We start from the raw sequence: 112,978 nt of genomic DNA on the forward strand, positions 1-112,978 counted from the left end.
TCACAGCGCCGCGAGGATGTCGCGGGCTTTGAGGCAGTCGGCGTCCATCTGGGTGATGAGCGCCTCCAGCCCCTCGAACTTCACCTCGGGACGGAGGTATTCGACCAGCCCCACGGACAGAGTCGCACCGTAGAGGTCGCCCTTAAAGTCGAAGAGAAAGGTTTCGAGGTTGGGGCGGTTTTCCCCGAACATGGGCCGCACGCCAAGCGATGCCGCACCATGGTAGCGCCCCTTGTGGGGGCCGGTCAGCACCTCGACCAGAACCGCGTAGACTCCGAGGCGGGGCAGATGCAGCCCGTCCACGGACATGTTGGCGGTGGGGTAGCCCAGCTCGCGGCCACGCTGTTCGCCGCCGATCACCGTGCCCTCGATGCGGTGCCAGTGGCCCAGCTGCGCGGCGGCATCCCGGGCGCGGCCCTCGGCCAGCGCGGTGCGGATCCCCGTCGAGCTGACCTGGTCGCCGTCATGTTCGAGCAGCGGCGCCACGGTCACGCCAAAGCCCATCTCTTCTCCGAAGCGCTGGAGGTCCTCGACGGTGCCCGCGCGGTTCTTGCCAAAGCAGAAATCGGCACCCACCACGATGTGGCGCAGGCCCAGACCGTCGGCGATGACCTTGCGGGCAAACTCTTCAGGCGTCAGCGCGGCCAGCGCCCCGTTGAAGTTCAGCTCGTAAAGCCGATCCACCCCCAGCTTTTCCAGCCGCGAGGCGCGCGCCTTGGAAGACATGAGCCGGAAGGAAGGTCCATCGGGCGCGAAATACTCGCGCGGATGAGGCTCGAAGGTGAGTACGCCAAGAGGGGCGTCGGGATCGGCGGCGCGCGCCATCTCGATCACCGCCTGATGGCCACGGTGCACGCCGTCGAAGTTGCCGATGGCGACGCTGGCGCCCCGGTCCTGAGGCTCGACGAACTGGTAATCCCGGATGATCCGCATGGCCAAAGCCCTAGCCCCGGACGACGGCGGGCGCAAGACGGCTTGGGCGTGGGAGCCTGGCGGACTGTTCGCTTGCAAACGTTGCTGCCGCTTTCGGATGCGTGCGGTGCGTGGCAGGCGTGGTGCGGGGGCTCACCCCGTGGGGTGTACACGGCTCAGCCGCATGGCGTGGATCTGCCGCAGGGTGTCCTGCGGTGGCACTGTGCGGAAGATGTCGCGCATCATCGCAACGTCTGCCCGCACGCCTTCCATCAGGCCGCCACGCTTCTCATGCTTGAGCGGGCTTTCGACACCGGGCCAGCGCACCACAGCGATGCTCAGCCTCTCTTCGATCCAGATGCGGTTGGTGAACACCTCGAGCCCGAAGCGCGGCAGTCCCCTCAGCGCATCGAGCCGCTGCGCCAGCAGATTGCGCGGCATCACCCGCTCGCCCGAGATATAGTCGAGCCCGATGGCCCGCCACGGCCAAGGAGCGTTCTCGCGCAGGCTGACGGAGGCGTCGGCGCGGCCATCGCGCACCGGGTCGATTAGTGCCGCGAGGTGATCGGCGTCAAGGCCCAGAAGGTCGCTGTCGAGCAGCAGGATATGGCTCCCCGAAGCCTCCTCGATGCCGCGCACCACGGCGCGGGTCTTGCCGCCGTTGCGGGGCTGTTCGATCACCCGCAGGGCGAGGTGGGCATGGGTTCGGGCATGGTCCGCGGTGCCGTCCGATGATCCGTCATCCACCACGATGACCTCGTCGATCAGCGGATGGCCCAGCACGGCGTCCAGCACCGCGTCGATGCGCGGGGCCTCGTTATAGGCAGGAATGATGCAGCTGAGGGTCAGGTCGGTCATCGCTTGAGGGTCCGTTTGAGAAGCCAGACGATCCCGCCCAGCACGAGTAGCCCGAGAACGAGCAGGGAGGCGCGGGCGATCCAGTCGTCGATGCGGCTGTAGGCGGCGCCAAAGGCGTAGCCGATCACCACGAAGAACAGACTCTTCGGGACCGTGGCGAGCAGATTGACCCACGTGAAACGCCACAGCGGCATCTTCGCCAGCCCTGCCGCCACCAGCACCGCCGCGCCCGCGGAATGGGTGAGCTTGCCGAACACCAGCGTGCGCCCGCCCTTTTCGTGGAAATGCCCCGCCAGCTGCCCCAGCCGCGCCCTATTGAGCCCCAAGCGGTAGCGCCAGCGAAGGGGCAGGCGGTGCAGGCCCCAGCGCCCGAGGCAGTAGAACAGCGCGTCCCCCACGAGATCTGCGAGGATCACCACGACGGTGACGCTCCAGACATCCAGCAGGCCCCGGTTTGCCAGCCACGCCGCGATGACCGTGACGATCGGCCCTTCGAGCATGGCAATGGGGGCAAGGATGGCAAGGCCGTCCTTCGCGATCAGGGCTGTGACTGTCTCCAATCCGACCAAGGGTTACTCCGCCGCTGCGGGGGCCATGTCCGTACCGCGCCAGGTGATGCCGCGCCCGGCCCATGTGGCGACCCAGAGCGCAGGCAACAAGGCGTCGCGGACCAGCATCGCGGCAAGGTCACGCAGACCGGCGGGCCAGCCCGCCTTGCGGCACAGCGCCAGTTCAGCGCCGTACCACACCGTCTGCAGCACCGGGATCGACCAAAGCGGCGCAGCGCCGAGGCCCGCCAGAACGCCAAGCGCGGCAAGGGGTATGAGTGGCCCCTGCATGATCTCGGCCACAAAGATCAGCGGAAATCCGTCACGCCGCACCCGGCTCCAGCGCAGCTGCCGGTCCCAGACCGCGCGGGCGCTGCGTTTGCCGATGGGCTGGGCGAAAAGTGTCGGCGTCAGGCGCACCCGCAGACCCTGCGCGCGCACCAGTTTAGTTGAGGCGACATCCTCGGCCAGGTTGCGCCCCAGTGCCTGCAGGCTGCCGCCAGCTTCGAGAATATCGCGGTCCCAGCACAGGGTCTTGCCTTGGGCAAATCCCATCCCGATGCTGTCGGCGGCCAACTGCCAGCGTCCCTGTGAGCCGTTGAGAAACGCGCATTCCACCGCGCCCCACAGATTTCCGGGACGGATGCCAGCGGGGGGCGAGGACACCAGGCCAGTGTCGCTGCGCCACGTGAAACATAAGGTCCGCAGGTAATTGCGCGGCAGCAGCAGGTTGCTGTCAGTCATCACCACGCGGCGTCCAAGGGCTTGGGCATAGCCCTTGTAGAGATTGTTGAGCTTGGGGTTGCCGCTGATCGCCGTCTCGCCGCAGAGCAGCCGGGCTTTGACATGGGGATGGGCCGCGATCAGGCGGCGCACCAGCGGCACGGCGGCGTCGGCTTCGGACGGTGCGCAAAAGATCACCTCGTAGTGCGGGTGATCCTGCCGGAAGGACGAGGCAAGCGTTTCCTCGTCGAAGGCATCCACGCCGCAGACCGGGCGCACCAGCGACACGAAGGGCAGATCGTCATCGCGGCCCGCCGGTGGCGCGGCGCGGTAGCGCAGGGCGGCAAGCGCCGCTGACAGCAGATGGGCGCCAAGGGTCACCACGAGGATCGCGACAAGGGCAAGGAAAAGGGGCGTGGTCGTCATGCGACACCTTCGGAAAGCGGCCCGCCGGGGGTGGGGCGGGGCAGGGGCGTGGGCAGTGGCGCCTCAGACGGACGCGCTTGAGGGCGGGCCTCTGGACGGATCTCGGGAAGGAACTCGACCAGATCGAACTGGCCGTGGCTGTCCTCGGTCAGGGCGGTGAGGCTGTCGATCCAGTCACCGCAATTGGCATAGAGCAGCCCGTCGTGGCTGCGCAGCGCGGGCTTGTGGGAATGGCCGCAGATCACCCCCATGGCTCCCGACGCGCGGGCAAGTTTCAGCAGGCGGCGTTCGAACCGGTCGCCCATGGCAAGCACGTGGTTGGCCCCGGTGATGATGCGCTGGGCATGGGAAGCATGGTCGCGGGCGAGCCCACCGCGGGCACGCTGCCAGTCGTCCGCCTGCCTGAGGATGGCATCAAGCCGGCTGCCGAGGCGGGTCATGAAATGCCAGCGCAGGAAGCGTGGGTCGCACTGGTCGCCGTGCAGCACCAGCATGCGGCGGCCATCGGCGGCGCGGTGGATCACCGCCTCGCGCAGCTCCCAGCCTTCGATTGCCGCGTCGGGCGCGCGCATGGCGCAATCGTGGTTGCCGGGCAGGTAGATGATGCGTGCTCCGTCGCGCTTGCGGGCGCGCAGGTTGGCCAACACCGCCTCGTGCGCGTCGGACCAGAACACGCGGCCGCCGTGCCACAGGTCGAAAATGTCACCGACCAGGTAGATCGTCTCGGCCTCGACACCCGACAGGAACTCAAGGATCTGCCGGGGGCGACTGGCGCGGGCACCGAGGTGAAGGTCGGAGAGAAACAGGCTTCGCAGGGAACCCCTTGGCGCGCTGCAGGCGGCAGGTGCAGACATATGGCCCAACTTCCATGTTCGCTTGCCCGCCTTCATGAGGGCTGGTTGTATCGGGAGTGTGACGTCCAAGTGGACGTTTTCTAACGATTTGCGACTGGATGCTGTTCCGTGCAGTTGCAGAAACGTGAGCGGGGTCAGGCGGTGCCCTCGACGCTTTGCCGGCTGACCGAGACAGCCTTGAGGACCGCATGCACCTGCATGCCCTCCGCCAGCCCGAGGGCGCCCACGGACCGACGGGTGATCCTCGCCAGCAGCAGCGCTCCGTTGGCGTCCAGCTGCACCAGCGCGCCGGGCCCGTTGCCCATTCGGATGCCGCGCACGATGACGGGCAGCACGTTGAGGGCCGAGATCCCCTCGGGGCGGGTGAGGGCGATCATCACGTCCTGCGCTTCGATATGCACGCGGACCGGCGCGCCGGCGGGGCGGTCTACGCGCGGCACCAGAAGGCGCAAGGCCCCGGCCTGCAACTCCGACAGACCATCGGGATGCTGGTTCAGCAGGGTTGTCTCGATCATCGCGCCAGCGGCGCGGGGGCCAAGGGGGGTGACGGCGGGATCGCTGAGGATGACGGAGGCGGGGCCTTGCCGCACGACCCTGCCGTTGCGGATCGCAATGACCGAGGTGGCAAGGCGCGCCACCTCCGATGGGGCGTGGCTGACGTAGAGGATCGGTACGTCCGCTTCGTCCCGCAGGCGTTCAAAATAGGGGAGGATCTCGGCCTTGCGCTCGGCATCGAGCGCGGCGAGCGGCTCGTCCGCCAGCAGCAGCCGTGGTTTCGCCAGAAGCGCCCGCCCTATGGCGGTGCGCTGGCGCTCGCCCCCAGACAGGGTGGCTGGGCGGCGGGACAGGAGGTGCCCGAGGCCCAGCATCTCGGTCACGTGGTCGAAGCTTGCGCCGGATTCGGCCTTGGGGGCGAAGAAACGGCCATACGCCAGGTTCTGCCGCACGGTGAGATGGGGAAACAGCCGCGCATCCTGAAAGATGTAGCCCAGCCTGCGGCGATGTAGCGGGACATGCAGGCGTTTGTCCGCGTCAAAAAGCGGGACGTCCCCCAAGGCAATGCGTCCTGCGTCCGGGCGCAGAAGGCCGGCGACGGCGTTGACGATGGTGCTCTTGCCCGAACCTGATCGGCCAAAGAGCACGCTCACACCCTGCGGCGCCTCGAATTGCGCATCGAGGCTGAAGTCACCAAGGCGGTGGCGGATGTCGACGGACAGGCTCATGCGCCGCCCACCCGGGCCGCGATGCGCCGGGACAGCACCTCGGACAGCAGCAGAGCCGCCATGGCGATGACCACGGACACGGCAACGAGGCGCAGCGCCGACGCCTCGCCCCCCGGCACCTGCAGGAAGGCGTAGATGGCCGAGGGCAGGGTGCGGGTTTCGCCGGGGATGTTGGACACGAAGGTGATCGTCGCGCCGAATTCGCCCATGGCCTTGGCAAAGGCAAGGATCGCCCCCGCAAGGATCCCCGGCAGGATCAGCGGCAGAGTCACCGTGCCGAAGACCCAGAGCCGGGATGCGCCGAGCGTGCCCGCTGCCTGTTCAAGGCGCGGGTCGACCGCCTCGATCGACAGGCGAATGGCGCGGACCAGCAGGGGAAAGCCCATGATGGCGGCGGCCAGCGCAGCGCCGGTCCAGCGGAAGGCGAAGACGATGCCCAGCTCGGCCAGCGGGGCGCCCACCGGCCCGCGCGTGCCGAAGGTCAGCAGCAGCAAGTAGCCGGTGACCACGGGCGGCAGGATCAGCGGCAGGTGGACAAGGCCGTTCAGCAGCTGCTTGCCGGGGAACTCCCAGCGGGCCAGCGCGAAGGCCACGAAGATCCCCGGGGGCAGCGACAGAACCGTCGCCCACAGGGCCACGCGCAGCGACAGCGCGACGGCCTGCCATTCCTCCGGGGACAGAAACTGCATGCTGGGGATCACTCTGACAGGACGGTGAAACCTTGCCGTTCAAAGGCCTCGCGCGCAACCGGCCCCTTGAGGTAGTCGAGGAACTGCTGGCCTGCGTCGCTGCCGCCGAAGGTGGTCCGTGCGGCGGGGTAGATGATTGGATCGTGGCTGTCCTCGGGGAAGGTGCCGATGGGGGTCACGTCATCCTCGGCGACGGCGTCGGTGGCATAGACGATGCCATAGGGCGCTTCGCCCGTGGCCACGAGGGCCAGCGCCGCGCGCACGTTGTCCGCCTGCGCCACCTGGGGCGATACCGCGTCCCAAAGGCCAAGGCTTTCGAGCGCCGCCTTGCCGTAGACCCCGGCGGGCACGCCGTCTACCAGCGCCATGGCAAGGCGGTCATCGCCGAGCATGTCCGGCAGCGGCAGGTTTTCCGAGATGGTCACCGGCTTGGCCTCGCCATGGGCGATCAGCACAATAGAATTGCCGAGCAGGTCGCTGCGGCTACCGTCCACGAGAACGCCGTCGTCCTGCAGGGCGTCCATCCAGCTGGTATTGGCCGAGATGAACACGTCCGCCGGTGCGCCCGCCTGAATCTGCCGCGCCAGCACGGATGAGCCGGCGAACGACACGGCGGCTTCTTTTCCGGTTTCCTCGGTGTAGGAGGCCGCGATGTCATCCATGGCATTTTTCAGGCTGGCCGCAGCAAAGACGACGACGGTTTCGGCATGGGCTGCAAGGGGCAGCACCAGCGCAGCGGCAAGGCAGACGGAGCGAAGCATGGGGACGGCTTTCCGGGCAGGAGGGTAGCAATATGTTTCGCTGAATATATCGCCACGACGGGCGCTCCGGCACAAGCGTTATTTCTGACGGAATATATCGATGCCAGGCGGCGCGTTCGATCATCGGATGTGGTCCACTCTGGTGCGCGCGTGCGCCCGGGTGCCTGCCTCAGTGCCCCTCAGGCACGTTCGCCGCATCGCTGAGCAGGGCACGCAGCCCGTCGATATGCTCGGCCCCGGCGCTTGCGGCGGCGGCTTCGGCGGCGCGGTAGAGGGCAAGCACCTGTTCACCAGTTTCCGAAAGGTAGGCCCCGCCGCCCTTTCTGCCGCCCCGTGATCGCTCGACCAGCGGGGCGCGAAAGGCGGCGTTCATCTCTTCCACGAGGCTCCAGGCGCGCTTGTAGCTCATGGACATGGCGCGCCCGGCGGCAGCGATGGAGCCGGTCTCGCTGATATGCTCGAGCAGGTCGGCCTTGCCGGGGCCGAGCATGGCACTGGTGCCGAAGAGAATGCGCAGGCGCAGGCGCGTGTCTGGACGGGAGGCGGTGTCGGTCATGGGCGCACTGTCCGGGATCAGGCTTGCGCTGGCAAGCCGCCTTGGGTCATCAGGGGCTATCGTATACGGGGGCGCGCATGTTCGACGCAAGGATCCTGCCGCTGCAGAAGCGGCTGCTGAGGCCACTGGGCGCTGCGCTGCACCGCGCCGGGGTGGGTGCGGACGTCGTGACGCTGACCGGCTTCGGGCTGGGCCTCGGGGCAGTGGTGGCAGCGGCCTGCGGGGCATTTTGGCTGGCGCTGCTCGGACTGCTGGCGAACCGGCTGGCCGACGGCCTCGACGGCGAGATCGCTCGGCGTGCGGGGCCAACGGACCGGGGCGCGTTCCTCGATATCGCGCTCGATTTCATGTTCTACGCGCTGTTTCCGGTTGGCTTTGCCCTCGCGGATCCGGGGGCAAACGCGCTGCCCGCGCTGGCGCTGGTGGCGAGCTTTGTCGGCACCGGATCGTCCTTCCTTGCCTTTTCAGTCATCGCAGAACGGCGGGGCCTCACGGCGGCGGAGTACCCCACGAAGGGCATCTTCTACCTCGGAGGGTTGACCGAGGGGACCGAGACCATCGCGCTTTTCGTGCTGATCTGCGTCTTTCCGGCAGCCTTTCCGGTGCTGGCATGGGTCTTTTCTGCCGCCTGCGCGATCACAACGCTGACCCGATGGTATGCGGGCTGGCGGCTGTTTGCATAGCAGGGGCCGACAAATGCAAAAGGCGCCCCCGTAGGCGCGCCTTTCAAAATCTCATGAACCTTTCGGATCGCGTAATTGCGATCAGAGCAGTTCGATGTTGATCGCGCTTTCGCGGCCGTCACGGCCAGCCTGAAGCTCGTAGGACACCTTTTGGTTGTCCTGCAGGCCCTGAAGGCCCGAACGTTCCACTGCAGAGATGTGCACGAACACGTCCTTGCTGCCGCCTTCGGGTGCGATAAAGCCGTAGCCCTTGGTGGTGTTGAACCACTTCACGGTGCCAGTTGCCATGGGATAATTCCCCTTCCTGTATGCGCTGCCCGCGGAACTGCGGCAGCCCGGCGTCGTCGTCTAGTCTCGACAGGGGCCGGTAAAGCAACAGGTCGGATAGAGAGTAGCTACGCGGAATATTGCCAGAAACACCTGAGTCGCGCAAGCGGCGCGACACTGGAGGGAACGGGGTGCGCGTATGGGGCGTTTGATGCTCAACGACACGACGTACCAGAAGGAGGACCAGATATGTCGATCCAACGCATCGCGAAACAGGCTCTTTCGGCCTATGCCCGCAGCAAGTCGGGTGCCCGTCGCACCACCGCTACCGGCATGCCCACCCGCAACCGCCCGATCCGCTCCAAGAAGATACATCGCGGCCGGAGCGCCGAAGGGCAGATCGCCGCCAAGGCGATTCGCTCCTTGCGCAAGGCGTTCTGAGCCGGGGCCATCGGACCCGAAGAAATGAAGAAGGGGCGCCCGGTGGCGCCCCTTCTTGTATTGATCAGCGGGTGAACTTTTTGAACTTCACGCGCTTGGGTTCGACCGCGTCGGGTCCGAGGCGACGTTTCTTGTCTTCCTCGTAATCCTCGAAGTTGCCTTCGAACCATTCCACATGCGCGTCGCCTTCGAAGGCGAGGATGTGGGTACAGATCCGGTCGAGGAAAAAGCGGTCGTGCGAAATGACCACGGCACAGCCAGCGAAATCGACCAGCGCATCTTCGAGCGCCCGCAGGGTTTCCACGTCGAGGTCGTTCGTCGGTTCGTCGAGCAGGATGACGTTGCCGCCAGACTTCAGCAGGCGCGCCATGTGCACGCGGTTGCGTTCACCGCCCGAAAGCAGGCCAACTTTCTTTTGCTGGTCGCTGCCCTTGAAGTTGAACGCCCCGCAATAGGCACGCGAGTTGATCTCGGCATCGCCCAGCTTGATGACTTCGGCGCCGCCCGAGATCGCTTCCCAGACATTGGCATCGGGTTCGAGATCGTCGCGTGACTGGTCGACATAGCTCAGGTCCACGGTGTCGCCGAGCGTGATCGTACCCTCGTCGGGCTGTTCCTGACCGGTGATCATCTTGAACAGGGTCGACTTGCCGGCGCCGTTCGGGCCGATGACGCCGATGATGCCGCCCGGCGGAAGGCTGAAGGACAGGTCCTCGATCAGAAGCTTGTCGCCCATGGCCTTCTTGACGCCCTCGAGCTCGAGCACCTTGGCACCGAGGCGTTCGCCGTTGGGGATGACGATCTGGGCCTTGCCGACGCGTTCGCGCACCGACTGGTCCGCCAGCTTCTCATAGGATTGGATACGGGCCTTGGACTTGGCCTGACGGGCCTTGGCGCCCTGGCGCATCCATTCGAGTTCGCGTTCCAGCGTCTTCTGCTTGGCCTTGTCCTCGCGGGCTTCCTGCAGCTGGCGCTTGGCCTTCTGTTCCAGCCAGCTGGAATAGTTGCCCTCGTAGGGAATGCCGCGGCCACGGTCGAGTTCGAGGATCCAGCCGGTGATCGCGTCGAGGAAGTAACGGTCGTGGGTGACGATCAGGATCGTGCCCTTGTACTCGATCAGGTGGTTCTGCAGCCACGCGATCGTCTCGGCGTCGAGGTGGTTGGTCGGTTCGTCGAGCAGCAGCATGTCCGGCGCTTCAAGCAGCAGCTTGCACAGCGCGAGGCGGCGGCGTTCACCGCCCGACAGGGTGGTGACGTCCGCGTCGTCCGCCGGGCAGCGCAGGGCTTCCATGGCGACGTCGATCTGGCTGTCGAGATCCCACAGGTTCTCGGCGTCGATTTCGTCCTGAAGGCGCGCCATCTCGTCGGCGGTTTCGTCCGAGTAGTTCATTGCCAGCTCGTTGTACTTCTCGAGCTTGGCCTGCTTGGCGGCAACGCCCAGCATCACGTTTTCGCGCGCGGTGAGCGCGGGGTCGAGGTAGGGCTCCTGCGGCAGGTAGCCGACCTTGGCACCTTCTGCGGCCCAAGCTTCGCCGCTGAAGTCCTTGTCGGTGCCCGCCATGATTCGCATCAGGGTCGACTTACCGGCGCCGTTGACGCCGACGACGCCGATCTTGACGCCGGGCAGGAAACTGAGCTTGATGTTCTCAAAGCATTTCTTGCCACCGGGATAGGTCTTGGACACCCCGTCCATGTGGTACACGTACTGATAGCTGGCCATGCGGTCCTCCGGTGACGTTGCGCGTCAATTCGATTTGCGCCCGTGTATCGCACCCCGTCGCAGGAATGCAAAGCCCCCGGCGCTGCTGCGCCGCAAGGGGCGGTTTGTGGTTGAATCCCCCTGTCGTTCCAGTGTCATTGGCGGAACTTCCCATCCGGATAGGGCAAAATGCGCTGGAATGCTTACGAGACCGGGTTCCGCCTGACCCCCGGCATGAGGGTGGGCCTGCTGGGTGGATCCTTCGATCCGCCGCACGCGGGGCATCTGCGCATCACGCTCGAGGCACTGCGGCGGTTTCGGCTCGACCGGGTGATCTGGCTGGTTAGCCCGGGCAATCCGTTGAAGGCGCGGGGGCCGGCACCGCTCGATGACCGGATGCTGGCGGCGCGGGCGCTGGTGGATCATCCACGTATCATTTTGTCGGATTTCGAACGGCTTGCCGGAACTCGCTACACCGCCGACACGCTGGCCGAGTTGCGGCGCAGCTTTCCGGCGGTGAACTTCGTCTGGCTGATGGGGGCGGACAACCTTGCGCAGATCCACCGTTGGGATCACTGGCGGACGATCATGGACAGCATGCCCGTGGGTGTGCTCGCGCGGCCCGGCCTGCGCATGGCGGCGCGGGCGTCGGTCGCGGCGGGGGTCTATCGCAAGGCGCGGCTGCCGGGGACGGCGGCGGGGCTGCTGGCCCGCAGCCCGGCGCCGGCGTGGTGCCTCGTGAACCTGCCCATGGTGAACCTCAGCTCAACCGAGCTGAGGGCCGCTGGACATAGCGCCGGGGCACATGTCGCCAAGGCAAGAAAAAAGTGAACGGCGCCGACGACTCACCCGCTTGCCGGATCGTTTTCGCTGCGATTAGATCGCGCGCATGATGCACTCCCTTTCCCGACGCCGATTTCTGACATCCGCAGGTGCCGCAGGCTTTGCCCTTGCCACCCCTGCCTGCGCCACGGCGCCCGAAACCTCACTGCGCCCGGCTGTCCGGGCGGATGATCTGCGCCTCAAGGCGCTTGGCACTCCCGCGCAGGTGATCGCTGCCTCCGGCCTCACCGGAGAAGTCGCTTACGCGGTGATGAACGCCCGCACCGGGCAGCTACTGGAGCATCACGACGGCACGCAGGGCATGCCGCCGGCGAGCTGCGCCAAGGCGCTGACCGCCTCCTACGCGCTCAGCACCCTCGGGGCCGACTTCCGCTATGACACCCGCGTCATCGCCACCGGCCCGGTGTCGGGCGGTACGGTGCAGGGGGATCTGCTGCTGCTGGGCAGCGGTGATCCGACGCTGGGCACCGATGACCTCGCGGCGCTGGTGGCCGATCTGAAGGGCCGAGGCGTCACCGGCGTCAATGGGCGGTTCCTCGTCTGCGGCACGGCGTTGCCCTACGAGCGCACCATCGACGCGGGCCAGCCCGACCACGTGGGTTACAGCCCTGCGGTGTCGGGGCTCAACCTCAACTACAACCGCGTGCATTTCGGCTGGAGCCGGGGCGGCAATGGCTATGACGTGACCATGGACGGCCGGTCAGACCGGCTGCGCCCTGCGGTGTCGATGGCGCACATGACTGTGGCCAGCCGCAGCAGCCCGGTCTACACCTACCGCGATGCGGGCGGACGGGACGAATGGACCGTGGCCAGCGGCGCACTGGGTGGCCGCGGGAGCCGCTGGCTGCCGGTGCGCAAGCCCGACCTCTACGCCGGCGAGGTGTTCCGCGCCGTCGCCGCTGGGCAAGGCATCTCCCTGCCTCAGCCAGTGATGGTGGCCCGGGCCCCGGGCGGTACCACGCTGGCAAGCTGGCAGAGCCAACCGCTGCGCATCCTTCTGCGCGACATGCTCAAGTGGTCCAACAACCTCACGGCGGAATGCGTCGGCATGACCGCGACCTTGCGGCGGCTGGGCAGCGTGCGGTCGATGAAACAGTCGGGGCAGGCCATGAGCGCCTGGGTCCGCGAGGAATTCGGCGGCGCGCGCGTGGATCTGCTGGATCACTCGGGGCTGGGGCCGGACAGCCGCATTGCCCCGGCAGACATGGCCCGCGCGCTCTACCAGCTGAACGCGCAGGTGGGCATCAAGTCCCTGATGAAGCCCTTCCCCATGCGCGACAGCCAGCGCCGCATTCTCGAGAACCACCCGATCGACGTGAATGCCAAGACCGGCACGCTCAATTTCGTCAGTGGTCTGTCGGGCTTTGCCGACCTGCCCGAAGGGGGCGAGCTGGTGTTCGCGATCTTCACCGCCGACATGCCCCGCCGCAATGCGCTCAGCCGCGACGAGCGTGAGCGCCCCGAAGGCGGGGCGGTATGGAACCGTCGAGCCAAAACGCTGCAGCAGACGCTGATCGAACGCTGGGGGCGGCTGGCCACGGCTTGATACGGCTATCGTATCGGCGCGGCTTCTGGAGTCGCGTCGATGACGGGCAGCCCTGACAGCAAGGCGGCCGCGGGGACGTTCCCGTCGGCCCTCAGGCCGACAGGTGGCGAGCCCTTGCGCCGCGTTCGATGGCCGCGGCATGCAGCCGGTCGAGGTCCAGCTCGTAGCGGATTTCCTCGAGCAGGCGCAGTTCTGTCTCGCGCAGGGTGCCGTCTGCGGCAGCCACGTCGCAGGCCAGCGCATAGGCCGTCTCGTAGAGACGTTCGGGGAGGTTGTCACGGATCAGGCCGAACAGGGCATCGAGCCCGTCTTCCTGTTCGAAGAGTTCAAAGACCATCTCGGACATGACGCGAATGCGATCAATGTCATATTCCGCGAAGACCGGCAGCATGTTGACCGAGCTTTCGATCTTGACCAGCTCGGCGGTGCGGATGTTCTGGTCGGATACCGAAACCGCGATCATGGTTGCGACAAGGCAATCCTGCGGGGTCATGGGATGCGTGGAGGCGTCGTTCACTTCGGATCTTCCTGCGTCATTCCTTTGATTTCCATTTATTGACCCGAGGCCCCGTCTGCAATAGGACGCAAGCCTGTCTGCCCTGCGCTCGCGCGGGGCAGGTCTGTTTCTACGACCAATCTTACCACACCCCGCGACATATGGAGAGTTTCGGATGTCCGATCTGCGCGAAGCCGCAATGAGCTCGAAGGCCTGGCCCTTTGAAGAGGCCCGCCGCATCCTGAAACGCTACGAGAAGAAGGCACCTGAGAAGGGCCATGTCCTGTTCGAGACGGGCTATGGGCCGTCGGGCCTGCCGCATATCGGTACCTTCGGCGAGGTGGCGCGCACCACGATGATCCGCCGTGCCTTCGAGATCATCTCGGACATCCCGACCCGTCTGATCTGCTTTTCGGACGATATGGACGGTATGCGCAAGGTGCCCGAGAACGTGCCGAACCAAGAGCTTCTGCAGGCCAACCTGCAGCGTCCTCTGACCTCGGTTCCCGACCCGTTCGAAACCCACGAGAGCTTTGGCCATCACAACAACGCGATGCTCCGCCGGTTCCTCGACACCTTCGGCTTCCAGTACGAGTTCTACTCTGCCACGGATTTCTACAAGTCCGGCAAGTTCGACGAGATCCTGCTGCGCTGCGTCGAGAAATACGATGACCTGATGGCCATCATGCTGAAATCGCTGCGTGATGAGCGGGCGGCGACCTATTCGATCTTCCTGCCAGTCCACCCTGAGACCGGCCGGGTGCTCTATGTGCCGATGAAGCATGTGGATGCGGCAAACGGCACGATCACCTTCGACGATGACGATGGTCAGGAAATCACCCTGCCGGTCACCGGGGGCAACGTGAAGCTGCAGTGGAAGCCGGACTTCGGCGCCCGCTGGGCCGCGCTTGGCGTCGATTTCGAGATGTACGGCAAGGATCACAGCACCAATACGCCGATCTACGACGGCATCTGCCGGACCCTTGGTGTGCGCCCGCCCGAGCATTTCACCTACGAGCTTTTCCTCGACGACAAGGGGCAGAAGATCTCGAAGTCGCTCGGCAACGGCATCAGCGTCGACGAATGGCTCAGCTATGCCAGCTCGGAATCGCTGTCGTATTTCATGTACCAGAAGCCCAAGACCGCCAAGCGCCTCTGGGCGGCGGTCATTCCCAAGGCGGTGGACGAATACCACCAGCAGCTGCGCGCCTTCCCGGATCAGGACGCCAAGGGCCAGCTGGCCAATCCGGTGTGGCACATCCATGGCGGCGACGTGCCGGAATCGAAGATGCTGGTGCCGTTCTCCATGTTGCTCAACCTCGCCTCCGCTGCCGGGGCCGAGGACAAGGAGACCATGTGGGGCTTCATCAAGCGCTATGCCCCCGAGGCGACGCCGCAAAGCAACCCCGACATGGATCAGGCCGCAGGCTTCGCGGTGCGCTACTACAACGACAAGGTGAAACCCACCAAGGACTTCCGCGCCCCCACCGATCAGGAGCGGGCGGCGATGGAAGACCTTGCGCAGCGCTTCCGTGATTACGACGGCGCGGCGGACGACGAGGCGCTTCAGACGGTGGTCTTCGCGGTCGGCAAGGATCACGGGTTCGAAAACCTGCGTGAATGGTTCCAGGCGCTCTACGAGGTGCTGCTTGGCCAGAGCCAGGGGCCGCGCTTTGGCGGGTTCGTGGCGCTTTACGGCGTGCCCGAGACGGTGACCCTGATCGAAGACGGCCTCGCGGGCAAGCTGGGCTGATTTTGACCGCGCCCCGCATTGCGCTATCTTCCCCTCAGGAGGAAACGCGATGCGGGGAACGGTTCTTGCACTGATCACGGCAATCGGCCTTGCGGGGCCGGTGGCAGCCCAGGGCAACGCGGAAGTGGAGGCCATCCGCGATGTCATCCGCCAGCAGATGGACGCGTTCGATGCGCGCGACATTCCCGGCGCCTTTGCCTTCGCCAGCCCCGATCTTCAGCAGATGTTCGGCAGCCCCGAGCGCTTTGGCCAGATGGTCGAAGAGGGCTATCCCATGGTCTGGGATCATGGCCGGGTCACCTTCGGCGATCTTGCTCAGGACGATGGCCGGCTGTGGCAGAGGGTCTACACCAGCGACCCTTCGGGGCGGGAACATGCGCTCGATTACCTGATGGAGCAGGTGGATGGCGCCTGGCGCATTGCCGCCGTCCGTCCGGCACCCTTGCCCGACATGGCGGTCTGACCGCCTGCCGATCCTTGACATGACGGAGAGTTGCGCCGCGCTGCCCTTGGGTGCGGTCGTGGCGACTGTCTTGAGGCGGTTCACGCTGGCGGCCCCCTGGGGCGCGGTGTTGCGCCGCCGCCCGTTCTATCGTCACGGTGGCCCAAATTCCTCTTAACGCCGCGTTGATACCCAATCTGCCACGGGGTCCGCGGCGTGTTGTCCGCCGGTTGTCTGGCCCCTGATCTGGTCCCGGGTGTGAGCCCCGGGCCAAGGGCGCAGCAACCGTAAGGATCGAACACATGAACATGGCAGTGACTGATGGCGTGGTCTTCATGCCCACCCCCTTCTCGGACGGGCTCGATGTCTGGTCGAGCGGGGACGGAACGCCGGGATCGGACACCTACGAGAGCCTCCTGTCTGCCGCCTATGTCCCGGCGGATGCTGATTTCGCCGGCTGCCTCGAGATCCAGAAGACTGAAAGCCTGCAGAAGCTGCGCTACATGGGCAATACGCGGCTGTTGCCCGGCGTCTACCTGAAGGTCACCGCGCGGGTGAAGGCAATCGCGGGGCTGATGCCGTCGGTGCGCATCGCGGGCTGGGCGGGGCAGGCCAATGGCTCGGCGGTGACGGGGCTGGTGACCACCGGCGCGCTTACCCAGCTCGACACCTACGGCGAGGTGGTCGAGGTGTCGGCCATCGTCGGCAACGGTGCGCGTGACGGGGTCGATCTTGTTTGGGGCGGCACCACCGCCTTCGGGCATTTCGGCATCGACCTCACCGGGTCGAATGGTGGCATTGTACGGGTGGATGACATCATCATCGAGGATGTCACCAATTACTTCCTACGCGACATGATGAACGTGGTGGACGTGCGCGATTACGGGGCCGTCGGTGACGGCACCGCTGATGATTTCGCCGCGTTCGAGGCCGCCGATGCCGCCGCCAACGGGCGCAAGGTGCTGGTCTCCGAAGGCACTTTCCGTATTGGTCAGACCCTGACCATGGAAAGCCATGTGGAGTTCCAAGGCACCGTCGTGATGCCCGACAGTGCCTGCCTGTCGCTGACGAAGGACTATCACCTGCCGGCCTACATCGACGCGTTCGGCAGTGAGGAGATGGGTCTGAAGAAAGCGCTGCAATCGCTGATGAACAGTTCTGATCACGAAAGTCTCGACATGTGCGGACGGCGGGTGTCGATCACCGGGCCCATCGACGTGCGGGCGGTGGTGAACAACCGTGACAGCTATTCACAGCGCCGGGTGCTGCGCAACGGCCAGCTGCGCGCCGAAAGCTCGACCGGCTGGAACAGCACGACCGTCACCAGCACTGCCACCTATTCGGCGGGCAACCGCTTTCAGCTGACCGGCGTGTCCAATATCGCCAACATCGAGGTCGGCAGTTACGTGCAGGGGGCGGGCGTCGGACGCGAGATCTATGTCACCTCGGTCAACGTCGGCGCGCAGCGGCTCAACCTGTCTCAGCCGCTCTATGATGCCGAAGGCACCCAGGCCTATACATTCACCCGCTTCCGCTACCAGCTGGACCTGTCGGGCTTCAGCCGGCTCGACAAGTTCGAGATCGAGGACGTGGAGTTCCAGTGCAACGAGCTGTGCTCGGGGCTTATCCTGCCGCCGACTGGCACGGTGAACGTGGTGCGTGACTGCGTGTTCAACAAGCCGCTGGACCGGGGCATCACCTCGATCGGCGAGGGCTGTCAGGGCATGCTGATCGACAACAACCAGTTCATTACCGCGCAGGCGGAGCTGGCCAGCCAGAACCGCACGTCCATTGCGCTCAATACCAACGCCAACGATGTCAAAATCCGGTCCAACCGCGCCTCGCAGTTCCGTCATTTTGCAGTGGTGTCGGGCGGCAATGGGGTGATCGCCAACAATCACTTCTTCCAGGGTGAGGACAGCGGCGACGGCGCCCGCACCGCCGGCATCGTGCTGTGCACCAAGGCGACGAACACCACCATTTCGGGCAACTACGTGGACAACTGCTTTATCGAGTGGACCAACGAGCGCGAGCCTGATCCGAACTTCGTGTCCGGTTTTGGCTTCTCGGGGCTGTCGGTGACCGGCAACGTGTTCCTGTGCTCCAACGTCGCGGACCATTTCACCTTTATCGTGGTCAAGCCCTACGGCACCAATCACCGCATCAACGGGATGAACGTGCAGGGCAACCTGTTCCGCTCGGTGGGGCAGATCATCACGCGGGTTGAAAGCGTCGATGACAGCTTCGCGCCCCTCGACCTCGGTTCGATGCGGGACATCTTCTTCGACGGCAACACCTACCTCAACATCAGCCGTGGGGCGTCGAACCCGCTCATGGTGAAGCACTCACAGAACGCCCACAATCAGACGTGGGTGGTGAACACCGAGGACCGACTGCCCTTCGAGGGCCGCGCGCAGGAGATCGAAAGCATGGTGATCCGGTCCCGGCCGCGCAACACGTCGAACGTGACGGTGTCTTCCATGCCTTACGTGTCCTCTCTCGAGGGCAGCAACCGGGACCGGGTTCACGTGGTCTGGCCCGAGCCCGTCATGGGCGATGTCACCATGCGGATCCGCATGGACTATTGAACAGGCGGCCAAGGCACCACGCGGCAGGGCCGGTCCGTCGGGGTCGGCCCTTGCGTTTGCGCTGGGTCAGAAATCTGCCCATAGGCCCAGCAACAGCCCCATGGTCTCGTCTTCGTGAAAGCCGTAGCTGCCGCCGACTTCGGCGGAAAGGCTGTCCGTCAGGGGAAAGATGACCGAGGGTGCGAACGTGGCGGAAAATGGGTCCTCTGCGGTCTTGCTGCTCTGAACCTGCAGCACGATCTTGCGATCCCTGGCGAGGTTGATGCCATAGGTCAGGTCCAGCTTGAACGCCATTCCGGCCTCACCAACGGAGATCTCAGCCATGGCATCCGCGTTCAGCCAGCCGTTTTCCAGCCCGCGCCCGATGCCGAGGCCGGGGCGGATCACCGTATCGCCCGCGATCGTCCCGACCCCGAGATCCCATGCGATCTGAGTGCCCGTGTCAGGCTGGCGGATTGGCTTGCGCATGAAAACGATGACCTTGGGCTCGCCCTCGCGCGGCACACCGATATCCACACCGAGGGTCAGCCGTTCGGATACTCCGTACTCGGCGTAGATCGTGTGGTAGGTCCACCCATCGGCCCGGGCCTTCGCGGCCGGCACATCCTTAGGCCAGACCAGCCGGGTGGTGGTGCTGACGAACCAGCTGCTGGTCTCGCGCATCCACGCGCCGGCCTGAGCCGGGCCACCGCTAAGCGTCAGCGCGGCCATGAGACACAGTTGCACAATTCTGGTCATGCCATCTCCACTCCTGTGGCAAGCTTGCCGAAACCTTGGTTAACTCTGCGTTAAGTTGCTGGACGGGGCCGGGGGAATGCCTGAAGCTGGCCGTGGTCCTTTCGTTGGGCCGACGGGAATCGGGGGACGTTCATGGCCGGATCGGTAATCACCGTGGCGCAGCAGAAGGGCGGGTCGGGCAAGACGACCCTGTCCGCCAACCTTGCGATCGGCATGCGGCAGGCAGGGCGCAGCGTCGCGCTGATCGACACCGACCCGCAGGGCAGCCTGGGGCGCTGGTTCATGACCCGGCTCGAGCAGCACCCCGAGGGGGTCGAGGACATGGAATTCGCCACGTCTTCGGCATGGGGCATCACCTACGAATGCCGCAAGCTGGCGGACCGGTTCGACGTGGTCATCATCGACACGCCCCCCAAGGCGGACAGCGACCTGCGGCCGGCGCTGCGGGTGGCAGACCTCGTGATCGTGCCGGTTTCCATGAGCCATCTCGACCTCTGGGCCACGGAAAGCGTTCTCGACCTTGCCCGCCGCGAGGACCGCGAGGCGCTCATGGTGATGAATCGCACCCGCCCCGGCACGCGCCTATCCTCCGAGATCGCGGGCGCGGCGCAGCAGATGCAGGCGCGCATCGCGGGCAGCCAGCTGGCCAACCGCGTGGGCTATGCCGAGGCCTTCGGCCATGGGCTCAGCGCTGCCGAAGGGCGCAAGACCCCGGCCCGCGCCGAGGTTGAGGCGCTGACGGCAGAGGTGGCGGAGATCCTGTCGAACGGGTAAACGGGGCAGGACACCTCGGCGCCCGCCGCGGGACAGGAGACGACCCATGCCCCAGAACACGCCCCAGATCGACCTTGAAGCCCTTGCCGGGACCATCCGTGCCCACGAAGCGGCGCAGGGCCAACCCGTGTCGCGCATGGGCTATTTCTGCGCGCCGTTCCGGCCTGCGGATGGCCCGTTTTCCGACAAGGTGATCAAGATCTACCGCGCCCCCGGCGATGCCGCCGCGCTCGACCGGCTGGCGCAGGCCCATGACGATTACGTGGCAGCCCTGATCGCGACCGGCGTGCCGATGCCCGACACCCAGTTCGTCCTGCTGCCGCAGGGCGGTGCCCGCGTGCCGGTCATCATCCAGCAGGCGCTGCCGGAATCCTCGCTCATGCGGCCCCGGATGCAGGCCGAGGGCTTGGCCTCGACCCTCGAGATGATGGAGGCTGCGGGGCTGGTCATCGCCCGGTTCTGGAACGCTGCCGACCGGTTCGACACGCGCATCGGTTTCCATCCGTCGATCCGCAATTTCGCGGTGCTGGATGGCGAGGCGATTTTTTATGACAGCTTCCCGCCGCTGATTCACTACAGCCGTGAAGAGATGGGGCGCATGCTGCTTACCTACTCGGACAAGCGGCTGATGCGGGTCATCGGACCCTTCATGCGCCGCCGCGTCACCGGCATCCAGGACGAATGGTATTCGCCCCCCGAAACGCTCGTGGGCCTCGTGGGCTCGGCCTGCCGGCTGCGCCCGGAACATGCGGAACATTACCTGGCCTGGGGCCGCGACTTCGTGCGCCGCGAGATGCCGCGCTGGGCGGACGAGGCGCTGGAGGGGCTGCGCGAGGCCCCCCGTCTGCCGGGCTACTGGACTGGCTTCCGCAAGCTGCTGGGCCTGCAGGGGGAACCCAACGTCTGAGCCGCTGCCGCAATCACGCGGCCAGAAGCCGCACCTTGCCCAGCGTCTTCTCGGCCTTGCGGCGCAGCTTGACCTCGCGCTCGATGAGCTGATCGCAGAGCTTGCCCACAAAGGCAGATGAGGCCTGCCAGAACGGATTGTCCGCCTCGCCATCGTAAAGTGCAAGGTCTAGCGCCTTGACCCCGGTGTTGGGGTAGGAGGCCGTCAGCCCGTAGAAATGCCCGGTCCGCCCGAGCAGTTCGTCGTAACTGCTGCCGCACAGCACGTAGCCGTGGGCCGACTGCCCTTCGGCGAACTTCGGATCGGTCACGCGCCAGTCGAGGTACGGCGCGTCCGTTCCGTAGCGGTCAGCGAAAGCCTTGTTCATGGCCTCGGCGACATGTTCCCCGAACTTCCCGTTGGCCAGTGCGTCGGTGCCTTCCTTCTTGCGGATCGACTTGGGGTCGAGCCCGAGGGCGAACCTCAGGATGTAGAACAGAACGGCCGCCGCCGCGAGGATCAGGAAGCCGATGAAGAACGCCCCGATCAGAGCGACCGCCAGCCCTACACCCGCCAGTGCCATGACAGCCATGACTTCCCCGCCGAAATCATCATCGTTCGTCTTGCTCATCGTCGTCCCAATGCCTGCCCCGTGTGGGGCCGGTCCCTCTGCTGAATTGGTCCGTCCTAGGTCGGAAATAAGAAGCCGATCATGTCCAGAATTTTGCGATATCAAAAAGATAGAAGGTGTCTAAGCCCATGTTGCGGGGTGCCCACCGCGCTGACCGGAACCGGTGCACAGGCAAACGGCCCGCCGCGTGTTGTCGCGGCAGGCCGTTCGGAACAGGAGGGGTGATGGCCAACTCAGGCGGCGGTGATGTTCACTGCCGCGGTGTCCTGCCCGTGATCCGCGAGGGCCTTGTCGGTAAGCTCGTGCGCGATCATGGCGCGGATCACGTCGGGCGGCGCGGTCGCCACGTCGATGCCGATACGCGCGCATGCGGCAAAGTTTTCCGCCGTGCGGATCGAGGCGGCAAGGATCTGCGTCTCGTAGCCATAGTTGTCGTAGATCTGGCGGATTTCCTTCACCAGCCCGAGCCCGTCCTGCCCCGTGTCCTCGAGCCGCCCCACGAACGGCGACACGAAGGTCGCTCCAGCCTTGGTGGCCAGCAGCGCCTGCGCGGCGGTGAAGCACAGGGTGACGTTGACCATCCGGCCAGCGCCGGTCAGCACCTTGCAGGCGCGCAGGCCCTCGAAGGTCATGGGCAGCTTGACGGCGACGTTGGGGGCCACGTCCGACAGAGCGCATCCTTGGTCAACCATGCTTTCGCAATCTCCGGCCTGCAAGTCCACGGACACCGGGCCTTCGACCGCCTCGCAAATCTCGGCAACCAGCTCGTCCACCGGGCGTCCGGTGGCGCTGATCAGCTCCGGGGTGGTTGTGACCCCATCGACAAAGCCTCCGTCCACGAGGTCTCGGATCGATTCCACATCTGCGGTGTCTACGAAGAATTTCATGGCAGTGGGCCCTCCCGGCATCGCTTGGCATTCGGCTGCGCGTGTCTTACCCAAGCAGGAATGAGCCATTAAAGTTCCCGGTGCGGCGCCGGGGCAAACGGAAAATCTCTTGCCATGGATGCGTTCTACGACGAAGGCCAGCTGGTCGCGGTACTGACCACCCAGCCGCTGGGCCGCCCCCTCGATTACAAGGCTCCCGCCGGCGGCTGCTGGGAGGGGGCGTATGTCGAGGTGCCGCTTGGCCCGCGCAAGGTGCTGGGCGTGGTCTGGGGGCCAGGGCAGGGCGATTTCGACTATAACAAGGTGCGTCCCGTCATCCGGGTGCTCGATGCGGCGCCCATGCGCGAAGAACTGCGCGAGTTCCTCGTGCGGGCGGCGGATTACACCCTGACGCCCATGCCCGCCATGCTGCGCCTTGCCACCCGCGCGCCGGGCCTTGGCGAGGCGCCGTCGACCCGCCGCATCTACCGCATCGGGGACGACGAGCCCGAGCGCATGACCGACGCGCGCCGCCGCGTGCTCGAGGTGCTGCGCGATCTCGGCGGGCTGTCCCTGACCCAGAAGGAACTGGCCGAGGCTGCCGGCGTCACGCCATCGGTTATCAAGGGGCTGGCAAAGCAGGGCGCGGTGCGCGAAGAGGACGCCCCTCGCGACACCGCCTTCCCGCGGCTTGATCCCGACTATGACGGCAAGGCGCTGGCGCCCGACCAGCAGACGGCGGCGGATGCGCTGCGGGCGGGGGTGGTATCGGGGCGCTATGGCACGACCTTGCTTAAGGGCGTCACCGGGTCGGGCAAGACCGAAGTCTACCTCGAAGCGGTGGCCGAATGCCTTGCGCAGGGGCGGCAGGGCCTCGTGCTGCTGCCCGAGATCGCGCTGACCTCGGAATTCCTGACGCGGGTCGAGGCACGGTTCGGCGCAAAGCCCGCCGAATGGCATTCCGGCGTTACCTCGACCGAACGGCGGCGGGTCTGGCGGCAGATCTCGGAAGGCGGGGCGCAGCTGGTGGTCGGAGCGCGTTCGGCGCTGTTCCTGCCCTACCGCGATCTTGGCCTCATCGTTGTCGACGAAGAACACGACACCTCCTACAAACAGGAGGAGGGCGTGTTCTACAACGCCCGCGACATGGCCGTTCTGCGCGCGTCCATCACCAAGGCGCGGGTGGTGTTGGCCTCGGCCACGCCGTCGCTTGAAAGCTGGGCGAATGCCGATGCGGGCAAGTACGAACGGCTCGACCTCGTGTCGCGCTTCGGTGCCTCGGTGATGCCGGAGATGCGGGCCATCGACATGCGCGGGCAGGAGCTGCCGTCGAACCGATGGGTGTCGCCCGCGCTGGCCGCTCATGTGCGCGCCCGCATCGAAAAGGGCGAACAGGCAATGCTGTTCATCAACCGGCGCGGCTATGCCCCGGTGACCATCTGCCGGGCCTGCGGGCACCAGGTGGCCTGCCCCCATTGCGATGCGCGCATGGTCGAACACCGCTTCCTTGGGCGGCTTGTCTGCCACCAGTGCGGCGAAACGCAGCCCAAACCCGAGGCCTGCCCGGAATGCCATGCCGAGGACAAGCTGGCCGCCGTCGGTCCCGGCGTCGAACGTCTTGCCGAGGAGGCCGCCGAGCTCTTCCCCGAAGCGCGCCTTGCGGTGCTGTCCTCGGACCTGTTCGGGTCGGCCCGGGCGCTCAAGGACGAAATCGCCAAGATCGCCACGGGCGGCGCAGACATCATCATCGGCACCCAGCTGGTGGCCAAGGGGCACAACTTCCCCAAGCTGACGCTGGTGGGTGTGATCGACAGTGACCTCGGGCTTCAGGGCTCGGACCTGCGGGCTGCCGAACGAACCTTCCAGCTGATGCGGCAGGTGGCGGGCCGAGCAGGGCGGGCGGAACGTCCCGGCGTTGCATTGATGCAGACCTATCAGCCCGAACACCCGGTGATCCGAGCGATCCTGTCCGGCGACGAAGAGGCGTTCTGGAAGGCCGAAGCGGACGAGCGCCGCGTTGCCGGGATGCCCCCCTATGGTCGGCTGGCCGGGATCATTTTGTCGTCAACCGAATCGCAGGAGGTTTTTGACCTTGGCAACGCCATGGCGCGGCAGGACGGGCCGCTGCGGCGCATCGGCGCGCAGGTCTACGGGCCTGCGCCCGCGCCCATCGCGCGGGTGCGCGGTCGTCACCGGGTGCGGCTTTTGGTCAAGGCCGCCAAGGGCACCGTGCTGCAACCGGCGCTGGCCGAATGGGCCGCGCAGTTCCGCCTCAAGGGCGAATTGCGCATGGCCATCGACATCGATCCGCAGAGTTTCTTCTGACGTCAGACCCGCGCCTACCGGTCAGCCTGAAAAACACCGTCCTCGCGGGATGCCGCTGCGTGCAGACCGACGCCTGTGCCATGCATCCCGTTGCCCGCCCTGCCGTCCTGCAAGGAACTGGCCCGACGGAGTGGCTGTCGCCATCACCTGCTCGTTTTCCGTAACGGATGCCGCGATCCCGCCTTCGACACTGCCCCGGAAGATCCCTTGCGGATCAGGGCAGGCATGATGCCTTGGCCTCCTCTCCGAGCGCAGCTGCGGCACTCAGCAGGCTGCCATCGGTCCGGCGTGAGGGATCGAGGCCGGGCCGACACCCGCAAGCCGCCCGGCGCTGAGGCGGCGGGCCGAGGGGCGGGCAGAACAGGGCAGGAGCAGTCAGCTGGTGGTGTCGGTCCCATTCGGACCGACACCACCATCGCGGGTCAGCCCGCGGGCTTGCGGACGCGGCTGCGCGGGGCGCGGGGGGCGACCTTGGTTTCGATGTGGCCGATGATGAGGCTCGCTATGTCCTTCTGAGAGGTCTTCTCGATCCCCTCCAGCCCCGGCGAGCTGTTCACCTCGAGCACCTTCGGCCCGTCCTCGCCACGCAGCAGGTCGACGCCTGCCGCATCGAGCTTCATCACCCGTGCGGCGCGGATCGCCACCTCGCGTTCCGCCTTGGAGATGCGGACGGTTTCGGCCGTGCCGCCCTGATGCAGGTTGGAGCGGAAATCGTCCGGCTTGCCCTTGCGCCGCATCGACGCCACCACCTTGCCGCCCACCACGAAGCAACGGATGTCCTCGCCCGCGGCTTCCTTGACGAAGCTTTGCACGAGGAAGTCTGCCTTCAGCCCCTGGAAGGCCGAGATCACCGATTCCGCCGCCTTGCGGGTTTCGGCCAGCACCACGCCCTTGCCTTGCGTGCTTTCCAGCAGCTTCAGCACCAGCGGCGCGCCACCCACAAGGCTGATGAGGTTGCCCGAATCCTTGGGGCTGCGGGCAAAGGCGGTGGTGGGCATGCCGATGCGGGCCCGGGCCAGCACCTGGTGGGCGTGCAGCTTGTCACGGGACATGGTGATGCCCTCGGACCCGGCAAGGCAATAGGTGCCCATGCCTTCGAACTGGCGCACGACGGCAGTGCCGTAGGAGGTGATCGAGGCGCCGATGCGCGGGATCACCGCGTCGTAATGGGGCAGGCGGCGGCCGTCGTAATGCACTTCGCCGCCCATGCCACGGATGTTCATGTAACAGCGCGAGGTGTCGATCACCTCCATTGCGTGGCCGCGCCGTTCCGCCGCGGCGATCAGTGCGCGGGTCGAATAATTGTCCGGCTCCCGGGTCAGCACTGCAAGGCGGAGGGCGCGGCGGTGAGGCTTCTGCCGGGTGATGTCGCGGTAGGCGTCAAAGGACAGTTTGGGTTGGCAGAAGCTGGCCGAGGGGTTCACCAGCATGTCATCATCCAGCGCCGAGCGGCCCAGCAACATGCGATAGGCCATGGTGCCCCGGTCGGTCAGCGTGACCTCGATGGGCCAGCTGCGCCCGTCCATGGTGATCGTCGTCTCGATGACAAAGCGCAATTCGGTCTCGCCGTTGGACGAGGTGACCTCGCGTTGGTCCTTCATCGGGGCGGAACAGATGATCTGGAGATTCGGATCGGACGGGTCGGGGTGGATGGCAAAGCGCACCATGGGCTTGTCCGCTGTCCCGAAGGGTTCGATGGCGAAGGCATGTAACGCCGAGGTCCGCGCGCCGGTGTCCACCTTGGCACGGATTGCCGGAAGGCCGAGGTCAGGGAGGGCGAGCCATTCTTCCCACCCGAGCGTGAACTGGGTCATGATCTGGTCCTTTCATCGAGCAGGAACAGCGCCATATCGCCGCTCTGTGACAGGCACAATACGTAGCGCATCGGCCTGGTGATCCAGCGCGATTCCCCGGGCCGTCCTGCGGATTGCGGCGTCAGGGTGCCTTGTGCGCATCATCGGGAAATGCGGTGAATTTTCAGGCTGCCGCGCAGCTGTGCCTGCGAATTCGGCGCCGAAACGCCGCCGTTGCGCCAAAAATACCCCCAGCTTTTCGGGAAAGTCGCGCAATCTTGGCGTGTACCAAAGATGGAGGCTGCCATGGGTGCGCTACAAGATGGCGACGGTAAACTGTCGCTGACCACCAAGATCATCTTCGCGATGCTTGCCGGACTGGTGTTGGGGGTGATCCTCAACATGGCGGGACTCGAGACCATCAACACGCACATCGTGGGCGGCCTGTTCGGCATGATCGGGCGGATGTTCGTCAACGCGCTGCAGATGCTCGTGGTGCCGCTGGTGTTCTTCTCGCTGATCTGCGGCGTTGCGGGGATCGGGGACATCCGCATCCTTGGCCGGGTCGGGGGCAAGAGCTTCGGGCTCTACCTGCTGACCACCGGCACCGCCATCGCGCTGGCGATCATCATCGCGCTGCTGGTCGGACCGGGCAACGGCTTTGTCATGGACGGGGTCGACACCTCGGGCGTCACCGCGCGCGAGGCCCCCAGCGTGTGGGACACCTTCGCCAACATCGTGCCGCGCAACCCCGTGGCGGCCTTCACCAATGGCGAGATGCTGCAGATCATCTTCTACACCATCATCCTCGGGGTCGCGGCGCTGATGCTGGGCGAACGGTCCACGCCCTTCGTGCAGGCATGTGAGTTCATGAACGAGCTGATGATGAAGGTCGTACAGATCGTCATGGCCTTCGCCCCCATCGGTGTGTTCTGCCTCATCACCAAGACCTTCACGGAACAGGGCATCGGCCTGTTCATCCCGGTGCTGAGCTACGTCATTGTCCTCGTGGGAGCGCTATTCCTGCACCTCTTCGTGACGCTGATGGTGTATCTCAAGCTGTTCTCGGGGCTGAACCCGTTCATCTTCATGAAGAAGATCCGCCCGGCGCAGATCTTTGCCTTCTCGACCGCCTCGTCCAACGCCACCATCCCGGTGACCCTGCGCTGCGTGAACGAGCGCATGGGCGTGAACAACTCTGTGGCGTCCTTCACCGTGCCCTTCGGCGCGACGATCAACATGGACGGCACCGCGATCATGCAGGGCGTGGCGACGGTGTTCCTGGCCAATGTCTACGGCATCGACCTGGGGGTCGGCGGCTATGTCACCGTGATCGCCATGGCGGTCCTTGCCTCGATCGGCACCGCCGGGGTGCCGGGCGTCGGCCTTGTCATGCTGACCATGGTGCTGACGCAGGTGGGCCTGCCCATCGAAGGCATCGCGCTGATCCTCGGAGTTGACCGGCTGATGGACATGATCCGCACTGCGGTGAACATCACTGGCGACGCGGTGGTGACCACCATTGTGGCCAAGACCGAGGGGCAGATGGACATGAACACATACGCCGATCCCACCGCTGGCGATCTGGTGGGGGACAACCTGGGGATCAATGAGGATGCCGAGCATGTGCTGGCCAGTGCGGCGCACAAGCCTGCCGAGTGATCCCTTTGGCCGCCAATGATCCAGCGGGGCGCCGTTTGCGGCGCCCCGTCTGGCGTTCGGGGGAGGGTCTCCCCCATCGGGCGGCTGATCCTGCCGGTCTCCAGTCGGCTGGAGGCCTATAGCGTGCAGCCCGGAGACACGCTGAGTGCCATCGCGCAGGCAAGTACGGCACGGGGGATCTCGCGCCGAGCCTTGCCGCCAACCAGCAGGGTCTGGCCGGTCCGGGCCTCATCGTCTCAGGTCAGACCCCGCGCATGCCGCGCAGCGACGTCTGAGCCCGGGGAGCTTGCGACAAGGACAGCGCGGCCACGTTCAGCCAAGCCAAGGATAACCCCAGACGCGGAAACCAGCACCACGGACACACGGGCGGCATCGCCGGCGGCACTGCGCACCGGCCACGAAAAAGGCGCGGACCGGCGGGCCCGCGCCTTGCCACGGATGGGGCTGCCGTCAGTGCCCGGCGATCATCTCGGACTGCTTCACGATCACCTCGGCCTGCTTGATCGAGGCGAGGTCCACGAGGCGGCCCTTGTAGACCGTGGCACCTTCGCCCTTGGCCTTGGCCTCTTCCATGGCGTCGAGGATCTCGCGCGCTTCGGAGACAGCCTTATCGGACGGGGTGAAAACCTCGTTGGCCAGCGTCACCTGCTTGGGGTGGATCGCCCATTTGCCCACCATCCCTAGCGTGGCCGAGCGCAGCGCCTGCGCGCGGTAGCCTTCGTCATCCGAGAAATCGCCGAAGGGGCCGTCCACGGGCAGCACGCCATGGGTCCGGCAGGCGGCGACGATAGCGGCCTGCGCCCAGTGCCACGGATCGGACCAGTGCTTCGCGCCCTCGTGCAGCATGTAGTAGTTTTCCTGCGTGCCACCGATACCTGTGGTCGCCATGCCCATGGAGGCGGCGAAATCCGCCGCGCCAAGGCTCATGGCCTCGAGGCGCGGAGAGGCGGCGGCAATCTGTTCCACATGGGCGATACCGGCGGCAGATTCGATGATCACTTCGAACTTGATCGGCTTGGCGCGGCCCTTGGCGCGCTCTACCGCCGTGACCAGCGCGTCCACGGCATAGAGGTCTTCGGCACAGCCCACCTTGGGGATCATGATCTGGTCGAGCCGGTCGCTCGATTTCTCCAGCAGGTCCACCACGTCGCGATACCAGTAGGGGGTATCAAGGCCGTTGATCCGTACCGACAGGGTCTTCTTGCCCCAGTCGATGTCGCCGATGGCCTGAATGATGTTGTCGCGCGCGCTCTCCTTGTCGGTAGGCGCGACGCTGTCCTCGAGGTCGAGGTTGATGACGTCCGCCGCCGAGCCGGCCATCTTCTCGAAGATCGCGGGACGCGAGCCTGGGCCGAACAGCTGGCAGCGGTTCGGACGGGCGGCGGGGCTGGGCTGGATGCGGAAGCTCATGGTTTCTCCTGTAACGGCTATAGGCGCGTAACTATGTTTCGTTATTCCCTTCAGTTTGGTTATTAAATTGCCGCGCGTGAGGCAAGGGGATTTTCTGCGCCTGCATCATGGGACCTTGGTCAGAGAGGCGCGTCGCCTGGGGCGAGCGCCGCGTGCAAGACCCGGTCCACCTCGCGGCTGAGCGGCAGCCGCCCGTGCAGGACGTCTTCCTGGGGATGCCAAGCGGCCTCGAACACGTCATCCTGTCCCTGCGGCGTGCCCGAGACATGACTGCACTGTACCGCCACGAGGTAGAAATGGTGGGTGACCACGCCTGCCTCGGTGCGGGCAAACGTATCGAGGCCCATGAGGCTGCGGACCGGCGCGGCGATGACGCCGGTTTCCTCGAAAAGCTCGCGCACGGCGGCCTCGGCGGTGGTTTCGCCGAAATTCACATGGCCGCCGGGATAGCCCCAGAGCCCGGCATCGGGCGGGTTCCTGCGCCGTACCAGCAGCACCTGGTCCCCCTTGAGGACCACGGCGAGGGCGGCAAGTTTCGGTGTGGTCATGAGCGGCCTTATCCCTGCGGTTGTTCCGCGAGTCTCGGGGGGCAGGCGGTGAAGATCAAGCGGCGCTTCACCTGCCGTGGGGATCGTGAAGGGGCCTTGGGATGAGGTCTTGGGGAGCGTTGGAAAATAATTTGTGCAGATGCCTCTCTTGCGGGAGATTCTTCGCAACGGGTCATGCGGCAACCGCGAAAACGGCATCGCATTGCATCACGCCCGCGCTAGTGTCCGTCAAAACCGCGGTGCGTGGGCCATGGCCCCCATACGCGGCACGGGCCGTCCGGCCCGACACAAGCAGGGGCCGACAGCCCCGTGACCAATGAGGGCCAGCGGCCCCGTGACTGACAAGGAGACTGCCATGATCGAGACCCCCTATCTGCTGTTCCTCGGCGATGCGCCCGATGCGCTTGCCGCCAAGGTTGCCCAGGGGATCAAGGACTGGCGCCCCGAGAATTGCGTGGGCCAGCTGCGCCTTGACGGCTGCAAGGCCGACATGAAGCTGCAGGACATGACCCTTGCAGAAGCCAAGGCCGCTGGCGCCAAGACGCTGGTGATCGGCGTGGCAAACCGGGGCGGCGTGATCTCGCAGACCTGGAAGAAGGTGCTGATCGAGGCACTGGAAGAGGGCTTTGACCTTGCCTCGGGTCTGCACAACCTGCTGCGCGACGAGGAAGATCTTGCCGCCGTGGCCAAGGCCACCGGCCAGAACCTTTGGGACGTGCGCATTCCCAACGTCAAGTATCCCATCGCCAATGGTGAGCCGCGCAAGGGCAAGCGCCTGCTGGCCGTGGGCACCGACTGTTCCGTGGGCAAGATGTACACCGCGCTGGCGCTGGATGCCTGCATGCGTGAGCGTGGGATGAAATCCACCTTCCGCGCTACGGGCCAGACCGGCATCCTCATCACCGGCGACGGTGTGCCTCTGGATGCGGTGATCGCCGATTTCATGGCCGGGTCGATCGAGTACCTGACCCCCGACAACGACGACGATCACTGGGACATCATCGAGGGGCAGGGCTCGCTGTTCCACGTGTCCTATTCCGGTGTCACCATGGCACTGGTGCATGGCGGCCAGCCCGATGCGCTGATCCTGTGCCACGAGCCGACCCGCGAGCACATGCGCGGCCTGCCGGGCTACAAGCTGCCGACCCTCGAGGCGGTGCGCGACGTGGCGCTGCAGCTGGCGCAGGTGGCCAACCCCGAGTGCAAGGTGATCGGCGTGTCGATCAACACCCAGCACATGGGTGACCAGGAAGCGCTTGATTACTGCGCCGAGGTCGAGGCCAAGCTGGGCCTGCCCACGGTGGATCCGTTCCGCCACGGCGCCGAGCGGCTTGCGGAGGCGGTTGCCGCCTACTGAGCCTTTTGGCAGGTTCGCGAGATTGCCTTGCGGCGGTGCGTGTTGCGCCGCCGCTGGTGCGTATTTGGAAAGAGAAGAAGGGCAGGGTCCTCGTGATAGACGTAACGCGCGACACGTATCGACTGGCACAGGTGTTCACCATCTCCCGCGGGAGCAGGACCGAGGCGAAGGTGCTGACGGTGAAGGTAACGCGCGGCGGCGTCACCGGCTGGGGCGAATGCGTGCCCTATGCCCGCTACGACGAGACGCTGGACAGCGTCGAGGCCGAGATCCGGGGCCTGCCCGAGGATGTCACCCGCGAGGCGCTTCAGGGCCTCCTGCCCGCCGGGGCGGCCCGCAACGCGGTGGATTGCGCGCTGTGGGATCTCGAGGCGAAGGCGTCGGGCAAGCGGGTCTGGGAGATGCTGGGCATGGCGGCTCCGCGGCCGGAGGTTACCGCCTATACCCTCTCGCTGGACACGCCCGAGGCCATGCAGGCGCAGGCGGCCAAGAATGCCTTTCGCCCCTTGTTGAAGATCAAGCTGGGCACCCCCGACGACATGGCGAGGCTCGAGGCCGTGCGCGCCGGCGCGCCGGACAGCACCATCATCGTCGATGCCAACGAGGGCTGGAGCGCCGAGGTTTACGCCGATCTTGCGCCGCATCTCGTGCGCCTTGGCGTCGCGCTGGTGGAACAGCCGCTGCCTGCCGGTGACGACGAGGCGCTGATCGGCATGGACCGCCCGGTGCCTGTCTGTGCCGACGAGAGCGCCCATGACCGCAGCTCCTTGCCGAAGCTCAAGGGCAAGTACGACATCGTCAACATCAAGCTCGACAAGACCGGCGGCCTGACCGAGGCGCTGGCGCTGCGCGAGGCGGCGCTGGCCGAGGGCTATGGCGTCTTCGTCGGCTGCATGGTGGGCTCGTCGCTGGCCATGGCGCCTGCGGTCCTGCTGGCGCAGGGCGCAAGTTACGTGGACCTCGATGGCCCGCTGCTGCTCGGGGAGGACCGCGAGGTGCCGCTGCGTTTCGACGAGTACGGGGTGCATCCATCGGACCCGGCGCTCTGGGGGTGAGGCATGTCAGTCGAGGCTCTGGACCCTGCAGGCTTCGGTGCCGTCCATGACGGTGTTGCCGAGGCGCGGGCTGCCGGGGTCCTCGATCTCGACACAGAGGCGGAACTCGGTGTCCGACAGCCGTTCGTAACGCACGTCTTCGGCCATGGCCGAGAGGGTGCCGCCGCTCGGGGCGCAGTCAGTCGGATCAAAGGTTTCCGGCAGGTCGGCGCGGTCCGCAAGGCAAGTGCGCACACTGTAGGACAGGGTGTCGAGATCCGACAGATGGGCCCGGTCGCGGGCCTGCATGCGTCCCTTTGCTGGCCCTCCGGTGGCGGTGAAGGTCAGCACGGCGGTCAGTGCGGCAAGGCCCAGCAGGGCGGCAGTCGCCGGGGTGCGGCCCCGGTCCTGCCGGAAGTAGCCCAGCACCAGCACCGCCATGCCCGCCACTGTCAGCGCCTTGGCGATGAAGCGCGACGAGAGCGCACCGTCGAGGTAACTGAAGATGACGTAGAGCGCATCGCTCAGCAAAACCATTGCCGCGATGAGAATGGCAATGGAAGACAGCCACCGTCGCACGGTGCCATGCCTGCGTGCGGGATCTTCCACAAGGCTGCGGCGGTCGGCGCGGTCAAGCAGCCAGAATGTGGGCGCAAAGACGATCAGGGCTGCAAGCGACCAGCGCGCGGTGCCCGCTCCGCCGATGTAGCGGGTGGTGGGATCGGCGAGCCACAGATCGATCTGGCCGAAGAGCAGCGCCAGCACCTGGCCCGACACCATGCCGAAGGTGATAAACAGCAGCGCATAGAACAGCGCGTCGCGGGCGGCGGTGCTGCGCACGGGGCGCGGGATTGCGCCGGCGGCGCCGGGGGTGTCGGACCACGCGGCGAGCGCGGCGTCCGCCTCGCGGTCGGTCCAGCCTTCTGCGATGAGCTCGGCCCGGAGCACCGGTTTGGGGATGCCCGCGCCGATGGCGCTGCCGATCCAGCTGCCGAGTCTGTCTTGATCTGCCATCCGTCTGCCTTTCCGGTTGCTGCCATCGGATCTAGGGCTGCGATGGGCATTTGTCATCGGAGCGCGGGCGGGCTAACGCTGTCGCGCCGTCACGTTACACGCGGGGGCGCGGCCACGGAGCCCGCCCCACAACCCAAGGAGCTTTGGCCATGACCCGTACCGTTTATGTCAACGGAGACTACCTGCCTGAGGACGAGGCGAAGATCTCGATCTTCGACCGTGCCTTCCTGATGGCGGATGGCGTCTACGAGGTGACCTCGGTCCTCGGTGGCAAGCTGATCGACTTCGACGGCCACCTGAAGCGGCTCGAGCGGTCGCTGAACGAACTCGAGATCAAGAAGCCCGCCGCCTTCGACGATCTGATCGAGATCCACCGCAAGCTCGTGGAGCTCAACGGCATCGACGAGGGGCTGGTGTATCTGCAGGTGACGCGCGGTGCCCCCGGCGACCGGGATTTCGCCTTCCCGGACCCCGAGACCACCGAGCCGACGCTGGTGCTGTTCACCCAGGCCAAGCCGGGGCTGGCGGACAGCCCGGCGGCGAAGACCGGCATCAAGGTGATCTCCATCGACGACATCCGCTGGGGCCGCCGCGACATCAAGACGGTGCAGCTTCTTTACCCGTCCATGGGCAAGATGATGGCCAAGAAGGCCGGTGCCGATGACGCGTGGATGGTCGAGGATGGTTTCGTCACCGAGGGCACGTCGAACAACGCCTATATCGTCAAGGACGGCGTCATCATCACCCGGAACCTCGGCACCGACATCCTGCATGGCATCACCCGCGCCGCTGTCCTGCGCTTTGCCCGCGAGGCGCAGATGAAGGTCGAGGAACGTCCCTTTACCATCGACGAGGTGAAGGCGGCGGATGAGGCGTTCTTTACCTCGGCTTCGGCATTCGTGATGCCGGTGGTGGCCATGGACGGCGAGACCATCGGGGACGGTGTGCCGGGTCCGGTGTCGCTGCGCTTGCGCGAGATCTACCTCGAGGAAAGCCGCGCCGTGGCGGTGTGATCGCTGTGCCATGAGGATTGGCGGCCGGGGTGCGATGCCCCGGCCGTTTTCATTTGGAGGGGTGGGGACGCCTCCGGCGGGCGTATTTTCAAAGAGAAGAAGAGGCCGGCTGCACCTTTGCCCAAGCGGCGGCATTGCGGCCTGCCGCGAGGCCGGTGGCGAGGCTCGCGGTGAGCAGGTAGCCGCCCGTCGGGGCCTCCCAGTCGAGCATTTCCCCGGCGCAGTAGGTGCCGGGGCGGGCGCGGAGCATGAGCCGGTCGTCGAGTTCGGAGAAGGGCAGGCCGCCGGCGGTGGAGATCGCCTCGTCCAGCGGGCGCAGACCGTCGTGGGAGACTTCCAGCCGCTTGATCTGCCGGGCAAGGCTCGCGGCGTCGTTGGGCAGGGGGCGGGCGCATTCCAGCAGCAGGGCGCGGGTGGCGGCCGACAGGCCCGCCGCCTTGCGCAGGTGGTTCGACAGGCTCTCGCGTGAGCGGCGGCGTTTGAGCCTTGCGGCGAGCGTGTCTTCCGGGAGGTCCGGGGCAAGGTCGATGAAGAGCGGATGCCCCTCACGGATCGCGGGGGTGAGCGGGTAGAGCCCGCCACCCTCGAGGCCGCGGGCGGAGATCACCGCCTCGCCGCGCGAGGTAAGGGCACCTGCCGAAAGGCCAATGCCCTTGAGCGGAGCGCCGAAATGAGGCTGCATGTGGTCGGACCATGCCTTGAGCAGGCCTGCGTTTGACGGGGCGAAGGGGGTGGTGGCGATGCCATCTGCCTCGAGGATATGTGCCCAGTCCCCATCGGAGCCGAGCCGCGCCCAGCTGGCGCCGCCGAGTGCAAGGACGGTGGTTTTCGCAATCACCTGCGCGGTGCCCTGGGGGATGTCGAAGGTGGCCGCTGGACCATTCCAGCCGGTCCAGCGCCAGCGGGTGCGTCGGTCGATCGCCCGCTCTTCGGCATTCCTGCCTTCGGTCTTGCTGTCTTCACCCGACCCGCCGTCCGCACCCATGCCGCCCGTATCCATGCCACCCGCATCCATGCCGTCCAGCCGCGCCAGCCACGCACGCAGCAACGGCGAGGCCTTCATCGCTTTGGGGAAGACCCGGCCGGTGCTTCCGGTGAAAGTCTCCTGCCCCAGTGCCTCGGCCCACGCGGTGACCGCCGCGGGAGGCAGCGCCTCTAGGTAGGGGCGCAGGTGCGGCGCGGCGGTGCCGTAGTGGCTCAGGAAGGCCTCGAAGGGCTCGTCCTTCGTGATGTTGAGGCCCGACTTGCCCGCCATCAACAGCTTGCGCGCCACCGAGGGTTTGTGTTCGGCCAAAACTACGCGACAGCCCGCCTGCAAAAGCGCCTCGGAGGCCATGAGCCCGGCGGGGCCCGCGCCGATGACCAGCGCGTCGGTGTGGAGGGTCAGGGGGGGCAGGGCGGTTTCCTCTTGATCACCGGCGCTTTGATACCAGTGTCTTGCCTTGCGAGGCCCCTGCGTACAAGGGGCGAAACCCCAAGGTCGTGCCCCATGCCCGAAGACCTGCCGATCTGCCCGCTTTGCCTGCGCCCGATTCCGCCCGAGGCAAAGCAGAGCCTGCATCACCTTGTCCCCAAGCTGAAGGGCGGCAAGGGCGGGCCGACGGTGCTGTTGCACCAGATCTGCCACAACGAGATCCACCGTGCCTTCACCGAAGCGCAGCTTGCCCGCGATCTGAGCACGCCCGAGGCGCTGCGGGCGCATCCGGAGATGCAGCGCTTCCTGGCTTGGGTGGCGAAACGCCCGCCGACCTTCCATTCGCGCAGCAGCGGCGGGCGGCGCAAGCGCTGATGCGGTGACATGGGGCACCCTGGGGCCCGGGACCTTGCCTGACGCATCGGGGAAGGTGGGGCGGAAGACGCTGGACAGATCCCGTGCCTGGATAGTCGAGATCTGCGCGGACAGGGGCGCTGTGCCGGGCCGCAGGTGTGGGGAGGCGTGTTCGCGGTACGGTCTGGCGGCAGCGTTCCGAGCGAGCCTCGGGAACCAACCGCCGCTTTCAGAGCGCTCTGCCTCCACTCTCTGCCTGCCTCATCCGTGCACCAGTCCGGCAGCCCGGTCATGATCGGCTGGTCCTGAAAAGGGGGGATCCTGCGACGCGGGCTAGTCGCGGGGCGCGCGTGGCTGCAGGGCCGCAAGCCGCTCTACCCAGTCCAGCTGGCGGGGCAGGCAGACGGTCTGAAGGTCGTAGTTCGCCCGGACGAAGGCGCGGGCATTGGTGCCCAGCTGAGCCCGGCGGGCCGGATCCTCGAGCAGATCGCAGACCTTTTCCACCATTGCGGCACCGTCGAAGAAATCTGTCAGCACGCCGGTGTCTTCCTCCGTCAGTGCCTCGCGCACCGGCGCGGTGTCGCTGGCGACGATGGCGCATTCCGCGCTCATCGCTTCGAGCAGCGACCAGCTGAGGACGAAGGGGTAGGTGAGGTAAACGTGCACCCGGCTGACCTGCATCATCGCGAGGAAGCGCTCGTAAGGCACCCGGCCGAGGAAATGCACCCGCTTCCAGCCGCTGGCGGGGATCTGATCCTGCACTTCGTCGATGAAGATCTGCTTCCAGCTTTTGCCCTCGGGGGGCTTGGCGCCGTAGCTGACCTCGTCGCCGCCGATGAGCACCACCTGCGCAAGGGGGCGGCGGCGCAGCAGCTCGGGCAGGGCGCGCATGAAAACGTGATAGCCTCGGTAGGGCTCTAGGTTGCGGTTGATGAAGGTGATGACCTCGTCATCGCGGGTGACGGTGCTGCCATCGGGAAGGTCGAGCCGGGCCGCGGGGTTCGGGCAGACCTTGTCGGTGTCGATGCCGTCATGGGCCACGGTGATGCGATCCTGCCATGGTTCGGGGAAAGTCTCCGCCTGGAAGCGGGTGGGCGAGATGCCCGCATCCATCACCTCTTCGTGCAGGCGGTTGTTGAGGTTCTTCACCCGCAGGCGCAGCGGGTCGGCCTCGGGGGCCATGCGCTGGAATTCCGGGTCGAACCCGGTGAACTGCCGGTCCGCCCGGTGGTAGAGCTCGCAATAAAGACCAAGCCGCGCGTCGGGCCACACATCCTTGAGGAAGAGGCTTTCGCCCCAGCCGTGGTGGGCAAGGATCACGTCAGGAGAGAAACCTTCGTCCTTGAGCGCAAGGGCGGCGCGGTAGCAGCTTGTGCCGCGCAGTACCTTGGTTTCGAAATCCGACAGCCACGGGTGAATGCCCTTGGTCGACTTGCCGCGTACCGCGTAGGGCAGGATGCGCACCCCGGCCCAGCTGCTGGGTTTCTTGACCTTGGGGGTGAGGGCGACGACCTCGTGGCCCCGGGCGGCAAGGGCCGGGGCAAGATGCTTGTACTGGCCGGGGAAATTCTGGTGGATGCAGAGGATCTTCATGACGGGCCGCCGAACGGTTGGATGCCGTTTCTTTTGGCACGCACGGGGCAGGGCGGCCAAGGGCAAGGGGCGGATTGTCCCCTTTCGGTTGCGGAAATGTCGCCAAGGCCGGGCCCCGAACACGGCCCGGGACTGGACCGCGACGCCCCTTCGGCCTATCACCCGCCCAACCGAGACCCGAACCCGCGGATGGATACCCCTATGTCGCAATACGATCCCGCCCAGATCGAGCCGAAATGGCAGGCCGCCTGGGACGACGCCCAGACCTTCAGCGCAACGCGCGATGAAAGCCGTCCGAAATACTACGTGCTGCCGATGTTCCCCTACCCGTCGGGCCGCATCCACGTGGGCCACGTGCGCAACTACACGTTGTCGGATCTCGTGGCGCGCTACAAGCGGGCGACCGGGCACAACGTGCTGCACCCCATGGGCTTTGATGCTTTCGGCATGCCCGCCGAGAACGCCGCCATGGCATCGGGGGGCCATCCCAAGGATTGGACCTACGCCAACATCGACACGATGATCGAACAGATGAAGCCCATGGGCTGGGGCTTTGACTGGGACCGCATGTTCGCCACCTGCGATCCGGAATATTATGGCCAGCAGCAATCCATGTTCCTCGACATGCTTGATGCCGGGCTGATCTACCGCAAGAACGCCGTGGTGAACTGGGATCCGGTCGACATGACCGTTCTGGCCAACGAGCAGGTCGAGAACGGCCGCGGCTGGCGGTCGGGCGCGCCGGTGGAGCGCAAGGAACTCACCCAGTGGTTCTTCAAGATCTCCGACTATTCCGGCGAACTGCTCGAGGCGCTCGACACGCTCGATGACTGGCCCGCCAAGGTGCGGCTGATGCAGGCCAACTGGATCGGCCGGTCGCGCGGGCTTCAGTTCGCCTTCTCCACCGTCGAGGCCCCGGAAGGCTTCGACCGGATCGAAGTCTACACCACCCGCCCCGATACCCTGCTGGGCGCGAGCTTCGTCGGCATCTCGCCGGACCATCCGCTGGCCCGCGCGCTCGAGGCCGAGCGCCCCGAGGTGGCCGAGTTCGTCGCCGAATGCCGCAAGGGCGGCACCACCGAAGAGGCGATCGAGACCGCCGAGAAGCTGGGCTTCGACACCGGCATTACCGTGCGCCATCCCTTCGACACATCGTGGGAGTTGCCGGTCTACATCGCGAACTTCATCCTGATGGATTACGGCACCGGCGCGATCTTCGGCTGCCCGGCGCATGATCCGCGCGACCTTGAATTCGCCCGCAAGTATGATCTGCCGGTGCGCAGCGTCTTCGCCCCCGCCATGGGCGAGGAAGGCACTTTCATCCTGCCCGAGGACGGCGGCCCGGCCTACGTGCCGCCCAAGCCCGAAACCGTGCGCTACCTCCAGCCCTTCGCCGGCGCTGAGGCGATGACCGGGGAAGATGCCATCGACGCCGCCGTGGCCTTCTGCGAGGACAACGGGGTCGGCACCGGCGTGACCAAGTTCCGCCTGCGGGACTGGGGCCTGTCGCGCCAGCGCTACTGGGGCTGCCCGATTCCGGTGGTGCATTGCGACACCTGCGGCGTGGTGCCCGAGAAAAAGGAAAACCTGCCCGTCGTCTTGCCCGAGGACGTCAGCTTTGACGTGCCGGGCAACCCGCTCGACCGTCACCCGACGTGGCGCGACTGTGCCTGCCCCTCCTGCGGGGCGCCCGCACGCCGCGAGACGGACACCATGGACACGTTCGTCGACAGCTCGTGGTATTACGCCCGCTTCACCGCGCCGCGTGCGGACACCCCCACGGACATGGACGAGGCGAAGTACTGGATGAACGTCGACCAGTACATCGGCGGCATCGAACACGCGATCCTGCACCTGCTCTATTCGCGCTTCTTCGCGCGGGCGATGTATGTCACCGGCCACTTGCCCGAGACCAGCAAGGAGCCGTTCAGCGCGCTCTTCACCCAAGGCATGGTGACCCACGCGATCTACCAGACTCCGCAGGCCGAAGGCCGCCCCACCTATCACTATCCCGAAGAGGTGGAGCTGAAAGAGGGCAAGGCGTTCCTCAAGGACACCGGCGCCGAGGTCGAGGTCATCCCCTCGGCCAAGATGTCCAAGTCCAAGAACAACGTCGTGGACCCAGTCACCATCGTGAAGCAGTACGGTGCCGACACCGCGCGCTGGTTCGTGCTGTCCGACAGCCCGCCCGAGCGTGACGTGGAATGGACCGCCGCCGGGGCCGAGGCCGCGAACCGCCACCTTGGCCGCGTCTACCGTGCCTGCGCCGAGATCGCCGCATCCGACGTTCCCGCCACCGCCGAGGACGAGGCGCTGCTGCGCGAGATGCACAAGGCGATCCATGACGTGACGCTTGCGGTGGAAAGCTTCGGCTTCAACGCCGCCATCGCGCGGCTGTACGGGCTGACCAACGCGCTGACCAAGTCGCGCGCCGGATCGGGCGTGAAGCGGGAGGTCGCCGCCGTACTGGCGCAGCTGATGGCCCCGATGACGCCGCACCTGGCCGAGGAAATCTGGCAACTGCTGGGCCGTGACGGCCTTGTCGCCAACGCGCCGTGGCCGCTGGCCGACGAGGCGATGATGATCGAGGACACGGTGACCATGCCGATCCAGGTCAACGGCAAGCGCCGGGGGGAACTCACGGTGCCGCGCGACATGCCCAAGGAAGAGATTGAAAAACTCGCCCTCGCGCATGATGCTGTGGTGCGGACGCTGGATGGCGCCCAACCGAAGAAACTCATCGTGGTGCCGGGTCGTATCGTCAATGTCGTTGCCTGATCGCAGACAAGTGCTTTTCTCGCTCGGGGCCCTCGTGGTCTCGGGCGGGCTTTCGGCCTGCGGCTTCACCCCGGTCTATGGACCGCAGGGCGGCGGCGGCAGGCTGCTGAACGCTGTAGCGCTGGCCGAACCCGAGAATCGCGCGGACTACGATTTCCGCTCGCGGTTCGAGGAGCGGCTGGGGCGCGGGACCGGCCCTTACGAGCTGACCGTGAACCGGTCACTCAGCAGCCGGGGGCTGGGGTCACTGTCGGATGGCCAGACCACACGCTATCGCCTGACGGGGCGGGCCAACTACCGGCTCTCGCCGGTCGGCAGCGACATCGCGCTGATCGAAGGCTACACCGATGCCTTCACCAGCTATTCTGCCACCGGCTCCACCGTGGCCACGCAGACCGCCGAGCGGGACGCGCGGCGGCGCCTGATGGTGATCCTTGCGGACCAGGTCATCGACCGGCTGCTGATCGACGCGGACAAGCTGCCGAGGTGAGCCGCCCATGAAGCTTACCGGCCGCGACGCACAGGCGTTCTTTCGCAAGCCCGACCCGACCCGTGCAGGCATTCTGCTGTTTGGGGAGGATGCCATGCGCGTCGCGCACCGCCGGCAGGAGACCATCGCCGCCCTCATCGGACCCGAGGGCGAGACCGAAATGCGCCTTGCCCGCATTCCCGCGTCCGAGCTGCGGCGCGATCCGGCGATGCTACTGGATGCGATCAAGTCGCAGGGCTTTTTTCCCGGCCCCCGGGTCGCCTTTGTCGAAGAGGCGACCGACGGGCTGACCGACGTTATCTCCACCGCGCTGAACGACTGGCGCGAGGGGGATGCCCAGATCATCGCCACCGCCGGGGTGCTTGCCGCCAAGTCTAAGTTGCGCAAGCTTTTCGAGACCCATTCCAACAGCTATGCCATCGGCATCTACTCCGACCCGCCGGGCCGGGACGAGATCGAGGCGGCGCTGCGCAAGGCTGGACTGGAGCAGGTGGATCGCTCGGCTTGGGATGCCCTTGAAGGGCTGGCCCGCGCGCTGGAGCCGGGCGATTTCCGGCAGGTGCTGGAGAAGGTCGCACTTTACAAGCTGGATGATCCCGCCCCCCTGACCGGTGAGGAGGTGGCGCTGAGCGCCCCGGCGTCGATCGAGGCCGAGCTTGACGACATCCTCCACGTGGTGGCCGAAGGCCGCCAGTCCGAGATCGGCCCGCTGGTGCAGCGGTTGGCGGGGCAGGGGGTGAACCCGGTGACGCTGCTGATCATGGCGATGCGGCATTTCCGGGTGCTCTACACGCTGGCCTCGGCGCCGGGCGGGCCGCAGGCGGGGATCGGCAAGCTGCGCCCGCCGCTCTTCGGCCCGCGCCGCGACCGTATGCTGAGGCAGGCTCAAGGCTGGTCGGCGGACCGGCTCGAGATGGGGCTCGGCATGCTCATGGACACGGACCTGTCGCTGCGCTCGGCCGGGCAGCGGGCCCCTGCCATGGCGCTGGTCGAACGTGCCTTCGTGCGCATCGCGTGGCTGGCACGGCGCTGAGCAACACCTCGGTGCGGGGGCTGATAGGTTCAGGGGGCAGTCGCTGACGGTGCCATGCGGTCGTGGCTTGCTGGAAAGTCGGCACACCATCAGGCCATCCGGGGCATTCACTGCCAGTGGACGTCGGTGGCCTCGGACATGATCCATTGGCTTTGGAGACACGCCCGCGGACTGGTACGACCTGCGTTCAGACCGGAACCATCGTCCCTGTGAGGAGCGCGATGTGGGTTTCGGCACCGTCCTCTTCGGCGAAGACATCCGCACTTACGATCACCAGCCTGCGCCCGGGTTTAACCACGCGCCCTCGCGCAATCAGACGGAGGCCCCGCGCTGGGGCCAGAAGATGGATTTTCATCTCCGATGTCACCACCTCGCGCCCCTCGGGCATCACGGTCAGGGCCGCATAGCCTGCCGCGCTGTCACCGAGGCCAAAGGCCAGCGCGGCGTGGCCAAAGCCCTGCTGTTGGCTGGTTTCGGGGCGCAGTGGCGCACTGAGGCAGACCTCCCCCCGGCGCAACCGAGACGATCTGCGCCTCAAATGTCCGCATCATGCCCTGCAGGGCAAAGCTCGTCCGGATGCGCCCGCCCAAATCAATGTCCATGTCCATACTGCGATCAGAGCAGCCTCAGATGCGGCAGGCAAGCCTTCGGGGGCCGCGCGCCGCAACGTTACGGGCGGCACGGCAAGCGGTTAGGCGCTGCGCGACATGGGGATGGTGACGGGTGTCGGCCCGGTCAGGATGGCGCGGGCGTCCGGGGCCATGAGCCCCGCCAGCGCCGCGTGATCGCAGCGCAGACCGCCGGTATAGGCGCCATAGGCAGGCAGGATCAGCCGGCGCTCGTCCACGAGAAAGCAAGGCCGCGAGATCACCCGTCCGCGCAGGCGCAGCCGTGCCTTGGGATGGTAATGCCCTGACACTTCCCCTACCGGGCCGGGGGTGGCGATGTGGCGGAAGATCAGCGAGCCGATGGCCAGTTCGGCCAGGTGGGTACCGCCCAGCGACACGGGGCCGGGGTCGTGGTTGCCCTCGATCCACGTCCAGTCGCGTCCGGCCTGCAGGCGCAGGATCCACAGCCGATCGTCCTCGGGGAGGGCGACATCGATGCCGGCGGCGTCGAAACTGTCACCAAGGCAGATCACCCGGTCCGCGCCGGTGGCGGCAAGGTCGGCCTCGAGCCGTAGCAGCGTCTCGCGCGTCTCGTAGGGGGGAAGGGCCGCGCCGCCCACCGCCGACAGCCGTGCGGATTTGCCGAAATGCAGGTCCGACACCACCAGCAGCCCCATGGCAGGCCAGTGCAGCGCCCCCGAGGGCAGCGCCGCAAGCGCGGCGTCACGAAACTGGAAAGCGGCGGTGTTCATGCCCTGTTCCTTGCCTGTATCAGTGCCCTGGGGCAAGGGCAAAGCTTGGACCCATCAGCGCTGACATGCCGAAACATGCCGGTGCGCGGCACTCACGGTGGCCAGAGTGATGATCCCACCGCAGTGGCGAGGGCATTTGCCTGTAGGTCTGGCAGGGATGTGTTCTTCGAAGAGGGGGGCAGAAGGCCCCGATCCCTGCCACTCGTGTGCGCCACTGCGATCCAGCTGGCAGGCTGGACCGGGGCAGCAGAAGGGAGCCCTCCGGCAGGTGGATGTCAGCCGGAAGCTGCTACCTTGGCCGACGTCTCCCCCAGCCGGGCCAGCCCGGACTCGTCCAGCAAGCGCGTGACCTCCTCTTCGAGAAGCCGCTCGTCCGCGCTGCCGTTGATCGGCACCCGCCCGGGTTCGAGGAACAGCGGTGCCGACAGGGGGGACACCCGTTTCAGCCGCACGAGGTCGATGCGGTCCCCGATGCGGTCGCACATCTCGCGGATGCGGGCGAAATCCACGAGGCCGCGCATGGCCTCCTCGCGGGTGATGTCCAGCAGCAGGTGGCCCGGGTCGTATTTGACCAGCGTGTCATATAGGATGTCCGACGACATGGTCGCCTGCCGCCCGCTCTTGCGCGCGCCGGCGGTATTGCGTTCGATTAGTCCGGCGATGGTGGCGCTGGCCCGGAAGGTGCGCTTCATCACCGCGTTGCCCTGCAACCAACCCTCGAGCCCGTCCTCGAGCCGGTCCAGATCGAACAGCGGGGCCGGGTTGATTACCGCGTCCAGCCCCCAGATCAGCACCGCGTAATCCGAGGCCACGAAGCCCATGGGGGCGAGCCCCTCCTCCTCCATGCGCTTGGTCAGCAGAAGGCCAAGCGTCTGCATCGCGTTGCGCCCGGCAAAGCCATAAACCACCAGTTGTTCGCGCCCGTCATGGGGGAAACTTTCGATCAGAAGGCGGCCCGGTTGCGGAAGTTGGCTGACCTCCTGCTGCAGGGTCAGCCACTGGGCAGTGTGGCCCGGCAGGGCGGACCAGTCGCCGGCATCGAACATGCGCAGGATACGTTGCGACAACTGGGTCGAGGTGGCGAACTTGGTGCCCATGAAGGTGGCGATCTTCGGCTTTTTCGCCGCATCGCGGGTCACCTCGACGACCATCTCGCGCAGCCCCTCGTAGCGCACGATCTGCCCGCCGATGAGGAAGGTGTCGCCCTTGGTGAGGCTGGCGGCAAAGCCTTCCTCGATCTCGCCCAGGGTTTGCCCGCCGCGCCCGCGCCAACGCACTTTCAGCGTGTCGGTGTCCTGAATTGTGCCGATGTTCATGCGGATGCGTGCCGCCGAGCGCGGATCGCGGAGCTGCCAGAGGCCGTCCGGGCGCTGCAGCAGCCTTTGCCAGCGATCATAGGCGCGCAGGGCATATCCCCCCGTGGCGCAGAAATTCAGGCAGGCGTCGAAGTCTTCACGCGCCAGCCCCGCGTAGGCCCCGGCGCTGGTCATTTCCTCGAACAGGGCATCCGCGTCAAACGGCCCGGCGCAGGCGGCGATCAGGATATGCTGGCACAGCACGTCGCGTGGGCCGGGGCCGCGCGGCTCTCCGTCAAGCTCGCGCTCCTGCACGGCCTGAAGTGCGGCGACGCATTCCACCACCTCGAAACGGTTGGCGGGCACCAGCAGCGCCTTCGAGGGTGCGTTGTAGCGGTGATTGGCGCGCCCGATACGCTGCACCAGCCGCTTGACGTTCTTCGGTGCGCCGATCTGGATCACCAGATCCACGTCGCCCCAGTCGATCCCCAGATCGAGGCTGCCGGTGCAGACGATGGCCCGCAGATCGCCGCGCACCATCGCCGCCTCGACCTTTTCACGCTGGGCGCGGTCGAGGCTGCCGTGGTGGATGCCGATGGGCAGCGCATCCTCGTTGGCAAGCCAGAGGTTGTGAAAGAAGATCTCGGCTTGTGCCCGCGTGTTGTGGAAGATCAGCGTGGTGCGGTGCTGCCTCACCTGTTCCAGCACTGCCGGAATGGCGTAGGCGGCGCCGCCCCCGGACCATGGCGGAGCCTCGTCCGTCTGCAACATGGAGATGTCCGGCTCGGGGCCGGGATCGGCCATCAGGATCTTGCAAGGGTCCGGATGACGGGCAAGAAGGCGGGCGACGGCAGGGGGATCCTCGACCGTGGCCGACAGTCCCACCCGGCGCAGGTTTGGGCACATGGTCTGGAGCCGCGCCAGCGCCAGCATCAGCTGATCGCCGCGCTTGCTTTCGGCAAGGGCGTGTATCTCATCGACGATAACCCGCTGGAGCCCTTCGAACATGCGCGGAGCGTCTTCGTAGCTGGTCAGCAGCGCCAGCGACTCGGGCGTGGTCAGCAGGATCTGAGGCGGGTCCGCGCGCTGTCTGCGCTTGCGCGACGACGGCGTGTCACCGGTGCGGTCTTCGACCCGGATCGGCAGGCCCGCCTCCTCGATCGGGATGAGCAGGTTGCGCCGGATGTCCGTCGCCAGCGCCTTGAGTGGAGAGATATAGAGCGTGTGCAGCCCGGTGCGCGGGGCATCGGCCAATTCCGCCAGGGTGGGCAGGAAACCCGCCAGTGTCTTGCCACCGCCGGTGGGAGCGACAAGCATCAGGCATGCGTCCGACGCGCGGTCAAGCATAGCCTGCTGATGCGGGTGGATCTGCCAGCCACGGCTGTCGAACCAGGTCTGGAGGGAGGCGGGAAGCTGCGTCATTCCCCCTAGATAGGGCGCAGCCGGGACTCTTGCCATGGGCGGGCTCAACTGGGAGCGGTCTGCAGGCCTACTGCCTGACCGGCCGCCGAGGGGCTGCGCCTTGGCAGCCTTGGGGCTTGCCCGCGACAGACGGGCTCGAATGGCCGGGCAGGGCAGATCCTTGTCTTCATTGGCGGCAAGGCCAATCGCGTTGCTCGCCTGAGTGGTTCGAGGGGCGGCATCCTTTGCACGCTTGCGCCGAGGCACCCACGGCGAGCTCTTGCCTTCGTGGACGAGGCACGGCTGGCCCTGCGCGCACCGGCACGCGTCTGCGCCTCCGTCCTGCTACGTCGCTTGGCGCCCCGGTCCGTGGTCTGTGCTTTGGCGCACAAGCCGCCCGCAGGGGGTGGGGGGTGGTCATTCCGCACGCGGTCATTACGTTGCCATTCAAATCACCATTCAACCCACATGAGACGGAGCCATCAGATGAGCGAAGAGTACACCCCGCCAAAGGTCTGGACATGGGAGCCGGGCAACGGCGGCAAGTTCGCCTCGACCAACCGGCCCATCGCCGGCGCAACCCATGACAAGGAGCTTCCCGTCGGCGAGCATCCCTTCCAGCTTTACTCCATGGGCACGCCCAACGGGCAGAAGGTCACCATCCTCTTCGAGGAGCTTCTGGCCGCAGGCCATGCGGGCGCGGAATACGATGCCTGGATGATCAACATCATGGAGGGCGACCAGTTCGGCTCGGGCTTTGTCGAGGTGAACCCCAACTCCAAGATCCCGGCACTGATGGATCGTTCGGGCGACACGCCGGTGCGCCTGTTCGAATCCGGTGCCATGTTGCTGCACCTTGCCGAAACGTTCGGCGCCTTCCTTGGTACGTCCGGCAATCGCCCCGAGGTGCTGTCGTGGCTGTTCTGGCAGATGGGCAGCGCGCCTTACCTGGGCGGCGGCTTCGGCCATTTCTATGCCTATGCGCCCTATCCGATGCAGTACCCCATCGACCGCTTCACCATGGAGACCAAGCGTCAGCTCGACCTGCTCGACAAGGTGCTTGCGGATCGCGAGTTCATCGCCGGGAACGAGTACACCATCGCCGATATCGCGATCTGGCCTTGGTACGGCAACCTCGTTCTGGGGCGCGCCTATGACGCGGCCGAGTTCCTCGACGTGGCCAGCTACACCAACGTGGTACGCTGGGCGCAGGCCATCGACGCCCGCCCCGCCGTACAGCGCGGCCGCGTGGTGAACCGCACCGAGGTGCCCGGTGCCAAGGGCGTGCCTGAGCGTCACTCGGCCGCGGATTTCGACTGAGGCGCTGGTCCGGGCACCCGGACCCATCCCGATGAAGCGCCCCGCCCGGATGCCGGTGCGGGGCGTTTTCCTTTGCAGGGCGCTGTTGTGCCCACGCCACCCCGGCGGGGGCGGCACCACTGGCTGATGGACAAGCCCGGGCCCAGCGGTATAGTGCGGCCTTCTTTTTCACGAAAGCAGGGGCGCGGGCGCATGGCAGAGCAGATCAAGGTCGGGATCATCATGGGCAGCCAGTCGGACTGGCCGACCATGGAAGAGGCGGCGAACGTGCTCGACGAGCTTGGCGTGTCTTACGAGACCCGCATCGTCTCGGCCCACCGCACCCCGGACCGGCTTTGGGCCTACGGCAAAGAGGCTGCGGGGCGCGGTCTTCAGGCCATCATCGCGGGCGCTGGCGGTGCGGCGCACCTGCCGGGCATGATGGCGTCCAAAACGCGTGTGCCGGTGATCGGCGTGCCGGTGCAGACCAAGGCTCTGTCGGGGGTCGACAGCCTCTATTCCATCCTCCAGATGCCGCGCGGCTACCCTGTGGCGACCATGGCAATCGGCGGGGCCGGGGCCAAGAACGCCGGGCTCATGGCGGCGGGCATCCTGGCGCTGCAGGACCCAGCCCTTGCCGAGCGGCTGGATGCATGGCGCGAGGCGCTCTCTGCCTCGATTCCTGAAGAGCCCGAGCGGGGCTGAGACCGGACCAAGTCCGGCGCGAGGCAGGGCTGATGCCCGGCTTTGCGGACGCCGGTCCGGGAAAGCTGCCGGGCGGCGGTCTGGCCTGGCTCCGGATCGCGCCCGGCGGCCTGTCGAACCCAGCCAGTGGCCCGTCCCGGCGGGGCCGACCCGTGCAGGGCTGGACCTGCGGCGCTTGTCAAACCGGGGCAGGGGCGCTGCTGGGTGCATCTTCGCTTGAAGCGGACGGCGTTTCGCGGGAAAAGCCGACCAAGGCAACGCGCGGAGGCTTTTCCATGACCAATCCCCTTCCCCAGGGCGCAACCATCGGCATTCTCGGCGGTGGCCAGCTTGGCCGCATGCTCTCGGTCGCGGCAAGCCGCCTTGGCCTGCGCAGCCACATCTACGAGCCGGGCGCCAACCCGCCCGCCGGCCATGTCGCCCACGCGGTGACCACCGCCGCCTACGAAGACGAGGCCGCCCTGCGCGCCTTTGCGGAATCGGTTGATGTCATCACTTACGAGTTCGAGAACATCCCCACGGAGGCGCTCGACCTGCTGCAACAGATCCGCCCGATCCGCCCCGGCCGCGAGGCGCTGCGGGTATCGCAGGACCGGCTGACGGAAAAGACCTTCCTCACCGACCTCGGCCTCAAGACCGCGCCCTTCGCCAACATCACCGACGAGGCGACGCTTGCCGCCGCCATCGAGGTGATCGGCACGCCGTCGATCCTCAAGACCCGGCGCTTCGGCTATGACGGCAAGGGGCAGGTGCGGATCCTGAACCCCGAGGAGGCGGCGACGGCGCTGGCCGAGATGAAGGGCGCACCCGCGATCCTCGAGGGCTTCGTGGACTTCTCCTGCGAGGTGTCGGTGATTGCAGCGCGCAGCGCCGACGGCTCGGTGGCCTGCTTCGATCCCGGCGAGAACATCCACCGCGATGGTATTCTGCGCACCACCACCGTGCCCGCCCGCCTGTCGGCCAAGCAGCGTCAGGACGCGGTGTTGCTGGCGGCACGGATCCTCAATGCCCTGGACTACGTGGGCGTGATGGGGGTCGAGCTGTTCGTGACCCCGCAGGGTCTACTGGTGAACGAAGTGGCGCCGAGGGTGCACAACTCGGGGCACTGGACGCAGAACGGCTGCACCATCGACCAGTTCGAACAGCACATTCGCGCCGTGGCCGACTGGCCGCTTGGCGACGGCGCGCGTTACATCGACGTGCAGATGGAGAACCTGATCGGAGACGATCTCGACCGGCTGCCCGAGCTGTCCTCGGAGGCGGATGTGGCCATCCATCTCTACGGCAAGGACGAGGTGAAGGCGGGCCGCAAGATGGGCCACGTGAACCGGATCATCCGAGGCTGAGGGTTCGGCCATGCCGGGATGAGGTTTTGAGGGGCGGTGGGGCGATAGCCTGCCGCCCTTTTCGCCTCATGGAGGCCTTTGCGCTTGGCACTGCTTTTCCGCCTTGTCGCACGCGGCCCCAAGCTCGGTCAAACCCCGCTTGAACGCGAAGCCTCTGCGCGGAATCAAGGCGAAGCCGCCGCGCATCGCCGGCCCGCCCGACCGGGCTGGCGATCTGGTGAAGCCAGCACATCGTTTCGAGGTTTTCCGGACTTGGCCGGCATAAATCGAGAGGTTCGGATGCTGCATCGCCATCCCGCGGACCGGCGATGCGCGGCTCGCGTTGTGAGAGCGACCAGCGTTTCAGGGCCTCAGAAGCCATCGGTGAATGGTAAGGGATGCGTTGACAGCTGCTGATGACTGCGCTCCCTGAGCCCTGAGCCCTGAGCCCTGAGCCCTGAGCCCTGAGCCCTGAGCCCTGAGCCCTGAGCCCTGAGCCCTGAGCCCTGAGCCCTGAGCCCTGAGCCCTGAGCCCCGATTATCGTAGGATCGGCGGTTTCGCGGGGTCCGAGCCCGGCGCGACCCGCTCCACCCGTTCGGGCACCTCGGGCTCGGGCAGGTCGAACCGCAGCCCCACCCGGGTGAGCGCCGCCGTCACCGGGTCGCTGTCGCGCAGGAAGGCCACGTCGAGCGAGCCTGCCTCTATCCCTGAGAACACCAGCGCCTCGTTCACCGCCCGCGCGAGCGCGTCCTCGGCCCCCGGCACCGTCCCGGCAAAGGCCAGGAGGTGGCTCTGGGCGCCACCCTCGTAGCGCACCCCCGAGAGCCACGCGCAGCGCGCGAAGCCCGCCGCCGTCGCAAGCTTGGCATCCAGCGCCGTCAGAAGCACCTCGGGAAGGCCGTGCGGGGGCAGCACCTCCTCGATCTTGCCCTCGGCCTCCTGCGGGCCGTGGCCCAGCGTCTCGGCCAGCCAGTCCACCGCCGGGGGCGGCAGCATCAGCTGAGATGGTGCCACCTCGAGGTTCAGCGCAAGGCCGATGCCCTGTCCCGCCAGCATGTTCGCCACCGCGCGGCCAGACAGCGCCGCGTAGGGCGCGGCGCGGCCTACGAACTGTGACAGGCGGTCCTCGCGGTCGAAGACCAGCACGAAACTGGCATCGGCCAGCTCGAAGATCTCGGGCGAGATCTGGTCGCCCTCGGGCTCTTCGGTGAGCAGCAGGAACAGCTCGCCATCCGCAAGCCGCTCGTAAAAGCGCAGGCGCGCGGCGTCATCGTCGGGGGCGGCGTCCATGGCGGCGTGGGCCAGGTCGAGAGGGGTCGTTTCGGTCATTCCAGTGCCTCGCGGACACGGGTGCGCAGGACGGGCAGCAGCTCATCCTCGAACCACGGGTTGCGTTTGAGCCAAGCCGTATTGCGCCACGACGGGTGAGGCAAGGGCAGAGCGTCCGGCAGATGAGCGCGCCAGCCCCGCACGGTTTCGGTCACGCCCACCTTGGAGCCGAGGTGATAGCGGTGCGCATAGCCCCCGATGTAAAGCCGCAGCCGCACCTCTCCGAGCGCCGCGAACAGCCGTTCGTGCCAGGTGGCGCGGCAAATGGGTGGCGGCGGCAGGTCCGAGCCCTTGGCATCGTAGCCCGGAAAGCAGAAGGCCATGGGCATGATCGCCACCTTGGAGCGGTCCCAGAAGGTGTCGTCGTCGATCTGAAGCCACTGCCGCAGCCGCTTGCCCGACGGGTCGTCAAAGGGCCGCCCGGCATTGTGCGCCCGCATGCCCGGCGCCTGGCTGGCGATGAGGATGCGCGCACCGGGCGCGAACCACACCACCGGGCGTGGCGGATGGCGCGTGGCCGTCGCGGCAAAGCGCTCACGGCAAAGGCGGCAGGCTTTCAGGTGCTGCGCCAGCTCTGGCAGGGTCTCTTGCATGAGGCAAAGGTAGGAGGGGCAGGGGGCGTCGTCCAGTGTTCACGACATTTCTAGCATTATCGAAATATCGCTTGCCCGAGAGTTTTATTTCGACAATGCTAGAAGAATGAAAAATGATTCCACCCCCCGCCTGTCCGAGATGCCGCTGGAAGTGGCTGCCTCGCAATTTGCCGCCCTCGGATCCGAACAGCGGCTGACGGTTCTCAAGACGCTGGTGCGGTCGGGCCCAGGGGGGCTTTCCATCGGTGCGTTGGGCGAGCGCACGGGAGTGACCGGGTCGACCCTCACCCACCATCTGCGCATTCTGACCACCGCTGGCCTTGTGCAGCAGACCAAGCAGGGGCGCAGCACCATCTGCGCCGCCGCCGCCTACTCCGAGGTGCGGGCGTTGTCGGAGTTTCTTCTGACCCAGTGCTGCGCCGATTGCAGCGATCCGGAGCATGACCATGGCTGACACATCCCTGCCCATCCACCGCATGCCCCGGCTCGATCCTGCCATCACCGCAAGCGCATTGGTCCTGCTGGCGGTCGCCCTGTTTGACCGGGAGGCCGCGATCCCCTCGGCGCAGTTTGCTGTCACGTCTTTGCTGCACACGCTGCCCTTCGTGCTCTTTGCGGTGCTTGCGGTGGCTTACATCAAGGCCGCCGGGATCGAGACGCTGCTGGCCCGCGCCTTCGATGGGCCGCAGACCCGGATGATTGTGCTGGCGGCGCTGATGGGTGGGCTGTCCCCATTCTGTTCGTGCGAGGTCATCCCCTTCATCGCCGCACTGCTGGCAGTGGGCGCGCCGCTGAGCGCGGTGATGGCGTTCTGGCTGGCCTCGCCGCTGATGGATCCGGCGATGTTCCTTGTCACCTCGGGCACGCTGGGCTGGGATTTCGCCATCGCCAAGACCGTGGCCGCCGTTGCCATCGGGCTTGGGGGCGGCCTTGTCACCATGGCGGCGAGCCGCTCTGCCGTCTTTGCCGACCCGCTGCGCCCGAAACCGCAAACCTGTTCCTCGGGCTGCTGCAGCGGCCCCACCAAGCCGTTCTCGGGCACCCGCAACTACCGTTTCTGGACCGAGGCATCCCGGCGCGAGACCTTCCGCAAGGAGGCGCTGACCAACCTGCTCTTCCTGTCGAAATGGCTGCTGCTGGCCTACCTGATCGAGGCGGTGATGCTGCGCTACGTTCCGACGGAAACCATCGCGGGGGTACTGGGCGGCACCGGCGCGATGCCCGTGGTGCTCGGAGCGATCGTGGGCGCGCCCGCCTATCTTAACGGCTACGCTGCCGTTCCGCTGGTAGCGGCGCTTCTGGATCAGGGTATGGCCCCGGGCGCGGCCATGAGCTTTGTCGTGGCAGGCGGCGTGAGCTGCATCCCGGCGGCGGTGGCGGTCTGGGCGCTGGTGAAGCCAAGGGTGTTTGCCGCCTACATCGGTTTCGCGCTGACCGGCGCGTTGCTGGCGGGCTTTGGATGGAGCGTCATGGCCTGACCGACGATTCCCGACACGGGATTGACGCGGTCCGGCATCCGGTTCCTGTAAATGGGGCGGAAGTCGGGCCGTGATGCGTCTGCCGGGCGATTGCGCCCGCCAAACGTGGCAGGCGTTTCCCTTTGTTTCCCCGTTGGGCCATAGTGTAACCAGATTCCGCCTCTAAGACATGCTTAACGCACCCTCCATAGACAAGGAGGGAATGAGGACCTCGAGCCCGGGACACGGCGAATGCTGCAATTCGACATGGTCAGCAAGTCCTTCTGGACTGGCACACAGCGCAAGGTGATCCTTGATCGCGTGTCCTTTCAGGTGGAACTTGGCCAGTCGCTGGGCATCCTTGCCCCCAACGGTACCGGAAAGACGACCCTGATCCGCATGATGGCGGGGCTGGAAAAGCCCGATGAGGGCGAGGTGCGCAGCACCTGCCGCGTGTCCTTCCCGCTGGGGTTCATGGGTGGTGTGGTGTCCAAGATCTCGGCCCGGGAAAACGCCCGGTTCATCGCTCGAATGTACGGGATCGACCCCGATTACGTGGAAAGCTTCTGTCGCTGGCTGTGCGATCTCGGAGAGTACTTCGAGCAGCCCCTCGGCACCTATTCCAGCGGGATGCGGTCGCGCTTTACCTTCGCGCTGATGCTGGCGCTTGATTTCGACATCTACCTGATCGACGAAGGCATGCCCAATTCCACTGACGTGGAGTTCAACAGGAAGGCCGGGCAGATCCTGGCCGAACGGCTGCGGACCACGACCATCGTGATCGTCTCGCACCAGCCCGAGATCCTGCAGAAGTTCGCGCGCAAGGCCGCCGTTTTGATGGATGGCAAGCTGCACATGTTTGAAACCTTGGAAGAAGCGAAACAGCTCTATGACTACGAAACCCAAGGCTAAGAAATTCCGTATCCGCCGCAGCAGCCCAGCCGAACAATCCGCCCCGGTGCCGCCAGAGGGGCGCGAGGGCGGGGAGGCGCCTGCTGCGGATAATGCGCGCCCGGCTGGCCCGTCCGCAGCACAGCCGCGACGGACGCAAGCCCCCGGGACAGCGCAATCGCCGCGCCCAGAGGCACCGCAATCCACCGCGCCGGGCGCGCAGCGACCACAGGCCGCAGCGGGCAGGCCCACCGCCCAGACCCCCCGCTCGGGCGAGGTCAGTTCCGCCGCGCAGGTGTCATCCGAAACCGACATCGAGGCGATTCGCCGCGAGGGCCTGACTGGCCGCCAGCTGCGTATGGCGCGGCGGGTGGCGCAAAAGCATGGGCTTCCGGCGACCTCGGATCTGGATGCGGTGCGCCTGCTGCGCGCCCGTGGCATCGATCCGTTCCAGCGCGTCAACATGCTCGAACTCGTGGTGCCGGCCGCCGAAGCATCCGGTGGCGGCGCGGCCGGAGCGCCTCCGCCGCCAGCGGGGAAGGGGCCCATCCAGCCTGCCGGGCAGCACCCCATGGGCCGCGTGCAACTGCCCCAGACTGTGCCTGCGGGACATGGCAAGCCGCAGCTGCCGTCGACCGAAACGATCAGCCCCGCCGAACGCCGTGCCGCCGAGATCAGTCAGATCCAGAAGGAACTGGCCTCGCGCCGCCGCAAGAAAATGATGCTGCTGCTGACCCGGCTGGCCTTTTTCGTGCTGCTGCCGACACTGATCGCAGGGTACTATTTCTACGTCATGGCCACGCCCATGTATTCGACCAAGTCCGAGTTCCTGATCCTCAAGGCCGAGAGTACCGCGGGGGGCATGGGCTCGATGTTCTCGGGCACGCAGTTCGCCACCAATCAGGACGCGATCGCGGTGCAGAGCTACCTTCTGTCGAAGGATGCGATGCTGAGGCTCGACCGGGACGAAGGGTTCAAGGACCACTACGAGCAGGACTGGATCGACCCGGTCCAGCGGCTCGAGGATGGCGCCTCGAACGAGGACGCCTACAAGCTTTACAAGCGCAACATCGAGATCGGCTATGACCCCACCGAGGGTGTCATCAAGATGGAGATCATGGCCGCTGACCCCGAGACCGCGGCGCAATTCAGCCGTGCCCTCATCGGCTATGCCGAAGAGCGGGTGGATACCCTGTCCATGCGCAAGCGATCAAATGCCGTCACCGATGCCGAAGCCGGGCTCGCCGATGCCGAAGAGGCCCGCTACGACGCGCAGGAGCGGCTCGTGCGGCTGCAGCAGGAAGGGTCCATCGTTGATCCCGAGGGCCGCATCACGGCGCTGCGCACGCAGATCAGCAACGTGGAAGTTCAGCTGCAGGAAAAGCAGCTCGGCCTTCAGGCCTTGCTGGACAACGCGCGGCCCAACTCGAGCCGTGTGGAAGGGGCCGAGGGGGATGTGCGCCGGCTCGAGAACCTGCTGGCCGATCTCAATTCGCAGATGACTTCTGCGACCACGGGCGAGAATTCCCTGGCCGAGATCGCGGTTCAGATCAAGCTGGCCGAAGCTGACCTGTCGACCCGGGACCTGATGCTTCAGACTGCGCTGGAACGGCTGGAACAGGCGCGGCGGGACGCGGACAGCCAGGCGCGCTACCTGACCACTTCGGTGGTGCCGGTGGCCTCGGAGGATGCTGCCTACCCGCGCAAGTTCGAGAACACGATCCTGGCCTTCCTGATCTTCTCGGGGATCTACCTGATGATCTCTCTCACCGCGTCGATTCTGCGCGAACAGGTGTCGAGCTGATCCGCGCTGCGGCCGGGCCGCTAGGGCAAACCTGCGGCCCGTCAGGCAAGGTCGGACCTGAGCAAAGCCAAGCTTGGGCGGACCTGACCGCAAAGAGGGGAAGACCGGACCTGGCCGACAGGACCGGGCAAACCTGCCGGAAGGTAGCGAGGCGCGGGCTTGGCGGGAACGCCAGGAAGGGGCGGATTTGACCGCAGTGCAAAAAGGGCGGCCCTGCGGGGGCCGCCCTTTTTTCAGCGCATGAGAATCAGGGCCGTCTGCGCCTTTGATTGACGGGGGCGTTTGGGGCACGCCCGGGTATGCCTGTGCTTAGCCGCGGATGGTCTTGAGTGCGCCGGCCCAGGTGTGCAGCTCGTCCAGCATGCCCGCCGTACCTTTCTGCACTTCCTCGTTGGGAGCCAGCTTGGCCTCGTCGGTGATGTCACCAAAGACCATCGGCATCGGTACCGCTTGCTTGAGCGGCATGATGCCCATGTTGGCCAGCATCATGCGCAGTTCCTGAGCCGAACGCAGGCCGCCCGAGATGCCACCATAGGACACGACGCCCGCGACCTTGCGGTCCCATTCCAGCACCAGCGCCTGCAGCGCGTTGATCACGGCGGCGGGCGGGAAGGAGTTGTATTCCGGAGTCACGAACACGAAGGCGTCAGCCTCCGCCACGGCGGCGGAGAACTTCTTGGTGTGCTCTTTGGTGTAGTCCTGCATCGCCGGATGGTTCGGCTCGTCCAGCAGGGGCAGGTCAAAAGTGTCGAGGTCGAGGATCTCGACATCGAACTTGCCGTGCGCGGTGGCCTGCTCGGCGACCCAGTTGCTGACGATCGGGCCGATGCGGCCGGGGCGGGTGCTGGACGTGACGATCTTGAGCTTCAGTGCCATGGTATCCTCGTGGGGTAAAATTTCGCAGCGTGTTGCACGCCTTTCCCGGCAGAACCTATGCAGATGCCGCGCCGCGGCAACCGTCCGCACCGCACAGCGGACATGCAGCAATGCACAGCCTCAGGGCGCTGTTCAGCACGGCCGCGCATCACTCCCGTAAAAAGAGTGCGTCTCAGGCCAATTATTCGGAACATGGCGGGAGACGGGGCGTTTGTTCAAAATTGCTCACGATGAGGGGACAGAGCCAATGAGCCTATCCAAGGCCCTGAGACTTCGTACGGATCCTACGATTTTCTTCAGCGCGACTGCCTGCATGGTCATATTTCTAGCAGCTTTGATCATCGCACCCACCGCAATCGGTGCCTTCTTTGAAGGGGGGCGGGCGTGGGTGGTCACCAACCTTGGCTGGTTCTTCATTCTCGGTGTGAACATCTGGCTGGGCTTTCTCGTCTGGTCCGCCTGTTCCCGGCACGGCCACATCGTCCTTGGGCGCACCGGCACCAAGCCGGATTTCTCCAACATGTCATGGTTCACCATGCTGTTCGCGGGCGGCATCGGCACGGTGCTCATGTTCTGGGGCGTGGCAGAGCCCATGTCGCATTTCGCCACCCCACCGCGTGAGGGTGTGGAGCCGCATTCCATCGAGGCTTCGCGCGATGCCATGGCGTTCTCGCTCTATCACCTCGGGCTGCACACCTGGACGATCTTCACCCTGCCGGGGCTGGCCTTTGCCTATTTCATCCACCGCTACGATCTGCCGGTGCGGGTATCCTCGGTGTTCTATCCGCTGCTGAAGGAGGGCATCCACGGCCCCATCGGCAAGACCATCGACGTGGTGGCGATCCTCGGCACGCTCTTTGGCGTCGCGGTGTCGCTTGGTCTCGGGTCGAGCCAGATCGCCGCGGGCCTCTCCGAGCTGACGGGTTTCGAGAACACCACCTGGATGCGCATCGGCATCATCGCCGTGCTGACCCTGGTCGCGGTGGGATCGATCGTTGCGGGACTGGATTCAGGGGTGAAGCTGCTGTCGAACATCAACATCGGCATGGCCGTTTTGCTGATGATCTTCGTACTCGTTACCGGCTCCACCCTGTTCCTGCTGCGCGGCATCGTGCAGACCGTGGGCATCTACTTCAGCCAGCTGCCGGGGCTGGCCTTCTGGAACGACATGCTGGCCTATGCCCACGAAAGCGGGGATGGCTGGGGCTGGCAGGGCAGCTGGACCGTGTTCTACTGGGCCTGGACGGTCACCTGGTCGCCCTTCATCGGCATCTTCGTGGCGCGCATTTCCAAGGGCCGGACGATCCGGGAATTCGTCATGGGCGTGCTTCTGGCGCCGTCGGCCTTTACCCTCATCTGGTTCGCCGTCTTCGGCTGGCAGGCCATGCAGATCGACGGCATTGGTGAAACCGCCCGCGCCGCCATGGGCGACAGCGCCGGCGAGCTGAGCGCCGCCGTGGCCGAATCCGTGCCGCTGGCCATGTTCGCCTTCTTCGAACACTTCCCCTTCACCACCTTCGTGCAGGGCCTTGCGGTGGTCATCGTGGCGATCTTCTTCGCCACCTCGTCGGATTCGGCGTCGCTGGTGGTGGACATGCTCTGCACCGGCGAGGAAACACCCGGGCCGACCCACCAGCGCGTCTACTGGGGCGTGGCCGAGGGGACCATCGCGGGCATGCTGATCTGGCTGGCGGGGGATGCGGGGCTCAATGCGCTGCAACAGGTCATCACGGTGATCGGCCTGCCCATCTTCGTTCTGGTGTTCATGATGATCCCGTCGCTGATCAAGGGTTTCGCCTCGGAGGAAATCCAGCACGTGGAGATCAAGGACGACCCGGCGCTGGACAACCTCTGAGCCTCGCGCCCTGGCCGGCGCATGGCGACACCGTCGCAAAGCAAAAGGGCCCGCAGCGATGCGGGCCCTTTGGTCTGTAGTTCAAGGCTGGTCTCAGACCTTGCCGGTCATTTCCGGCACGGCTTCGAAGATGTCGGCCACGAGGCCGTAATCCGCGACCTGGAAGATCGGGGCTTCTTCATCCTTGTTGATCGCGACGATCACCTTGGAGTCCTTCATGCCGGCGAGGTGCTGGATCGCACCCGAAATGCCACAGGCGATGTAGAGCTCGGGCGCGACGACCTTGCCGGTCTGACCCACCTGCCAATCGTTCGGAGCGAAGCCCGAATCGACGGCGGCGCGCGACGCACCCACGGCAGCGCCCAGCTTGTCGGCCAGCGCTTCGATGATCTTGAAGTCCTCTTCCGAGCCAACGCCACGGCCGCCGGAGACGACGATCTTGGCAGAGGTCAGTTCGGGACGGTCGCTTTCGGCAACCTTGTCCGACACCCATTCCGACAGGCCAGGGTTCTCGGCTGCGGCGATGTCCTCGAGCGCGGCGGAGCCACCGGTGGCGGCCGCATCGAAGGTCGAGGTGCGGAAGGTGATAACCTTGGTCGCATCCTTGGACTTCACGGTCTGGATCGCGTTGCCCGCATAGATCGGACGCTCGAAGGTGTCGCCGTCGACGACGCCAGTCACATCGGTCAGCACCATCACGTCCAGCAGCGCGGCAACGCGCGGCAGGATGTTCTTGGCGTCGGTGGTCGCCGGGGCGACGATGTGGCTGTAGTCTCCGGCGAGACTGACGATCAGCGCCGCAGTGGGTTCCGCAAGACGGTGGCCGTAGATCGCGTCCTCGGCAACGAGCACCTTGGAGACGCCCTCGATGGTGGCGGCTTCGCCCGCGGCGTCCTTGGCGGTGGCACCCACTGCCAGCACGGTCACGTCGCCCAGCTTGGAGGCAGCGGCGACGGTCTTGGCGGTGGCGTCCATGGCAAGGCTGCCATCGGTGATTTCTGCAAGAAGAAGAACGGCCATCAGAGTGCCCCCGTTTCTTTCAGTTTCGCAACCAGCTCGTCGACCGAGCCGACCATGACACCGGCGGCACGCTCTGCGGGCTCGGCGGTGGTGACCACTTCGAGCCGCGGTGCGACGTCAACGCCGAAGTCCTCGGGCGTCTTCTCGTCGAGCGGCTTTTTCTTGGCCTTCATGATGTTCGGCAGCGACGCGTAGCGCGGCTCGTTGAGGCGCAGGTCGGTGGTCACGATGGCGGGCAGGGTGACCTTGATGGTCTGCAGGCCGCCGTCCACTTCACGGGCGACGGTGGCCGAACCTTCCTCGACTTCGAGGTTGTTGGCGTTGGTCGCCTGCGCGAAACCAGTGAGCGCTGCGAGCATCTGGCCGGTGGCGTTCAGGTCGTTGTCGATGGCCTGCTTGCCGCAGATCACGAGGCCCGGCTCTTCTTCCTTGACGACGGCGGCAAGGATCTTGGCGACGGCGAGCGGTTCGATGTCGGTGTGGACATCCTCGGCCGCGGTTACCAGGATGGCGCGGTCCGCGCCCATGGCAAGGGCCGTGCGCAGGGTTTCCTGGCTCTGCTTGACGCCGATCGACACCACGATCACCTCGGAGGCCTTGCCGGCCTCCTTGAGGCGAATGGCCTCTTCGACGGCGATCTCGTCGAACGGGTTCATCGACATTTTGACATTGGCAAGATCGACGCCGCTGCCATCCGCTTTGACACGGACCTTCACGTTGTAGTCGATCACGCGTTTGACAGGCACAAGTACCTTCATCGGCGATAGTCTCCCATGGTTTTTGCCACGCGGCGCGTGGCTCCTGTTGGTTTTGAGAAAGGTGTAACGAAGACGATCCGGGGGAAACAGGCCTAAAACGACCTGTTAGCGCCAAATCGACGCGGCGTTTCGTAGCCACTTGGTGTCGCTTTCGCGATATGCCGCCGACGGCTTATCCGCGTACGCGACGTTCAAGAGGCGCAGATTGCGCGAAGCGCGTCCCACTGGTCATCGTCCAGAACCGGGCCGGATTCGGTCTGCGGTCCGGGGGCGTTGCGGGCGGCCTCGATCCGCTCGGCCAGCTGCGGGTGGCTTACGAAATGCGCGGCGATGCCGCCGGTGTCCCCGTATTCGCGGCGGAAGGTCTCGAACATTTCGGCCAGCGCTTCGGGGGGCAGGCCGGCGTTGCGCAGCAGCCCGTGGGCGTAGCCGTCGGCAGCGGTTTCTGCGCCTTGGGCGTAGCTTGCGTTGATCATGCGGTCGGCCAGCAGCACCATGGCGGCGCTGCCGGTGAAGTCTCCGAACAGCAGCCCCAGCAGGCCGACCGAGCCCGTCGTGCGCAGGGCATGGCGGGTGGGATCGCGGTGGACCACGTGGCCGATCTCGTGCGCCAGCACGGCGGCGACCATGTCGGGGCTTTCCGCGTTGTCGAGCAGTCCATGCATGATGACCACCTGTCCGCCGGGCACCGCGAAGGCGTTCATCATCGGATGGTCGAGCACCGTCACCTGAAGCGGATAGCCCAGGTCCTCGCCCGCCGTCAGCCGGGCCACCATGCTATCAAGGGCGGCGCGCCCCGCAGGGGCATTGCAATCGAGCGTGCCGGCCTCCGTTGCCCCGAAGGACCGTTCCACCTGCGTGCGCACCGCGCGTCCGAACGCCTGTTCCCGCTCCAGCGGGATGAGCCGGGCAAGGGTGCCCGCCAGGGCGGGCAGGATGACGAAGATCATCACCAGAACCGCAGCGAGCGCGCCACCGATGCGCAGGCCGATGCGCCGTCCGGTGCCGCCCCTCAAGTCGCGCTTGTGCAGGCGGGGGCGGGTCCGTTCTATCCAAGCGGCCATGTCGGGATCGTCGACCAGCAGCCGCGCGGGATCGCGCTGCAGCTCGTCCACGCCGTCCGCGTGGCGGGTGACGACCAGCCGCGCATCGCCCTCGTGGCCGGGCACCGCGCGCAGGTCCTGCAGCGGCCAGAGCAGGGGGGCGGGGATGGTATCGCCGGTGATCCGCAGCGCGGTGCGGTCTTCGGTCAGCGCCACGGCCACCGCGTGGCGGCGCGCGGTCTGCCCGTCGTAGAGGAAGGCGGTCCCCGGCTGCATCACAGCGCTCCGCCGATGTCGAGCGCGTCGGCAAAGCCTTCGGCATCGGCGCCGGCATCGCCCGCGCGCTGGTGGATGCCCTGTAGCGCGGCAAGGTTCACCAGCGTGACACTGGTCACGTAATGCCGCAGGATCGGCTGGGTGATCGCTGCAAGCGCGCCCGCACGGGCTGCGGCCAGCGTCAGCAGGTAGCCCAGGACCGCGATAATGCCTGCAATCACCGCTCCGGCGGGCATCTGTTGCAGGGCGGTGTCGAGGTTGGTCAGTGACAGCACCCCGGCGACAGCACCGGCGAAGATGCCGGTGACCACCGACAGTGCGACGGCCAGGCCGATGGCGCCCACCACGTAGGTGAGGATCACCGTCTTGGTGGACGGCTGCGCCTCGAAGGTAATGTCTTCCCCGAGGCGCTTGTGGCGTGTCAGGATGGCAAAGCCCTGCACCCGGTACGAGATCACGCCCACCGGAAGCCAGACCAGCCCGGCGGCCAGCGCCAGCCCACCCAGCAGGTTCGGGCCGACCCCGGCACCGAGCCCCAGCAGCGCTCCGCCGCCCAGGACCAGCGCCAACCCGATGCCGAGGTGCTTCATCGCGGCATAGAGCGCCGTCCAGCGGCCCCCCTGGACAAAGCGTTCATCGCCGAACCAGGTGCGGTCGGTCATGTAGCGTTCCAGTCGGAAGGTCATCAGCGGCGTCAGCAGGCCGAGGCTCAGCAGTGTCAGCGCCCAGTAGGCCATGGCCCGGAAGGCATACCCCCAAGCGGCCGGCTCCATGCCGAAGCGGATGCCGCGCCAGCGGGTGCGCGCCATGCGGTAGCGCCGGGCGCGGTAGATGGCGAAGAACAGGAACGGCACGGTGGCAAGACCGGTCAGTGACGCCCCCAGTGTCTGCAGCAGCGCGCCCTCGGGTGTGGCGGCGGGGCTCAGCAGGGTCATGCCGAACCAAGCCAGCAGGATCTGGATCAGCCCGAGGTAAAGGGCCAGAAACACCACCGCCATCAGAAAGCCGAGGAATTTCTCAAGGCCCGTGCCGGTGTACTCGAACCGCGAGCCGTCAATTCGCACGGCGGACCAGATGAAGCGGCGGATGCGGGTCTTGGCCCAGAACCGGTAGATGCCAAGCGTGAAGATGGTCAGCAGCGTGGTGCGAAAGGCCAAAAAGAACAAGGCCTTGCCACTTCCGGTGTAGTCACCGTGGGCATGGTTGGGGGGCTGCGGGATGTCGGTCATGGGGGCCTCGCGTCGCGCAGATCGGGTGCGCGCAAAGGAGAGTTTGGAAAATCAGATGGTGAAACGGGCGCGTGAAAGTTCGGTGCGTGCCAATGAGCATCGCGAGGGTTGGTAGTGCAAGAGGGTGTTGCAAGGTCGTCGCAAGTTTGGCGGCGCGTTCGGATCGGTTCGCAGGGCGCTTGGACGGTGCCGCAGGAGTGGAAGTGATAGAACCCGTGGCGGACAGTGAGGCGTCATGCGCGTGCTGGTGATGGGCTATGGCGCGATGCAGGTCGAAGGGTGACGCGCGCGGCTGGTGGTCAATGTGAGCGCACGCGGTGAGCCATCGCGCCGGCCGGTTGACGTGAGGATGCCGCAGGGGCTTCCTGTCTGGAACACAAAACGGGCGGGGAAGCCCCGCCCGCCTCAGTCAGCCAAATGTGTTGTCCCGCGGGAAGCCGCGCGGGGCCATGCGCCCCGAGGTGGCCCGCTTGGCAAGCCATTCCGACAGGTCCGGTTCGGTCCGGGTCCGCCCCGCCGGGTCGAGCCACGAGAGGCCCTCAGACAGCGTCAGGGTGGTGGCATCCGACAGGCCGCCGTCCTTGTACTTCTGCAGTCGCACACCCTTGCCGCGGCCCATCTCGGGCAGCTCATCCAGCATGAAGACCAGCATCTTGCGGTTCTCGCCCACCACGGCCACCGCGTCGCCGCTCACCGTCTGACAGATCTTCGCCTTGGCGCCGTCCTTGACGTTCAGCACCTGCCGGCCGCCACGGGTCTGGGCGACCACGTCCGCCTCGGGCACGACAAAGCCGTCACCGGCAGAGGACGCCACCAGCAGCTTGCGGTCCGGGCGGTGGATGAACAGGTCGACGATCTCGGCTTCGTTGGGCAGGTCGACGGTGATGCGCACCGGCTCACCCATGCCGCGCCCGCCGGGCAGGTTCGCCGCCGAAAGGGTGTAGAACCGTCCGTTGCTACCGAAGATCAGCAGCTTGTCGGTGGTTTCCGCGTGGAAGATGAAGCGCGGGCCGTCGCCGTCCTTGAACTTCAGCTCGCGGGTCAGGTCGATATGGCCGGTCATGGCGCGGATCCAGCCCATCTGGCTGCACACCACAGTGATCGGCTCGCGTTCGATCATCGCCTCGAGTGGCACGTCCTCGGCCTCGCCGGCATCGGCAAAGGTGGTCAGGCGCGCGCCGCGGTCGATGCCCTTGGTGAAGTTCTTCTTCACCTCGCGCAGCTGCTCGGACACGCGGCCCCACTGCAGGTCCTCGGAGGCCAGCAGATCCTCCAGCCCGGTGCGTTCCTCACGCAGGGCATCGCGTTCGGCCACCAGCTCCATCTCTTCGAGACGGCGCAGGCTGCGCAGGCGCATGTTGAGGATGGCCTCGGTCTGCACCTCGGTCAGCACGATCTCGGCATCGGGATCATGCGGCGGCGAGACGTAGTCGGCTTCGGAGGTGGCGCGGGCGAAGTCCTTCGCCCAGTCCTCGCGCATGAGCGCCCTCTTGGGGTCCTCGTCGTAGCGGATGATGTCGATCACCCGGTCGAGGTTGAGGAAGGCGATGATCAGGCCCTCGAGCACCTCGAGCCGGTGGTCGATCTTCTCCATCCGGTGCTCGGCGCGGCGGCACAGAACATCGCGGCGGAAATCGAGGAAGGCGCGCAGCACTTCCTTGAGCGAACAGACCTTCGGGGTCACGCCGTCGATCAGCACGTTCATGTTGAGCGAGAACCGCGTCTCGAGATCCGAGTTGCGGAACAGCATGTTCATGAGCACATCCGGGTCCACGTTCTTGGACTTCGGCTCGAGCACCATGCGGATGTCTTCTGCGCTCTCGTCGCGGATATCGGCGAGGATCGGCACCTTCTTGGTCTGGATCAGCTCGGCGAGCCGTTCGACCAGCTTGGCCTTCTGCACCTGATAGGGGATCTCGGTGACCACCACCTGCCAGACGCCGCGCCCGAGGTCTTCCACATGCCAGCGCGCCCGCAGCCGGATCGACCCGCGCCCTGTGGAATAGGCCTGCGCGATGTTCTCGGCGGGCTCCACGATGACGCCGCCAGTGGGGAAGTCGGGGCCGGGCACGTATTGCAGCAGCGTGTCATCCACCGCGTTCGGTGACTTGATGAGATGCAGGCACGCGCCGATCAGCTCGCCGATGTTGTGCGGCGGGATGTTGGTGGCCATGCCCACCGCGATACCGCTGGACCCGTTGGCCAGCAGGTTCGGGTAGGACGCCGGCAGCACCACCGGTTCCTCGAGACGGCCATCGTAGTTGGGCCGGTAATCGACGGCATTTTCGTCGAGGCCATCCAGAAGCGCCTCGGCCATCATGGTCATGCGCGCTTCGGTGTACCGGCTCGCTGCCGGGTTGTCGCCGTCGATGTTGCCGAAGTTGCCCTGACCGTCGACCAGCGGATAGCGAATCGTGAAGTCCTGCGCGAGGCGCGCCATGGCGTCGTAGATCGCCGCGTCACCATGCGGGTGAAAGTCCCCCATGGTGTCGCCGCTGATTTTTGCCGATTTCAGGAAGCCTCCGGCGGAACTAAGCCGAAGTCTGCGCATTGCATATAAGATACGGCGGTGCACGGGCTTGAGCCCGTCCCGGGCGTCAGGAAGCGCCCGGTTCATGATCGTCGAAAGCGCGTAGGTCAAGTAGCGCTCGCCAATCGCGCGGCGCAGAGGCTCGGCCACATTACGAGGGTTCATGTTGGGGTCATCGACGATGTCATTCATAGATACGCTGATAGCTTTCGTGGACAGGTCGGTAAAGCTGTCCCGAGTTGGCTTGCGGAATTTTTGCCGAATTCATTCAGAGGTATTCAGAAAGCTGAATGCTGACGATTCAATTTCGCGTTGTTCATTAATGGTGTCGCGCGCGTCCGGATACGACTGCAATACCGGAGGGTATGCATCATGAAAAGTCTTATGCTGCTGAGTTTTGGCGTTCTTGCGTTCGGTTGGTACGAACTGTCCGGCGGTGCCGATTTCAAACCCGGGACCAACGGCATCCCGGTCGCGGCGCTATTCGACATGCCCGCCCCCCCCGCCTCCAAGCCCCGGGTGGTCGCGGTCGCCGCTGCCTCCAGCGAGACCGTCGAAGCCGAAATCTCCGGCAATACGGTTGCCGACACTCCGGTTCCGAAGCTCGACCTGACACTGGCCTCCGCCAATCCCGACGCGGTGGCCGATGCACAGCCCGCGTTTGTCCAGCTTGCGTCGCTGAACGTGGTGAACGATATCAGCCCCGAGCCGCAGGCCGACCTGCGCGAGGTGAGCGGCAACGTGGTCAACATGCGCAATGGCCCGGGCACCCGGTTCAGCGTGCTCGACCAGCTGCGCCGCGGTGACGATGTCGAGGTGGTGGCCGATCCCGGTGAGGGCTGGGTCAAGCTGCGAGTCATGGAAAGCAACCGCATCGGCTGGATGTCCGACGATTTCCTGCGCACTGCCGTGAACTGACGGTCTGCGCTTGACCCGCACTGACGGGTCGGGCACCTGAACGCGCATGACCAAGCGCTCCGTTCTCATCACAGGTTGTTCTTCCGGCATCGGCATCGATGCTGCCCATGGTCTTCGTGACCGGGGCTGGCGTGTCTTTGCCTCGTGCCGGCAGGAGGCCGATTGTGAACGCCTTCGGGCGATGGGCTTCGACAGCCCCCGCCTCGACTACAGCGATCCAGCAAGCATCGACGCCGCGCTGGCCGAAGTGCTCGAGGCCACCGGCGGAACGCTGGATGCACTTTATAACAACGGCGCATTCGCGGTGCCTGGCGCGCTGGAGGATCTGCCCACCGGCGCCCTGCGCGAGATCTTCGAAGCCAATGTTTTCGGCTGGCACGATCTCACGCGCAAGGTAATCCCTGTGATGCGAGCCCAGGGGCACGGGCGCATCGTCAACTGCTCATCTGTGCTGGGGCTCGTTCCGATGCCGTGGCGGGGCGCATACGTGTCGACCAAGTTCGCCCTCGAAGGCCTCACCGATGTGCTGCGCATCGAGATGAGCGATACCCCCATCAAGGTCATCCTGATTGAACCGGGGCCCATCACCTCGCGCATCCGCGCCAACTCGGTCCCGCATTTCGAAAGATGGATCGACTGGCGCGCCTCGCCCCGGGCCGCGCAATACGAAGCTTCGCTGCTGCCGCGCCTCTATGCTGCCCCGAAAGAGGACCGGTTCGAACTGCCCGCCTCGGCGGTCACGGCGAAGCTGGTGAAGGCGCTGGAACACCCAAGACCCGCGCCGCGCTACTATGTCACCACGCCCACGTATCTCATGGGCACACTGCGACGGCTGCTGCCGACCCGGGCGCTTGATCTGCTGATCGCTCGCGCCCGCTAGGGCTTCGCAATCGCGCGGCGGGGCGCTATGTGTCGGACAAAGCCGAGGAGCGGAGGAGACGGCGATGAGAGATGATCCCCTTTTCATGGTGATGGCGGTGGCGATGATCGCCGTGGTCGCGATATTGCTCTTTGGCATCGGCTCTTTCGCAAAGGGCGGAGAGTTCAACAAGAAATACGCGAACAAGGCGATGCGCTGGCGGATCGGGGCACAGGCCGTGGCGGTCGTGCTGATCGTTCTGTTCGTGCTGCTGCGCCGGGGAGGTTGAGAATGGTCGTTCTGAACAAGATCTACACCCGCACCGGGGACAAGGGCGACACCGCGCTGGTGGACGGCACCCGCGTGCCCAAGTTCAACGCCCGGGTCGAAGCCTACGGCACCGCGGATGAACTCAACGCCGTGCTGGGCATCGCCCGCCTGCACGCAGACGAGGACATGGCCGCAAGCTTGTCGCGCATCCAGAACGACCTTTTCGACCTGGGCGCCGATCTGGGGCGCCCGGACATGGAGAAGGACTCTGAGGCAGGCTACCCGGTCCTTCGTATGGTCGCTGCCCAGACCGATCGGCTGGAAGCCGAGATCGATGCCATGAATGCAAGGCTCGAGCCGCTGCGCAGCTTTGTCCTTCCGGGCGGCTCGGCACTTGCTGCCCACCTGCACCAATGCCGCACGGTCGCCCGCCGGGCCGAACGCCGCGCGGTCGAGCTTGCCTCGGTCGAGGACGTGAACGAGCACGCGGTGCGATACCTCAATCGCCTGAGCGACTGGTTCTTCGTCGCCTCGCGCATCGCCAACGATGATGGCCGCGCCGACGTGCTCTGGGTGCCCGGCGCCAACCGCTGAGGCGCTGCAGCCCCGGGGCGGTCACCTGTTCGGGGGATCGCCGGATGGTAGTCGGTAGCGGCAGGGCGGTGGTTACGGTGCGTATTAAGGGAACGGCGGCGGGACAATGGGCTCGGTTTCGCCGATATAGTATTCCCATGCTGCGGGGGGTCGCACTTGGCGGACCAAAATCGCGAAGGAATGACAGATGGCGGGGGGCTGTCCCCCTCTTGCCCTGCGGCGATTCCAGCGCTCCGCGAAGTCGTGTGTGAAATTGCCCTCGGACGGCTTCGGGGAAGCCCGCTCATCCCCCGGCAAATCATCAAATGCAAAAACGCCGCCCGCACGCCTTGTTTCCTTTGACCCGAAATATCCCGGGGGAGTCTCCGCAGGAGACGGGGGCAGCGCCCCCACGCCGTCCCCACAGATCTCAGCCCTCCACGGGTCGCGCCTCGATCACCACGAAGGCCTGGGCCCAAGGATGGTCATCCGTAAGGGTGACATGGATAATCGCTTCATGACCGGGCGGCGTCATCGCCTCGAGCCGCTCGAGCGCCCAGCCGGTCACCTCCATCACCGGCTGGCCAGTGTGCAGGTTGCTCACCGCCATGTCCTTCCACGCGATGCCCATGCGCAGCCCGGTGCCAAGCGCCTTTGAGCACGCCTCTTTGGCGGCCCACCGCTTGGCATAGGTACCAGCCACATCTGCGCGGCGCTCGGCCTTGCGCTGTTCGGTTTCGGTGAAGACGCGGTTGCGGAAGCGGTCGCCAAAGCGTTCGAGCGTACCTTCGATGCGCTCGATATTGGCGAGGTCGGTGCCGATGCCGAGGATCATTGATCAGTTCTCGAAGCTCGGGGTGATGGTGCCGGTGGCCTGGTTCACCGTTACCGAAAGCTCTGTCCAGGAAAATCCCCCAGCCGCAGCGTCGTGCAACTGCACCGGCAGCACGAATGTCAGGCCGAGGGCGGGATCGTAGTCCGCCTCGAGCCGGTCGAAGGCCATCCCGGCAAAGCCCGCGCCACCAAGACCGACGACCTTGCATTGCCGCGCGCCGATCTCGTCATGCGGCGGAGAGAGTACCAGAAGCCTCAGGGGCGCTCCGCCGGGTTCAATGGTGTCGAGAACCGCAAGCCGCACCGCGCCTTCGGCGAAACTGCGGCTGTGATCCCCCCAGGGTTCGGGGATGTTCTGCGCGCTGGCCTGCCAGTCGCACTCCTGCACCTCCTGCGCGAAGATCGCGCCCGGAAGCACAGCGGCCAGTCCTCCGGCCAGTCCGCCGGCCAGCGACAGCGCGGCGCGGCGCATCAGGCCCGTGCCTCGTCCATGAGGCGGCGCATCTCGGCAATCGCGTCGGGCAGACCTCGGAAGATGGCTTCGCCGATCAGGAAATGCCCGATATTAAGCTCCATCACCTCGGGGAAGGCGGCAACCGGCTTCACCGTCTCGTAGGTGAGGCCGTGGCCCGCGTGTACCTCGAGCCCCAGTGAATGGGCATAGGCGGTCATCTCGCGCAGCCGCTCGAGTTCGGCGTCACGGGCGGCAAGGTTGCCCTCGTAATGCATGTCGCAATAGTGGCCGGTGTGCAGCTCGACCACCTGCGCGCCGATCCGGGCCGAGGCCGCGACCTGCGCCTTGTCGGCACCGATGAACAGCGACACCCGGCAACCCGCGTCCCGCAGTGGCGTGATGAAATGCGCCAGCCGGTTCTCGTCATGAGCCACTTCGAGGCCGCCCTCGGTGGTGCGCTCCTCGCGTTTTTCAGGGACGATGCAGACCGCGTGCGGTTTGTGGCGCAGGGCGATGGCAAGCATTTCCTCGGTGGCGGCCATTTCGAGGTTCAGCGGCAGGTTCAGCGTTTCCATCAACCCGTCGATATCCGCGTCCGAGATGTGGCGCCGATCCTCACGAAGGTGAGCCGTGATGCCGTCGGCACCGGCTGCCTCGGCAATTTCGGCGGCGCGTAGAGGGCAGGGGGAGGCACCGCCGCGGGCGTTGCGCACGGTTGCAACGTGGTCGATGTTGACGCCAAGCCTGAGGCGTCCGGCATAGTCTGGCATTTCGGTCCTCGCCGGGATGGTGTGACGGGGGGACAGTATCCTCAGAGCGGCTGGATGGGAAATGCCTTTTGGTGCCCGTGCTTTCAGCACCGACGGTCATCAGATGTCACGAACGGCATGGGCCCGCTGCGCTTATGCACGCAATGGTTGTTAATTTCCGGTGTAATTTCCGTAAAAGTTGGCAGGGGTCATCGCTTCTTAACAACCGTGGCCTAGCTTGGCGCTTCAAGGCGACAGAGGCAGGCGCAGATGGTACGACATGGCGATCAGATCGCGGCTCTCCCCATGTTCTGGGACAGGAAGGGGGGCTTGCAGGTTCTCATGGTCACGTCCCGGGACACGGGGCGCTGGGTCATGCCAAAGGGCTGGGAAATGGACGGCAAGAAGCCGTGGGCCGCCGCCGCGATCGAAGCGCTTGAGGAGGCCGGTGCCAAGGGTCGGATCGGTCGTGTTCAGATCGGCAGCTATGTCTACGGCAAGGTGCTTGAAGATGGCACGGTGCTGCCATGCAATGTCCGGGTGTATCCGATGCTCGTGGAAAAGCTGAAGCGCAACTGGAAAGAGCGCAATCAACGCAAGCGCAAGTGGTTCAGCCCGGCTGTCGCCGCCAGGCGCGTGCACGAACCCGAACTGGCCGATTTACTCCGGACACTTGCCGAAGGGACCTTCGCGGCCCTGGATCTGAAAAGGATCGTTGCTGCGGCCTGATAGACCTCGGGACCAATCAGCAGGTGGCCTCTTGTCCGCACGGACGTTGCTGAAAGGGCGGCCGGGCACAAGCGTGGCCCTCAGCGGCTGACCGGCGCGCCCGAGTGGGCCGCGCTTGGGGAACGCGGGGCCGGCATGGTTCGGTCGCGGCCGCAGTTCTGCGCCAGAAAGGGCGGCGGTCCAGCCCCGCGGCTGGCGCCGCCCAAGATCAGCTGTCAGCGATGAACCCGCCGAACGCCCCAGCATTGAAGGTCAGTGGTGCGCCCGGTTTGGTTGAAACAGACAAGACATGGCCGATCAGGATGGAATGGTCGCCGCCGTCATGTTCGGCGGCCTTCTCGCACAGGAAACGGGCGGCGCAGCCTTCCAGTAGCGGTACGCCATGGGGGCCTTCATGCCATGTGGCCGCAGCGAACCCGTCCGCCGAGCGCGAGAAAGCGTGGCACAGGTTCACTTGTTCGCGCAGCAGAACGTGAATCGCGAAATGATCTGCAGCCATGAAAAACGGGTAGCGCTGAGAATTCTTCGCAGGCGACCATAGTACGAGCGGCGGATCGAGAGACACGCTGGCAAAGCTGTTGGCCGTGATTCCCACGGGGCCATCCGGCGTGTTGCAGGTTACGACGGTCACGCCGGTCACGAAGCGACCAAGCGCGTCCCGAAGATCACGCGGATCGGCATCGGACGGGTCGAAATCCCTGGTTTCGTCGGTCATGATGTGGCCCGCCCGGACCCTTGCGCTCGCAGTTGCACGTCGTCTGTCTCCTGTCTCTCGGCAGGTTGCGCTGCCTTGTCTTCCGGCTCCCTGCCTGAGGAATAAGCGTGCGGCGGGACAGTGTCGAGGCAAGCTTGACGTGAGTTGGGTATAACCTGCAAGGCGCGCAATCATGGGTTGCGCCCAGGTCCAAGGCAGATTCTGGAAAATTATTATCCGGGTAAATACAATGCTTTGCGTGGCGGCTTCAATCCTTGCAAAGCTGGCATTGCAACTGTGCCTTTGGCACAACAGCTTTTGCAAGAGGCGCCATTTATGACGCCTGATCAATTTGCCGCTAGAGATTATGGCGAAATTAAGGTAGTTGGATACCGGAAAAGTAATGTCGCCACCTAGAACAAAAAACCGGCGACTGAGGCCAAGAGCGGTGTAGTAATGATTGCGATTGATTTTGTCGCCCGTACTCGTACGGGCTCTGTAAACATGGGCAGCGTTGGCGGTGAGGGGCAGGGTTTCCTCATTGACGCCAGCGGCGGCAACCAGGTTTCTCTCAACCTTCACGAGACGGATGTGGCGGGTTACCAGCGGCAGGGAAGTGACCTGCTGGTGACCCTTGCCGATGGCCGGACCATCGTGCTCGAGGGATATTTCTCGGCTGGCACGCCTGCCCAGTTGTTCCTGAGCTCTGACGGGGTGCTGCATGAGGCGACCTTCGTGGACGGTGGCAGTGGCACGCTTTACGCGCAGTACGGAGATACCGAAACCTGGGGCAAGTGGAGCCCGGACGACGCCTTGATCTTCTATGATCGCCCGGTTGTCCTGGCCGAGGGGTATGAGGAAGACGAGGTCACGATGCTCGCCGAAAGTGCTCTGGTGGGCACGGCACTGTCACCTGCGGTCGGTGGCGCGGCCGTGCTGGGCGGTGTGGCTGTGCTGGGCGGTGGTAGAGAGGGGGGCGGTGGTCCTCGAGGCTCCGGCGACGACACCACGGGCGGCGACGATACCACCGGCGGCGACGATACCACCGGCGGTGACGACACCACCGGCGACGACGACACCACCGGCGACGACGATACCACTGGCGGTGACGACACCACCGGCGACGACGATACCACTGGCGGTGACGATACTACCGGCGGCGACGACACCACTGGCGGCGACGATACCACTGGCGGGGACGACACCACTGGCGGTGACGATACGACGGGCGGCGACGATACCACTGGCGGCGACGATACCACGGGCGGTGACGACACCACCGGCGGTGACGACACCACCGGCGGCGACGATACCACCGGCGGCGACGACACCACTGGCGGCGACGACACCACTGGCGGTGACGATACCACTGGCGGTGACGATACCACTGGCGGTGACGATACAACTGGCGGTGACGATACAACTGGCGGTGACGACACCACTGGCGGCGACGACACCACTGGCGGCGACGATACCACTGGCGGTGACGATACGACGGGCGGTGACGATACCACGGGCGGAGGTCTCGACGGGGGGCGGGCTCAGCCGACGGTGGATAACCCTGATGTTCCTGTCCTCGTGGGGGGCACTGAAGAGCCCGAGATCATCATCACCGGTACCGGTGAGCCGGGCGATACCGTCTCGATCTCCATTGATGACGTGACGTCGGGCGGTGTCATTGACGCAGATGGCACCTGGGAGGTGACCTTCGGCAGCGATGATTTCCCCGGCGACGGCAGCTATGACGCTGTCGAGGTCATTGTGAGCACCCCGTTCGGCCACGAGATCCTGCTGGACGGGCCGCCGGTGACCATCGACCTCACGCCCCCGGCGCTCGAGATCACCGAAGGCACCGTTGCCACCGGCGACATCGTCAATGCCGAGGATCACACGGACGGTGTCACCATCGCCGGCACGTCTGAGCCCGGGGCGACCGTCACCGCGACCACGGGCGATGCCTCGCAAAGCGTGACCGTGGCCGCCGATGGCAGCTGGAGCGTCACCTTCGATGCCGCGGCCCTGCCAGAGGGAGAATATCTTGCTGACCTGTCGGTCACCGCAACGGACGGTTTGGGCAACAGCACCATGGTGGCGGACGGGGTGGACATTGACACCGTGCCCGATCCGCTCAGCATTGACCCGGTAGGCGACGACAACCTCGTCAACGCCGCCGAAGCGGGCACGGGCTTTGCCATCACCGGCGGCGCCGTGGCCGGTGCGACGGTGATCGTGACCTACGGTGGACGCGAGTACACCACCACCGCCGGATCGGACGGGGGCTGGGCCGTGGTCGTTGCGCCCACGGACATCGAAGGCGGCGAGTACGTGGCCGACATCTCGGCGGTCACCATGGACCGGGCGGGCAACGTCAGCACCGCCAGCGCGGAGGTGCAGATCGACACCACCGGATCGCTGACCATTGAAAGCCTGCCGCTTGCCGGGGACGACGTCATCAACGCGGTGGAATTCGCCAGTGGTGTCATGCTCACCGGCACCTCGCAGCCCGGTTCGACCGTCACGGTCGAGCTGGACGGAATGAGCCACGAGGCCGCCGTCGAGGCGGACGGCAGCTGGAGCCTGGCGCTCGATATGCTCGCCCAAGGGACCTACGGCACCACCGCCACGGTGGTGGCGATCGATGCTGCGGGGAACACCACCAGCACAGAACACGCCTTTTCGGTGGATACCGATCTGGATGTCACCCTCGACGGCGGTATCGCTGGTGACGGTGTGGTGGACAGCACCGAAGCGGTGGATGGTGTGGCTCTTTCGGGAACCTCCGAAGCGGGCGCTGCGATCTCGGTCGCCGTGGGGGGCGAGGTATACGACACCACTGCCGACGCTGGCGGAGCCTGGACGATCACCGTGCCGGCGGCGGATGTGGCGGCGGGCAGCTATGACCAGTCCGTCACCGTGACCGCCACCGATGCGGCGGGCAACGTGGCCAGCGCCACGGGCAGCTTTGCCGTCGACACCGGCACCTTCGTGACCCTCTCGGATGAGCCGGTAGAGGGTGACAACGTGGTCAATGGCGTCGAGGCCGCCGATGGCGTGACCCTTACTGGGGTGGCTGAACCCGGTGCCTCGGTCGAGGTCACACTTGGCGAGGTCACCACCACCGCCACCGTGGCGGCGGATGGCAGCTGGACCGCGGATTTCGCCTCTTCGGACATTCCCGAAGGAGAGATGACGCTGGCCGTGACCGCCACCGCCACCGACCCGGCGGGCAACGTGGCGACCGACAGCGGTGAGATTGCCGTGGACACGCTGCTGCGCGACTTCGCCAGCACCTCCACCCCCGGCGGCGCGGACGGGATCGTTAATGCCGAGGAAGCGGCGCAGGGCCTTGCCCTGACCGGCACGACCGAGCCGGGCGCTACCGTGGACGTGACCCTCAATGGCGTGACCCACGCCGCTACCGTCGCGGCGGATGGCAGCTGGACGGTCGACTTCACCGCCTCGGAACTGCCCTCGGGCGAACAGACGGTGCAGTTCGTTGCGGTCTCGACCGATGCGGCGGGCAACAGCGAGACGCTGGTTCAGGATGTGGTGATCGACACCGACGCCGGCCTGCTGACCATCAGCCCGGAGCCGATGGCAGGCGATGACATGGTCAACGCCGCCGAGGCATCGGACGGTGTCGCCGTCACCGGCACCTCGGCCCCGGGGCAGGAGGTGGTGGTGACCATGGGCGATGCCTCGCACACGGTCACGACCGATGCGAGCGGGACCTGGACGGCAACCTTCGCCGCCTCCGAGATCGCGGCGGGCACCTATACTGCGGATATCTCGGCGACGATCACCGATGCAGCAGGCAACACCCTGACCCGCACCGACAATGTCGCCGTGGACACGGAGGTGGTGAACTTCGGCATCGCGCCCACCCCCGTCGAGGGCGACGACATGGTCAACGCCGCCGAGGCGTCGGACGGCATCGTCCTCACCGGCACCACCGAGCCGGGTGCCACCGTGGTGGTGGAGATCGAGGGTACCGCCCTCGAGGCCACCGTGGATGCGGCGGGCAACTGGTCCGTGGCCTTCGCCGCTGCCGATATCCCGGTGGGCGAATACCCCACCAGCGCCAGCGTCACCACGGTGGATGCGGCGGGCAACGTCGCCACCGCCGAGAAGGCGTTCGAGGTCGACACCTCGGTCAACCTTCTGGAACTCGATGGCGCGCCCATCGCGGGCGACGGCACCATCAACGCCGAAGAGGCGCGGGCGGGCGTGAGCGTCAGCGGCACCGTCGAGCCGGGCTCGACCGTGAGCCTGACCGTGGCGGGCACCGTCCTCGCGGCCAGCGTCTCGGAAGATGGCAGCTGGACGGCGGACATCCCGACCTCGGCCATCCCCATCGATGCCACCTCTCTGGCGCTGCTGGTGGAGGCGACCGATGCGGCGGGCAACACCCGCGCGCTGACCGAAACCGTGGGCATCGACACCACCCCGCCGGACAGCCCGGACGTGGAGAGCTACACCCGCGATCACCTCGGCCTGCGGGGCATCACCCTTGGCTCGACCGACGGCGAAGATGTGCAGATCCTGCAGGTGACCGACGAGGTCACAGGCGAGCTCGAGCAGGTCGATTTCAGCTCGTACAAGATCGCGGCGCTGGACGAGACCGCCTTCAGCTTCACCAATGTCGTGCCCGATGGCTCGCATCTCGTGGTTGCCTCGACCGATGACGCGGGCAACACCACCGGCACCTATTTCGTGGTCGATGACACCACCACCTCCGAGGTGACCATGACCGGCGACATGGCCGAGGCGCTGTCGGCCTACGACGTGGAGACCATCGACCTGGACTTTGCCGAGGAATCCGAGCTGACCATTACCGAAAGCCAGGTTCTTGCGCTGTCTGACAACAGCGACAGCCTTACGGTGGAAGGCGGGGCCGATGACAGCGTCACCATCCTCGGGGCGCAGTCGGTGGGCAACGACGGGGAGGGGCACAACATCTTCACCCTTGGTGAGGCGACCCTCTACATCGACGAAGAGATCACCAACGTCGTCATCTGACGGCGCTGGTGCGCACAAACGTCCGGGGGCCTCTGCAGGGGGCTCCCGGATCCCGACACATATAAAACAAGCGGGCCGGAAACGGGGGCACCACATGAGGCAGACCAGCAGGCGCAGGCTGGGGGCGATCGCGGTTCTCGCGTGTCTTCCCGGCTGCACGAGGGACACCGGGGACAATGCCGTGACGCGGTTCCTCGGCATGGACAGCACAGCTACAACACCGATGGAGGCCACCGCGCTGCCGCTTGCGGCGGACGTGGCCGAGGCATCGCCGATCATCGCCGCCTTGCAGCAGCGCCGGAGCGCCATCCGCCCCGGCACCCCCTACGCGCGGGTGGCGCAGGCGGTCATGGCGTCGGACGCCCGTGTTGCCGAGGCCGAGCTGCGCGTGGCGCAGCTGCGGTCCGAGGCGGCGCAGAAGAACTGGATGCCGCGCATCGGGCCGCGCGCCTCGCTGACCTCTCTGGGGGACGTGGTCGCGCAGCTTGTGGTGGAGCAGGTGATCCTCGACAATGGCCGCATGCTTGCGGAGCGGGACAAGGCCAAGGCCGACGTGGAGCTTGCCGCCGTCGCCATGGTCGAGGACGGCAATGCCCGCGTCTTCGAGGCGCTGAGCCTTTATCTGCTCGCCGAGGAAGGCCGCGACAGCCGCGCCCACTTCGGCCGCGCCCTGAATGACATGTCGGAGTTCGAGTGGATCATGGAGCGCCGGGTACAGGGCGGGGTATCGGACCGTTCCGACCTCACGGTGCTGCGCCAGAAGCTGGGCACGATCCGCGCCCGCCGCGATGCCGCCGAGGAAAGCACCCGCACCGCCCTTGCAGAGCTGCGCACCATGACGGCGCGGCCCATGGACGAGATCTTCGGCCTCGGTGATCTGCACGCAGCCGCCGAGAACGCCCCCCTCGGGGTATTGCGCGCCGAGGCGGAACGCGAGGTGACGCTGGCCTCGGCCCGCATCCAGCGCGCGGGCTACCTGCCGGGCCTTGCGGCCAATGGCAGCGTGGATCGGGGCGGGAACGCCATGGGCGGGCTCGAGATCACCTCTGACAGCCTTTTCGGCCTTGGTACCATGGCCGAGCTTAACGCCATCGAGGTGGGGCGCGAGGCTGCGGGCCGCCGCGTGGCACAGGCGCAGGAGGCTGCCGCCCGCGAGATCGCCAGCCAGACCCGCCAGATCGAGGCCTATCGCGGCCAGCTGTCCGAAGCGCGGCTGCTGACGGTGGAGGCCAAGCGCAACCTCGACCTGTTCCAGCGCCAGTACGAAGGCGGGCAGCGGCAGGTGATGGACGTGGTCGGCGTCTACGAAACCTATTCCGCCGCGCTCGAGAAAGAGATCGACCTGCGCTACAAGGCCGCCCGCGCCGAGCTTGACCTCGCGCGGCTCAAGGGCGCTCTGGCCGAAGGGGCACGGATGTGACGCGGCAGCCGCTCTCGGCACTGTCGGGGCAGGCGCGCGGCGCCGCCTTTCAGGTCGTGCCCGGAGCGGCGGCTGTGCCCACCAATACCGGCGGCCCGCGCCACTCTGTCCGCGCCGAGGCGCGCTGCGATCTGATCCGCGTGCTCGCCGGGCTGCGCGGGACCGAGGCGCGGCGGCAGGACGTGCTCGAGGCGCTGTCGCGGCACGAGGGCGCTGATGGCAGCATCGGGGCAGGCGCGCTGGTTGCGGGGCTTGAGGCGGCGGGCCTTCAGGCAGAGGCGCAGAAGGCGGTACGCCCCGCGCCCGCGCTCTGGCCTGCCATCGCGCTGATGACCAACGGGCAGGCGGTGCTGGTGCTGGAACAGGAGGCCGGCGGCCTCGTGGTCTATGATGCGGGTGCCAAGGGCCACCGCGCCGAGGTGCCGCTGGGCGATTTCGCACCGTTCTTTTCGGGTACCGTGCTGCGGGCCGAAGCGCCGGTCGCGGCGCTGGCGGACGCTCACACCGACGCCGCCGAGGCGCCGCACTGGTTCTGGGGCCAGTTCCGCCGCTTCCGCCGGTCCTTTGCCGAGGTGGCGCTGGGCAGCTTCGTCGCGAACCTGCTGGCGGTGTCGGTGGCGCTGTTCTCGCTTCAGGTCTACGACCGGGTGATCCCGCACCAGTCGGAAAGCACGCTCTGGGTGCTGGCGGCGGGGGCGTTCATGGCCCTGCTGCTGGAATCCTTCCTCAAGATCGCGCGCTCGCAACTGCTTGACGGTGCCGGGCGGCAGATCGAGATGACCGTGCAGGAACTGCTCATGTCACGGCTGCTGGGGATGCGATCGGACACATCGGGGCGGTCCCCGGCGCAGCTGTTCTCGGCCATGCGCGAATTCGGCTCGGTGCGGGAATTCTTTACCGCCGGCACCGTGGGCGCTCTGGCCGACATCCCGTTCATCTTCGTCTTCCTCGCGCTGGTCTGGTCCATCGCGGGGCCTGTCGTGGGCGTGCTCATTGCGGGCGGCGTCCTGATGGTGCTCCCGAGCCTTGTGATGCAGCGCCGCATGATCCGCCTGACCAAGGAGATGCAGGGTGCATCCTCGCGCCAGTCGCGGCTTCTGCAGGAGGTGGTGGGCGAGATCGACACCATCAAGGCGCAGCGCGGCGAGGATCGCTTTGCCCGCATCTGGGCCGAGCTGACCGCCGTTCAAGCCCTGAAAAGCTCGCAACAGCGGCAGCTGTCGGCGGTGCTGTCCTTCTGGTCGGCGGGGATGCAGCAGGCCACCTACGTCACGGCGGTGATCGCGGGCACCTACCTTGTGTTTGCGGGGGAATTCACTGTGGGATCGATCATCGCCACGGGCATCCTCACCTCGCGCACCCTTGCGCCGCTGACGCAGCTGTCTGGCATCCTTGCGCGCTGGGGCAACGTCAAGGGCGCGCTCGACGGGCTGGATGCCATCGCGGAGGCACCGCAGGACCGGTCCGAGGCACGAACCTACCTGCGCCGCGAGCATCTGAAAGGGGCGTTCGATCTGCGCGATGTGACCTTCCGCTACGATCCCGAAAGCGCCTCGGTCGTGGATCTGCAGAGCCTTTCGATCAAACCCGGCCAGACGCTGGCGCTGCTGGGGGCGAACGGGTCGGGCAAGACGACGCTGCTCAAGATGCTGAGCGGGCTTTATGCCCCTGCCTCCGGGCGGCTGCTGGTGGACGGCACCGAAGTGGGCCAGATCGAGCCCCGTGATTTGCGCCGCTGCATCGGCTATCTCGGGCAGGACGTGCGCCTGTTCCAGGGCACGCTTCGCGACAACCTTACCCTGTCGCTGCTGGAACGGGACGACGCACGGCTTTACGAGGCGCTGGATTTCGCCGGGCTGGGCCAGTTCGTGAAACAGCACCCCAAGGGCCTCGACCTAGACATCCGCGATGGCGGTGAGGGGCTGTCCGGCGGTCAGCGGCAAAGCATCGGCTGGGCGCGTCTGTGGCTTCAGGACCCCGACATCTGCCTGCTGGACGAGCCCACCGCCGCACTGGACCAGACTTTGGAAAAGACGCTGATCTCGCGGCTGGAGGGGTGGCTGGCCTCGCGCACCGCGATCATCGCCACCCACCGGGTGCCGATCCTGTCGCTGGCGGACCGCACCATGGTGATGGCGAACGGGCGCATCGCCGTGGACGGGCCGCGCGACGAAGTACTGTCGCATCTGCGCAGGGGGGCCTGACATGGCATCAACGTCCACCAACCTGCAGGCGCAGCTGTTCAAGGACCTGAAGGGGCCGTCCCTGACCATCTGGCTTTGCGCCCTGTCGGTCTGGGGCTTCATCCTCTGGGCCGGCTTTGCCTGGGTTGACGAGATCGTGCGGGCGGACGGGCAGATCATCAGCTCGTCCCGGCCGCAGATCATCCAGAACCTCGAAGGCGGCATCCTAGCGGAGCTGCCGGTCAAGGAGGGCGACGTGGTCATGCGCGGCGACGTGCTGGCGCGGCTTCAGGGCACGCAGTTCCGGTCCTCTGTGGGGGATCTGTCGGACCAGATCACCGCTCTCGAGATCCGCCGCCTGCGTCTCGAGGCCGAGCTGGTCGGTGCCGCCGAGTTTACCGTGCCTGAGGCGCTTGCGTCCCGGTCGCCGCAGATCGTCGCCTCCGAGGGCGCGTTGCTGAGGGCGCGCCATTCGGACCTCGTCAAGCGCTCTGCCGGGGCGCAGCGGGTGATGGAGCAGGCAGCAAGCGAGCTGAAGCTGCTCGAAGATCTGCTGGCCGACAAGGTGGTTGCGCTGATCGAGGTGACGCGCGCCCGCAAGGCCCATGCCGATGCCAAGGTCCGCTACGACGAGATCGTGACGCAAGCCGAACTGACCCGCGCGCAGGAATATTCCGATACGCTCAAAGAGCTTGCGACCCTGCGCCAGAACCTCAAGGCCAGCGAGGACCAGCTGACCCGCACTGTTCTCACCAGCCCCATGCACGGGGTGGTCAACGGGCTGAACGTGACCACCATCGGCGGGGTCGTTCGACCGGGCGAAGAGATCATGCAGATCATACCGCTGGACGAGGAGCTGTTTGTCGAAGCGCAGGTCGCGCCCGAGAATATCGCCAACATCCGCCCCGGTCAGGAGGCGACGATCAAGCTATCGGCCTACGATTACACAATCTATGGCACGCTGAAGGGCAAGGTGGATGTCATTTCCGCCGACACGTTCGAGGACGAACGCCGCCCCGAGCTTGGCCCGCATTACAAGGTTGCCGTGCGGGTCGATACCACGGCGATGACCGACCGGCAGGCCCGGATCGAGATCCGCCCGGGCATGCAGGCGCAGGCCGAACTGCACACCGGCGAGAAGACCGTGCTGCAATACCTGCTCAAACCGCTCTACAAGACCCGCGAAGCCTTCCGCGAGCCGTAAGAGGCGCAAGTCCCCTATTGCGGGGCGCCGATGCTGTGGCTTCCGAGCCCAAAACGAGCCGATGCTTGCGTGCAGGCTGCGCGCGGCGTCTGCGATCTGGTCCTGTCCAAGCCTCCAGCGGAGGGCGAGCGCATCCCCTAAAGGCAACACGAGCCCGGGACCTTCGGTGGGGAGGGGAGAACTCTCGGGGCGGCGGAAGCGAATGAGCCACCTTGGCGGGCAGCTTCGGTAAAGCTCTGGAGCGCCTTAGGGCAGGAAAAATACCAGCATCAGCGAAGCGGTGCCAGCATGCGCACCTGAACTGCGCAAGCGGCCTATGATCTTCGCAGTGCAGTACCGGAGGGACAGGGACACAGGAAGGCGCGGCTATGCCACAGCGGTGGGCCTGCACGGATCACGCTTGCGCACACACGGACACGGGCGCATGGATGTACACATGACTGTACGCACGAATCCCGCGCTGGCCGCAATGCTCACCCTTGTCGCGTCCTCGCTGGTGGCGGGGACGACCCTGCTTGCGAAATCGCTGGGCACGGACACCCTCGGTCCAGCGCTGCATCCTCTGCAGGCCAGCCATGGCCGGTTCATCTTTGCACTGATGGGCTTTGCGGTGGCCGGGGCATTCCTGCGCCCGCGCATCGTTGCACCGCGCTGGCGCATCCATGGCCTGCGGGTGCTGTTGGGCTGGGCGGGGATCAGCCTGATGTTCACTGCGACCGTCTTCATCCCCTTGTCGGACGCCACGGCGATCAGCTTTCTCAACCCTGTGGTGACCATGCTGCTGGCCATCCCCCTGCTGGGGGAAACCGTCGGCAAGGTGCGGATCTCTGCGGCGGTGATCGCGCTGACCGGCGCGATCATCCTGCTGCGTCCGACGCCGGACGCCTTTCAGCCCGCGGCGCTTTTCGCGCTTGGAGCGGCAGTCATGCTGGGGTTCGAGATGATCATGCTCAAGCAGCTGTCAGGCCGGGAGGGCCCCTACCAGGTGCTGCTGCTCAATGCGTTGATCGGGACGGTAATCGCGAGCGTCGCGGTGCTTCCGGTCTGGCGCATGCCAACGCCGGAACAATGGGCGGCGCTGGTTGCGGTGGGCCTCGTGATGGCCAGCTCGCAGGCGATTTTCATCCAGGCGATACAGCGGGCCGATGCCAGCTTCGTGGCGCCGTTCTGGTACGCCACGCTGGTCTTTGCCGCGCTTTACGATTTCGGCCTCTTCGGCGTGGTGCCCGACGCGGTATCGGTGCTGGGCGCGCTGGTCATCACGAGCGGCGCCGGTCTTCTGGCGTGGCGCGAGGCGCGGCTCAGGGGCCGCGCCGCCCCGGTCATGCCTTCAACCGCCATCCCGTCCGGAACAGTGACCACGCCGCCAGCATCACCGCCGCCGTCGCAACCAGGGCCACGATGAAGCCAAGGCCGGGGTTGGCGTCGCTGACCCCGAGCATGCCGTAGCGCGCGCCGTCGATCAGGTAGAACACCGGGTTGAAGTGGGTCACCTCGTAGAGGCCGGCGGGCAGGGCCTCGGCGGAATAGAAGGTGCCCGAAAGGAAGGCGAGCGGGGTCACCACGAAGTTGGTGATCGCGGCCATCTGGTCGAACTTATTCGACCACAGCCCTGCCAGCATCCCCAGAGCCGACATGAAGGCCGCACCAAGCAGCACGAAGACCAGCAGCACCGCCGGGTGCTGCGGGACGAGGCCGGTGGACACGAAAAGCCCGATGGTGATGGCGCAGGCCACGAACAGACCGCGCGCCACGCCGCCCGCAAGGTAGCCCAGGATCAGCTCGAGCGGAGACAGCGGCGGCATCAGCGTGTCGACAATGTTGCCCTGCACCTTAGAGATCACGATGGACGACGACGCGTTGGCAAAGGCATTCTGGATCACCGTCATCATCAGGATGCCCGGCGCGATGAAGCTGGTGAAGGGCACGCCCATCACGTCACCGCGCTGCGGACCTATCGCGATGGTGAAGATCACGAGAAAAAGCCCGGCGGTGACCAGCGGCGCCAGCAGCGTCTGCGTCCAGACATTGAGGAAACGCATGATCTCGCGCTGGCAGAGGGTCTGCAGCCCAAGCCAGTTTACGCGCCCGAAGCGACGTTCGCCCGGGGCTTTGCTGGAAATCTCACTCATCTGGAGGCCTTTCGATTGCGGGCTTGTCTTGTAACTCGGGTGGCGATGACTACAATAGGGCCAACCGCGGAATTTCCAGGCCACCTGTTTTCCGGGTCGCCTTTTCCAACTGACCTGTATTCCGGGTCGCCTTTTTCAACAAGGATGAGACATGTCCTGGACCGATGAGCGCGTCGAGCTCTTGAAGAAGATGTGGGCTGAGGGCCAGTCCGCCAGCCAGATCGCCAAGGAGCTTGGCGGTGTCACCCGCAATGCCGTGATCGGGAAGGTCCATCGCCTCGGCCTGTCGAACCGCACCGGCGGTCCCGGCGCCGCCCCGGCGGCCGCAGCCCCTGCCGCGGCGCCCGCCGCAGCCGCCCCGGCTGCCGCGCCCAAGCCCGCGCGCGAGCCCAAGCCCGCGCGACCCGCTCCGGCGCCCGCCGCAGAGCCTGAGGATGACGAGGACGAGGCCCCGGTGGCCGAGACCCGCCCGGCGGTGGCCTCGGTGCCGAGCGCGCGAGCCAAGATCATTCCCGCTGGCCAGCCGCTGCCGCCACAGCCCTCCGCCAACGAGATCAGCCCCGAGGCCCTCGCCAAGGTGAGCGAAGTCGAGAAGAAGTCTCGCAAGCTGGGCCTTATGGAGCTGACCGAGCGCACCTGCAAATGGCCCGTGGGCGACCCCGCGACCGAGGATTTCTGGTTCTGCGGTCTGCCGGCCCAGCAGGGCAAGCCCTACTGCGAGGCCCACGTAGGCGTAGCGTTCCAGCCCATGTCCTCGCGCCGCGACCGCCGCCGGTAAGGCGCCCGGCGCAGGCTGAACAGGAAGGGCGCTCCTTGTGGGGCGCCTTTTCTCTTTGACAGGGAATGGCGCGGGCCGAGCCTGCAGCAGGCAGCAGGCAGCAGGCAGCAGGCAGCAGGCAGCAGGCAGCAGGCAGCAGGCCCGTCAAATGGTGCGTGTCGGCAAAGCCGTGCCGCTCTTCGTTTCGTGACTTCCGAAAACGTCACGCAGACGCCATATCCCAAGGCCATGACGGGCGCCGCACGCGCCCTTTTTCCGTTTCCGAAGGCTCCCGTATGACCGACACTTCCGCGCAAGCTGCGCTTTCTCCTGACGAGTCGGGCCGCAACCGCCTCGTGATTGGTTTGCTGATGGTCTCGGCTTTCACGGTGATTCTGAACGAAACGATCATGGGCGTGGCGCTGCCGCACCTGATGACCGATCTCGGCGTGACGGCGAACGCGGCGCAATGGCTGACCACCGCCTTCCTGTTGACCATGGCCGTGGTGATCCCGATCACCGGCTTCCTGCTGCGAAGGTTTCACACCCGCACGGTGTTCACCGCGGCCATGTCGCTGTTCAGTCTCGGCACGCTGGTCTGCGCCCTGTCGCCGGGGCTGGGGATGCTCATCGCCGGGCGCGTCGTGCAGGCTTGCGGCACCGCCATCATGATGCCGCTTCTGATGACCACTACCATGACACTCGTTCCGCCCGAAAGCCGGGGCAAGGTCATGGGCAACATCTCGATCGTGATCTCGGTGGCACCGGCCATCGGACCGACCATTTCAGGGATCATCCTGAGCCTGCTCGACTGGCGCTGGATGTTCTGGCTGGTGCTTCCCATCGGCCTTAGCGCGCTGGCGCTGGGCCGCGCCAAGCTGGTCAACGTGACGGAGCCGAAGAAGACCCCCCTTGATCTGGTGTCGGTGCCATTGTCGGCGCTGGGCTTCGGCGGTCTGGTCTATGGCCTCTCGGCCATCGGCGAAGGCCATGGCAAGGGCGGTGCGGTCCCGCCATGGCTGCCGCTGGCCGTCGGTGCGCTGGTGGTTCTGTGGTTTGGTGCGCGGCAGCTGAGGCTGGGGCCGCAGGGGCGGGCGCTTCTGGACCTGCGCACCTTCCGGGTGCGGGTGTTCACGGTCTCGGTCGTGATGATGGCGCTGTGCATGATGGCGCTGTTCGGAATGATCATCCTGCTGCCGATCTACATGCAGACGGTGCTGGGCATGACGCCGCTTCAGGCGGGGCTTCTGCTGCTGCCGGGTGGGCTGCTGATGGGCCTCATGGCGCCCTTCGTGGGCCGCATGTTCGACAAGGTCGGCGCGCGCAAGCTGGTGATCCCGGGATCGGTGGCGGTCTCGGGTGGGCTCTGGGCCATGGCTGCACTGGGCACGGACAGCGGCATGGCGGCGGTGCTGGGGGCGCATGTGCTGCTGAGCATCGGCCTCGCGCTGCTCTTCACGCCGCTTTTCACGTCGTCGCTGGGCTCGCTCCCCAAGGAGCTTTACCCGTATGGCTCTGCGGTGATCGGGACGGTCCAGCAGGTGGCGGGCGCTGCGGGCATCGCGCTGTTCGTGTCGGTGATGTCTCTGCGCATCGGCACGGAAATCGCTGCCGGGGCCGACATGGTCGACGCGACGGCGGCGGGGGTCCGGGTGGGCTTTGCCACCGGGGCGGCGATCGCGATGCTGATGATCGTGGCCAGCTTCTTCGTCCGCCGCCCGCCGGACATGGTCAAGGACGCCTAGCGCGGTTCGAAGTAGTCGAGCGGGATCTTGAGATACCGGCGTCCGTCCTCCTCGGGCGCCGGTTTGCGCCCGCCCCGGGTGTTGATCTGCAACGCCGCGAGCATGAGCTTGGGCAGGGGCAGGGTGGCATCCCGCTCGTCCCGCACCTTGCGATATTCCGCCTCTGTGGGCGCGTCCTTGAGGTGGATGTTGCCGGCCTTGTGTTCAGCCACGGTGGCGCAGCAGGCGGCCTCGCGGCCCTCGGGGGCGTAATCGTGACCGACGTAAAGGCGGGTGTCCTCGGGCAGGGACAGGATGCGCTGCAGCGAGGCATAAAGATCCGCCGACGATCCGCCGGGGAAATCGGCGCGGCTGGTGCCCGCGTCGGGCATCATGAACGTGTCATGCACGAAGGCCGCGTCCCCGGCCACATAGGTGATCGACGCCAGCGTATGACCGGGTGAGAAGATCACCGAAACTTCGATATCGCCCACCATGAAGGTATCGCCATCGGAAAACAGGCGATCCCATTGCGAGCCGTCGGTGGGGAGATCCTCGCCAAGGTTGTAGATCTTCTTCCACAGCTTCTGCACCCCGGTGACCTTCTCGCCGATGGCCGTGGGCGCGCCGAGCTTTTCCGCAAGGTAGGGCGCGGCGGAGAAGTGGTCCGCATGAGGGTGGGTGTCGAGGATCCAGACGATCTCGATCCCGGCGTCCTCGATATAGGCGAGGATCGCGTCGGCATTCTTGGTCGAGGTCGCGGCGGCCTGTGGGTCGTAATCCCACACCGGGTCGACGACGGCGCCCCGCATGGTGGCAGGATCATGGAAGACATATTGCCAGCTTCCGGTGGTCTCGTCCCAGAAGGACTTCACGGTGGGGCTGGTGGTCATGATGGTCGTCTCCTTGGTGATTTCAGACAGTTTCCATGTTTGGAATATGTATGGTGCGTTCTGCCGGTTTAACCCGGAAACCGCGCGCGGTCATGAAAAACGCCGCCCCCTCCGGCAGGAGGGGGCGGCGACTGCTCAACATCGTTGCGTGGTGGGATCAGCTTGCTTCGGCGGCCTTTGCGGCCTCGGCATGTTCACGCACCTGCTTGCGGGCGAAGATGCGGTAGATCACCACGAAGAACAGCGGCACGAAAAGAATGCCCAGCACCGTGCCGGTGATCGTCCCGCCCAGCACCGCCGAGCCGACCGAGGTCCGCCCGCCTGCGCCTGCGCCCGACGATAGCACCAGCGGCACCACCCCCAGCGAGAACGCCAGCGAGGTCATGATGATGGGCCGGAACCGTTGTTTCGCCGCTTCCTTGGTCGCGGTGTATAGGTCCTCGCCAGCATCGAACCGTTCGCGGGCGAATTCCACGATGAGGATGGCGTTCTTGCCTGTCAGGCCGATGACCGTCAGCAGGCCGACCTGGAAGAACACGCCGTTCTCGAAGCCGAACCAGTAGGCGGCACCCATGGTCCCGAGCACGCCGATGGGCATGGCCATCATCACCGAGAACGGGATGGACCATGACTCGTACAGCGCCGCGAGGCACAGGAAGATCGCCGCCAGCGACAGCGCGTAGAGCAGCGGTGCCTGACCGCCGGACGAGCGCTCTTCGAGCGACAGGCCGGTCCAGGCGATGGAGTAGCCCGGGGGCAGCTGCCCGGCGAGCCGTTCCATCTCTGCCATTGCTTCACCGGTGGTGACGCCGTCGACCGGCGAGCCCTGGATCTGCATCGAGGGAATGCCGTTGTAGCGGGTCAGGCCCTGCGGTCCGTAGGTCCAGCTTTCGGAGGTGAAGTTGGCGAAGGGCACCAGTTCACCCTGCGCGTTGCGCACCCGCCACTTGCCGAGGTCCGACGGCGTGGCGCGGCTGTCGGGCTGGCCCTGCACGTAAACCCGCTTGATGCGGCCGTTGTCGTTGAAGTCGTTCACGTACTGTCCGGCCCACGCAATGTTGAGCAGGTTGCCCACGTCGGTCGGAGACACGCCCACCGCACCGGCAGCCCGCCAGTCGATGTCCATGTTGAACTGTGCCGCATCCTCGAGCCCCGAGGGACGCACTGATGCGATCAGGTCAGACTGAGAGGCCATGCCCAGCAACTGGTTGCGCGCTTCAAGCAGTTGCTCGTGGGTCTGTCCCCCCTGCGCCTGCAGGAAGAAGTCAAAGCCCGACACGTTGCCAAGTTCGATCACCGACGGGGGCACGATGGGGAACACCATGGCGTCCTGGATCTGGCTGAACGCGCCGAAGGCACGGCCCGCCACCGCCTGAACCGACTGGTCGCCGCGCGTGCGCTCTTCCCAGTCCTTCAGGCGGACGAAGGCAAGACCCATGTTCTGGCCCTGACCGGCAAAGGAGAAGCCGACCACGCCGAACACAGATTCCACCACCTCGGATTCGTTTTCCAGGAAATGGGCCTGCACCTGTTCCACCACGTCGAGCGTGCGCTCGGCGGAGGCACCGGTGGGGCCCTGCACGAGGGTCATCAGGATGCCCTGATCCTCGGCGGGCAGGAAGCCGGTGGGGGTGTTGTCGAACAGCCAGACCATGCCCGCCGCCAGCGCGGCATAGACCGCGAGGATGCGCAGCGGACGGCGGATCAGGTAGCCGACGGCGCCACCGTAGCCCTTGATGGTCTTGTCCACGCCCTTGTTGAAGGGGCCGAAGATACCTTTCTTGCCATGATGCGCGTCCTTGGATTTCAGCAGCGTGGCACAAAGGGCAGGGGTCAGGGTCAGCGCCACCAGCACCGACAACGCCATGGCCGAGACGATGGTGATCGAGAACTGGCGGTAGATCACCCCGGTGGAGCCGGGGAAGAAGGCCATGGGGACGAACACAGCCGACAGCACCAGCGCGATGCCGATAAGGGCGCCGGTGATCTGGCCCATGGACTTGCGGGTTGCCTCGCGCGGGCCGAGCCCCTCTTCCTCCATGATCCGTTCCACGTTCTCCACCACCACGATGGCGTCATCGACCAGCAGGCCGATGGCCAGCACCATGGCAAGCATGGTCAGCGTGTTGATGGTAAAGCCCGCGACGGCGAGGATGGCAAAAGTGCCAAGGATGACGACCGGCACCGCCAGCGTCGGGATCAGCGTGGCGCGGATGTTCTGCAGGAACAGGAACATGACGCAGAACACGAGGATGATCGCTTCGATCAGGGTTTTCTGCACCTCGTGGATCGAAATCGAAACAAAGGGCGTGGTGTCGTAGGGGATCACCGAGATCACCCCATCTGGGAAGAATTGACTCGATTCCTCAAGCTGTTGGCGGACCCGTTCGGCGGTATCAAGCGCGTTTGCACCCGATGCCAGCTGCAGGGCCATGCCCGACGCGGGTTGACCGTTGAAGCGGGCGATGGCGGCATAGCTTTCGGCACCGATCTCGACTTCAGCCACGTCCTGCAGCAGCACCATGCCACCGTCGGTTTCCGTGCGCAGCACGATGTTGCGAAAATCCTCGGGGGTGCGCAGCAGGGATTGCGCGGTGATGGTGGCATTGAGCTGCTGGCCTTCCGGCGCGGGCAGCGCCCCGAAGGAGCCCGCCGAGATCTGCGCGTTCTGCGCTGACACCGAGGCGACCACGTCCGATGGCGTCATCTCGAACGCCGAAAGCTTGGACGGGTCGAGCCAGATCCGCATGGCGTAGGGCGAGCCGAACACCTGCGCACCGCCGACGCCTTCGATCCGCGCGAATTCATCCACCATGTTCGAGTTGAGGTAGTCCGACAGGTCCGCTTGTTCGAGAGCACCGTCCTCCGAAATCAGGCCGATCACCATGAAGAAGGACGACGACGCCTTCTCGACGGTGACCCCCTGTCTCTGCACGGTTTCGGGCAGCAGGGCCGTGGCCTGACTGAGCTTGTTCTGCACCTGAACCTGCGCCACGTCCGGGTCCGTGCCGGATTCGAAGGTCAGGGTGATGCTGGCCGTGCCCGCCGAGGTCGACGAGGACGACATGTAGCGCATGCCGTCGAGGCCGGTCATCTGCTGTTCGATGATCTGGGTGACGGTATTGGCGACGGTCTGGGCCGAGGCACCGGGGTACTGGGCCGAAACCCGCACCGAAGGCGGTGCGATCTGCGGATACTGCGCGATCGGCAATGTCAGGATGGAAAGCAACCCGACCCCCATGATGAGGATCGAGATCACCCAGGCAAAGACCGGACGGTCAATGAAGAAACGGGCCATTGGGGACTCCTGGCGCTGGTCTGCGCTTATTCGTTGGCGGGCGCGGCGGCGTCGCCGGCAGACACCTGAGCCTGCTCGGACGCGGCATCGGCGCTGCGCTCTTCGGGGGCCACGGTCTGGCCCGGTGCAATCTTCTGAAGGCCGGCGACGACGATGCGGTCGCCGGAGCCGAGGCCCTCGGTCACCACCCAGTCGTTGCCCTGGTCGCGCTGAACGGTCAGCTGGCGGGTTTCCACCACGTTGTCAGCGTTGACGACCATGGCCATGGGGCGGCCGCGGCGGTCACGGGTGACGCCTTCCTGCGGCACGAGGATGGCGTTCTCGATGCGGCCCTGCGGCATCTCCACCCGCACGTACATGCCCGGGAGCAGGAACTGGTCGGGGTTGGGGAACTCGAGCCGCAGCACCACGACGCCGGTCTGTTCGTTGACGTAAGGCTCAGCGGCGGCCAGCTTGCCGGTGTGTTCATAGGTCGAGCCGTCGGCAAGGGTCAGCGACACCGTGGCCTCGCTGTCTTCGACCTCCTGCCCGGCGCGGCGCCAGCGCAGGATCTCGGCCGCGGACTGGGTCACGTCGACGTAGACCGGATCGAGCTGGCGGATGGTGGTCAGCGCCGTGCCCTGACCGGAGGTTACAAGGGCGCCTTGCGTTACCGCCGACAGGCCAGCGGTGCCGGCCAGCGGCGCGCGGATCACCGTGCGCTCAAGTTCGATGTTGGCGGACAGCAGGTTCGCCTCGGCCACCTTGACGGCGGCAGCGGCCACGTCGCGGGCGGCAAGGGCATCATCCAGCGTCTGCTGACTGGTAACGTTGCGGTCGCGCAGGTCCTGCTGACGCTCGGCGTCCCGCTGGGCCGACGACAGCTGCGCCTCGGCCTGAGCCAGAGAGGCCTCGGCCGAGGCGCGGGTGGCCTCGTAGGTGGCGGCGTCGATCTGGTAGAGCGCATCTCCCTTGTCCACGGAGGCACCTTCGGTGAAGAGGCGTTCATTGATGATGCCATTGACCTGCGGGCGGACCTCGGCGACGCCCGAGGCCGCCACGCGGCCAGGCAGGGTCGAGGTCAGGGTGGTTTCGGTGGCCTCCAGCGTCACCACCGTGACGGCGGTCGGCGGCTGTTCGCCGCCTTGTTGCTGGGCGCTTGCGGGCAGGGCCGCAAACAGTGTTGCCATGCCGGCAGCCAAAACCAGGCCGCGCAGACGCACAGGGGAACCATTGAGCATGTCATCACTCCGAGGAAGAAATTGGGCCGCTGCTTTGCGGAAGGCTCTTGAAGTCGGTTATGGAAACCGTCAGGTTTTGTAAAGTGCGCCGCCGACCATTGATTGGATTTCGGGAAAGGTCGGGGCAGAGGAGTTGCCGAATTGCAAAAACGTTCATCACCTGACACCGAAGAGACGCCGCGAAAGCGCGGGCGTCCGGTGCAGATGGATCAGGAAACCCGCGAGGGCATCGTGCTTGACGCGGTGGCCGAACTGTTGGGCACCTGCCGACTCGAGGACGTGAGCATGGCGGCCATTGCGCGCAAGTCAGGCATGTCCAAGCGCACGCTCTACACCATCTTCGCCAGCCGCGAAGAGCTCCTGGGCGCCACCTTCGCTCGCATTGGCCAGACGATCTTTCGTCCGCTCGAGCCGGGGGACGAGGCGCTTTCGCTGGAAGACCGACTCGACAAGTTGCTGACCGTCAACCACATGCCGCAATTCGAGCAGGCCCCGCTGGAGCTGCTGCGCGCCGTGGTGGCCGAGGCGCCGATCTATCCCGGTGTTGCCATGCAGTTCGACGCGGAGGGCCGTGGCGCCCTGATCCGTTACCTTGCCGCCGAGATCGCGCAGGCCGCCGGCGCGGGCGAGATCGTTCTGGACGGCATGTCCTCCAAGGATGCCGCCGAATTGCTGGCCGACATGGTGATGGGCAACGCGCTGCATCATCTTCTGACCCCGCTCGAACCCAAGCCCTGTGATCTGTCCGAGGAAAAGCGTCTGCGGCGAAAGAGGGCGGTGTCTATCTTCCTCAACGGGTTGCGGCCTCGGGGGTGACAGCTTAAGCGGGAGCTTTGCACGCATGATGCACGCAGTCCCTGTTTTTGTTGTCACGAGTTGTCCCATGTCCCGCCTCAATCCGATTGCCGCCGCGCCGTCCCATGCCACCTCCCGGGTGGCAGGAGCGCTGTACCTGCTCATCATCCTGCTGGGGCTGACCAGCGAGCTCGCCCTGCGCGGTCCGCTGTTGGCCCCGGGCGATGCCGCCGAAACAGCCGCGCGGATGCTGTCCGCGCCTTGGATGCTGCGCGCAGGGCTCGCAGCCGATGTGTTGATGGCGATGGCGGACGTGGCTCTTGCGGTCCTGCTCTATCGCCTGCTGCGGGGAGTGGAGCCACTGGTGGCCCTGCTGGCGATGGCGTTCCGGCTGGTTCAGGCGGTGCTGATCACAGTGGCGCTTCTGGCGCTTTACACCGGGCTGCTTGCGCTGGAGCTGGGGGCCGATGCGCATGTGGGGCTGCTGGCGATGCTGGTACATGCCCACGGCTACGATCTTGGTCTGGCGTTCTTTGGCGTGAACAGCCTGCTTACCGCGTGGCTGCTGCTGCGGTCGGGGTGGGTGCCCGGCGTCATCGTTTGGCTGCTTGGGGCAGCGGGGCTGGTGTACCTCGTCGGCAGTGCCTTGCGCTTCCTCGCGCCACCGCTCGCCGATCCCTTCGCCGTGGCATACGTCTTGCCAGTCGTCGCCGAGACCGCGTTTTGCCTGTGGTTGCTGCTGCATGGGCTCCGGCCAGGTAAAAAGGTGTCTCACTAAAAAGGACACGGGTCGCTTGGGGCGCAGGCTTCGGGGCTTGCTGCGATCCTGCCTTTGATCCGACTGCTGGTGCCCATCTCCGGTCCCTCTGTCTGGCCACCTGCCAGCGGGGCTGGCACGGGGGCCACGCCTTGCGCCGCGCAGCACCCCCAGCCTCGCGATCCGCTTGCCAAAAACGCGGCGCGCTCGCAAAGTCCGATCATGCAGATATACCTCCCCATCGCCGAGGTTTCGGTCAACATCTTCCTGCTCTTCGGCCTTGGCGGGCTGGTGGGGGTGCTTTCGGGAATGTTCGGCGTGGGAGGCGGCTTTCTCATCACCCCGCTGCTGTTCTTCATGGGCATCCCTCCCGCCGTCGCCGTGGCCACCGGGTCGAATCAGATTGTCGCCAGCTCCGTGTCCGGCGTTCTGGCGCATCTCAAACGCCGGACGGTGGATCTGCGCATGGGTACGGTGCTGCTCTGCGGTGGTATCGTGGGGGCAGCGCTGGGGATCTGGCTGTTCAACCTGCTCAAGACACTGGGGCAGGTCGATCTGCTGGTGCGGCTCTGCTACGTGGTCTTCCTTGGCGTCATTGGCGGGCTGATGTTCATCGAGAGCCTGCGCGCCCTGCGCCGGTCGAAACGTGGCGGCCGGCCCACGCGGCGCCATCACGGCTGGGTGCATGGGCTGCCGTTCAAGATGCGCTTCCGCACTTCGGGACTTTATATCTCGGCTATCCCACCACTCATGGTGGGCCTCTCCGTGGGCATTCTGTCGGCGATCATGGGCGTGGGCGGCGGCTTCATCATGGTGCCCGCGATGATCTACCTGCTGGGCATGCCCACCAAGGTGGTCGTGGGCACGTCGCTGTTCCAGATCATCTTCGTCACCGCCTTCACCACGCTGGCCCACGCGGTCACCAACCAGACGGTGGACGTGCTGCTGGCGCTGATCCTGCTGGTCGGCGGCGTCATCGGGGCCCAGTTCGGCACGGCGGTCGGTACACGGCTCAAGGCGGAACAGCTGCGGATCGCGCTGGCGACATTGGTGTTGCTGGTCTGCGGCAAGCTGGCGCTGGACCTGTTCCTGACGCCCGCCGACCTCTTCGAGCTGGGGGTGGGCGAACAATGATCCGACTTGCCGCCCTGCTGCTGCTGATCGCCGCCCTGCCGCTGCGCGCCGAGGAGGTGGTGATGGGCATGAGCCGCGACAGCGTCAACATCACCGCAGATTTCGACGGCTCCGAGGTGCTGATCTTCGGCGCGGTCAAGCGCGAGGCGGTCATCCGGCCGGACCCGCCGCTCCAGGTCATCGTGACCGTGGCGGGGCCGGTCGATCCGGTCACCGTCTGGCGCAAGGAACGGCGCGCCGGCATCTGGGTCAACGCCGACGCGGTCGAGATTGACGCCGCGCCATCCTTTTACGCCGTCGCAACCTCGGGCCCCTGGGGCAGCGTCATTTCCGAGGTTGAGGATTTGCGCCACAAGGTGTCGATCAACCGCGCCATCCGGTCGGTGGGCGCGCCCATGACCATCTCGGACAGTCGCAGCTTTACCGAGGCGCTGATCCGCCTGCGTGAGAAGTCAGGGCTCTACCAGAACCTTTTCAACACCGTGGATCTGCGCGAGAGCACCCTGTTCGACACCGCCATTTCCATGCCCGCCAATATTGTCGAAGGCACCTACCAGGTGCGCGTGCTGCTCACGCGGGGCGGGCAGGTGGTGGCGCAGCACACCTCCGAGATCGGGGTGGGCAAGGTCGGCATCGAGCGGTGGCTGTTTAACCTGTCGCAGCGCCAGCCGCTGGTCTATGGCCTGCTCTCCATCGTGCTTGCCGTCGTGGCCGGCTGGGGCGCATCGGCCGCCTTCAGAGCCATGAGGTCCGGATGAGCCGCAAGCCCCCCGCCACCCGCGCAGACTACCGCGTCTTCTACCCCGTGCAGACCCGTTGGATGGACAATGACGTCTACGGGCACATCAACAACGTCACCTACCTTGCCTATTTCGACACGGTGGTGGCGCTCTGGCAGATCGACAACGGCATTCCCGTGGCTCAGGACGCCGGCATACGCTTTCTTGTGGTGGAAAGCGGCGCCACCTACCACGCCGAGGCTCGGTTCCCCGAAAAGCTCGAGGCGGGCATCCGCGTGGGCCATCTGGGCACCAGCTCCATGCGCTTCGAGGTGGGGATCTTCCGGGAAGGGCAGGACAGCGCCTGTGTCGAGGGGTTCTTTACCCATGTCGCGGTGAACGATGAGACCCGTCCGACGCCGCTGCCCGCCGAGGTCCGTGCCCGGATCGAAGATATCCTCGTCTGATCCAGGGCTGATCCACGTCTGGTGCTCGCCGGGGTGCCAACACGGCTGCGCTTGTCGCCCCTCGGATGGCGCGTCGCCTGATCCATAGCTGGCGGCCCATGTCGCGGGGGCACGTGTGGGCGTCGCCATGGGGGCATTCTTGTGCAAGTGCCGGGAACCGCCAGCACGTAACGGGCGTTCGGACAAGGACCGTTTCCCAAAGGATTACCGTCATGACCGATGTACAGACGATCACTGCCAGCACCTCGCAGCTTGAGGCGCTTCAGGACCTGTTGTCGCGCAGCACCGACACCCATGCGTGGTATGAAGCCATGGCTGAAAGGGCCGAGCCGCAATTCCGGCCGGTGGCTTTGAAATATCGCGGACTGCATTCCGAGCAATGCGACCGCATTGGTGCGATCATGGTGGCGCTTGGCGGTGATCCCGACCGCACAGAGGGCATCCGCACCGCCGTCAATCGCACCTCGGTGTCACTGCGCGCGGTGTTCGACGACATCGACCTCGACATGCTGTCGCGCATCGAAGAGGCCGAGGCCGACGTGATCTCGGATTTCGATGCCTCGATCTCTGGCTTGCCGGAGTCGCGCTACCGCGAAGAGCTGATCGACATGAAAGCCGAGCTTCTCAAACTTCTGGGCGAAGATCCGGCCATCGACTGACCGTATCGCACCGCTGCAAAAGTCCCCCTGCAAATGCGAAGCGCCATGGCTGATTTCCCGGCCATGGCGCTTTTTCATCGGGTCAGCTCATCGGGGCAGGGTGGTTCAGAAGCTGAACAGTGACCCCAGCCCGAGGCTGATCATCGGCACGTAGGTGATCAGCAGCAGCGCGAGGATGATCGTCGCGATGGGCCAGACCAGCGCCGGGAAGATCTGCTGCACCGGGATCTTGGCCACGGCTGCGGCGGCAAAGAGGTTCACCCCCAGCGGCGGCGTGAACATCCCCAGCGCCAGGTTCACCACGATGCCGATGCCGAAATGCACCGGGTCGATGCCGAAGGACAGCGCCACCGGTGTCAGGATCGGTGCCAGCACGAGGATCGCGGCCGAGGTTTCGATGAACATGCCGACGACCAGAAGCAGCACGTTGATCGCCAGCAGGAAGGTCAGCGCCGACGAGAAGGTGTTCTGCGTCCAGTCACCCACCGCGTCGGGCAGGCCCGACAGGCTGATGAGGAAGCTGAACAGCGTCGCCGCGGCGATGATCAGCATGACGACGCCCGAAGACACCGCCGCCTCGCGGAAGAGCTTGGGCAGGTCGCTGATCTTCAGCTCGCGGTAGACCAGAAGACCCAGCACGAGGGCGTAGATCACCGACACGGCGGCGGCCTCGGTCGGGGTGAAGACACCGCCGTAGATGCCGCCGATGATGATGACCGGCATCATCAGGGCCCAGAACGCCTTGCGGAAGGCGGGGAAGAGGGGGGCGCGGTCGTCGCCGTCCCGGTCGCCCACGCCTTTCACGCGGCACCAGATCTGCACCATGATGACCAGCCCGCCCGAGATCAGAAGCCCCGGCACGAGGCCCGCAAGGAACAGCTGGGTGATCGAGGTTTCGGTGGACACCGCGTAAAGGATCAGCGGCACCGAGGGTGGGATGATCACGCCCAGTTCCGCCGACGCCGCCTGGATGGCCGATGCCATGGGCACCGGGTAGCCATGGCGCACCATGGCCGGGATCAGGATCGAGCCGATGGCGAAGGTCGTTGCCACGGACGAGCCTGAGATCGCGGCGAAGATCATGCAGGTCAGCACGCAGGAGCTGGCGAGCCCGCCGCGCATGCCGCCGATCATGGATTTCACGAACTCCACCAGCCGGTGCGAGATGCCGCCATGGGTCATCAGAACGCCCGCGAGGATGAAGAACGGCACCGCCATCAGCGGGAAGCTGTCGAGGCCGGTGAACATCTTCTGCGGCACCACCAGAAGCGGCAGGTTCGAGAAGAACTGGATCGAGATCACCGAGGCCAGCCCGATGGAGATCGCCACCGGGACCGACAGGCCGAACAGGATAACGAGCGACAGGACAAGTGCGCTGTTCATAGCTCACCCCTTTCTGCCTGGAGGTGGCGCAGCATCAGGCCGGGAACGGCCAGCAGCGCGCCGACGGGAATGGCGTAATAGAAGACCGACATGGGCATATCCAGCATGGCGACCCGCTGGCTCGACACGCGGTCGGCCATGGCCAGCCCGTACCAGACAAGCACCCCGAGGAAGATCAGCGTCAGCAGTGTCACAAGGCGGATCACCCAGAGCTGGCCGCGCTCGGGCAGCAGGCTGCGCAGGAAGTCGATGGGGATCATCGCGCCCAGCTTGAACCCCGCCCCGGCGGCAAGGAACGTCGACCAGACGATCAGCCCGCGGGCCAGCACTTCGGACCACACGGCGGCATCGCCGAGGACAAAGCGGGTGACGACCTGGATGAAGACAAGGAGGGTGGCCGCGGCAAGCAGCAGCGCGGCAAGGTTGTGCGCAAGGGCGACGATCACGTCGCCGGCGCGGGTCAGGCGGTTCATTGGAAACGCTCCCGTCGATGAAAGTGAGGAGGGCGCGAACGCCCTCCTTCGGCGGTGCTTGCGGGCGTTTACTGCTGCGCGGCGCGGATGCGCTCGATCAGCTCGGGGCTGTAGCGGTCGGCGTATTCGTCATACGCCGGCTGCACTGCCTCGGCCCATGCGGCCTTGTCGATGCTCTCGACGACCTGCATGCCGTTTTCCTTCATCTGCTCGACGCCGGCGGTCTCGTTGTTGGCAACGGTCTCGCGGGCGGCATCGGCTGCGGCCTGAGCGGCCTCGCGCACCCAGCCCTGTTCCTCTTCGGACAGCTGGTCCCAGTGGATCTGGCTCATCGCCACCACGGCGGGGGAATAGACGTGGCCCGTGAGGGTCACGAAGTCCTGCATTTCCCACATGTTGTTGGCGGTGATGATCGGAACCGGGTTTTCCTGCCCGTCGATGGTGCCCTGTTGCAGCGAGGTCAGAACCTCGGTCCAGCTCATCGGGGTCGGCGCGGCTCCGGTGGCCTGGAAGGCTGCGATGTGCACCTCGTTTTCCATGGTGCGCAGCTTGAGGCCTTCCATGTCCTCGGGCGTTTCGACCGGGTGGACCGAGTTGGTCACGTGGCGGAAGCCGTTTTCCGACCATGCAAGGCCGATGATTCCGTGGTCGGTGAATTCGGCAAGGATCTCCTGGCCGATTTCGCCGTCCAGCACCTCATGGGCGGACTCGTAGCTGTCGAACAGGAACGGGAAGTCGAGCGCGTAGACCTCGGGAACGAAGTTGCCGATCGGGCCGGTGGACGAGATGGTCAGCTCGATGGTGCCGATCTGCAGGCCCTCGATCACGTCGCGTTCGCCGCCAAGGGCGCCCGACGGCTTGAGCGCGACTTCGAGATCACCGCCCGACAGCTCTTCGAGGGTCGACTTGAAGGCCTTGCCCGCGTCGCCGTAATGCGAGTTGATCGGCGGAGTGAAGGCAAGGTTCAGCGTCTTTGCGCTCACGGGGGCCGCAATCGCCACCGACGCCATGAGTGCTGCAATCGTGGTAAACTTGGTCATCCTGTTTCCTCCCTTGGATGATAAGCAACCGGCGGAGCATGCGCCCCGCCGAAATCTGGAGATCTGCGCTAAGCTATGCCTCAGGTGATCCGGTGAATGGAGGCCTCGATTTCCTCGGGCTTGAAGACGTCCTTCCAGTCGTCCCGCATCAGGGCGGGCTTGCCGAACTCGATGGCCTTGTTGCAGGCGTCCGAGAACTGGCCGTCGATCTGGTCGAAGATCACCGCGCCAAGGATGTTCATGTGGCCCAGCAGGAAGTCGCGGGCACAGTCGTAACTGACGCCGCGGGCGACAACCTCGTCCATGGCTTCGCGCATGACCACCAGCAGCGACGCGCAGACGGTTTCCGACAGGCCCGGCTCGAGCAGGGCCATCTGTTCCACGCTCACGCGGTAGGTGCGGGCAACGGGGGCGTAGATGGCGCGCGAAATGGCTTCGCCGATCTCGTAATGCTCTTCAGGGCCCTGCATCAGCGCGTTGACCACGCCCTGCTGTGCCGCGACGCCGCCGAAGTAGTCCTTGCGGCCCGCTTCGGTGTTTTCATCGTTGAAGATCGGCGGGTGGCAGGGGTGGGTGACGAAATAGGTGATGTCCTCACGCTCGGGCAGGTGGCCGGCGAAGGGCGCTGCGGCGTCGAGGATGACGACCATGGTTCCGGGCTTCAGTTGCGGCACGAGGCCCTGGGCCACCTTGCCGATCACGGTGTCCGGCACCGCGAGGATCACGACATCGGCGGCGCCGATGGCGGCTTCGGGCGTCACCGCCTCGACACCGACTTCCTTCTTGAGGCGTTCCTTGCCGACATCGCTGACTTCGACGTGGCGCACGTCGAAATCGGTTTTCGCAAGGTTCAGGGACAGGCGCACGCCCATCTTCCCGCCCGCGCCGAACAGGGCAACTGTGGTCATCTGGTTTCCTCCCGACAGTCTCATCGTGTTAACTGGTATAATCAGATACTCTTCATCTTGTTTTGTCAATCGACCTTTGGCATTTCTGTTACAGGCCGCCCCCTGGCAGCCCATTGTTCGACGAGGAGGACTGACGCAAATGACCACGCCCACAGACCGCATCAGCCCGCGCATCGCGTGGTATGGCGACGATTTCACCGGCTCTGCCGCCGTCATGGAGGTGCTGGCCTTTGCCGGGCTGCGCAGCGTGCTGTTCTCGGACATCCCCGATACCGCGCTGCTGCAACGGTTCGGCGATGTGGAAGCGGTGGGCCTTGCCAGCACCGCCCGCACCCATGACCCGGACTGGATGCGCGAGAACATGCCCGAGGGCCTGTCGTGGCTGACCGGGCTGGGGCCGGAGCTGCTGCACTACAAGGTCTGCTCGACTTTCGATTCCTCACCGACCTCGGGCAATATCGGCACCGCGATCGAAACCGCGCTGGCGGTTCGCCCCGCAACGGCGGTGCCCCTTGTCACCGCCGCGCCGCAGATGCGCCGCTACCAGAGCTTCGGGCATCTTTACGCGGGCACCTTCGACGGGGTCTACCGGCTTGACCGGCACCCGGTCATGTCCCGCCACCCGGTGACGCCGATGCAGGAGGCGGACCTTCTGCGCCACCTTGCCGAACAGACCGACCTGCCCTCGGCGCTGATCGACCTGGAACAGCTTTGGGCCGACGGCGGGCAGGGGGCGCTGGAGGCCGCGCTGGGTCAGGGCGCGTGCATCCTGTCCATGGACAGCATGGAGCCGGTGTCCGAGGCCGCCGTGGGCCGCCTGATCTGGGAAAATCGCAACCGGCTGGGGCTGGCGGTTGGCTCGCAGGGGCTCGAATATGCGCTGGTGCGCCACTGGCAGCAGACCGGCGAGATCCCCGTGGCCAAGGCGCCGGGATCGGCGGGCAAGGTGGACCGAATCGCGGTGATCTCGGGGTCCGTTTCGCCCAGCACGGCGCAGCAGATTGCGTGGTCCAAAGCGCATGGATTTGAGGTCATCTCGTTTGACGCCACCGCCATCCTGTCACCCGAGGGCACCGAGGCCGAGATTGAAACCGCCACCCGCGCCGCCCTTGCTGCAACCGAACGTGGGGCAAGCTCTCTGGTCACCTCGGCGACCGGGCCAGACGACGCCCGCGTGGCCGACTTCCGGCAGGCGCTGTCCGAAAGCAGCATGTCCGGCGAAGAGGCCAACGCCCGTATCGGGCAGGCCTTGGGCCGGGTGCTGGACGGCACGCTTGAGGGCAGCGGACTGCGGCGCGCAGTGATCTCGGGCGGGGATACTTCAGGGCACGGGATGCGGGCGCTAGGGCTTTCGGCGCTCGAAGCGCTGGCCCCGACGATCCCGGGCGCATCGCTGTGCACCGGGCATTCCACCGGCGTGCACGACGGGCTTCAGATCGCGCTTAAGGGCGGGCAGATGGGGTCCGAGGATTTCTTCGGCTGGATCCGCGACGGGGCAGGAGCGCGCTGAAAGGGGCAGGGGGGCATGTTAGTGGCCGCTCTTGCAGCGGCGCCGCGAACGCTGCGCATGATCGCCGGAGTAGGCTGAACGCATCGCTGAAGCAAATCGCCGGAGGGCGCTGTCATCGGCGCCCCCAGATAGGCGCGCAGGCCGCTATTCGAAGCTTTCGCGGGAGCGTTGCAGGTGCCGCCGCATTTCGTCCGCGGCACCTTCGGTGTCCCCGGCTTCGATGTGATCGGTGATCTTGGCATGTTCCGCCAGCGTCACCTGTTCCGACCCCGACCGGTGCAGCAGGCTGATGTGATGCTCGAAGAGCCAGCCCAGCATCACGTCCGACAGCGCGGCGATGATCGGGTTGCCCGCCAGCGTCGCCAGCTTGCGGTGGAAATCCATGTCGGCGGCGATGAAGTCATGCGGATTGCCCAGTTGCGCCCGCTGCGCTTCGACAAGGCGGCGCAGTTCGGCCACGTCCTCGGGGGTGGCGCGTTCGGTGGCGACGCGGACCAGGCCCACTTCGAACATCTGACGCGCTTCCTTGAGCTGCTCGAGCGACGCGGGCGTGGAGCTGAGGACAAGACGCGCCAGTTCGTCGCCCTGGTGCAGCACGGTGCTGGCGTCGATGGCGTTCACCCGGCTGCGTTCGCCGTGGTTAATGGTGATGAGCCCGCTGTTGTGCAGGCTTTGCAGCGCCTCGCGCACCGCAGGACGGCCAACGCCGAAGCGGTCCATCAGCGCCCGCTCGGAGGGCATGGTGTCACCGGGCTTCAGCTCGCCCTCGCGGATCATGTCATGCAGGCGCTCAAGCACCTGGTCGGACAGTTTGCGGCGAACGATCTTGCCCTCTCGGGCGGATGCCTGGCGGTTCATGCGGGGTCTCCCTGTCAGACATGTATTACAAGTGAACAAGTATACTGTTTTGGTACAGAGATCAAACCTCTCCGACATCCACGGAATAAGGAGCGAGGCCGTTCTGCTCCACCGGTTCAAGATTTGCGCGCAGCCGCCGACCGGCGACAGTCAGCGTGGCGATGCCGTCGCGGATGTCGGCCTGCTCGACGGGGTGTCCGGCCAGCCCCGAGAGCACCTTGAGCACTTCTGCCAGCGGGTAGGGTCCGTCCAAGCCGGTAATGCCGCGCGGGCCGAGCACGCAGGTCGGTGTCCAAACCGCGATCCCCGCAGATGCCAGCGCTGTGGCAAGGCCCAACACGTAGGCCGCGCCGAACGTGCCCCGGTGGCGGGGGTCGTCGTCGGTCATGCAAACGGTGCTGCCCTTGGGGTTTGGAATGGTGCGCGAGCCGTAGGGGTTCTGGCGCATGGCGATGGTTGCTGGGCCAATGCGGTACTCTCGCCCGTCCGCGATGGCCAGCGCAGAAGCGGTGATGTGGGGCACGGCTTGAAGCGTTTCCATCACCGCATGGTCATCCGCCGCGTGGACGATGGGGCAGAGCCCGTGGGTGATGAAATCGAGCCCCTTGGTCGGCGGGCGCTTGCGGTTCAGCTCGGTGAAAAGGCTGGCCATGCCGCCGCCCCGTGTCACGTTCGGGAAAGCCTGCGCGGCGGCGGCGTGAATCTCGGCCAGCGGCGGGCAGGCGGGCCAGTCCGACCCCGGCGGCGTCGATTGCCGGTCCACCGACGGGCAGGTGAAGACCGATGCAGGCGTGAACCCCGCTCCGGTCATGGCGTTTGCGTGGGCGTGCAGCTCCGGCCCCGGCGGGCCGTCGAAGCTGCCGATCAGTTCCAGATCGTAGATCATATCCGGCACCGCGTGCTGAAGCGCGGCGAAGGCAGCGAACTGGTCTGCCACCGCGCCATGGGTCGCATCCACGTGACACAGCAGCCGCTGCGGCGAGACCAGCGCCAGCGGCGATGGGTCCTGCGCAAGCACTGTCGCCTCCTCGGGCGTGACCAGCAGGGCGGTCTCGGGGAAGGTCGGGGCGACAACCCGGGGGCGCGGCGATGGCACGGCGGGGGCCTCGGCATGGCTCCAGCCCAGCGTGACCTCCTGCGGCGGATAGGTGCCCTGCGGCAGGGCGTAGGGCCACGGCAGGTCGAGCGAGCGGTTGTAGGTCTTGAAGGACGCATCGCCCCATTGCCGCTGGTCTTCCATCTCGAACGTGTCGCCCGACAGCGCGCAGGAGATGGCAAGGCCATTCGCCACGTAATCCAGTCGCACGATGTCCTCGAAGGGCCGCCACGGGTCGATGAGCGTGGGGAAGGGTTTGTCCTGCGTTTGCCCGTCCGGGTGTGTGACCGTGGCGGGGGCCCCGGCGACGCCCTCGATGGGGTGCAGCAGGGTAAACCCCGCGCGGTTCGTCTCGAACGGGGCGTCCGCGGTGCCGGTGGCGCGCAGGGTCAGCGCCGAGCCGGTCAGCGACAGCGCCACCGTGACCGACAGCGTGGCGCCATCGGTGCGGAAAGTGAGCGGGATGAGCAGGCCGATGCCCTCTCCGCCGGTCTCCTGCACCTCGCCCACCTCGGCGGGGATGGTGCCCCAGTCGCGGTCGCGTACGAGGAAGGCGACCTGGCGGATGATCTCGGTCTCGCCCAGCCGCAAATACCGCAGCGCGCCACCATCGAGGGTGAAGCTCAGATCGCCAAGGCTGTAGCGGCTCACAGCTCGGACAGCGCGACGGTGCGCCCCTCCTTCGCTGACAGGTAAGCCGCCTCGACCAGTGCGAATGTCTTGAGGTTGTCCGCCGCCTCCGTTTCGGGGGCGCGGCCCGCCGTGATGGCCTCCACGAAGTGCTTCTGGATCAGCGCCACGCTTTCCTGAATGTTGTGCCAGGGCGCTTCGGCCCATGGCAACCTCGGCGGTGACACATCGTCGGTCCGGCTTTCGCCGCCGGCCTGCACCGTCAGCCTGTACCCGGCATCAAGGCGCAGGGTGCCGTCGGTGCCGTCGATCTCGAGCAGCGTTTCCGGGAAAGTCTCGGGCTGGCGTCTGGTTGCGTAAGAGCAATCCACCACGGAGGTCACGCCGCCCTCGTGGGCGAGCAGCATGGTGGCCACGTCCTCGCCCTTGATGGCGGGGTTGATGCGGGTGGTGGTGGCGGTGATCCGCGCCACGTCCCCGAAGAGCGCGCGCGAGATGTCGAGGATATGGATGCCGAGATCCTCGATGATGAAACGCTCGCCGGTGGCAAGGTAGGGCTGCCCCGAAAACACGTCATAGCCTGACCGGAAGCTCACCCGGCCAAAGAACGGCGTGCCGATGGCGCCGCCGCGCAGCAGCTCGATGACGCGGCGCACGGCGGATTGCCAGCGGAAGTTCTCGTGGATCATGAGCACCTTGCCGGTGGCGGCCACGGCATCAGTCATGGCGCGGGCATCGGCAAGGGTGGGGGCAAAGGGCTTCTGGCAGATGACATGCACGCCGTGGCGGGCGGCCATTTCCACCAATGCGCGGTGGCTGCCCACGGTGGTGGCGATGTCGACGAAATCGAAACCGCCTTTCGCGAACATCTCTTCGGCATCCGCGTGGCGGCGGTCGATGCCGAACGCGTCCCCGGCTTCGGCCAGCCGGGCGGGATCGCTGTCGCAGATCGCGACGATCTCGGCATCGGGCAGGTCCGCCCATCCGTGCAGCTGGTTGCGAGCAAAGAACCCGCAACCGATGAGTGCGCCTTTCAGCATGTCTGCCTCACTTTCCCACCATGGCCTGCGATTGCAGGGTGACGCGGGCCTGTACCTTTTGTTGCGCCTGGTCGATGACCACGGCGGCGACGATGACAAGGCCCTTGATGACCGTCTGCCAGAAGGCCGAGACGCCCATCATCACCAGCCCGTCCGACAGCACGCCGATCACGAAGGCCCCGACGATGGTGCCGCCGATGCGGCCCCGCCCGCCGGACATGGAGGTGCCGCCAAGCACGGCCGCCGCGATGGCGTTCAGTTCGAAAGTGTCGCCCGTGGCAGGGTGGGCTGCAACCAGTTGCGACGAGATGATGATGCCAACCAGTGCCGCGCAGAAGCCCGAGAACATGTAGACGAAGAACTTAACGCGGGTGACCTTGACCCCCGACAGCCCCGCCGCCCGTTCGTTGCCGCCCACTGCATAGATGAACCGGCCCAGCGGCGTGCGCTTGGCGATGTAGGCGGCCACAAGCCCCACCACGATCAGCATCCAGATCGAGATCGGCACCCCCAGAAGGCTGCCAGAGCCGATCATCCGGTAGGTGTCTGAGCCGTATTCCGCGTTGCCGGTGAGGTTGGGGAAGGTCTCGCCCTCGCTCGACAGCAGGGCGGCGCCGCGCGCGATGTAAAGCGTGCCAAGGGTGGCGATGAAGGGCGCGACGTTCAGCTTGGTTATCAGGAAGCCGTTCAGCGCCCCGATGGCTATGCCGACAAGGCAGACGATGAGGCAGATCTCGAGCGTGTTGAACTGGATCGACCAGCCAAGCCCTATGTCGATCCCGTTGAGGAGCAGGAAGCCCGCCACCATGCCGCAGAGCCCGACGATGGAGCCCACCGACAGGTCGATCCCGCCCGAGACGATGACGAAGGTCATGCCGATGGCAAGGAAGGCGTTGAGCGCGACGTGTTTCGACATGATAACCATGTTCGCCGCCGACAGGAAGTTCGGCGCGAAGATCGCGAAATAGGTGAAGACGAGGATCAGCGCGATGAAGGTCCGGGCCTTCATCAGCATCAGAAGCGCGCTGGTGGTGCCGGATTGCGCCGGTCCGGATGCGGTCATGTCGGTCATCAGGCGGGTTCCTTCTGGGAGGCGCTTTCGGAGCCGTGCAGGTCAGGGGCGTGGCCCACCGAGCTTGCGGTCACGAGCGCGGTGTCGGTCGCGGTGTCGCGGGTGAATTCGCCGGTGATCCGGCCATTGGACATGACAAGGATGCGGTCCGACAGGCCCAGCACCTCCTCGAGGTCCGAGGTGACAAAGACGATGCCTAGTCCCTCGGCGGCCAGCTGGCGCATGACGCGGAAGACTTCGGCCTTGGCGCCGATGTCGATGCCGCGCGACGGCTCGTCCATCAGTAGCACCTTGGGATTCGTCATCAGCGCCTTCGAGATCACCACCTTTTGCTGGTTGCCGCCCGACAGGGACGACACCGGGTTCTCGGGCGAGGCGATCTTGATCACCATGCGTTTCACGAAGTCCTTCACGCGGGACCGTTCCTTGCCGAGGTCCATGTGAACGCCGCCCCTTGTGACATCGCCCAGCGATGACAGGGTCATGTTCTCGCGGATCGACAGGTCCTGCACGAGGCCGTCATGCTTGCGGTCCTCGGGGATGAGCGCCAGGCCATGGGCGATGCGATCTGCCACGCTGGCGCGGCCCATGGGCTTGCCGTCCACCTCCACGAGACCGGCGGCGTGGGAATGGCGGCCCATGATCGCCTCGACCAGTTCGGTGCGTCCCGCGCCCATCAGGCCGTAGATCCCGAGGATCTCGCCCTGCCGCAGGCTGAAGGACACGCCGTTCACCACGAAACCGCCCGCGCCGTCAGCCATGCGCATGTCGGTGACCTTCAGCACCTGGCCGCCGTAGGGGTGGTCGATCTCCTTGGGAAATTCCTTGCTGCTGTCGCCGATCATGGCGCGGACGATCCACGCGATGTCGACGCCCTCCATCGACCGCGCCCCGGTGATCGCGCCGTCGCGCAGCACGGTGATGTAATCGCCCACGCGGATGAGTTCCTCCATCCGGTGCGAGATGTAGACGATGCCGACGCCTTCGGCCTTCAGCTCGTCGATGACGCGGAACAGGATTTCGACCTCTGCCGCCGACAGGGCCGAGGTCGGCTCGTCGAGGATGAGGATGCGGGCATCGCGGGCAAGGCTCTTGGCGATTTCGACGATCTGCTGCTGCCCGACCTTGAGATCGCCCACCAGCGTGTCCGGGTCGATGTCATGCTCCAGCCGCCGCATGAGTTCGGCGGTCAGGCGGCGCTGCTCGGCGGCATCGATGTCGATGCCGCCCCGGGTCTTTTCGTGCGCCATGAAGATGTTGTCCGCCACCGAAAGGTTCGGGAACAAATTCAGCTCCTGGAAGATCATCCCGATGCCGTGCTTTTCGGCCTCGTCGGTGGAGGTCAGGTGAACCTCGCGCCCCTCCATCTCGATCCGGCCCGAGGTCAGCTGTTCGACCCCGGCGATGACCTTCATCATGGTGGATTTGCCAGCGCCGTTTTCGCCCACCAGCACGTTGACCGCGCCCATGTGCAGGTCGAAGTCCACCTCCTTGAGTGCCACGGTACCGGGATAGACTTTGGTGCCGCCGCGGATCGACAGGCCAATGGGGTGGGAGGCTGCGGGATGCGCGCTCATGGGCGCACCTCGAGCGATGTGGGCACCGCCATGGGCGTCTCGGCGCTGCTGTTGAGGCCGAAGACCCCGGTGAAGGCAACGGTGCTGCCGGTCAGGTCGCCTGACAATTCAGGCAGGTTCGCGGTGGCACGGTCATTGAGCGCGCGGCCCAGCTTGGCAAATTCGATCTGGTCGCGGAAATCGGTGAAGCTGACGAAGGGCAGGGCGTCGCGCAACGCGGTGCCGCGCACCACCGGTCCAAGCTGCAGCGCGATGTCGGCGCTGCCGTCGCCGTCCATGTCCAGCTCCATGCGCCGGGCGCGGCTGTCCAGGTTGGCCTCGACCACCTGGCCTTCGCCCTGCATGAAGAAGAACCACGGGCCGTTGTCGCTGGGGCGCAGGCCCTCGGCCTCTCCGGCGGGCTGAAGGCCCTCTTCCAGCGCTGCGCTGAACGCGGGCCAGGTGGTGCGGTTGTCCTCGGCGGCGGGCAGGACGCGCGCGTCCCAGTTCTCGTCGACCCAGGCGGCCATGCGGTCTTCGTCGCTCATGTTGGCGGCGGCCACCTCTTCGGGGTCGGGGTTCGGCACGATCTTGCAGGCGGCAAGAGGCAGGGCGGCACAAAGCAGTGCCGCAGTCATGGAAGCTGCGCGCATGTCGGTCTCGTCTGGCTTGGAATGGTGCGGCCCGCCACCCTTGGCAGGCCGCGAAAGGCTGTCGGATCAGGCGCCCTGAAGCGCGAAGGTCTCCAGCAGCTCGGCATTGTCGGCATTGATGAGAACGCAGTCCATCAGTTGCTTTTCCTCGAGGCCGGTGCTGCCGGTTTCGAGATACTGGTCGGCCTGTTCCACCGCCAGCTGCGCCTGCCGATAGGCGGGCTGAAGCACGGTGGCCTTGATGCCACCGTTGAGGATGCTGTCGCGCACGTCGTTGGACCCGTCAAAGCCCACGACGATCACGTCGGTGCGCCCCGCCGCCTCGAGCGCGGCCCATGCACCCATGGCCATAGTGTCGTTGCCGCAGATCACGCCCTTGATGTCGGGCTGGGCCTGCAGGATCGTCTCCATCTTCTCGTAGGCTTCGGTCTGCGACCAGTTGGCCGATTGCTGAGCGACCATCTCGAGGTCCGGGTACTGGTCGATGATGTCGTGATAGCCCGACGAGCGGATGCCCGCGTTGGTGTCTGCCTCGCGGCCCAGAAGTTCCACGTAAGGCCCGGCTTCTTCCATCTCAAAGACGAACTCCTCGGCGCCCAGCTGCGCGCCCTGGTAGTTGTTGGACACGATCTGGCTGATGGCGATGCCGCTTTCCTTGATCTCGCGGTCGATCAGGAAGCTGGGAATGCCCGCATCGAGCGCGCGCTGCACCGGTGCCACGGTGGCATCGGCGCCCGCGTTGTCGCAGATGATCGCCGCCGCGCCACGGGCGATTGCGGTGTCGAACATCTCGGACTGTTTGTTGGGGTCGTCGTCATGCACAAGGATCAGCGTCTCGTAACCCAGTTCCTGTGCGCGGGCCTCGGCGCCCACCGCCTCGGCCTTGAAGAACGGGTTGTCGTGGCTGGGGGTGATGATCGCGATCAGCCCCTTGCCCTGCGCGCTTGCGGCCTGAACCATGGGCAGAACGGCAGTCATGCCAAGGCCGGCCACGAAAATGCGGCGTGTAACAGTCATAGATTTTCCTCCTCAGATCAGCACGGCACCCACCACGGTGCCGCCTCCACGCTGATGTCCGTAAAGGTTGTGGTATGATTTACACATTGTCAACAGGTATGATGAGCACTACAGATTGAACCAAGGAGGACCGCCAATGAGCCAGCAGCCGATGATCCGCGTCACCTACCGCATCGAGACGCCCGGAGACCCCGAGGCGCTTGCGGCCAAGATCGCGTCCGACCAGTCCACCGGCACCTTCACCGAGCTTCCGGGCGAGACCGAGGCCCTGCGCGCCCGCTTTGCAGCAAGGGTCGAAAAGGTCGTGCGGCTGGACGATTCCCCGGTGCCGGGCTTTCCCACGGACGAGGCCGGGCCGTTCCACCGCGCGGATGCGACCATCGCCTACCCGCTGGAGGCCATCGGCACCGACATCGCGGCGCTGATGACCGTTACCGTGGGCGGTGTCTACGCGGCGCGGGGGCTCTCCGGCGTTCGAGTGATGGATTTCGACCTGCCGCAGGAATGGGCCTGCCATCCCGGCCCGCAGTTCGGTATCGACGGTTCGCGCCGTCTGATGGGCGTGGACAAGGGGCCGATGATCGCGTCGATCATCAAGCCGTCGCTGGGCCTGACCGCCGAAGAGACCGCCGAGGTGGTCCGCACCCTCTGCGAGGCGGGGGTGGATTTCATCAAGGACGACGAGAAGATGATGAACCCCGGCTATGCCCCTCTCGAGGCGCGGGCCGATGCCATCCTTCCGGTGATCGAGGATCATTACCAGAAGACCGGCAAGCGGGTGATGTACGCCTTCGGGATCTCGTCCGCGGATCCGGACGAGATGATGCGGCGCCATGATTACGTGGCCGATCGCGGCGGGCTTGCGGCGGTGGTCAACATCAACTCCATCGGCCATGGCGGCATGAGCTACCTGCGCAAGCGGTCCAAGCTGTGCCTGCACGCGCATCGCAACGGCTGGGACATCCTCACGCGGCATCCGGCGCTGGGCATGGAATTCCGCGCCTACCAGAAGATCTGGCGCCTTCTGGGCGTCGACCAGTTCCAGATCAACGGGCTTCAGGCCAAGTACTGGGAGCCGGACGAAAGCTTCGTGCGCAGCTTCCACGCGGTGCGCGAGCCGATCTTCTCGGAGGCCGACCGGCCCCTGCCGGTGGTCTGCTCCGGCCAGTGGGGCGGGCAGGCGGTCGAGACCTACAACCGCACCGGCAAGACGCTGGATCTCATGTATCTTGGCGGCGGCGGCATCCACGGCCACCCAATGGGTCCGGGTGCGGGCGTGCGCGCCATCCGGCAGGCTTGGGACGCGGCCGAGGCCGGGCTGACCCTTGGCCAGATGGCCGCCGATCACCCCGAGCTGGACGCGGCGCTGAAGAAGTGGGGCACGCCCGAGATGCTCGGGGCCTGAGCCTCGGGGTGTCCTCAGTGCGGGAGAGCCTGCGTGCGCAAGCGACATGGCCTCCTGCCTGAGCCTCTTCAGGTATTGCCGGGCGTGTAAGGCCTTGGGGCCAGCACGAACCTACCCTGCCGACCGTCGGTCACGCCGCCGAAACAGGCGCTTGTTAAAACCCGCGCCTTCCGCAACCGACTTGCCTCACCGTGGGTGGAGACAAAGGCGCGCGCCGAGCCACTTTTCGGACGATGCCATTGGTTTCTATGCCTGCCCGCGTGTGAGCGCGAGTCGCGATCCCACGGCTTGTATGTTCGCCGGGCAGAGCTTCCGGTTGCCGATGCGCGGGGCAACCGGAGAGTGGCCCGTTTAACTACCAGCCGCTCATGATCGGCCAGTCCTCGGTGACCTTTTCCCCGTCCAGCACGGCGAAGGACCGGTGCATCGCCACCGTGGCGCAGGCGTGGTTGGGGTAGATGCGCAGCCTCGTTCCTATGGGCAACTCTGGCAGGGGCGCATCGCTGCCGGGGCGGATGGACAGCTGGCCGTGTTCCTGGCTGGTGGCCGTCACCAGCAGGTCCGGGATCGGTGTGCCATCCAGCATCGCCACCACGCCGAAGCCCTGATCCACCGGCATCGATGCGGTGCCGTGGTCCTTGGAAAGCGCCATGTAGCCCGCATCGGTGAGGATGACGCCCCGGTCCGGCTGGTGGCCGATCACGGTGCAGACCACGGTGGCGGCGATGTCCCCGATGCCGCCGACACCGCAGTTCACCATCATCAGGTCCATGAGGGTGTAGACCCCCGCGCGCACCTCGGTCACGCCGCCGAGGTCGGTGGTGAAATGCGCCGACGGGGTCGACCCGATGCTGACAACCGGGCAGGGCAGACCATCGGCGCGCAGCCGCTCGGCGGCGGTGACGGCGGCAAAGCGTTCCTCGGCGGCCATCTGGCGCTGATCCTCGGGGGTAAAGTAGCCGTAGCTGCCACCCCCGTGGGTCAGCACGCCGCGCAGCTCGGCCCCGCTGTCTAGGATGCGCCCTATGATGGTCAGCGCCGGATCGCCCGACCGGATGCCCGCCCGCTTGCCGTCGCAGTCGATCTCGATCAGCGCGGGAATGGCGGCGCCGGCGGTGCGCGACGCCTCGGCCACCGCAAGCGCCTGCGCCGGGCTGTCGAGGATCACGGCGATGTCAACGCCGCGCGCCCGCAGCGCTGCCACGCGGGGCAGCTTGGCCGGGGCGATGCCCACCGCGTAGATCAGGTCGGTGCAGCCCGCATCGGCAAAGGCCTCGGCCTCCTGCAGGGTCGACACGGTGGCGGGATTGGTCATCTCGCCAAGGATGCGCCGCGCGGCGGGCACGGATTTCACCGTCTTGAGATGCGGGCGCAGCCGCGGGCCAAGCGCCTCCACCCGGGCGCGCATCCGCGCGGCATTGGCATCGAGGCGGGTGGGATCGAGGGCAAGGAAAGGCGTGTCCCGGTCGGAAAGGCTGGTCATCGGCGGTCCTTCTGGTCTGGTGTCGCGGGCAAGCAGGGTCCGGTTGCATACGAACGGCATATTCCTTGCGCATCCTTTGGGCTTCAAGTGGTGAACGTTGTCGGGCAGGCGGGCTGCGAGTTGATCCCGGCGACAAGTCCCCCCACAGTCGGGCAACGCCTTGAAACCGTGCAGCCGGCCCATGCCGCCGCACGTGCCCCGGAAAGGAGAGGCCCACATGCCCGGATTTTCCCACAGCATCGGCGGGGAGACCTTCCGCTTTGCCGACCTGCGCACGCTTATGGCGCGCGCCACGCCCCTGCGCTCGGGTGACGAGCTTGCCGGCATCGCCGCCGCCACCGACGTGGAGCGGGTCGCCGCACAGCTTGCCCTTGCGGATCTGCCGCTGAAGCATTTCCTGACCGACGCGGTCATCCCCTACGAGGCCGATGATGTCACGCGGCTGATCCTCGATGGCCATGATGCGGCGTCGTTTGCGCCGGTGTCGCACATGACCGTGGGGGCCTTCCGCGACTGGCTGGTGTCGGATGCCGCCACCTCCGAGGCGCTGTCGGCGCTGGCCCCCGGCCTCACCCCCGAGATGGTGGCCGCGGTGTCCAAGATCTGCCGGATCCAGGACCTCATCCTCGTGGCGCGCAAGTGCCGGGTGGTGACGAGGTTCCGCAACACCATCGGCCTGCCGGGGCGGCTTGCGACGCGGTTGCAGCCGAACCACCCCACCGACGACGTGAAGGGCGTGGCGGCCTCGGTCTTCGACGGGCTGATGTACGGATCGGGGGATGCGGTGATCGGCATCAACCCCGCGTCCGACAACACGGGCGCGGTGACCAAGCTGCTGCACATGCTGGACGAGCTCATCACCGAAGGCGGCATTCCCACGCAATCATGCGTTCTGTCCCACGTCACCACCTCGATCGAGGTGATCGAGGCGGGCGCGCCGGTGGACCTGACTTTCCAGTCCATTGCCGGGACCGAGGCGGCGAACCGATCCTTCGGCGTAACGCAGGACATCCTGCAACAGGGCCTCGAGGCGACGCGCAGCCTGAAGCGCGGCACCGTGGGCGACAACGTCATGTATTTCGAGACCGGGCAGGGATCGTGCCTGTCGGCGGATGCGCATCACGGCGTCGACCAGCAGACGCTGGAGGCGCGGGCCTACGGCGTGGCGCGGCTGTATCAGCCGCTGCTGGTCAACACGGTGGTGGGCTTTATCGGGCCGGAGTACCTTTACGACGGGCGGCAGGTGATCCGCGCCGGTCTCGAGGATCACTTCTGCGGCAAGCTGCTGGGCGTGCCCATGGGGTGCGACGTGTGCTACACCAACC

The 112,978-nt window shown here is 66.1% G+C and carries 99 protein-coding genes (1 of these 99 cut by a window edge); 47 read left to right on the top strand and 52 right to left on the bottom strand.

Features of this window, described 5'->3' with window-relative positions; all coding sequences use genetic code 11:
• The 9 genes from IEX41_RS09325 to IEX41_RS09365 all read right to left on the bottom strand — a co-directional run bounded on the left by IEX41_RS09325 (position 1) and on the right by IEX41_RS09365 (position 7,550).
• A complete protein-coding gene (locus IEX41_RS09325; RefSeq protein ID WP_188789966.1) occupies positions 1 to 933 on the bottom strand; it encodes a bifunctional riboflavin kinase/FAD synthetase in 933 nt (310 codons plus the stop codon).
• Positions 934 to 1,065: 132 nt separating this feature from the next.
• Positions 1,066 to 1,770, bottom strand: coding sequence for a glycosyltransferase (locus IEX41_RS09330; RefSeq protein ID WP_188789967.1), 705 nt, complete (start codon positions 1,768 to 1,770; stop codon positions 1,066 to 1,068).
• Complete coding sequence (locus IEX41_RS09335; protein ID WP_188789968.1) at positions 1,767 to 2,339, bottom strand: DedA family protein; 573 nt, start codon at positions 2,337 to 2,339, stop codon at positions 1,767 to 1,769. Before IEX41_RS09335 ends, IEX41_RS09330 begins: the two co-directional genes overlap by 4 nt.
• 3 nt (positions 2,340 to 2,342) lie before the next feature.
• Complete coding sequence (locus IEX41_RS09340; RefSeq protein ID WP_188789969.1) at positions 2,343 to 3,467, bottom strand: ceramide glucosyltransferase; 1,125 nt, start codon at positions 3,465 to 3,467, stop codon at positions 2,343 to 2,345.
• Positions 3,464 to 4,321, bottom strand: coding sequence for a UDP-2,3-diacylglucosamine diphosphatase (locus tag IEX41_RS09345; RefSeq protein WP_188789970.1), 858 nt, complete (start codon positions 4,319 to 4,321; stop codon positions 3,464 to 3,466). The genes IEX41_RS09340 and IEX41_RS09345 overlap by 4 nt, the downstream gene beginning before the upstream one ends.
• A gap of 134 nt (positions 4,322 to 4,455) precedes the next feature.
• Complete coding sequence (modC, locus tag IEX41_RS09350; protein WP_188789971.1) at positions 4,456 to 5,544, bottom strand: molybdenum ABC transporter ATP-binding protein; 1,089 nt, start codon at positions 5,542 to 5,544, stop codon at positions 4,456 to 4,458.
• The gene (gene modB, locus IEX41_RS09355; protein WP_188789972.1) at positions 5,541 to 6,233 is read right to left on the bottom strand and encodes a molybdate ABC transporter permease subunit; all 693 of its coding nucleotides are present in this window, start codon (positions 6,231 to 6,233) and stop codon (positions 5,541 to 5,543) included. The genes modC and modB overlap by 4 nt, the downstream gene beginning before the upstream one ends.
• 8 nt (positions 6,234 to 6,241) lie before the next feature.
• A complete protein-coding gene (gene modA, locus IEX41_RS09360) occupies positions 6,242 to 6,994 on the bottom strand; it encodes a molybdate ABC transporter substrate-binding protein (RefSeq protein WP_188789973.1) in 753 nt (250 codons plus the stop codon).
• 169 nt (positions 6,995 to 7,163) lie between these two features.
• The gene (locus IEX41_RS09365; protein WP_188789974.1) at positions 7,164 to 7,550 is read right to left on the bottom strand and encodes a winged helix-turn-helix domain-containing protein; all 387 of its coding nucleotides are present in this window, start codon (positions 7,548 to 7,550) and stop codon (positions 7,164 to 7,166) included.
• A gap of 77 nt (positions 7,551 to 7,627) precedes the next feature.
• On the opposite strand from IEX41_RS09365, the gene IEX41_RS09370 reads away from it, so the two are divergent.
• On the top strand, positions 7,628 to 8,233 hold the full coding sequence (locus IEX41_RS09370) for a CDP-alcohol phosphatidyltransferase family protein (protein ID WP_188789975.1): 606 nt from the start codon (positions 7,628 to 7,630) through the stop codon (positions 8,231 to 8,233).
• A gap of 81 nt (positions 8,234 to 8,314) precedes the next feature.
• On the opposite strand, the gene IEX41_RS09375 is transcribed toward IEX41_RS09370, so the two are convergent.
• The gene (locus tag IEX41_RS09375; RefSeq protein ID WP_188789976.1) at positions 8,315 to 8,521 is read right to left on the bottom strand and encodes a cold-shock protein; all 207 of its coding nucleotides are present in this window, start codon (positions 8,519 to 8,521) and stop codon (positions 8,315 to 8,317) included.
• A gap of 228 nt (positions 8,522 to 8,749) precedes the next feature.
• Between IEX41_RS09375 and IEX41_RS09380 the strand changes: the two genes are divergently transcribed.
• On the top strand, positions 8,750 to 8,941 hold the full coding sequence (locus tag IEX41_RS09380) for a hypothetical protein (RefSeq protein WP_188789977.1): 192 nt from the start codon (positions 8,750 to 8,752) through the stop codon (positions 8,939 to 8,941).
• A gap of 64 nt (positions 8,942 to 9,005) precedes the next feature.
• Here the strand turns inward: IEX41_RS09380 and ettA are convergent, their stop codons facing one another.
• Positions 9,006 to 10,661, bottom strand: a complete 1,656-nt coding sequence (ettA, locus tag IEX41_RS09385; RefSeq protein WP_188789978.1) for an energy-dependent translational throttle protein EttA — start codon at positions 10,659 to 10,661, stop codon at positions 9,006 to 9,008.
• A gap of 168 nt (positions 10,662 to 10,829) precedes the next feature.
• Between ettA and IEX41_RS09390 the strand changes: the two genes are divergently transcribed.
• Positions 10,830 to 11,471, top strand: a complete 642-nt coding sequence (locus IEX41_RS09390) for a nicotinate-nucleotide adenylyltransferase (protein ID WP_188789979.1) — start codon at positions 10,830 to 10,832, stop codon at positions 11,469 to 11,471.
• Between the two features lie 58 nt (positions 11,472 to 11,529).
• Positions 11,530 to 13,029 carry a D-alanyl-D-alanine carboxypeptidase/D-alanyl-D-alanine endopeptidase gene (gene dacB / locus IEX41_RS09395; protein ID WP_188789980.1) on the top strand — a complete coding sequence of 500 codons (1,500 nt, stop codon included), beginning with the start codon at positions 11,530 to 11,532 and terminating at the stop codon, positions 13,027 to 13,029.
• A gap of 91 nt (positions 13,030 to 13,120) precedes the next feature.
• Here the strand turns inward: dacB and IEX41_RS09400 are convergent, their stop codons facing one another.
• Complete coding sequence (locus IEX41_RS09400; RefSeq protein ID WP_373285627.1) at positions 13,121 to 13,522, bottom strand: tellurite resistance TerB family protein; 402 nt, start codon at positions 13,520 to 13,522, stop codon at positions 13,121 to 13,123.
• A gap of 178 nt (positions 13,523 to 13,700) precedes the next feature.
• On the opposite strand from IEX41_RS09400, the gene IEX41_RS09405 reads away from it, so the two are divergent.
• The 3 genes from IEX41_RS09405 (at position 13,701) to IEX41_RS09415 (ending at position 18,308) form a co-directional block, all read left to right on the top strand.
• On the top strand, positions 13,701 to 15,278 hold the full coding sequence (locus IEX41_RS09405) for a lysine--tRNA ligase (RefSeq protein WP_188789982.1): 1,578 nt from the start codon (positions 13,701 to 13,703) through the stop codon (positions 15,276 to 15,278).
• A gap of 49 nt (positions 15,279 to 15,327) precedes the next feature.
• Positions 15,328 to 15,741: a DUF4864 domain-containing protein gene (locus IEX41_RS09410; RefSeq protein ID WP_188789983.1), complete on the top strand. Its 414-nt coding sequence runs from the start codon at positions 15,328 to 15,330 to the stop codon at positions 15,739 to 15,741.
• Positions 15,742 to 16,022: 281 nt separating this feature from the next.
• The gene (locus tag IEX41_RS09415) at positions 16,023 to 18,308 is read left to right on the top strand and encodes a glycosyl hydrolase family 28-related protein (RefSeq protein ID WP_188789984.1); all 2,286 of its coding nucleotides are present in this window, start codon (positions 16,023 to 16,025) and stop codon (positions 18,306 to 18,308) included.
• Between the two features lie 66 nt (positions 18,309 to 18,374).
• Here the strand turns inward: IEX41_RS09415 and IEX41_RS09420 are convergent, their stop codons facing one another.
• Positions 18,375 to 19,046, bottom strand: coding sequence for a hypothetical protein (locus tag IEX41_RS09420; RefSeq protein WP_188789985.1), 672 nt, complete (start codon positions 19,044 to 19,046; stop codon positions 18,375 to 18,377).
• A gap of 132 nt (positions 19,047 to 19,178) precedes the next feature.
• Between IEX41_RS09420 and parA the strand changes: the two genes are divergently transcribed.
• Together parA and IEX41_RS09430 are read left to right on the top strand one after the other, a co-directional pair.
• On the top strand, positions 19,179 to 19,820 hold the full coding sequence (parA, locus tag IEX41_RS09425; protein WP_188789986.1) for a ParA family partition ATPase: 642 nt from the start codon (positions 19,179 to 19,181) through the stop codon (positions 19,818 to 19,820).
• A gap of 46 nt (positions 19,821 to 19,866) precedes the next feature.
• Positions 19,867 to 20,727: a DUF6206 family protein gene (locus tag IEX41_RS09430; RefSeq protein WP_188789987.1), complete on the top strand. Its 861-nt coding sequence runs from the start codon at positions 19,867 to 19,869 to the stop codon at positions 20,725 to 20,727.
• A gap of 13 nt (positions 20,728 to 20,740) precedes the next feature.
• Here the strand turns inward: IEX41_RS09430 and IEX41_RS09435 are convergent, their stop codons facing one another.
• Together IEX41_RS09435 and IEX41_RS09440 are read right to left on the bottom strand one after the other, a co-directional pair.
• Positions 20,741 to 21,337 (bottom strand): hypothetical protein, encoded by a 597-nt coding sequence (locus IEX41_RS09435; RefSeq protein WP_188789988.1) that lies wholly within the window; start codon positions 21,335 to 21,337, stop codon positions 20,741 to 20,743.
• Positions 21,338 to 21,570: 233 nt separating this feature from the next.
• A complete protein-coding gene (locus tag IEX41_RS09440) occupies positions 21,571 to 22,224 on the bottom strand; it encodes a transaldolase family protein (RefSeq protein ID WP_188789989.1) in 654 nt (217 codons plus the stop codon).
• Between the two features lie 114 nt (positions 22,225 to 22,338).
• Here IEX41_RS09440 and IEX41_RS09445 point away from each other — a divergent pair, with 114 nt between their 5' ends.
• Entirely contained in the window at positions 22,339 to 24,528 is a 2,190-nt protein-coding gene (locus IEX41_RS09445; protein WP_188789990.1) for a primosomal protein N', read from the top strand.
• A gap of 422 nt (positions 24,529 to 24,950) precedes the next feature.
• Here IEX41_RS09445 and rimK read toward each other — a convergent pair whose 3' ends face one another.
• A complete protein-coding gene (gene rimK, locus IEX41_RS09450) occupies positions 24,951 to 26,342 on the bottom strand; it encodes a 30S ribosomal protein S6--L-glutamate ligase (protein WP_188789991.1) in 1,392 nt (463 codons plus the stop codon).
• A gap of 285 nt (positions 26,343 to 26,627) precedes the next feature.
• On the opposite strand from rimK, the gene IEX41_RS09455 reads away from it, so the two are divergent.
• A complete protein-coding gene (locus IEX41_RS09455; protein ID WP_188789992.1) occupies positions 26,628 to 27,983 on the top strand; it encodes a dicarboxylate/amino acid:cation symporter in 1,356 nt (451 codons plus the stop codon).
• 450 nt (positions 27,984 to 28,433) lie between these two features.
• On the opposite strand, the gene IEX41_RS09460 is transcribed toward IEX41_RS09455, so the two are convergent.
• Both IEX41_RS09460 and IEX41_RS09465 read right to left on the bottom strand, forming a co-directional pair.
• Positions 28,434 to 29,393 carry an L-malyl-CoA/beta-methylmalyl-CoA lyase gene (locus IEX41_RS09460; protein ID WP_188789993.1) on the bottom strand — a complete coding sequence of 320 codons (960 nt, stop codon included), beginning with the start codon at positions 29,391 to 29,393 and terminating at the stop codon, positions 28,434 to 28,436.
• Between the two features lie 119 nt (positions 29,394 to 29,512).
• Positions 29,513 to 29,941, bottom strand: coding sequence for an NUDIX hydrolase (locus tag IEX41_RS09465; RefSeq protein WP_188789994.1), 429 nt, complete (start codon positions 29,939 to 29,941; stop codon positions 29,513 to 29,515).
• 355 nt (positions 29,942 to 30,296) lie between these two features.
• Between IEX41_RS09465 and dgcN the strand changes: the two genes are divergently transcribed.
• Together dgcN and dgcA are read left to right on the top strand one after the other, a co-directional pair.
• On the top strand, positions 30,297 to 31,298 hold the full coding sequence (dgcN, locus tag IEX41_RS09470; RefSeq protein WP_188789995.1) for an N-acetyltransferase DgcN: 1,002 nt from the start codon (positions 30,297 to 30,299) through the stop codon (positions 31,296 to 31,298).
• 92 nt (positions 31,299 to 31,390) lie between these two features.
• A complete protein-coding gene (dgcA, locus tag IEX41_RS09475) occupies positions 31,391 to 32,353 on the top strand; it encodes an N-acetyl-D-Glu racemase DgcA (protein ID WP_188789996.1) in 963 nt (320 codons plus the stop codon).
• Positions 32,354 to 32,359: 6 nt separating this feature from the next.
• Here the strand turns inward: dgcA and IEX41_RS09480 are convergent, their stop codons facing one another.
• Positions 32,360 to 33,346 (bottom strand): DUF5671 domain-containing protein, encoded by a 987-nt coding sequence (locus IEX41_RS09480; protein WP_188789997.1) that lies wholly within the window; start codon positions 33,344 to 33,346, stop codon positions 32,360 to 32,362.
• Between the two features lie 149 nt (positions 33,347 to 33,495).
• On the opposite strand from IEX41_RS09480, the gene IEX41_RS09485 reads away from it, so the two are divergent.
• The gene (locus IEX41_RS09485; protein WP_188789998.1) at positions 33,496 to 34,359 is read left to right on the top strand and encodes a D-amino-acid transaminase; all 864 of its coding nucleotides are present in this window, start codon (positions 33,496 to 33,498) and stop codon (positions 34,357 to 34,359) included.
• An 88-nt stretch (positions 34,360 to 34,447) separates the two neighbouring features.
• Here IEX41_RS09485 and IEX41_RS09490 read toward each other — a convergent pair whose 3' ends face one another.
• Positions 34,448 to 35,746 carry a TIGR03862 family flavoprotein gene (locus IEX41_RS09490; RefSeq protein WP_277874171.1) on the bottom strand — a complete coding sequence of 433 codons (1,299 nt, stop codon included), beginning with the start codon at positions 35,744 to 35,746 and terminating at the stop codon, positions 34,448 to 34,450.
• Positions 35,747 to 35,848: 102 nt separating this feature from the next.
• Here IEX41_RS09490 and IEX41_RS09495 point away from each other — a divergent pair, with 102 nt between their 5' ends.
• Positions 35,849 to 36,148, top strand: a complete 300-nt coding sequence (locus IEX41_RS09495) for an HNH endonuclease family protein (RefSeq protein WP_188790000.1) — start codon at positions 35,849 to 35,851, stop codon at positions 36,146 to 36,148.
• A gap of 312 nt (positions 36,149 to 36,460) precedes the next feature.
• On the opposite strand, the gene IEX41_RS09500 is transcribed toward IEX41_RS09495, so the two are convergent.
• Entirely contained in the window at positions 36,461 to 37,720 is a 1,260-nt protein-coding gene (locus IEX41_RS09500) for a glycosyltransferase family 4 protein (protein WP_188790001.1), read from the bottom strand.
• Between the two features lie 201 nt (positions 37,721 to 37,921).
• On the opposite strand from IEX41_RS09500, the gene leuS reads away from it, so the two are divergent.
• From leuS to IEX41_RS09515, 3 genes are read left to right on the top strand one after another with little or no spacing between them, the layout of a single operon-like run.
• Positions 37,922 to 40,498: a leucine--tRNA ligase gene (leuS, locus tag IEX41_RS09505; protein WP_188790131.1), complete on the top strand. Its 2,577-nt coding sequence runs from the start codon at positions 37,922 to 37,924 to the stop codon at positions 40,496 to 40,498.
• Positions 40,499 to 40,508: 10 nt separating this feature from the next.
• Entirely contained in the window at positions 40,509 to 40,988 is a 480-nt protein-coding gene (lptE, locus tag IEX41_RS09510; RefSeq protein ID WP_229673102.1) for an LPS assembly lipoprotein LptE, read from the top strand.
• Positions 40,989 to 40,995: 7 nt separating this feature from the next.
• Complete coding sequence (locus IEX41_RS09515; RefSeq protein ID WP_188790003.1) at positions 40,996 to 42,021, top strand: DNA polymerase III subunit delta; 1,026 nt, start codon at positions 40,996 to 40,998, stop codon at positions 42,019 to 42,021.
• A gap of 187 nt (positions 42,022 to 42,208) precedes the next feature.
• Here IEX41_RS09515 and IEX41_RS09520 read toward each other — a convergent pair whose 3' ends face one another.
• The 3 genes from IEX41_RS09520 to IEX41_RS09530 form a co-directional block, all read right to left on the bottom strand.
• Complete coding sequence (locus IEX41_RS09520) at positions 42,209 to 42,559, bottom strand: PaaI family thioesterase (RefSeq protein ID WP_308421499.1); 351 nt, start codon at positions 42,557 to 42,559, stop codon at positions 42,209 to 42,211.
• A gap of 153 nt (positions 42,560 to 42,712) precedes the next feature.
• A complete protein-coding gene (pdeM, locus tag IEX41_RS09525; RefSeq protein ID WP_188790004.1) occupies positions 42,713 to 43,381 on the bottom strand; it encodes a ligase-associated DNA damage response endonuclease PdeM in 669 nt (222 codons plus the stop codon).
• Positions 43,382 to 43,656: 275 nt separating this feature from the next.
• The gene (locus IEX41_RS09530; RefSeq protein WP_188790005.1) at positions 43,657 to 46,098 is read right to left on the bottom strand and encodes a ligase-associated DNA damage response DEXH box helicase; all 2,442 of its coding nucleotides are present in this window, start codon (positions 46,096 to 46,098) and stop codon (positions 43,657 to 43,659) included.
• Between the two features lie 465 nt (positions 46,099 to 46,563).
• Here IEX41_RS09530 and yghU point away from each other — a divergent pair, with 465 nt between their 5' ends.
• The 3 genes from yghU (at position 46,564) to IEX41_RS09545 (ending at position 49,427) form a co-directional block, all read left to right on the top strand.
• Positions 46,564 to 47,397: a glutathione-dependent disulfide-bond oxidoreductase gene (yghU, locus tag IEX41_RS09535; protein ID WP_188790006.1), complete on the top strand. Its 834-nt coding sequence runs from the start codon at positions 46,564 to 46,566 to the stop codon at positions 47,395 to 47,397.
• 192 nt (positions 47,398 to 47,589) lie between these two features.
• Positions 47,590 to 48,081, top strand: coding sequence for a 5-(carboxyamino)imidazole ribonucleotide mutase (gene purE / locus IEX41_RS09540; protein WP_188790007.1), 492 nt, complete (start codon positions 47,590 to 47,592; stop codon positions 48,079 to 48,081).
• Positions 48,082 to 48,356: 275 nt separating this feature from the next.
• Positions 48,357 to 49,427 carry a 5-(carboxyamino)imidazole ribonucleotide synthase gene (locus tag IEX41_RS09545; protein ID WP_188790008.1) on the top strand — a complete coding sequence of 357 codons (1,071 nt, stop codon included), beginning with the start codon at positions 48,357 to 48,359 and terminating at the stop codon, positions 49,425 to 49,427.
• 517 nt (positions 49,428 to 49,944) lie between these two features.
• On the opposite strand, the gene IEX41_RS09550 is transcribed toward IEX41_RS09545, so the two are convergent.
• Together IEX41_RS09550 and IEX41_RS09555 are read right to left on the bottom strand one after the other, a co-directional pair.
• Positions 49,945 to 50,736: an SseB family protein gene (locus tag IEX41_RS09550; RefSeq protein ID WP_188790009.1), complete on the bottom strand. Its 792-nt coding sequence runs from the start codon at positions 50,734 to 50,736 to the stop codon at positions 49,945 to 49,947.
• Positions 50,733 to 51,329, bottom strand: a complete 597-nt coding sequence (locus IEX41_RS09555; RefSeq protein ID WP_188790010.1) for a uracil-DNA glycosylase family protein — start codon at positions 51,327 to 51,329, stop codon at positions 50,733 to 50,735. Before IEX41_RS09555 ends, IEX41_RS09550 begins: the two co-directional genes overlap by 4 nt.
• A gap of 106 nt (positions 51,330 to 51,435) precedes the next feature.
• Here IEX41_RS09555 and IEX41_RS09560 point away from each other — a divergent pair, with 106 nt between their 5' ends.
• From IEX41_RS09560 to IEX41_RS09575, 4 genes are all read left to right on the top strand, one after another.
• Positions 51,436 to 51,783, top strand: a complete 348-nt coding sequence (locus IEX41_RS09560) for an ArsR/SmtB family transcription factor (protein WP_188790011.1) — start codon at positions 51,436 to 51,438, stop codon at positions 51,781 to 51,783.
• On the top strand, positions 51,776 to 52,807 hold the full coding sequence (locus tag IEX41_RS09565) for a permease (RefSeq protein WP_188790012.1): 1,032 nt from the start codon (positions 51,776 to 51,778) through the stop codon (positions 52,805 to 52,807). Before IEX41_RS09560 ends, IEX41_RS09565 begins: the two co-directional genes overlap by 8 nt.
• A 231-nt stretch (positions 52,808 to 53,038) precedes the next feature.
• The gene (locus tag IEX41_RS09570) at positions 53,039 to 53,698 is read left to right on the top strand and encodes an ABC transporter ATP-binding protein (RefSeq protein WP_188790013.1); all 660 of its coding nucleotides are present in this window, start codon (positions 53,039 to 53,041) and stop codon (positions 53,696 to 53,698) included.
• Positions 53,676 to 55,481 (top strand): KpsE/RkpR family capsule polysaccharide export protein, encoded by a 1,806-nt coding sequence (locus IEX41_RS09575; protein ID WP_188790014.1) that lies wholly within the window; start codon positions 53,676 to 53,678, stop codon positions 55,479 to 55,481. Before IEX41_RS09570 ends, IEX41_RS09575 begins: the two co-directional genes overlap by 23 nt.
• 309 nt (positions 55,482 to 55,790) lie before the next feature.
• Here IEX41_RS09575 and IEX41_RS09580 read toward each other — a convergent pair whose 3' ends face one another.
• Positions 55,791 to 56,357: an NADPH-dependent FMN reductase gene (locus tag IEX41_RS09580; protein WP_188790015.1), complete on the bottom strand. Its 567-nt coding sequence runs from the start codon at positions 56,355 to 56,357 to the stop codon at positions 55,791 to 55,793.
• A 247-nt stretch (positions 56,358 to 56,604) separates the two neighbouring features.
• Between IEX41_RS09580 and IEX41_RS09585 the strand changes: the two genes are divergently transcribed.
• Positions 56,605 to 58,212: a BCCT family transporter gene (locus IEX41_RS09585; RefSeq protein WP_188790016.1), complete on the top strand. Its 1,608-nt coding sequence runs from the start codon at positions 56,605 to 56,607 to the stop codon at positions 58,210 to 58,212.
• 93 nt (positions 58,213 to 58,305) lie between these two features.
• Here IEX41_RS09585 and IEX41_RS09590 read toward each other — a convergent pair whose 3' ends face one another.
• The 5 genes from IEX41_RS09590 to IEX41_RS09610 form a co-directional block, all read right to left on the bottom strand.
• Entirely contained in the window at positions 58,306 to 59,232 is a 927-nt protein-coding gene (locus IEX41_RS09590; protein ID WP_188790017.1) for an electron transfer flavoprotein subunit alpha/FixB family protein, read from the bottom strand.
• Positions 59,232 to 59,990: an electron transfer flavoprotein subunit beta/FixA family protein gene (locus tag IEX41_RS09595; RefSeq protein WP_188790018.1), complete on the bottom strand. Its 759-nt coding sequence runs from the start codon at positions 59,988 to 59,990 to the stop codon at positions 59,232 to 59,234. Before IEX41_RS09595 ends, IEX41_RS09590 begins: the two co-directional genes overlap by 1 nt.
• A 191-nt stretch (positions 59,991 to 60,181) precedes the next feature.
• Positions 60,182 to 61,309, bottom strand: a complete 1,128-nt coding sequence (locus IEX41_RS09600; RefSeq protein WP_188790019.1) for a M48 family metallopeptidase — start codon at positions 61,307 to 61,309, stop codon at positions 60,182 to 60,184.
• The gene (locus IEX41_RS09605; protein ID WP_188790020.1) at positions 61,309 to 62,538 is read right to left on the bottom strand and encodes a DUF898 family protein; all 1,230 of its coding nucleotides are present in this window, start codon (positions 62,536 to 62,538) and stop codon (positions 61,309 to 61,311) included. The genes IEX41_RS09600 and IEX41_RS09605 overlap by 1 nt, the downstream gene beginning before the upstream one ends.
• Before the next feature lie 409 nt (positions 62,539 to 62,947).
• A complete protein-coding gene (locus IEX41_RS09610) occupies positions 62,948 to 65,260 on the bottom strand; it encodes a DNA topoisomerase IV subunit A (protein WP_188790021.1) in 2,313 nt (770 codons plus the stop codon).
• Positions 65,261 to 65,440: 180 nt separating this feature from the next.
• Between IEX41_RS09610 and IEX41_RS09615 the strand changes: the two genes are divergently transcribed.
• The 4 genes from IEX41_RS09615 to IEX41_RS09630 all read left to right on the top strand — a co-directional run bounded on the left by IEX41_RS09615 (position 65,441) and on the right by IEX41_RS09630 (position 67,709).
• Positions 65,441 to 65,986 (top strand): SH3 domain-containing protein, encoded by a 546-nt coding sequence (locus tag IEX41_RS09615; protein WP_188790022.1) that lies wholly within the window; start codon positions 65,441 to 65,443, stop codon positions 65,984 to 65,986.
• A 46-nt stretch (positions 65,987 to 66,032) separates the two neighbouring features.
• The gene (locus IEX41_RS09620; RefSeq protein ID WP_188790023.1) at positions 66,033 to 66,866 is read left to right on the top strand and encodes an SDR family NAD(P)-dependent oxidoreductase; all 834 of its coding nucleotides are present in this window, start codon (positions 66,033 to 66,035) and stop codon (positions 66,864 to 66,866) included.
• Between the two features lie 64 nt (positions 66,867 to 66,930).
• Entirely contained in the window at positions 66,931 to 67,134 is a 204-nt protein-coding gene (locus IEX41_RS09625; RefSeq protein WP_188790024.1) for a twin transmembrane helix small protein, read from the top strand.
• 2 nt (positions 67,135 to 67,136) lie between these two features.
• Positions 67,137 to 67,709 carry a cob(I)yrinic acid a,c-diamide adenosyltransferase gene (locus IEX41_RS09630; protein WP_188790025.1) on the top strand — a complete coding sequence of 191 codons (573 nt, stop codon included), beginning with the start codon at positions 67,137 to 67,139 and terminating at the stop codon, positions 67,707 to 67,709.
• Positions 67,710 to 68,118: 409 nt separating this feature from the next.
• Here the strand turns inward: IEX41_RS09630 and acpS are convergent, their stop codons facing one another.
• The 3 genes from acpS to IEX41_RS09645 are packed head-to-tail and all read right to left on the bottom strand — an operon-like array spanning position 68,119 to position 69,746.
• On the bottom strand, positions 68,119 to 68,523 hold the full coding sequence (gene acpS, locus IEX41_RS09635; RefSeq protein ID WP_188790026.1) for a holo-ACP synthase: 405 nt from the start codon (positions 68,521 to 68,523) through the stop codon (positions 68,119 to 68,121).
• Positions 68,524 to 68,526: 3 nt separating this feature from the next.
• The gene (locus tag IEX41_RS09640; protein ID WP_188790027.1) at positions 68,527 to 68,994 is read right to left on the bottom strand and encodes a hypothetical protein; all 468 of its coding nucleotides are present in this window, start codon (positions 68,992 to 68,994) and stop codon (positions 68,527 to 68,529) included.
• A complete protein-coding gene (locus IEX41_RS09645; protein WP_188790028.1) occupies positions 68,994 to 69,746 on the bottom strand; it encodes a pyridoxine 5'-phosphate synthase in 753 nt (250 codons plus the stop codon). The genes IEX41_RS09640 and IEX41_RS09645 overlap by 1 nt, the downstream gene beginning before the upstream one ends.
• 285 nt (positions 69,747 to 70,031) lie before the next feature.
• On the opposite strand from IEX41_RS09645, the gene IEX41_RS09650 reads away from it, so the two are divergent.
• Positions 70,032 to 70,454, top strand: a complete 423-nt coding sequence (locus IEX41_RS09650) for an NUDIX hydrolase (RefSeq protein WP_308421501.1) — start codon at positions 70,032 to 70,034, stop codon at positions 70,452 to 70,454.
• A 208-nt stretch (positions 70,455 to 70,662) separates the two neighbouring features.
• Here IEX41_RS09650 and IEX41_RS09655 read toward each other — a convergent pair whose 3' ends face one another.
• On the bottom strand, positions 70,663 to 71,169 hold the full coding sequence (locus IEX41_RS09655; protein WP_188790030.1) for a flavin reductase family protein: 507 nt from the start codon (positions 71,167 to 71,169) through the stop codon (positions 70,663 to 70,665).
• A gap of 435 nt (positions 71,170 to 71,604) precedes the next feature.
• On the opposite strand from IEX41_RS09655, the gene IEX41_RS09660 reads away from it, so the two are divergent.
• From IEX41_RS09660 to IEX41_RS09680, 5 genes are all read left to right on the top strand, one after another.
• Positions 71,605 to 76,167: an Ig-like domain-containing protein gene (locus IEX41_RS09660; RefSeq protein ID WP_188790031.1), complete on the top strand. Its 4,563-nt coding sequence runs from the start codon at positions 71,605 to 71,607 to the stop codon at positions 76,165 to 76,167.
• A 94-nt stretch (positions 76,168 to 76,261) separates the two neighbouring features.
• Positions 76,262 to 77,587 carry a TolC family protein gene (locus IEX41_RS09665; protein WP_188790032.1) on the top strand — a complete coding sequence of 442 codons (1,326 nt, stop codon included), beginning with the start codon at positions 76,262 to 76,264 and terminating at the stop codon, positions 77,585 to 77,587.
• A complete protein-coding gene (locus IEX41_RS09670; protein ID WP_229673104.1) occupies positions 77,584 to 79,791 on the top strand; it encodes an ATP-binding cassette domain-containing protein in 2,208 nt (735 codons plus the stop codon). Before IEX41_RS09665 ends, IEX41_RS09670 begins: the two co-directional genes overlap by 4 nt.
• Position 79,792: 1 nt before the next feature.
• Positions 79,793 to 80,974 (top strand): HlyD family type I secretion periplasmic adaptor subunit, encoded by a 1,182-nt coding sequence (locus IEX41_RS09675; protein ID WP_188790033.1) that lies wholly within the window; start codon positions 79,793 to 79,795, stop codon positions 80,972 to 80,974.
• Between the two features lie 436 nt (positions 80,975 to 81,410).
• Positions 81,411 to 82,379, top strand: coding sequence for a DMT family transporter (locus tag IEX41_RS09680; protein ID WP_188790034.1), 969 nt, complete (start codon positions 81,411 to 81,413; stop codon positions 82,377 to 82,379).
• Here the strand turns inward: IEX41_RS09680 and IEX41_RS09685 are convergent.
• Complete coding sequence (locus IEX41_RS09685) at positions 82,297 to 83,106, bottom strand: ABC transporter permease (RefSeq protein ID WP_188790035.1); 810 nt, start codon at positions 83,104 to 83,106, stop codon at positions 82,297 to 82,299. The genes IEX41_RS09680 and IEX41_RS09685 overlap by 83 nt on opposite strands.
• A 151-nt stretch (positions 83,107 to 83,257) precedes the next feature.
• Here IEX41_RS09685 and IEX41_RS09690 point away from each other — a divergent pair, with 151 nt between their 5' ends.
• Together IEX41_RS09690 and IEX41_RS09695 are read left to right on the top strand one after the other, a co-directional pair.
• A complete protein-coding gene (locus tag IEX41_RS09690; RefSeq protein ID WP_188790036.1) occupies positions 83,258 to 83,884 on the top strand; it encodes a GcrA family cell cycle regulator in 627 nt (208 codons plus the stop codon).
• Between the two features lie 275 nt (positions 83,885 to 84,159).
• Entirely contained in the window at positions 84,160 to 85,608 is a 1,449-nt protein-coding gene (locus IEX41_RS09695; protein ID WP_188790037.1) for an MDR family MFS transporter, read from the top strand.
• Here IEX41_RS09695 and IEX41_RS09700 read toward each other — a convergent pair.
• From IEX41_RS09700 to IEX41_RS09710, 3 genes are all read right to left on the bottom strand, one after another.
• Entirely contained in the window at positions 85,605 to 86,480 is an 876-nt protein-coding gene (locus tag IEX41_RS09700; protein WP_188790038.1) for an MBL fold metallo-hydrolase, read from the bottom strand. The genes IEX41_RS09695 and IEX41_RS09700 overlap by 4 nt on opposite strands.
• Before the next feature lie 157 nt (positions 86,481 to 86,637).
• The gene (locus tag IEX41_RS09705) at positions 86,638 to 89,778 is read right to left on the bottom strand and encodes an efflux RND transporter permease subunit (RefSeq protein ID WP_188790039.1); all 3,141 of its coding nucleotides are present in this window, start codon (positions 89,776 to 89,778) and stop codon (positions 86,638 to 86,640) included.
• A gap of 26 nt (positions 89,779 to 89,804) precedes the next feature.
• Positions 89,805 to 90,947, bottom strand: coding sequence for an efflux RND transporter periplasmic adaptor subunit (locus tag IEX41_RS09710; RefSeq protein ID WP_229673106.1), 1,143 nt, complete (start codon positions 90,945 to 90,947; stop codon positions 89,805 to 89,807).
• Between the two features lie 192 nt (positions 90,948 to 91,139).
• On the opposite strand from IEX41_RS09710, the gene IEX41_RS09715 reads away from it, so the two are divergent.
• From IEX41_RS09715 to IEX41_RS09740, 6 genes are all read left to right on the top strand, one after another.
• Positions 91,140 to 91,814, top strand: coding sequence for a TetR/AcrR family transcriptional regulator (locus IEX41_RS09715; RefSeq protein WP_229673108.1), 675 nt, complete (start codon positions 91,140 to 91,142; stop codon positions 91,812 to 91,814).
• 67 nt (positions 91,815 to 91,881) lie between these two features.
• Positions 91,882 to 92,571, top strand: a complete 690-nt coding sequence (locus IEX41_RS09720) for a DUF4386 domain-containing protein (RefSeq protein ID WP_188790041.1) — start codon at positions 91,882 to 91,884, stop codon at positions 92,569 to 92,571.
• A gap of 201 nt (positions 92,572 to 92,772) precedes the next feature.
• Positions 92,773 to 93,684: a sulfite exporter TauE/SafE family protein gene (locus IEX41_RS09725; protein WP_188790042.1), complete on the top strand. Its 912-nt coding sequence runs from the start codon at positions 92,773 to 92,775 to the stop codon at positions 93,682 to 93,684.
• Positions 93,681 to 94,442, top strand: coding sequence for a TIGR02186 family protein (locus IEX41_RS09730; protein WP_188790043.1), 762 nt, complete (start codon positions 93,681 to 93,683; stop codon positions 94,440 to 94,442). Before IEX41_RS09725 ends, IEX41_RS09730 begins: the two co-directional genes overlap by 4 nt.
• Positions 94,439 to 94,870: an acyl-CoA thioesterase gene (locus IEX41_RS09735; protein ID WP_188790044.1), complete on the top strand. Its 432-nt coding sequence runs from the start codon at positions 94,439 to 94,441 to the stop codon at positions 94,868 to 94,870. The genes IEX41_RS09730 and IEX41_RS09735 overlap by 4 nt, the downstream gene beginning before the upstream one ends.
• 212 nt (positions 94,871 to 95,082) lie before the next feature.
• Positions 95,083 to 95,529 (top strand): DUF2383 domain-containing protein, encoded by a 447-nt coding sequence (locus IEX41_RS09740; RefSeq protein WP_188790045.1) that lies wholly within the window; start codon positions 95,083 to 95,085, stop codon positions 95,527 to 95,529.
• A 105-nt stretch (positions 95,530 to 95,634) separates the two neighbouring features.
• Here IEX41_RS09740 and IEX41_RS09745 read toward each other — a convergent pair whose 3' ends face one another.
• The 4 genes from IEX41_RS09745 to IEX41_RS09760 form a co-directional block, all read right to left on the bottom strand.
• Positions 95,635 to 96,912: a TRAP transporter large permease gene (locus IEX41_RS09745; protein WP_188790046.1), complete on the bottom strand. Its 1,278-nt coding sequence runs from the start codon at positions 96,910 to 96,912 to the stop codon at positions 95,635 to 95,637.
• Complete coding sequence (locus IEX41_RS09750; RefSeq protein WP_188790047.1) at positions 96,909 to 97,385, bottom strand: TRAP transporter small permease; 477 nt, start codon at positions 97,383 to 97,385, stop codon at positions 96,909 to 96,911. The genes IEX41_RS09745 and IEX41_RS09750 overlap by 4 nt, the downstream gene beginning before the upstream one ends.
• A gap of 68 nt (positions 97,386 to 97,453) precedes the next feature.
• Positions 97,454 to 98,425, bottom strand: coding sequence for a TRAP transporter substrate-binding protein (locus IEX41_RS09755; RefSeq protein ID WP_188790048.1), 972 nt, complete (start codon positions 98,423 to 98,425; stop codon positions 97,454 to 97,456).
• Between the two features lie 80 nt (positions 98,426 to 98,505).
• On the bottom strand, positions 98,506 to 99,333 hold the full coding sequence (locus tag IEX41_RS09760) for a phosphogluconate dehydrogenase C-terminal domain-containing protein (RefSeq protein ID WP_188790049.1): 828 nt from the start codon (positions 99,331 to 99,333) through the stop codon (positions 98,506 to 98,508).
• Between the two features lie 139 nt (positions 99,334 to 99,472).
• Here IEX41_RS09760 and IEX41_RS09765 point away from each other — a divergent pair, with 139 nt between their 5' ends.
• Positions 99,473 to 100,843 carry a four-carbon acid sugar kinase family protein gene (locus IEX41_RS09765; RefSeq protein WP_188790050.1) on the top strand — a complete coding sequence of 457 codons (1,371 nt, stop codon included), beginning with the start codon at positions 99,473 to 99,475 and terminating at the stop codon, positions 100,841 to 100,843.
• A gap of 144 nt (positions 100,844 to 100,987) precedes the next feature.
• On the opposite strand, the gene nanR is transcribed toward IEX41_RS09765, so the two are convergent.
• The 7 genes from nanR to IEX41_RS09800 all read right to left on the bottom strand — a co-directional run bounded on the left by nanR (position 100,988) and on the right by IEX41_RS09800 (position 108,765).
• A complete protein-coding gene (gene nanR / locus IEX41_RS09770) occupies positions 100,988 to 101,701 on the bottom strand; it encodes a transcriptional regulator NanR (RefSeq protein ID WP_188790051.1) in 714 nt (237 codons plus the stop codon).
• Between the two features lie 61 nt (positions 101,702 to 101,762).
• Positions 101,763 to 103,448, bottom strand: coding sequence for a D-apionate lactonase family protein (locus IEX41_RS09775; RefSeq protein WP_188790052.1), 1,686 nt, complete (start codon positions 103,446 to 103,448; stop codon positions 101,763 to 101,765).
• Positions 103,445 to 104,467, bottom strand: coding sequence for a Gfo/Idh/MocA family protein (locus tag IEX41_RS09780; protein ID WP_188790053.1), 1,023 nt, complete (start codon positions 104,465 to 104,467; stop codon positions 103,445 to 103,447). The genes IEX41_RS09775 and IEX41_RS09780 overlap by 4 nt, the downstream gene beginning before the upstream one ends.
• A 7-nt stretch (positions 104,468 to 104,474) precedes the next feature.
• Positions 104,475 to 105,539: an ABC transporter permease gene (locus IEX41_RS09785; RefSeq protein WP_188790054.1), complete on the bottom strand. Its 1,065-nt coding sequence runs from the start codon at positions 105,537 to 105,539 to the stop codon at positions 104,475 to 104,477.
• A complete protein-coding gene (locus IEX41_RS09790) occupies positions 105,539 to 107,116 on the bottom strand; it encodes a sugar ABC transporter ATP-binding protein (protein WP_188790055.1) in 1,578 nt (525 codons plus the stop codon). Before IEX41_RS09790 ends, IEX41_RS09785 begins: the two co-directional genes overlap by 1 nt.
• On the bottom strand, positions 107,113 to 107,748 hold the full coding sequence (locus IEX41_RS09795; protein ID WP_188790056.1) for a DUF2291 family protein: 636 nt from the start codon (positions 107,746 to 107,748) through the stop codon (positions 107,113 to 107,115). Before IEX41_RS09795 ends, IEX41_RS09790 begins: the two co-directional genes overlap by 4 nt.
• Positions 107,749 to 107,814: 66 nt before the next feature.
• Positions 107,815 to 108,765 carry a D-ribose ABC transporter substrate-binding protein gene (locus IEX41_RS09800; protein ID WP_188790057.1) on the bottom strand — a complete coding sequence of 317 codons (951 nt, stop codon included), beginning with the start codon at positions 108,763 to 108,765 and terminating at the stop codon, positions 107,815 to 107,817.
• A 136-nt stretch (positions 108,766 to 108,901) separates the two neighbouring features.
• Here IEX41_RS09800 and oiaX point away from each other — a divergent pair, with 136 nt between their 5' ends.
• Positions 108,902 to 110,170 (top strand): 3-oxo-isoapionate-4-phosphate decarboxylase OiaX, encoded by a 1,269-nt coding sequence (oiaX, locus tag IEX41_RS09805; protein WP_229673110.1) that lies wholly within the window; start codon positions 108,902 to 108,904, stop codon positions 110,168 to 110,170.
• 355 nt (positions 110,171 to 110,525) lie between these two features.
• On the opposite strand, the gene IEX41_RS09810 is transcribed toward oiaX, so the two are convergent.
• Entirely contained in the window at positions 110,526 to 111,653 is a 1,128-nt protein-coding gene (locus IEX41_RS09810; RefSeq protein WP_188790058.1) for an alanine racemase, read from the bottom strand.
• Between the two features lie 217 nt (positions 111,654 to 111,870).
• On the opposite strand from IEX41_RS09810, the gene IEX41_RS09815 reads away from it, so the two are divergent.
• Positions 111,871 to 112,978, top strand: the 5' portion of a protein-coding gene (locus tag IEX41_RS09815) for an ethanolamine ammonia-lyase subunit EutB (RefSeq protein ID WP_188790059.1). The gene runs 290 nt beyond the window's last position; only the first 1,108 of its 1,398 coding nucleotides appear in the window; it begins with the start codon at positions 111,871 to 111,873; its stop codon lies beyond the right edge, outside the window.

It is taken from the genome of Salipiger pallidus, from assembly GCF_014643635.1.
GTDB lineage: Bacteria > Pseudomonadota > Alphaproteobacteria > Rhodobacterales > Rhodobacteraceae > Salipiger > Salipiger pallidus.

Coding starts and splice junctions, on each gene's coding strand:
- IEX41_RS09730 (WP_188790043.1), top strand. CDS start 93,681: ATGATCCGACTTGCCGCCCTGCTGCTGCTGATCGCCGCCCTGCCGCTG.
- IEX41_RS09700 (WP_188790038.1), bottom strand. CDS start 86,480: ATGACCACCAGCCCCACCGTGAAGTCCTTCTGGGACGAGACCACCGGA.
- purE (WP_188790007.1), top strand. CDS start 47,590: ATGGCAGAGCAGATCAAGGTCGGGATCATCATGGGCAGCCAGTCGGAC.
- acpS (WP_188790026.1), bottom strand. CDS start 68,523: ATGATCCTCGGCATCGGCACCGACCTCGCCAATATCGAGCGCATCGAA.
- IEX41_RS09365 (WP_188789974.1), bottom strand. CDS start 7,550: ATGACCGACACCGCCTCCCGTCCAGACACGCGCCTGCGCCTGCGCATT.
- modC (WP_188789971.1), bottom strand. CDS start 5,544: ATGAGCCTGTCCGTCGACATCCGCCACCGCCTTGGTGACTTCAGCCTC.
- IEX41_RS09685 (WP_188790035.1), bottom strand. CDS start 83,106: ATGAGTGAGATTTCCAGCAAAGCCCCGGGCGAACGTCGCTTCGGGCGC.
- IEX41_RS09380 (WP_188789977.1), top strand. CDS start 8,750: ATGTCGATCCAACGCATCGCGAAACAGGCTCTTTCGGCCTATGCCCGC.
- IEX41_RS09765 (WP_188790050.1), top strand. CDS start 99,473: ATGACCACGCCCACAGACCGCATCAGCCCGCGCATCGCGTGGTATGGC.
- IEX41_RS09785 (WP_188790054.1), bottom strand. CDS start 105,539: ATGACCGACATGACCGCATCCGGACCGGCGCAATCCGGCACCACCAGC.
- IEX41_RS09325 (WP_188789966.1), bottom strand. CDS start 933: ATGCGGATCATCCGGGATTACCAGTTCGTCGAGCCTCAGGACCGGGGC.
- IEX41_RS09415 (WP_188789984.1), top strand. CDS start 16,023: ATGAACATGGCAGTGACTGATGGCGTGGTCTTCATGCCCACCCCCTTC.
- IEX41_RS09590 (WP_188790017.1), bottom strand. CDS start 59,232: ATGGCCGTTCTTCTTCTTGCAGAAATCACCGATGGCAGCCTTGCCATG.
- IEX41_RS09550 (WP_188790009.1), bottom strand. CDS start 50,736: ATGACCGAAACGACCCCTCTCGACCTGGCCCACGCCGCCATGGACGCC.
- IEX41_RS09760 (WP_188790049.1), bottom strand. CDS start 99,333: ATGACCACAGTTGCCCTGTTCGGCGCGGGCGGGAAGATGGGCGTGCGC.
- IEX41_RS09655 (WP_188790030.1), bottom strand. CDS start 71,169: ATGACCGACGAAACCAGGGATTTCGACCCGTCCGATGCCGATCCGCGT.
- IEX41_RS09600 (WP_188790019.1), bottom strand. CDS start 61,309: ATGCAGCCGGGGACCGCCTTCCTCTACGACGGGCAGACCGCGCGCCGC.
- ettA (WP_188789978.1), bottom strand. CDS start 10,661: ATGGCCAGCTATCAGTACGTGTACCACATGGACGGGGTGTCCAAGACC.
- IEX41_RS09645 (WP_188790028.1), bottom strand. CDS start 69,746: ATGCCAGACTATGCCGGACGCCTCAGGCTTGGCGTCAACATCGACCAC.
- IEX41_RS09665 (WP_188790032.1), top strand. CDS start 76,262: ATGAGGCAGACCAGCAGGCGCAGGCTGGGGGCGATCGCGGTTCTCGCG.
- IEX41_RS09725 (WP_188790042.1), top strand. CDS start 92,773: ATGCAGATATACCTCCCCATCGCCGAGGTTTCGGTCAACATCTTCCTG.
- IEX41_RS09530 (WP_188790005.1), bottom strand. CDS start 46,098: ATGACGCAGCTTCCCGCCTCCCTCCAGACCTGGTTCGACAGCCGTGGC.
- IEX41_RS09585 (WP_188790016.1), top strand. CDS start 56,605: ATGAGCCTATCCAAGGCCCTGAGACTTCGTACGGATCCTACGATTTTC.
- IEX41_RS09660 (WP_188790031.1), top strand. CDS start 71,605: ATGATTGCGATTGATTTTGTCGCCCGTACTCGTACGGGCTCTGTAAAC.
- IEX41_RS09615 (WP_188790022.1), top strand. CDS start 65,441: ATGAAAAGTCTTATGCTGCTGAGTTTTGGCGTTCTTGCGTTCGGTTGG.
- IEX41_RS09390 (WP_188789979.1), top strand. CDS start 10,830: ATGCGCTGGAATGCTTACGAGACCGGGTTCCGCCTGACCCCCGGCATG.
- dgcN (WP_188789995.1), top strand. CDS start 30,297: ATGATCGAGACCCCCTATCTGCTGTTCCTCGGCGATGCGCCCGATGCG.
- yghU (WP_188790006.1), top strand. CDS start 46,564: ATGAGCGAAGAGTACACCCCGCCAAAGGTCTGGACATGGGAGCCGGGC.
- IEX41_RS09570 (WP_188790013.1), top strand. CDS start 53,039: ATGCTGCAATTCGACATGGTCAGCAAGTCCTTCTGGACTGGCACACAG.
- IEX41_RS09400 (WP_373285627.1), bottom strand. CDS start 13,522: ATGACCCCGCAGGATTGCCTTGTCGCAACCATGATCGCGGTTTCGGTA.
- IEX41_RS09375 (WP_188789976.1), bottom strand. CDS start 8,521: ATGGCAACTGGCACCGTGAAGTGGTTCAACACCACCAAGGGCTACGGC.
- IEX41_RS09580 (WP_188790015.1), bottom strand. CDS start 56,357: ATGGCACTGAAGCTCAAGATCGTCACGTCCAGCACCCGCCCCGGCCGC.
- IEX41_RS09620 (WP_188790023.1), top strand. CDS start 66,033: ATGACCAAGCGCTCCGTTCTCATCACAGGTTGTTCTTCCGGCATCGGC.
- nanR (WP_188790051.1), bottom strand. CDS start 101,701: ATGAACCGCCAGGCATCCGCCCGAGAGGGCAAGATCGTTCGCCGCAAA.
- IEX41_RS09495 (WP_188790000.1), top strand. CDS start 35,849: ATGCCCGAAGACCTGCCGATCTGCCCGCTTTGCCTGCGCCCGATTCCG.
- IEX41_RS09675 (WP_188790033.1), top strand. CDS start 79,793: ATGGCATCAACGTCCACCAACCTGCAGGCGCAGCTGTTCAAGGACCTG.
- IEX41_RS09595 (WP_188790018.1), bottom strand. CDS start 59,990: ATGAAGGTACTTGTGCCTGTCAAACGCGTGATCGACTACAACGTGAAG.
- IEX41_RS09795 (WP_188790056.1), bottom strand. CDS start 107,748: ATGCGCGCAGCTTCCATGACTGCGGCACTGCTTTGTGCCGCCCTGCCT.
- IEX41_RS09625 (WP_188790024.1), top strand. CDS start 66,931: ATGAGAGATGATCCCCTTTTCATGGTGATGGCGGTGGCGATGATCGCC.
- IEX41_RS09790 (WP_188790055.1), bottom strand. CDS start 107,116: ATGAGCGCGCATCCCGCAGCCTCCCACCCCATTGGCCTGTCGATCCGC.
- IEX41_RS09720 (WP_188790041.1), top strand. CDS start 91,882: ATGTCCCGCCTCAATCCGATTGCCGCCGCGCCGTCCCATGCCACCTCC.
- IEX41_RS09640 (WP_188790027.1), bottom strand. CDS start 68,994: ATGCGCCGCGCCGCGCTGTCGCTGGCCGGCGGACTGGCCGGAGGACTG.
- IEX41_RS09465 (WP_188789994.1), bottom strand. CDS start 29,941: ATGACCACACCGAAACTTGCCGCCCTCGCCGTGGTCCTCAAGGGGGAC.
- IEX41_RS09345 (WP_188789970.1), bottom strand. CDS start 4,321: ATGTCTGCACCTGCCGCCTGCAGCGCGCCAAGGGGTTCCCTGCGAAGC.
- IEX41_RS09680 (WP_188790034.1), top strand. CDS start 81,411: ATGACTGTACGCACGAATCCCGCGCTGGCCGCAATGCTCACCCTTGTC.
- IEX41_RS09515 (WP_188790003.1), top strand. CDS start 40,996: ATGAAGCTTACCGGCCGCGACGCACAGGCGTTCTTTCGCAAGCCCGAC.
- IEX41_RS09690 (WP_188790036.1), top strand. CDS start 83,258: ATGTCCTGGACCGATGAGCGCGTCGAGCTCTTGAAGAAGATGTGGGCT.
- oiaX (WP_229673110.1), top strand. CDS start 108,902: ATGAGCCAGCAGCCGATGATCCGCGTCACCTACCGCATCGAGACGCCC.
- parA (WP_188789986.1), top strand. CDS start 19,179: ATGGCCGGATCGGTAATCACCGTGGCGCAGCAGAAGGGCGGGTCGGGC.
- rimK (WP_188789991.1), bottom strand. CDS start 26,342: ATGACCCAGTTCACGCTCGGGTGGGAAGAATGGCTCGCCCTCCCTGAC.
- pdeM (WP_188790004.1), bottom strand. CDS start 43,381: ATGAACACCGCCGCTTTCCAGTTTCGTGACGCCGCGCTTGCGGCGCTG.
- IEX41_RS09435 (WP_188789988.1), bottom strand. CDS start 21,337: ATGAGCAAGACGAACGATGATGATTTCGGCGGGGAAGTCATGGCTGTC.
- IEX41_RS09500 (WP_188790001.1), bottom strand. CDS start 37,720: ATGAAGATCCTCTGCATCCACCAGAATTTCCCCGGCCAGTACAAGCAT.
- modB (WP_188789972.1), bottom strand. CDS start 6,233: ATGCAGTTTCTGTCCCCGGAGGAATGGCAGGCCGTCGCGCTGTCGCTG.
- IEX41_RS09745 (WP_188790046.1), bottom strand. CDS start 96,912: ATGAACAGCGCACTTGTCCTGTCGCTCGTTATCCTGTTCGGCCTGTCG.
- IEX41_RS09755 (WP_188790048.1), bottom strand. CDS start 98,425: ATGACCAAGTTTACCACGATTGCAGCACTCATGGCGTCGGTGGCGATT.
- IEX41_RS09630 (WP_188790025.1), top strand. CDS start 67,137: ATGGTCGTTCTGAACAAGATCTACACCCGCACCGGGGACAAGGGCGAC.
- IEX41_RS09575 (WP_188790014.1), top strand. CDS start 53,676: ATGACTACGAAACCCAAGGCTAAGAAATTCCGTATCCGCCGCAGCAGC.
- IEX41_RS09480 (WP_188789997.1), bottom strand. CDS start 33,346: ATGGCAGATCAAGACAGACTCGGCAGCTGGATCGGCAGCGCCATCGGC.
- IEX41_RS09555 (WP_188790010.1), bottom strand. CDS start 51,329: ATGCAAGAGACCCTGCCAGAGCTGGCGCAGCACCTGAAAGCCTGCCGC.
- IEX41_RS09610 (WP_188790021.1), bottom strand. CDS start 65,260: ATGAATGACATCGTCGATGACCCCAACATGAACCCTCGTAATGTGGCC.
- IEX41_RS09460 (WP_188789993.1), bottom strand. CDS start 29,393: ATGAGCTTCCGCATCCAGCCCAGCCCCGCCGCCCGTCCGAACCGCTGC.
- dacB (WP_188789980.1), top strand. CDS start 11,530: ATGATGCACTCCCTTTCCCGACGCCGATTTCTGACATCCGCAGGTGCC.
- IEX41_RS09410 (WP_188789983.1), top strand. CDS start 15,328: ATGCGGGGAACGGTTCTTGCACTGATCACGGCAATCGGCCTTGCGGGG.
- IEX41_RS09710 (WP_229673106.1), bottom strand. CDS start 90,947: ATGGCAACACTGTTTGCGGCCCTGCCCGCAAGCGCCCAGCAACAAGGC.
- IEX41_RS09565 (WP_188790012.1), top strand. CDS start 51,776: ATGGCTGACACATCCCTGCCCATCCACCGCATGCCCCGGCTCGATCCT.
- IEX41_RS09430 (WP_188789987.1), top strand. CDS start 19,867: ATGCCCCAGAACACGCCCCAGATCGACCTTGAAGCCCTTGCCGGGACC.
- leuS (WP_188790131.1), top strand. CDS start 37,922: ATGTCGCAATACGATCCCGCCCAGATCGAGCCGAAATGGCAGGCCGCC.
- IEX41_RS09780 (WP_188790053.1), bottom strand. CDS start 104,467: ATGCTGAAAGGCGCACTCATCGGTTGCGGGTTCTTTGCTCGCAACCAG.
- IEX41_RS09740 (WP_188790045.1), top strand. CDS start 95,083: ATGACCGATGTACAGACGATCACTGCCAGCACCTCGCAGCTTGAGGCG.
- IEX41_RS09650 (WP_308421501.1), top strand. CDS start 70,032: ATGTTCTGGGACAGGAAGGGGGGCTTGCAGGTTCTCATGGTCACGTCC.
- IEX41_RS09405 (WP_188789982.1), top strand. CDS start 13,701: ATGTCCGATCTGCGCGAAGCCGCAATGAGCTCGAAGGCCTGGCCCTTT.
- IEX41_RS09695 (WP_188790037.1), top strand. CDS start 84,160: ATGACCGACACTTCCGCGCAAGCTGCGCTTTCTCCTGACGAGTCGGGC.
- IEX41_RS09705 (WP_188790039.1), bottom strand. CDS start 89,778: ATGGCCCGTTTCTTCATTGACCGTCCGGTCTTTGCCTGGGTGATCTCG.
- IEX41_RS09340 (WP_188789969.1), bottom strand. CDS start 3,467: ATGACGACCACGCCCCTTTTCCTTGCCCTTGTCGCGATCCTCGTGGTG.
- IEX41_RS09420 (WP_188789985.1), bottom strand. CDS start 19,046: ATGACCAGAATTGTGCAACTGTGTCTCATGGCCGCGCTGACGCTTAGC.
- IEX41_RS09370 (WP_188789975.1), top strand. CDS start 7,628: ATGTTCGACGCAAGGATCCTGCCGCTGCAGAAGCGGCTGCTGAGGCCA.
- IEX41_RS09810 (WP_188790058.1), bottom strand. CDS start 111,653: ATGACCAGCCTTTCCGACCGGGACACGCCTTTCCTTGCCCTCGATCCC.
- IEX41_RS09605 (WP_188790020.1), bottom strand. CDS start 62,538: ATGACCGACATCCCGCAGCCCCCCAACCATGCCCACGGTGACTACACC.
- IEX41_RS09735 (WP_188790044.1), top strand. CDS start 94,439: ATGAGCCGCAAGCCCCCCGCCACCCGCGCAGACTACCGCGTCTTCTAC.
- IEX41_RS09455 (WP_188789992.1), top strand. CDS start 26,628: ATGGGTGCGCTACAAGATGGCGACGGTAAACTGTCGCTGACCACCAAG.
- IEX41_RS09545 (WP_188790008.1), top strand. CDS start 48,357: ATGACCAATCCCCTTCCCCAGGGCGCAACCATCGGCATTCTCGGCGGT.
- IEX41_RS09330 (WP_188789967.1), bottom strand. CDS start 1,770: ATGACCGACCTGACCCTCAGCTGCATCATTCCTGCCTATAACGAGGCC.
- IEX41_RS09485 (WP_188789998.1), top strand. CDS start 33,496: ATGACCCGTACCGTTTATGTCAACGGAGACTACCTGCCTGAGGACGAG.
- IEX41_RS09445 (WP_188789990.1), top strand. CDS start 22,339: ATGGATGCGTTCTACGACGAAGGCCAGCTGGTCGCGGTACTGACCACC.
- IEX41_RS09440 (WP_188789989.1), bottom strand. CDS start 22,224: ATGAAATTCTTCGTAGACACCGCAGATGTGGAATCGATCCGAGACCTC.
- IEX41_RS09560 (WP_188790011.1), top strand. CDS start 51,436: ATGAAAAATGATTCCACCCCCCGCCTGTCCGAGATGCCGCTGGAAGTG.
- IEX41_RS09800 (WP_188790057.1), bottom strand. CDS start 108,765: ATGACTGTTACACGCCGCATTTTCGTGGCCGGCCTTGGCATGACTGCC.
- modA (WP_188789973.1), bottom strand. CDS start 6,994: ATGCTTCGCTCCGTCTGCCTTGCCGCTGCGCTGGTGCTGCCCCTTGCA.
- IEX41_RS09750 (WP_188790047.1), bottom strand. CDS start 97,385: ATGAACCGCCTGACCCGCGCCGGCGACGTGATCGTCGCCCTTGCGCAC.